Consider the following 113,875-nt stretch of genomic DNA (forward strand, 5'->3'; position numbering starts at 1 on the left):
GTCTGAATGTTAGCTAAAAACTGGCTATTTCAACGCTTTTTAAGCCACTGAACAATAAAATCGGCAACCTGCATTGGCTGATTAATATCCAATATGGGCAAATTCAGTTCCATATCCTCATCAGTAGCGACGGCAATCACATACTGATCCAGCAAATCCTTAATCTCACCTTTAACGCCACGCCGCCAAAGTGCAATTTTGGGGACCGGCTCATCTTTGAAGCCCTCGACCAGCACCAGATCCAACGTTGAGCTATCCATCTGTGATGCTAATTGCATTAGGCTTAAAGGCTTATTAGGTGATTCAACCATCAATGCCCAGCGCTGATTACTGGCGACGATCACCTGATCCGCCCCAGCTTTGCGCAGCAAATAACTGTCTTTCCCCGGCGTATCGATATCCATCTGATGATGTGTGTGCTTAATTAAGCCTGATCGAATCCCCTGAGTTTTGAGAAGTGGAATGACTTGCTCAAGCAAAGTGGTTTTTCCTGTCCCGCTCCATGCGGAAATCGCCAGTAAGCGCACACTCATAAATACTTTTCCTCATTCATGAGATCGTCTGGCGTATTGATATTGCGGAACGCAGATTCTGGGTCTGAAAACGCAATAGCATGCCCGCCATGCTCATGTAAGAACTGCATTAAACGTCGCTCGCCGCGCAGTAGCCAGGTTTCAAGATCGTCAGCCAATGCACAATTGACCAGCGCTAAAGCTGGATGATCACGCTGGGAGGATTTCACCCACACAGCGGGCGCATCATTACGCTGTTGCCACAGACGCGCGACAAAGTCATTGGGGATCCATGGCGTATCACAAGCGCAGAAAGCGACCCATTCGTTTTTACTGCTGCGTAAACCACTGAGCATGCCGGCCAGCGGTCCGGGATAATCGGGCAATGTATCGATAACCACCTGACAACCGCTTGCCTGATAGCGATCAATGTTACGGTTAGCGCTTATCAACACAATATTGACCTGCGGCCGGAATCGCCGCAAAACGTGCTGATAAAGGGGTTCACCCTGTAACATCAATAACCCCTTATCCTGGCCTCCCACCCGAGTGCCTTGGCCACCCGCGAGGATCACGCCGGTAAATGCTGTCATATTCGTCTCCTTGCTTCATTCTGGACGATACTTACTGAGCGGCAGCGTACCATCTGCATAAAGGAATCAATGATGAAATATCACCGACTCAATGAACTGCTCGAGCTTCTGCAACCCGCATGGCAGAAGGATGCCGATCTCAACTTGCTGGCATTTTTGCAAAAACTGGCGCAGGAATCTGGTTTCAGTGGCCCATTAAGTGAATTAACCGATGATGTATTGATTTACCATCTCAAAATGCGTGACACAGATAGCCAGAGTGCCATTCCCGGCCTGAAAAAGGATTATGAAGTGGACTTCAAGACCGCGCTATTACGTGCACGCGGTGTGATTAAGGATGATGAGTAATGTTATCCTTGCGCATTAATCGCAAAGGTAACACACAGGCAAAAAGATGAGCGAAGCCGCCTTTAATTTCCAGACGTTGAATCCCGATGTCATCCTTGATGCACTTTGGGATGCGGGTCTGCGTGTCGAATCAGGCTTAACCGCCCTCAATAGCTATGAAAACCGCGTCTATCAGTTCAGCGACGATGATAAACGCCGCTATGTGGCTAAGTTTTATCGTCCGCAGCGCTGGAGCGCACAACAGATCCTTGAAGAGCATCAGTTCACTCAGGATTTATTAGAGGATGAAGTGCCGGTTGCCGCGCCGCTCGTTCTGCAGGGCAGCACGTTGAATCATCATGCCGGCTTCATGTACGCGGTCTTCCCCAGTTTAGGCGGACGGCAGTATGAAACCGATAACGAGGATCAGATGGAATGGGTTGGCCGCTTTCTGGGGCGCATCCATCAAACCGCAAAGCAAAGCCTGTTTCAGCAGCGACCCACTTTCGGCCTTGAAGAGTATATTTTTCAACCGCGTCGGGAGCTGGAACAAAGCGCGTTAGTACCGGCTTCACTTAAAGACTTACTGCTTGCTGCCGTTGATAAGCTCAGCGCGACGCTGCAGCAGCGCTGGCATAGCCATTGGCAGCCGTTAAGGTTGCACGGCGATTGCCATCCCGGCAATATTCTGTGGCGTGAAGGCCCGATGTTTGTCGATCTTGATGATGCCCGTAACGGGCCAGCAGTGCAGGATTTATGGATGCTGGTTAATGGCGATCGACAGGAACAATTGATTCAATGGGACATTTTGCTGGAAGCCTATAATGAATTCGGTGATTTTGATTTACATGAATTGTCACTGATTGAACCTTTACGCGCTATGCGCATGGTTTATTATTTGGCCTGGGTAGTACGCCGCTGGCAGGATCCCGCTTTTCCGCGCGCCTTCCCCTGGATGACAGATGAGGATTTTTGGCGCCGGCAGATTGCATTATTTATCGAGCAGGAAAGGCTGTTACACGAACCGCCGTTGCAGCTTAGCCCGCAATATTAATGAAGTACTCAGGAGATTGTTTCACGATGAAAAAGATCATGTTTGCGCTGGTAGGTTTAATGCTGGCATTTGGCGCCTCGGCGGCACAGTTTAACGATGGTAAGCAGTTCGTTACGTTGCCAAAGCCAGTGGCGGGTGAGCCGCAGGTTCTGGAGTTCTTCTCCTTCTTCTGCCCACATTGCTACCAGTTCGAACGCGTTTATCACGTGAGCGAGGCAGTGAAAAAGAACCTGCCGGCGGACACGAAAGTGACCAAATACCACGTTGATTTCCTTGGTGGTCAATTCGGTCCGGTTGTCACTCAGGCATGGGCTGTTGCCATGGCGCTAGGCGTAGAAAGCAAAGTTACTGCACCGATTTTCGACGGTATTCAGAAAACCCAAACCGTTACCGATGCAGCAAGCCTGAAAGAGACTTTTATTAAAGCAGCGGGTATCTCTTCAGAAGATTACGATGCAGCGTGGAATAGCTTCGCAGTAAAAGCGCTGGTTGCGCAGCAGCAGAAAGCAGCAGCAGACGTCAATCTGCAAGGTGTGCCAGCGATCTTCGTTAACGGCAAATATATGGTTAACAACGGCGGCCTGGATACCAGCTCAATGGACAACTTCGTTGCTGATTACGCCAATGTAGTGAAGTTCCTGGTAGAAAAGAAGTAATTTAGTTTTTAGAACGCCGGTACTGCCGGCGTTTTTTATTGCCTTCATTCTCTTATTTGTGCGATGTATTTATTAACCCTTCGCTTAATATCCACATGGACGATCGTCTTTTCATTGGGGCGAGCAAGATCACAATAAGTATTTAACTTGCTGATATAAATGAATTTTTAATATTAAAGTAATTGCAATTAACGTAAATAACAATACGTTATGATTTTTACGCACAAACTTATCCACAGTTTGATCCTTGCGATCCGTGCCGCGTAACGACGAAAAAGATCCTGACTTCCCCGAGTGCATTCAACATTCTCCTCTGGTTGTGGCATCCTTATAGCCCTCATTATCGCAACGAAGAAAATACGAACCTATGGCGCAAATTGCAGAAAATCCCCTGATTCTGGTCGACGGCTCATCTTATCTGTACCGTGCATATCATGCCTTTCCGCCGCTAACGAACAGTGCAGGCGAGCCAACTGGCGCCATGTATGGTGTGCTCAACATGTTGAAAAGCCTGTTGATGCAGTATCAGCCAAGCCATGTGGCTGTGGTCTTCGATGCGAAAGGCAAAACCTTCCGCGATGAGCTTTTTGAACACTACAAATCGCACCGTCCGCCGATGCCAGACGATCTGCGTGCGCAGATTGAGCCGCTGCATGAAATGGTGAAGGCGATGGGCCTGCCGCTGTTGGCGGTATCTGGCGTTGAGGCGGATGACGTTATCGGTACGCTGGCGCTAGAGGCGGAAAAACTCGGCCGTCCGGTGTTGATCAGCACCGGCGATAAAGATATGGCGCAGTTAGTGACGCCTGCGATCACCTTGATCAACACCATGACGAATACCGTGCTCGGTCCGGAAGAGGTCGAGCAGAAATATGGCGTGCCGCCAGCACTGATTATCGATTTCCTCGCCATGATGGGCGACAGCTCCGATAACATTCCAGGCGTGCCGGGAGTCGGTGAGAAAACCGCGCAGGCGTTGCTGCAAGGCTTGGGCGGTATGCAGTCAATCTATGACAATCTCGATAAAGTGGCCGATCTCTCGTTCCGCGGTGCGAAAACCATGGCGGCGAAGCTGGAGCAAAATCGCGACGTCGCGTTCCTGTCTTATCAGCTGGCAACCATCAAAACCGACGTTGAGTTGGATCTGACCTGCGATGAGCTTGTCGTCAATGAACCTAATGTCGAAGCGCTGCAAACCTTGTTTAGCCGTTATGAATTTAAGCGCTGGATTACCGATTTGCAGGATGGTTCATGGCTGCAACAAGGTAAGAAGAGCAACGCGCAGGCTAAGAAACCGCAGCTCAGCGAACCTGCTGCGCCCGCTGCCGAAGCGACCAGCGTGCTCTCTGCGGATGGCTACGTCACTATCCTCGATGAAGCGACATTTGCCGCATGGCTCAAAAAGCTGAAAAGCGCCGAGCTCTTCGCTTTCGATCTTGAGACCGACTCGCTGGATACCTTAAGCGCCAATATTGTCGGCATTGGTTTTGCCGTCGCGCCGGGCGAAGCAGCTTATCTGCCGGTTGCCCATGATTATCTGGATGCGCCAGATCAGCTGGATCGCAGCGAAGTGCTGAAGCAGCTAAAACCGCTGCTGGAGGATGGTAACGCGGCGAAGGTTGGTCAGAATCTCAAATACGATCGCGGCGTGCTGAAGAATTACGACATTGAACTGAACGGCATCAAATTTGACACCATGCTGGAATCTTATTGCCTGAATAGCGTGGGCGGAAAACACGATATGGACAGTCTGGCCGCGCGCTGGCTAAACCATAAAACGGTGACTTTCGAAGAGATCGCGGGTAAAGGCAAAAATCAGCTCACATTTAATCAGATTGCTATCGAACAAGCGGGCCACTACGCGGCGGAAGATGCCGATGTCACGCTGCAATTGCATCTGAAAATGTGGGAGAAACTGGAGCCGGAAGCGGGGCCGAAACAGGTATTTGAAGAGATCGAAATGCCGTTGTTGAAGGTGATATCGCGGATTGAGCGCAACGGCGTGCTGATTGACCAGAATATCCTGGCGAAACACTCGCAGGAGCTGACCACGCGTGTGGCCGAGCTGGAGCTGAAGGCGCACGAGCTGGCAGGCGAACCGTTTAACCTTTCTTCACCTAAACAGCTGCAAACCATTTTGTTTGAAAAGCAGGGTATTAAACCGACCAAGAAAACGCCGGGCGGCGCGCCGTCGACCAGCGAAGAAGTGCTGGCTGAACTGGCTCTCGATTATCCACTGCCTAAAGTAATTCTGGAACATCGTGGTTTATCAAAGTTGAAATCGACTTACACCGATAAGCTGCCACTGATGATCAATCCGCTTACCGGCCGCGTACATACATCCTATCATCAGGCGGTAACGGCGACGGGACGACTCTCGTCTACCGATCCTAACCTGCAGAATATCCCGGTGCGCAACGAAGAAGGGCGCCGAATCCGCCAGGCGTTTGTCGCCGGATCGGGCAATCGTATTGTCGCCGCGGACTACTCACAGATTGAACTGCGTATCATGGCGCATCTGTCGCAAGACAAAGGCCTGCTGGATGCGTTTGCCCAGGGCGAAGATATCCACCGTGCCACCGCATCAGAAGTGTTTGGTGTGGCGTTAAGCAAAGTTTCAGGTGAGCAGCGTCGCAGTGCCAAGGCGATCAACTTTGGTCTGATCTACGGAATGAGCGCGTTTGGTCTTTCCCGCCAGCTCAATATCGGTGCGGGTGAGGCGAAGAAATACATGGATCTCTACTTTGAACGCTATCCGGGCGTGCTGCGTTATATGGAAGAGACGCGCGCGAAGGCAGCAGAGAAAGGCTATGTAGAAACGCTCGATGGTCGTCGTTTGTGGCTGCCTGATATCACCTCCAGCAATGCGATTCGTCGTAAAGCGGCGGAGCGAGCGGCGATTAATGCCCCAATGCAAGGCACGGCAGCAGACATCATCAAACGCGCGATGATTGCGGTGGATGGCTGGCTGTTGGAGCAAAAAGACGATGCCGTGCGCATGATTATGCAGGTACACGATGAACTGGTGTTTGAGATCCGCAGCGATGCAGTGGATAGCGCCATTAAGACCATCCGTGATCTGATGGAGAACAGCATGAAGCTGGATGTGCCGCTGCAGGTGGAAGTAGGCACCGGCGATAACTGGGATGAGGCACACTGATCACGCTGATTCAGCGGTATTTGCGTGCCGCTGGCATCATCATAAGAAAAAAGTTTACTTAATCGGTTCAGCAACCTCACAAAGCGGTCTATTAAATGCGCGTTTTGTAACTGCCTATCGTCTAAGCATTTTTTTAGTAATTAAACTACATCGAACGCGTGAAAGTGTGATGAGCTTAGTAAAAAAGATGTCGAATCCTGAAACTTAACAACAAAAAACCCTTTGTAGGGCGCTGAAAATCAGGTAGAGTTTGTCGCGTAGGGTACAGAGGTAAGATGTTCTATCTTTCAGACCTTTTACTTCACGTAATCGGATTTGGCTGAATATTTAGCCGCCCCAGTCATTTATGACTGGGGCGTTTTTTATTGGGCTTTTTCTCAGAAGCCGCAACAAAATCACTCTGCTGTTTCTTCGCCGTCGCCTTCTTGCGCTGGCTCTAGTTCGCTAAACCAGCTGTCCAGCTTCTTACGCACAATATCAACGCCCATCTTCTTCAGCGACGAGAACATTTCCACCTGCACATCACCGTTAAAGGCCAGCGACGCTTCGCGCACCATCGTCAGCTGTGCTTTACGTGCGCCGGATGCCAGTTTGTCGGCTTTGGTCAGTAAGACCAGCACGGGAATCTGGCTCTGCACGGCCCATTCAATCATGTTCTGATCGAGGTCTTTCAGCGGATGGCGAATATCCATCAATACCACCAGACCCTTCAGCGCCTGACGTTTTTGCAAATATTCCGCCAGCGAGCGCTGCCATTTGCGCTTCATCTCTTCCGGAACCTGGGCATAGCCATAACCGGGTAAATCGACCAGACATTTACCTTCAACCACTTCAAACAGGTTAATCAGCTGAGTACGACCTGGCGTTTTACTGGTACGGGCCAGACCTTTTTGGTTAGTGATGGTGTTAAGCGCGCTGGATTTACCTGCATTCGAGCGCCCGGCAAAAGCAACTTCAATACCCACATCCGCCGGTAAGTGGCGAATATCGGGGGCGCTGAGCATGAAATGGGTCATGTGATAGTTCAAAGCAGACAAAGTGAAACTCCAGCAAAATGAATCGGGCAATTGGGCTGATTATACCTGTAATGGCGCAAAAGTGCCCGATAGCGTCCAAATGCGCCATTTTGTAAGAGATCTATGATTTTTACTGCCAGCGATTACCGCTTCATTGAATATTAACAATCCATTTAGATGTTATATTTCAATGATTTGAAATGACCTCAGGAAATGCCACTCTAAAATAGAGACAAGTCTCACTTGTTCATTTTACCTATTAGTCTACATTTGTTGTCAGTGCACGGCAGCACCCATCAGGATGATGAGCTCAGGAGTGTCGGGGATGACCAAGAGCATGGCGGGAAGCGATTCAGGCAGGAATCGAACAAGGACAGGGATTAATCGCAGGAGCGATGTGGCGATGGAGCAACCGGGACGTTGTGAGCCGTAAAGGATTTATTCAGTGTTTCCTTCATATGAAGGTGCGATAAAAGGCGATAGCATAGGCTATCGCCTTTTTTCTTTGCTTACTTTCTGCTAGATTTCGCCGCAATTCTATACTGAACTCACAAAGCACCGCCGAGACCGGACACCATGAAGCAACCTGCATCAGCCCCGCGTGGCAAACCTGCTGCGAAAGCCAAACGCAAATCGCGTGAAGACCTTAATCAGGAAGCGCGCGATCGCAAACGCGATAAAAAACATAGCGGCCATAAATCTGGCAGCCGCGCCAATCCTGAAACGCAAGCCGCTGGCAAAGGTCAGGGTAAAAAAGCTCAGGATCCACGCCTGGGCAGCAAAAAGCCGATCGCATTAGTTGCTGATGGTAAAACCCAGCCGGCAAAAAAGCCTGAAGCGAAACCAAAGCCAAAAGCAGAAAAAGTTCGCCTGACGCCGCAAGAAGAGCTGGCGAAGCTGGAAAATGACGAACGTCTGGATACGCTGCTGGATCGCCTGGAAAACGGTGAAACCTTGAGTGGCGAAGATCAGGCCTGGCTGGATCAAACCTTAGACCGCATCGATGAGCTGATGGAAACGCTGGGCATCGCGCTGGATGACGAAGCGGAAGATGAGCAGGCTGAAGAAGATATGATGCGCCTGCTAAAAGGTAATTAAGGCAAATTTTGATCGGCATGCGTTTTCGCGCATGCCGCGCTAAACAGGTATTCACCTATGTTTTGGCCTGGATCAATTTTCGCGCTGCTGCTGACATGTTATCTGCTCTGGTTATTGTTTAAACTACGCCGCCTGTCGCGTCTTAAGTCGCGTTTACGTCGGCGTTCAGCCCATCGCTTCGTCCACTCTTCAGCTACGCGACCCTCTCTCAGACGACGTCACCGTAAGGAGTGAGCATGTCATCGCAGCAGATTGATTGGGATCAGCGCCTCATCGAAAAATACAACTACGCTGGCCCACGTTATACCTCTTATCCCACCGCGCTCGAATTCAGTGAGAAATTTGGTGAGGCAGATTTTCAGCAAGCCGTGCAACGCTATCCCGATCGTCCGTTATCGCTGTATGTGCACATCCCGTTTTGCCATCGGCTTTGTTATTTTTGTGGCTGCAATAAAATCGTGACGCGCCAGCTGCATAAAGCCGATCGCTACCTTGATGTGCTGGAGCAGGAAATTCGTCAGCGTGCGCCCTTATTTGCGGGCCGCTGCGTCACTCAATTGCACTGGGGTGGTGGCACGCCGACATTCCTCAACCAGCAGCAGGTGAGCCGGCTGGTGGCGCTGCTACGCGAGCATTTTACGATTGCCGATGACGTCGAAATGTCGATCGAGGTTGATCCACGTGAAATCGAACTGGAGATGATCGATCATCTGCGCGCGGAAGGTTTTAATCGCCTGAGCATGGGCGTGCAGGACTTTAATAAAGCGGTGCAGGAGCGCGTGAATCGCGTGCAGGATGAAGAAACCATCTTCGCTCTGGTGCAGCGTGCGCGTGAGCAAGGCTTCCGTTCGGTCAGCCTTGATCTGATTTATGGCTTACCGCTGCAAACGCCGGAAAGCTTCGCCTTTACTTTACAGCGCGTTATTGCACTCAATCCCGATCGCCTCAGCGTCTTCAATTATGCGCACATGCCTTCACTGTTCGCTGCGCAGCGTAAAATTAAAGATGAGGAGCTGCCAGGTGCAGCACAGAAACTGCAGATCCTGCAGGAAACCATCGCCACCTTAACCGGCGAAGGCTATCAGTTTATCGGTATGGATCACTTCGCGCGTCCGGATGATGAGCTGGCGGTGGCACAACGCGCTGGCGAACTGCATCGTAATTTTCAGGGTTACACCACACAGGGCGAAACCGATTTGCTCGGTTTGGGCGTGTCGGCCATCAGCATGCTGGGCGACAGCTATGCGCAAAATCACAAAGAGTTGAAAGCCTATTACGCAGATGTCGAGCAGCGCGGCAATGCGCTGTGGCGCGGGCTTACCTTGAGTAACGATGATTGTTTGCGCCGCGATGTGATTAAAGCCTTAATCTGTAATTTCGCACTGGATTTTGCCGCGGTCGAGGCGCAATACCCAGTTGAGTTTGAACACTATTTTGCCGAGGATTTAGCGCTGTTAGCGCCGCTGGTGGCGGATGGATTGGTGGAGCAGCACGGTCGCAGCCTGCACGCTACCGGCGTCGGTCGGTTGCTGATTCGTAACATCTGTATGTGCTTCGATGTGTATATGCGCCAAAAGGTGCGCATGCAGCAATTCTCGCGAGTGATATAAAAAAACGGGGAGCCCATTCGCTCCCCGGTTTCAAAACGCAAAACGTGCGCGTTATTCCATCCCCAGCTCTTTCAACTTACGCGTCAGGGTATTTCGTCCCCAGCCGAGCAAGCGTGCCGCTTCCTGTTTGTGCCCTTGTGTATGACGCAGCGCGGTGGTGAGCAGCGTGCGCTCCATCTCCGGCTGTGCTTCCGACAACAGGTTTTGATGACCGGAACGCAAGGCGCGATCTGCCCACTGCGCCAGCAGAGTAGCCCAGCTGTCCGGCAACGATTGCACCGGATTGTCTGGCGTGCTGGATTCAAACAGTTCAGGCGGCAGATCCTGAATCAACACTTCCTGGCCAGCTGCCATCACCGTCAACCAGCGACAGGTATTTTCCAGCTGGCGCACGTTACCGGACCAATGCAGACGCGTCAGCGCGGTTTCGGTTTCCGGATGCAGAATCTTCGCTTCCACCCCTAACTCACGTGCAGCAACCTGCAGGAAGTAACGCGCCAGGCGCGGAATATCTTCACGTCGTTCACGCAGCGGCGGCAGATGAACGCGGATCACGTTAAGACGATGGAACAAGTCTTCACGGAATTTGCCTTCCTGCACGCGCAGCTCAAGATTCTGGTGGGTTGCCGCGATGATACGCACATCCACTTTCACCGGCGCATAGCCGCCAACGCGATAAAACTGGCCATCGGCCAATACGCGCAATAAGCGGGTTTGCACATCAAGCGGCATATCACCAATTTCATCAAGGAACAGCGTGCCGCCATCGGCCTGCTCAAAACGTCCCTGACGAATCTGGTTGGCACCGGTGAACGCGCCTTTCTCGTGACCAAATAGCTCTGATTCAATCAAATCTTTGGGAATCGCCGCCATGTTGAGCGCGATAAAAGGAGATTTCGCGCGTGGACTGTGGCGATGCAGCGCATGTGCCACCAACTCTTTACCGGTACCGGATTCACCATTGATCAGCACGCTAATTGAGGAGCGTGAAAGACGACCAATGATGCGGAACACATCCTGCATTGCCGGCGCTTCGCCGATAATGTCGGTGGTTGGGCCGCTGACGGGCTGATTGCGCGGCTGCTGCTGCTCCTGATAATGGCTAATCGCACGTTCAACCAGTGCGACCGCTTCATCAATATCAAACGGCTTTGGCAGGTAATCAAACGCACCTTGCTGATAAGCGCTGACGGCCGCATCCAGATCGGAGTGCGCGGTCATAATGATCACCGGAAGCATCGGATGGCGCTGCTTAATCTGTTTCAGCAGCGCAAGTCCATCCATGCCAGGCATACGAATGTCTGACAATAATACGTCTGGGGTTTTGCTTGCGAGCGCGTCCAATACCTCGTTAGCGCTGTCAAAGGTTGCACAGCTCAAACCGGCTCCAGTGAGTGCCCTTTCAAGCACCCAGCGGATGGAGCTATCGTCATCGACGATCCAGACTATCCCTCGTTGCATAGAAACCTCACTGGCGAATAGGCAGGTAAACCGAGAATTCGGTGTGACCTGGCCAACTGTTAAATTCTATTTTTCCTGAATGCTGATCGATCAGGCTACGGGCGATGGACAGACCTAAACCGGTGCCGCCTTCGCGTCCGCTAACCATCGGATAGAACAGGGTATCTTGTAGCTGGGCCGGAATGCCTGGGCCGTCATCTTCAATATCAATACGCGCGACTAAGCGGTAACGCGTGCCGTGCAGCGTGAGCTGGAAGGCGGTACGCGTACGAATCACAATGGTGCCGCCTTCATCGCCCAATGCCTGCAGCGCGTTTCGCACCACATTCAACAGCACTTGTTCAATCTGGTCGGGATCGTGCGGCAGTTCCGGCAGGCTTGGGTCGTAATCACGCACCAGCGAGACGTTATCCGGCAGCTCCATTGATACCAGATTCACCACGCGCTCGGCGACCTGATGAATGCTTTGCGTTACGTGCAAGCCCGGCTGTTGCGGGCCAAGCAGACGATCAACCAGATTACGCAGGCGGTCGGCTTGCTCAATGATGATGCGCGTATATTCATGCAGGGAAGGATCGGGTAACGCGCGAGTCAGTAGCTGCGCGGCGCCACGTAATCCTCCCAGCGGGTTTTTAATCTCATGCGCCAGACCGCGCACCAAATCGCGGGCAGCGACCTGCTGAGCATGCTGAATTTGTTCCTGGCTAAGACGACGTTGATTATCCATCGGCGCCATTTCCAGCAGAATAAAGCCATCCGGTAAGCGCTGTGCCGTGAGCGACATAATGTGCGCACGGCCATCAACCACGAGAGTGACTTCGCTATCGGTAAAGCCCTGGCCAGCTCCGAGACTCTCGCTCATCACCTCAATATTCAGCGAAAAATAGCCGGTTAATTCCGGTAATGGCGTGCCGAACAATTTACGTGAGCTTTGCGCCAGTAATTGCTGAGCCGCCGGATTGGCGTAATGGATAACTAAATCGTTATCGACCAGCAAAATACTGTTGATCAGGGAGTTGAGAATCTGCCCCGCGTCGGGCAGCGTGCCAGTTGCCATACAGCGTTCCTCTGCACTAATTTAGTGCATTATAGCCTTTCAGGACGGAAATCTGTGCTTCGAACCATGAATGCGCGGAGAAAAAAGCCCATCCGGAGATGGGCTAAAGTTTCCACGGCAATTAAAAATCTTTCAGGCTGTTCACGCAGCAAAAAGAGTGCGTGAACAGGGAGCTGAAATTTTAAATTAAACGCTGTAGTACAGTTCGAACTCAACTGGGTGCGGAGTCATACGCACGCGGTCAACGTCTGACTTACGCAGTTCGATGTATGCATCGATAGCGTCATCAGTGAACACGCCGCCACGGGTCAGGAACTCGCGGTCTTCGTTCAGTGCATTCAGTGCTTCTTCCAGAGAACCTGCAACTTTTGGAATCTCAGCTTCTTCTTCCGGTGGCAGGTCATACAGGTTTTTGTCCATCGCATCGCCAGGGTGGATCTTGTTGATAACACCATCAAGACCGGCCATCAGCAGCGCGGTGAATGCCAGGTATGGGTTAGCCGCTGGATCCGGGAAGCGTGCTTCGATACGACGTGCTTTCGGGCTGGCAACCACTGGGATACGGATAGAAGCAGAACGGTTACGGGCAGAGTAAGCCAGCATAACTGGCGCTTCGTAGCCTGGGACCAGACGCTTGTAGGAGTTGGTGGTTGGGTTCGCCAGGGCGTTGATCGCTTTAGCGTGCTTGATGATACCGCCAATATAGAACAGAGCAGTTTCAGACAAGCCGCCGTACTTGTCGCCAGAGAACAGGTTCACGCCGCCTTTTGACAGAGACATGTGGCAGTGCATACCAGAACCGTTATCGCCGAACATTGGCTTAGGCATAAAGGTTGCCGTTTTGCCGTACGCGTGAGCAACGTTGTGCACCACGTATTTGTAGATCTGAATTTCGTCAGCTTTTTTGGTCATGGTGTTGAAGCGGGTTGCCACTTCGTTCTGACCAGCTGTGGCTACTTCGTGGTGATGTGCTTCAACCACCAGACCCATCTGCTCCATGGTCAGACACATGGCAGAACGGATGTCCTGTGCTGAGTCAACCGGTGGCACTGGGAAGTAACCGCCTTTCAGACCTGGACGGTGACCTTTGTTACCGCCTTCGTACTCTTTACCGGTGTTCCAGGCTGCTTCGATATCGTCGATAGCCACGTGTGAACCTGAAGTAGAAGAACCGAAACGGATGTCATCGAACAGGAAGAACTCTGGCTCTGGTCCAAACAGCACGGTATCCGCGATGCCTGAAGAACGCAGGAACTCTTCTGCACGCTTAGCAATGGAGCGTGGGTCACGGTCGTAGCCCTGCAGTGTGCCTGGCTCAAGGATGTCGCAACGGATGATCAGGGTCGAGTCTTCGAAGAACGGATCCATGACTGCAGTGGTTGCATCCGGCATCAGCACCATGTCTGATTCGTTAATGCCTTTCCAGCCACCGATGGAGGAGCCATCGAACATTTTGCCTTCTTCGAAGAAGTCAGCGTTAACCTGGTGAGCAGGGATAGTAACGTGCTGTTCTTTACCTTTGGTATCGGTAAAACGCAGGTCAACAAACTTAACTTCATGCTCGTTCATCATCGAGAGAACGTGTTCAGCGGACATACTCAACTCTCCTGGAAATGGTCATTATCGTCATGGTGAGAGAACTTCGTTGCCGGGAATGTGTCACGACTGCTGACCACTCCTAACCAAAGATCTCGGCAAGCTCTTTCAACCGTTTTATAACTGTCGTTTTCGCTTAAAATATATAAAGCGAATTCTGTGCCAACTTTATGACAATGGCGAAAATGGCGCTACAATGCGCCCTTTCGTGAGTCGAAGGCTGCACCAGGATGGATTGCATGCATCGTTATGGTGCGCCACAGGTGAAGTTAAGCACCAATTTGGTGCAAATTACTATCACAGTGCAGATTAATGCACCGTAAACGGTGCTAAAAACCAGCGCTATAAGAAACTTTCGGCGAAATCTGTGATCATGTTCAGTCTTCCGCTTAATCCGTGTACAATACCGCGTTATTTCTATAATGCCTGAGGCAAAGCTGTGATCGAAAATTTGCGTAACATCGCCATCATCGCGCACGTTGACCATGGTAAGACCACCCTGGTTGACAAGCTGCTCCAACAGTCCGGTACTTTTGATGCTCGTACCGAAGCGACTGAGCGCGTAATGGACTCCAACGATTTGGAGAAAGAGCGTGGGATTACCATCCTCGCAAAAAACACCGCCATCAAATGGAATGACTACCGTATCAACATCGTTGATACCCCAGGACACGCCGACTTCGGTGGTGAAGTGGAGCGCGTCATGTCCATGGTGGATTCGGTGCTGCTGGTTGTAGATGCGATGGATGGCCCTATGCCGCAAACCCGCTTCGTAACCAAGAAAGCATTTGCTCATGGTTTGAAGCCGATTGTGGTTATCAACAAAGTTGACCGTCCGGGCGCGCGTCCTGATTGGGTTGTTGATCAGGTATTTGACCTGTTCGTTAACCTGGATGCGACTGACGAGCAGCTGGACTTCCCGATTATCTTCGCTTCGGCGCTGAACGGTATCGCGGGTCTGGAACATACCGACATGGCTGACGACATGACCCCGCTGTATCAGGCGATCGTTGACCACGTTTCTCCACCTCAGGTTGAAGTTGAAGCGCCACTGCAGATGCAGATCTCGCAGCTGGACTACAACAACTATCTGGGCGTGATCGGCATCGGCCGCATCAAGCGCGGTACCGTGAAGCCGAACCAGCAGGTCACTATCATTGATAGCGAAGGCAAAACCCGTAACGGTAAAGTCGGTAAAGTGCTGGGCCACTTGGGTCTGGAACGTATCGAAAGTACCCTGGCAGAAGCGGGCGACATCATCGCCATCACCGGTCTGGGCGAGCTGAACATCTCTGACACCATCTGCGACACGCAGAATGTGGAAGCGCTGCCAGCCCTGAGCGTTGATGAGCCAACCGTTACCATGTTCTTCAACGTGAACACCTCACCGTTCTGCGGTAAAGAAGGTAAGTTCGTGACCTCGCGCCAGATTCTGGAGCGTTTGAACAAAGAGCTGGTACACAACGTGGCACTGCGCGTTGAAGAAACCGAAGATTCGGATGCGTTCCGCGTTTCCGGTCGTGGTGAGCTGCACTTGTCGGTTCTGATCGAAAACATGCGTCGTGAAGGTTTCGAGCTGGCGGTATCCCGTCCGAAAGTTATCTTCCGCGAGCACGAAGGCCGTAAGCAGGAGCCATTCGAAAACGTGACCCTCGACATCGAAGAAACCCATCAGGGTTCTGTGATGCAAGCGATGGGTGAGCGTAAAGGCGATCTGAAAAACATGGATCCAGATGGTAAAGGCCGTGTACGTCTCGACTACATGATCCCAAGCCGTGGTCTGATCGGCTTCCGTAACGAATTCATGACCATGACTTCAGGTACCGGTCTGCTGTACTCCACCTTCAGCCACTACGACGATGTTCGTCCGGGCGAAGTGGGCCAGCGTCAGAACGGCGTGTTGATCTCGAACGGTCAGGGTAAAGCGGTAGCGTTCGCCCTGTTCGGTCTGCAGGATCGCGGCAAGCTGTTCCTCGGTCACGGTGCGGAAGTGTATGAAGGCCAGATCATCGGTATTCACAGCCGTTCTAACGATCTGACAGTAAACTGTCTGACCGGTAAGAAACTGACCAACATGCGTGCGTCAGGTACTGACGAAGCCACCACTCTGGTTCCACCGCAGAAAATGACGCTGGAACAGGCTATCGAGTTCATCGATGATGACGAACTGGTAGAAGTGACTCCGCTGTCAGTCCGTATTCGTAAACGTCATCTGACCGAGAACGATCGTAAACGTTCTTCTCGCGGCAGCAAAGAGTAAGCGAAACAGTCTGATATTGAGCCCCGCACCTGCGGGGCTTTTTTATGTCTGCAACCCGCTGCAACGCTCGCTTAATGAAGTTTGCCTCCGCTTCCAGATTACTGATTTCCCGCCCCTCGTCCCTGTTCAGCTCCCACTTTTGCCGCTAAAGTGAATGATCCAGGGAACGAAAAGGAGAGGCGTCATGCTGTACATCTTTGATTTAGGCAATGTGATTGTTGATATCGATTTCAATCGTGTGCTCGGCGTCTGGAGCGACTTAGGGCGCGTGCCGTTATCCACGCTACAAAGTCGTTTCCGCATGGATGAGGCTTTTGAGAAACACGAACGTGGCGAAATCAGCGATCCAGAATTTGCTGCGCGCATTTGCGACCAGCTGGATATCGCGTTGAGCTATCCGCAATTCACCGCTGGCTGGCAGGCGGTCTTTGTCGGCGTGCGTCCGGAAACGCTGGCGATCATGAACAAGCTGCGTGCCAATGGCGAGCGCGTGGTGATCCTGTCCAATACCAATCAGCTGCACTTCGAGTTCTGGCCAACCCAATATCCCGATGTTCAACAGGCGGCCGATCATCTTTATATGTCGCAGGATATCGGCATGCGTAAGCCGGAAGCGCGCATCTACAACTATGTGCTGCAGCACGAAGGTTATCAGGCCGATCAGGCGGTATTTTTCGATGATAATCAGGCCAATATCGACGCTGCGCGCGCACTCGGCATTGAGAGCGTGCTGGTGGTTGATGAGAAAACTGTGCCGGACTGGTTTGCGGGTCGTCTCTGAGTGCTGAACCATCGACATCTGCGCCACTCGGCGCATGCCTTTTATTTGTGGGTAAAACTGCTGTGGCGACGCGTTGACGATGACAACATGACGACGCAGGCGGGTAATCTCGCCTACGTCTCATTGCTGGCATTGGTGCCGCTGATTGCCGTGGTGTTCGCTCTGTTTGCTGCTTTTCCGATGTTCTCGGACATCAGCGTGCAGTTGAAGAACTTCATCTTTACCAACTTCATTCCGGCAACGGGCGACGTGATTCAGCGTTATCTTGACCAGTTTGTCGCCAACGTCAATAAGATGACGGCGGTCGGCATTGTGGGGTTGATCGTCACCGCGCTGCTGCTGATGCATTCGGTGGACAGCGCGTTGAACGCCATCTGGCGCAGCGATAAACCGCGTCCAATGGTCTACTCCTTTGCTGTTTACTGGATGATCTTAACACTGGGCCCGCTGCTGGCCGGCGCAAGTTTAGCGCTCAGCTCCTATCTGCTGTCGCTGCGCTGGGTGAACGTCACGGGCGTCACCAGCTTGATCGATCATCTGCTGCGCATATTCCCGCTGTGCCTCTCGATCCTCGCTTTCTGGCTGCTGTATAGCATTGTGCCGACGCGGCGCGTGCCGACGCGTGATGCACTGATCGGCGCCATCGTTGCCGGGTTGCTGTTCGAGCTGGGTAAAAAAGGCTTTGCGCTCTATGTTACGATGTTCCCTTCGTATCAGTTAATTTACGGCGTTCTGGCGGTCATCCCCATTCTGTTCCTATGGGTCTATTGGTCGTGGTGTATTGTGTTGTTAGGCGCGGAAATCACCGTCACGCTGGATGACTATCGCCAGCTAAAACAGCAGGAACGCGAAAAAGAACGTGAGGAAACATGATTGCTTTGATTCAGCGCGTCAGCCGCGCCAGTGTCAGCGTTGACGACGCGACAGTGGGCGAAATTGGCGCCGGCTTGCTGGTGTTATTGGGTGTGGAAAAGGGCGATGACGAACAAAAAGCGCAGCGATTAACCGAGCGCGTGCTGGGCTACCGTATCTTTGCGGATGAGAATTACAAAATGAATCTTAATGTGCAGCAGGCAGGTGGCAGCGTGCTGGTGGTGTCGCAATTCACTCTCGCCGCAGATACCAATAAAGGTATGCGTCCCTCTTTTTCTGGCGGCGCAGAACCGGCGGAAGCCGAGCGCCTCTATGAATACTTTAGCGATTGCTGCCGTGCACAGGGTGTGGCCACCGCAAACGGGCGCTTCGCCGCCAATATGCAGGTTTCGTTGGTAAACGATGGTCCGGTGACCTTCTGGTTACAGGTGTGAGGGTTTCAGCCGAGCGGCAAGGATTTAGCCACGCAAGCTTCGAACGAGAGAATCACTTTATGTATCATCTTCGCGTACCGCAAACGGCGGAAGAGCTGGATATGTATTACCAGTTCCGCTGGGAAATGTTACGAAAGCCGCTGCGTCAGCCGCAGGGTTCTGAGCGTGATGCCTGGGATGCGCTGGCGCATCATCAAATGGTGGTGGATGAGCAAGGCAAACCGGTGGCAATCGGCCGTCTGTACATCAATGCCGAGAACGAAGCCGCGATTCGCTTCCTTGCCGTGCATCCTTCGGTGCAGGGCAAAGGTCTTGGCACGCTGGTGGCGATGACGCTGGAATCGGTCGCGCGTCAGGAAGGGGCAAAACGCGTCACTTGTAGCGCGCGTGAAGACGCCGTCGAATTTTTTGCCAAGCTCGGCTACGTCAACCAAGGCGAAATCACCGCGCCGCAAACTACGCCAGTGCGCCACTTCCTGATGATAAAACCGGTCGTGACGCTCGACGATATTCTGCATCGCGCCGACTGGTGCGGACAGCTGCAACAAGCCTGGTACGAGCACATTCCGCTGAGTGAAAAAATGGGCGTGCGCATTCTGCAATATACTGGGCAGAAATTCGTTACCACCATGCCCGAAGCGGGCAACCAGAATCCTCATCACACCCTATTTGCGGGCAGCTTGTTCTCGCTCGCCACGCTCACCGGTTGGGGTTTAATTTGGCTGCTGCTGCGCGAGCGCCATCTCGGTGGCACCATTATTCTGGCGGATGCGCATATTCGCTACAGCAAACCGATCAGCGGCCGTCCGGGCGCGATTGCCGATCTCGGCTCGCTCAGCGGCGATCTTGATCGTCTGGCGCGTGGCCGCAAAGCCCGCGTGCAGATGGAAGTGGAGCTGTTTGGGGATGATGAGCTGGGCGCGGTATTCGAAGGTGTGTATATCGTGCTGCCCGCCGATTCTGACGGAGCACTGGAAGAGGGCGGCTCCGGCGCCCGTATCGATTAGTCCTGCAATTTTTTTACATACTGTAGCGGCGCAATTTATTGCGCATCGCTTTTTAAAGTCAAAAGAGCGCAATGAATCGCGCCGCTACAGAATTATTGCACTTGCCCGCCCCGCATCGTTTGCTGTACAGCTTGGGCATCGGTGGTTACCGACAACGTGCCATCCACGCTGGGGCGCAGCGGCGCGCTGGCGTTCAGCGAACCTTTCAGCTGCAGCTGTAAATTACTGTTACCGCTCAACTGCAGCGTTGGCCAACCCCAATTGCCCAGCACGTTTGCCGGCACAGCCTGGCCTTTCAGATTCAGCGTCAACGGACGTTGCGCGTCCTGCCCAACCGTTGCTGATCCTTCCAGTAAACCGCTGCCGTTAAAGGCGCTCAATTCCGTTACCTGAATCTGTTGATCGTTGGCATTCAGCGCAATGGACGGATGACGCAGATCGGTACGATTGAAGGTGGCTTCGGCCGCGTTGAAGCTGGCTTTACCGGACCAGATTCCCCACTGATGTTGACGCGCCAGTAGCAGATTATTCGCGCTGCCATCCAGTGACGTCATCTGGAACGGGAACGCCGGATTGATATCAATAATCAGGTTACGGTTGGCGGTAGCGCGGGTTATTAGCACGCTATCCAGCCATTCCGGTAAGGTTTGCTGCCAGCGTTCACGCCAGTTTTGCGGCAAAGTATATTCCAGCCCGGCGATCGCCAGTTCATCCAGCATCAGACGTTTGTCGCTGCGCGTCCAGTTGCCGCTGGCGCGCACCACGCCATTCACCCAGCGCGAACTGAACTGCGTCAGCGCGATGCCCTGCGCCGAGAATTCGGCATTGACGATAGGATCGTTGAGCTCAAAGCCACCGTTAATAAAATTCCCGGCATTCATGGAGAGAGAACCGCCATCGCTTTCCCAATCATCGCCGCGCAGGGTGACATTTTTCAGGGTTAAATCGAGATCGGTCACCGCCCAGTCAGGTCCTTGCAGGCGTGCATCGGTCATATCCAGACGGTTGATGCTCACAGAAGGCACAGCGCGCAGCGGATTGAGGAAGTCGCTCAGGCTTTGATGGGTTTGCATGCGGATATCGTTGAGGCGCAGTTGGTCGATCTTCCAGTTACCCAGCGCATCGCGCTCGGCGTTGCCGGTCATCGAACCGCGCGCCAGATCGGCGCCGATATTGCTCAGCACCAGACGACGTTGCTTGATACTGCCCTGCAGCAGCACGTTGTTACCCGGTACGCCATCCAGCGTCAGGGTGCCAGCGCTAATCTGGAACTGCGCATCGCTGCCCAGCACGTCGTTAGGCAGCGGTTTCCACGGCAGAAGACCACCATTCACGCGCTGAGCGGTCATCGGCAATGTGCTGTGCGGATTCTCAATACGCACATTATTCAGCTGCAGGCGATTGGCCTGAATCGGCAGCGTGGTATCGGGCGCTTGATTGGCGAGATTGATTTCACTGTCGCGCACTTCGATGCTGTTGAAGTGCAGTGGATCGCTGAACTGAACCAGCGCAAGGCCAAGATCAACGCGTTTCGCCACCAACACGGCGGGCTGACCATCATGACCAAAGCTGAAGTCATCGAGAATGATATGCGAAGGGGAGGAGAAGTCGTGCTCAATCTTGCTGAGAGAGAGATGCCAGGCGGTTTTATCGCTTACCCAGCGGCTAAACCAACCTGCGCCCCATTGTGTTTGTAGCAACACATACAACACTACCAGCGCCAGCAGAATTAGCAGCAGTAAGGTAAGGAAAAACTTGCCTAAAAATTTCATCGCACTCATCCATCCCGATATTTATCCGGTGAGTGGTTGTTATGCCTGAATTACCGTTACAGCTCAACAGCCTGGATGTAAATGCGGATAAATATCAGGCAGGCCGAAGCCTGCCTGCAGGATTACTTTTCTTGCGGGAAGATCAGGTTCAGCACGATGGCGGTAATACCACCGGCCGCAATGCCAGATGAAAGCAGGGTTTTCAGCCAGTCCGGGGCAAATTGCAGAATCAGCGGCTGCTGAGAAACGCCCAAACCTACCGCCAGCGACAGCGCGATAATCATGATGGCACGACGATTCAGCGGTTCACGCGAAACGATGCGCACGCCAGATGCGGCGATGGTACCAAACATCACAATGGTGGCACCGCCCAGCACCGGTTCTGGAATATGCTGCACAAAACCACTCACGGCTGGGAACAGGCCAAGCACGATCAGCATCAGCGCCACGACAAAGCCTACATAGCGGCTGGCAACGCCGGTAAGCTGAATCACGCCGTTGTTCTGGCCAAAACAGGAATTCGGGAAGGTGTTGAACAGCGCTGAGACAAAGGAGTTAAGACCGTTGGCCAACACGCCGCCTTTCAGACGCTTCATATACAGCGGGCCACTTACCGGCTGCTCGCAAACATCAGAAGTCGCGGTGATGTCGCCGATGGTTTCCAGCGAGGTCACCATAAACACCAACATCAGCGGGATCAGCAGATTCCAGTCAAAGCCCAGGCCGTAGTAGAGCGGCGATGGCACGGCAATCAGCGGCTGATCGGCTGGTGTGCTGGTGGCGGGCAGCATATCCAGCGCCCAGGCCAGCGCATAACCTACCGCCATCGCGATCACCAACGAAGCCACGCGCAGATAAGCATTACGCTGACGATTAAGCAGGATAATCACCACCAATACCGAAGCCGCCAGCAACAAGTTTTTCGGAGCGCCAAACGTGTGATCGCTCATCGCCGCAAAGCCGCCGCCGATGGAGGTCAAACCGACCTGAATCAGCGACAGGCCAATAATCATCACCACAATGCCGGAAACCAGCGGCGTAATGATGCGGCGCGCCAGGTGCAACACGCGTGACAGCACCATTTCGGTACAAGACGCCACCATCAGCGTGCCAAACAGCGCCGCCATCATGGTCGGCACATCAACGCCACCATTTTTCAGCGCCATGCCGCCCATGATCAGCGGCGTCACGAAGTTAAAGCTGGTGCCCTGAATCGACAACAGGCCAGAGCCCACGGGTCCCCAGGTTTTGATTTGCAGAATGGATGCCACGCCCGAGGCAAACAGCGACATGCTGATGATGTGTTGCGTGTCCTGTGCCGGTAAACCCAGCGCCTGGCAAATCAGCAGCGCAGGCGTAATCACCGCGACAAACATCGCCAGCAAATGCTGACAGGCAGCAAACAAGGTTTGCGGTAACGGTGGACGGTCTTCGAGGCGGTAAATCAGTTCACTTTTCGGGCTTGCAGCGCTGGCAGGCTGGCGAGTTTCAGCGGTGTTGACGGACATGGTGGACGTTCTCAATTACAACAAAGGGGCGATTTTAAACGGTTGCGTTGTGAAAGCAATCGTTTGCAATGCCCCTTTTTACTTCCGTTGATCTAAAGCGTAAACACCGTACGGCAACGGCTGTCATCTTCCTGCCACGCCAGCGCGACGTCACTCAGCGAGCGCATCTGGAAGGCGATCGAAAAATCGCTCTCGGCGGCGGCCGTCAGCATTTCGCCGATGCAGGCGATCAACTCTTTATCCGACACGCTGCCGAGGCCGCTGCCCATTAATGTCAGCCCGGACGAGCGCAGCAGTTTACTGTGCAGGGTAATTTCCTGTCCGCTTAAGGAACCGATTTGCACAAAGCGTACCGTTTTCTCTCCGCCCGCTACGGCGGCGTGCATGATATCGAGTGCGCTCTGGCCCCACAGATAATCGAGTACCACATCAACACCTTCTTTCATCAACGCCGGTAACGCGTCCGGCAATTCATCCAGCGTGAAAGTGAGGTCGGCGCCCTGCGCGCGCAGTTGATCCAGCGCGGCGCGATTACGACCGGTGGCGATAATTTTGCCTGCACCCAGATGCTGTGCGATACGCACCGCTAAACCGCCCGACGTGCCGGTTGCGCCATTGATCAATACGGTTTCACCAGTGCGCAGCTGGGCGCGTCGGGTTAATGCCGCCCAGGATGACATGCCCGGATTCGCCAGCGCAGCGGCCAGCACCGGATCCAATTTCGGCGGCAACGAAACGATGCTGTCGGCGGGCACTAAGGTTCTCTCCGCCATGCTGCCCCAAGGTGCATTAAAGGCAAGGAAGTAAACCGGATCGCCATTACTCAGCGTGCCGGTACCATCAATGCCGGTAATAAAGGGATAGTGCGCGGCCGCGCTGTAATGCGTTCCGGCGGCGCGTGCTTTTGCCAGCTGGCTAACGGCGGCGGCTTTCACTGTTACCACCACATGGCTTTCATCAGCTTGCGGTTCAGGAAAATCACCGTAAACGGGCAGTTCACCTGCCGCGGAAACTATCGCTGCTTTCATGCTTTCACCTTCAGTTAAGTGGGAACTATGTGTAATATGCACACATTAGGCTTACCTCAGGATAACGTCAATGAAAAGTGTGCAAAATACACATAATGGTGCTGCATTTGATGATCTGCACAATGCGCTGCTGATGATTGTAGGAACTTTCAATCGTCCACAACGTGATGAATTATTGATAAAAGAGTCAAATATTCAGCTCGATCGTGCGCTGTTTCCGCTACTGATTCAAATCGGTCGCTTCGGGCCAATTGGCGTGGTGGAGCTGGCGGAGCGGGCCGGACGCGATTACACCACCGTCAGTCGTCAGGTGGCGAAGCTGGAGGAATTAGGGCTGGCGCAGCGCCAGAAAAATGCCAAAGACAAACGGGTGAATGAAGCGGTGATCACTGCGGCAGGTAAAGCGATGACTGACAAAATCGATGCGGCGCGCGCGCAAATTTATCAGAACCTGTTTGCCAGCTGGCCGGATGAAGAGCGCGCCGAGTTGGCGCGTCTGCTGCAGAAATTTGTCGGGGATTTTATTGCCATCGATAAAAGCAAGACGGCGGATTAAGCGTTACTGTAGCGCTCGGTTTCCGGCAGCCAGCGCTCAATCAGTGCCTGCGCCTGCTCTGGATAGTGCTGGTGGATATGACGCGCCACGCGCTGAACTTCGGGAATCATGCCCTGATCGCGCAGTAAATCCGCTACTTTAAACTCGGCGTTGCCGGTTTGACGTGTGCCGAGCATTTCACCCGGACCGCGAATCTCCAGATCGTGCTGGGCAATCACGAAGCCGTCGTTGCTATCGCGCAGCACCTGCAACCGCTTCTGCGCGGTTTTGCTGAGCGGCGCTTTGTATAACAACACGCAGTGTGAAGCGACAGCACCACGCCCAACGCGGCCGCGCAGCTGATGTAACTGAGCCAAACCGAGACGTTCCGGGTTTTCGATAATCATCAGGCTGGCGTTCGGCACATCCACGCCCACTTCGATTACTGTGGTGGCGATCAGCAGCTGGATTTCATTGGCCTTAAACGCCGCCATCACCGCCTGCTTTTCGGCAGGCTTCATGCGGCCGTGTACCAGGCCAACTTGCAAATCGGGCAGCGCCACTTTCAGCTCTTCCCAGGTTGCTTCTGCCGCCTGCGCTTCCAGCACTTCCGACTCTTCAATCAGCGTACACACCCAATAAGCCTGACGCCCTTCGTGACAGGCGCTTTGCACGCGCGTGATGATCTCACTGCGGCGGCTATCGGGAATCGCCACCGTGGTCACCGGCGTACGACCTGGCGGTAATTCGTCGATGGTGGAGGTATCGAGATCGGCGTAAGCCGTCATCGCCAGCGTGCGCGGAATCGGCGTAGCGGTCATGATCAGCTGATGCGGATGGAAACCTTGTTCCTCGCCTTTTTCCCACAGCGCTAAGCGCTGGTGCACGCCAAAGCGATGCTGCTCATCAATGATCACCAGCGCCATGCCGTTGAATTTCACCTGTTCCTGGAACAGCGCGTGGGTGCCGACCACCATCGCGACCTGACCGCTGGCAATGGCTTCCTGCTGCGCTTCGCGCGCTTTGCCTTTCTGCTTGCCCGCCAGCCAGCCCACTTCAATTCCCAGCGGTGCAAACCACTGGCGGAAGTTGTTGGCATGCTGCTCGGCCAGCAGCTCGGTCGGTGCCATCAGCGCTACCTGTTTGCCGTGTGCGATGACGTTTAGTGCCGCCAATGCGGCTACCAGCGTTTTACCGGAGCCGACATCGCCCTGCACCAAACGCATCATCGGAAAATCGTTGGCCAAATCCTTTTCAATTTCTGCCACCACACGCTGTTGCGCACCGGTTGGCGAGAAGGGCAGCGCCGCCAGCAGTTGATCAACCAGCTCGTGGCGCGCCATCATCGGCAATGCATGATGGCGCTGTGCACCGGCGCGCACTGCTAGCATGCTGAGGTTATGCGCCAGTAGCTCTTCCAGAATTAAGCGTTTCTGTGCCGGATGGCGGCCAGTCTCCAGCTCACTTAAACGTAGATCCGGCGGTGGACGATGCAGCGTGCGTAGTGCATCCGGCAGGCTAATCAGCCCGCCGCTCAGCTCGGATGGTAGCAGCTCGGCAATTGGGCAGCTCTCCAGCAACGTCAACGCCTGATCGGTGAGATTGCGCAGTGTCGCCTGGCGAATGCCTTCGGTAGTGGGATAAACCGGCGTCAGGGTTTCCTGCAGCTCAACGCCGCCTTGTTCGCCCTGCACGCGAAACTCGGGATGAATGATTTCAGCACCGCGCTGACCGCGCTTAATCTCGCCGTAGGCGGTAACGCGACGGCCCGACGCCAGGCTGTTTTTCATCCCGGCATTGAAATTGAAGAAACGCATGGTCAGCATGCCGCTGCCATCGCTGATCTGGCACACCAACATGCGGCGGCGACCGAAAGTGATTTCGCTGCTCAGCACTTCACCTTCCACCGTGGCATAAACGCCGGGCAGCAGGTCATTGATTTTATACAGTTGGGTGCGATCTTCGTAACGCAGTGGCAGATGCAGCAGTAGATCCTGAATGGTGAACAGGCTAAGTTTGGCCAGCTTGCCCGCCTGACTGGCGCCGACGCCGGTCAGGGTACTGAGCGGGATGGCATCCAGCAGACGGCCTTTCATTTTCTACCTGTAGATTGCATGGTGGCCCACCACTCGGCGTCGGCTTCTACTTCGCCCTGACCATTGATGTGCGGATACGGCAGGCCTTTCTGCTTAGCGACGCGTGCCAGCACCGGATAACCGCCTTCGAATAGCAAACGCTGCTGCTCATCTTCATCCAGCAGGCTGTAGGTGCGCTGATACATACCGGCATTCTGTCGCTGACGTTGCGCTTCATACAAAATCAGCGCGGAAGCCACCGAGACATTGAGCGACTGCACCATGCCCACCATCGGCACAACGATGTCCTGATCGGCCAGCGCCAGCGCTTCAGCGGTAATACCGGTTTTTTCCTGACCCATCAGAATGCAGGTCGGTTTGGTGTAATCGATGTCGCGAAAATCTACCGCTTTGGCGGACAGATTGGTCGCCAGCACCTGCATGCCTTCATCCTTCAGATGACGCACTGCATCTGCAATATGCTGATGCGTTTTAACCTTCACCCAACTGTTGCTGCCGGCCGAAGCGGAAACCATGGTGCGCATACGCACGCTTGGCCAGACGGCGTGCACTTCATGAATGCCCACCGCATCGGCGGTACGGATCACTGCCGAGACGTTATGCGGTTTATGCACCTGTTCCATGCAAACGGTAAGATCGTGCTGGCGCAGGGCCAGCATCTCCTGAATTCGGGCAAAACGTTGAGCGTTCATGGACTAATTACGGTTGCGGTGAACTTTGATCACGTCCGGCATTACGCGGATTTTGCGCATAATATTCGCCAGATGGACGCGATCGTTCGCGGTGAGGCGGATAAAGGCGCTATACACGCGACCATCACGCTCTTCGGTATTCAGGCTCTGAATATTGGAACTGGCAGTGTTGATTGCCGCGGTCAGATTCGCCAGTGCGCCCTGATGATTGAACATGTCGACTTTAATCTCTGCGACAAATTCCTGGTCGGTCACTTTATCCCACTCAACCGGCATGAACTTTTCAGGCTCTTTTTGGTAGCCACGGATGTTACGGCAGGATTCGTGATGCACCACCAAACCTTTGCCGGGACTAACGTGCGCCACAATCGGGTCACCAGGAATTGGACGGCAGCATTTGGCAAAGGTAATCAGCACGCCATCCGCGCCTTTGATCGGCAGCTTTTTGCGTTTGCTGTTGCTCTGCGGCTCTTCACTGCCTGACTGCAGCAAGTTCTTTGCCACCACCACGCTCATGGCGTTGCCCAGGCCGATTTCTGCCAGCAAATCATCGATGGCGGTCAGCTTCATGCGCTCAAGTTCGTGCTGAATGTTCTCAACCGGAATCTCTGCCAGCTTCTTGCTGCCGCCGAGCGCGTGGCTCAACAGGCGACGACCCAGGTTGACGGAGTCTTCACGCTTGAGGTTTTTCAGCAGCTGACGGATTTTGGCGCGCGCTTTCGAGCTGACGACAAAATTGAGCCAGGCAGCGTTCGGGCGAGCACCCGGCGCGGTGATGATTTCAATGGTTTGACCGCTGGTCAGCGATTGTGACAGCGGGTAAGGCTGGCGATCGACGCGAGCGCCGACGCAGGCATGACCGATATCGGTATGCACCGCATAGGCGAAATCGACCGGCGTGGCGCCAGCCGGCAATTCGACGATGCGGCCTTCCGGCGTGAACACGTAGATCTCATCCGGGAAGAGATCGGATTTCACGCTTTCGATAAATTCGAACGAGCTACCGGCGCTTTGCTGCAGCTCCAGCAGGCTTTGTAGCCAGCGTTGAGCACGAATCTGCGCGGTGGTGCCGCTGACTTCGCCGCTCTCTTTATACGCCCAGTGCGCTGCCACACCCATTTCTGCCATCTGATCCATATCTTCAGTACGGATCTGCACTTCAACCGGCACGCCGTGCGGGCCGATCATTGAAGTATGCAGCGATTGATAGCCGTTGGCCTTGGGAATGGCGATGTAATCTTTTACGCGTCCGGGACGCGGTTTGTACAAGCTATGCATCTGTCCGAGCACGCGATAACAGGTATCCAGATCTTTCACGATGACGCGGAAAGCGTAGATATCCATGATCGAGTGAAAACGCTGCTCTTTCAGGTGCATTTTGCGGTAGATCGAGTAGAGATGTTTTTCGCGTCCACTTACGCGGCAGGGAATACCTGCTTCCTGTAAGCGACCGTCGATTTCAGCAAGGATCTTCTGAATCATCTCTTTACGGTTACCGCGCGCCGCTTTCACCACCTCTTTAATCACGCGGAAACGGTTCGGGTAGAGCGCTTCAAAGCCGAGCTCTTCCAGTTCTGTTTTCAGGTGATGAATACCAAGGCGGTGCGCCAGAGGACTGTAAATCTCCAGCGTTTCCAGCGCGATACGGCGTTTTTTATCCGGACGTAACGCGCCGAGCGTGCGCATGTTGTGCGTGCGGTCAGCCAGTTTGATCAAGATGACGCGGATATCCTGCACCATCGCCATGATCATTTTGCGGAAGTTTTCAGCCTGCGCTTCTTTCTTGTCGCGGAACTTCAGCTTATCGAGCTTGGATACACCTTCCACCAGTTCGGCAACGCTTTTACCAAACAGCTGTTCCATATCCTGGTAAGTGGCGGGCGTATCTTCGATCACGTCATGCAGCAGCGCCGCCATTAGCGTTTCATGGTCGAGTTTCATCTCGGCCAGAATGCAGGCGACAGCAACAGGATGGGTGATGTAAGGCTCGCCGCTGGAGCGTGTTTGACCCTCGTGGGCATCACGCGCGACTAGATAAGCTTGCTTGAGGCGCTTAATTTGCTCCTCAGGCAAGTATTTTTCAATCAGTTGATTGAGGCTTTCAAACAGATACAAGGGCGACCTGCGAAGTGCTGTTAACGACGACCTTCAGCGATAGCGGTAACGGCTTGTAACTCAGCGGCTTCCTGCTCATGCTGTTCCTGACGATCACGGACATCCAGAATCTGGGTAGTGATCAAACCTTCTTCGATTTCGCGCAGGGCGATAACGGTTGGCTTATCGTTCTCTTCCGGAACCAGCGCATCTTTACCGCCTACCTGCATCTGACGTGCACGACGTGCAGCGACCAACACCAGGTCAAAACGGTTACCAACTTTCTCTACTGCGTCCTGAACGGTTACGCGTGCCATAGGTGTGCTACTCCACAGATGATGAAGAAATGACTGGGCATAATACTGAAAGTGAATTCAGACTGCCAATAGTTTGCTGATTAAAGCATCATGTCGCGATTTTTGGCGACCCATACGCAGACGTTCTGCGCGAATAATGGTTTTCAGATCTGACAGCGCCAGATCGAAATCATCATTAACAATTAAATAGTCATATTCGGCGTAGTGGCTCATTTCCGCCACGGCCTGTTGCATACGACGGGCAATCACCTCTTCGCTGTCCTGACCGCGGCCACGCAGGCGACGATCCAACTCTTCGGTAGAAGGCGGCAGCACAAAGATGCTGCGAGCGGCCGGCATTTTCTGGCGAATTTGCTGCGCACCTTGCCAGTCGATATCCAGGAAGACGTCCACGCCGGTCGCCAGCACCTGCTCAATCGCAGCGCGTGACGTACCGTAATAATTGCCAAACACTTCCGCATGTTCGAGGAAGTCGTCTGTTGCAATCATGGTCTCGAACTCGGACTTAGAGACGAAAAAGTAGTGCTCACCATGAGCTTCACCGGGACGCACGCCACGGGTGGTATGAGAAATAGACACCTGCGTATCGTACAGCGGTTGTGTCTTTAACAGCGCCTGAATCAGGCTGGATTTACCCGCGCCGCTGGGGGCGGAAACTATATAAAGCGTGCCTTGAGCCATGGTTATCTTGAATTGAGTAAAGAGCGGAGTCGATTTCCTGCACAGTATACACGGCTTGGGGTGGTCACGCAGCGTTTGCCGCTTGGCTGAGGCAATTCTTTTTTCTGTGAAGCCGCGCCAGAGGCTGATGTAGCAGACTGCAACAGCAATTTAATCTCTGGAATCTGCATCCAGCGCGCAATCTTCATGGCTGGTAAAGGCCTGCGCTGCGCGCTCCAATAGCGAAAAAGGAGAGCGAAGATGAAAGGATGCCTGAGTCTATTGTGTTGCTTATTCAGTATAGGTTGCTGGGCCGAAGCGCTCTGCCCGAATTGGTCTCCGGTGCGCGCGGGACAGGAAATCACACAGCTGCAAACCCAGCTACGACAGTGGGATGACGCGTATTACCGGCAGGGCACTAATCTGGTGACCGATGCCGATTACGACAGCCTGCAACAGCGATTACAGCATTGGCAGCGCTGTTTCACTCCGGCGCATGCCCCCTACGATGCACAACTCACCACCGATGGCAGTACGCATCATCCGGTGGCGCATACCGGCGTGCGCAAACTGCGCGATAAGCTGGCAGTGGCGTACTGGATGCAGGACAAATCTGCGCTATGGCTGCAGCCAAAAGTCGATGGCGTCGCCGTTACTTTGGTATATCGACAGGGTAAGTTGGCCTCATTGATCAGTCGCGGTGATGGTTTACGTGGCGAAGAGTGGCTGGCCAAATCCGCACATATTCCCTCCATCCCGCAGCGGCTGGATACCTTGCGTGAGGAAGTGGTGCTGCAAGGTGAGCTGTTTCTGCAAATGACCGATCATCAACAGGCGCGTGACGGCGGCAAGAACGCGCGCGCTCAGGTGGCGGGAGCGATGATGCGCCACGACACCAGCCCGCTGCTTGAGCGCCTTGGCGTATTTATCTGGGCGTGGCCGGATGGACCCAATTCGATGCCCGATCGTCTGGCGCAGCTCACACAATGGGGATTTGGGCTGGCGCAGAGCTGGAGCCGTCAGGTGAGTAATGAAGAAGAGGTCGCGTTATGGCGCGATCGCTGGTTCCGCGAATCGCTGCCGTTTGTCACCGATGGCGTGGTAATTCATCAATCACCCGTCAGCGCAGGGCGCGATTGGCAGCCCGGCCAGGGCAGTTGGTCAGCGGCATGGAAGTATCAACCAGCAGAAGTCAGCAGCGAAGTGCTGTCAGTGGATTTCAATGTGGGCCGCACGGGCAAGATCGCCGTGGTGCTAAATCTGATACCGGTGCAACTGGAGGACAAAACGGTACGCCGGGTAAACATTGGTTCCCTGCGACGCTGGCGGGAACTGGATGTGATCGCGGGTGATGAGGTGACGCTCACGCTGGCGGGATTAGGCATTCCGCGACTGGAGCGCGTGATTTGGCGTGTGGCGCAGCGCGATTATCCAGCGTCGCCACAGGAGGGCGAATTCCACGGCTTAACCTGTCTGCACTTTAGCGCCGACTGCCGGGCGCAGTTTTTATCTCGCCTTAGCTGGCTCAGCCAGAAGTCGGTACTCGATATTGCGGGTGTTCAGCGCAGCAGCTGGCAGCGCCTGCTGGATAGCGGCACTATCAGCCATCTCTTTTCCTGGCTGACCCTGACGCCGGATCAGATTGCGCAGGCTAATGGCATCACGCCGGCTCGCGCGCAACTTATCTGGCACCGCTTTAACCTGACGCGTGAGCAGCCGCTGCGACGCTGGGTGAGTGCGCTTGGCTTGCCGTTGCCGCGTGCAGCGTTACAGGCTTTACCGGATGCGCAGTGGTCGCAGTTGCTGGCGCGAACGGCGGAAAGCTGGCAGCAGCTGCCCGGTATCGGTAGCGTGTTAGCACAACGGATTGTGATGATGCTGCAGGATGCGCACCTGCAGCAGTTGATTCACTTTCTGCAGCAGCAGGAGATTCCTGCAACAGATTCAATGTTCAGGATGGGGATAGTTGAAGATCGGCAAACCGAGGCGGAAACGCAGCGCCAGCAAGCGGGCGAAGAAGCCGAACAGTAGCGTGATGATCACCACCGCTTCATGCGCCAGCGGCGTTTTCAGCAACAGGATATACATCCAGCCCGAGGCAAAAGCGATACCGGCATACAGCTCTTTCTGGAACACCAGCGGAATGCGGTTGCAGAACATATCGCGCAGCACTCCGCCAAACACGCCAGTGATCACGGCGGCGATGGCAGCAATGATGGAGGCGTGCCCGCTATCCAGTGCAACCTGGGCGCCAATAATCGAGAACACCACTAAACCCAGCGCATCCAGCACCAGAAAAACTTTGCGCAGGTGCGTCATTAGCGGTGCAACAAAAGTGGTCACAACCGCAGCCGCAGCCACGATCATGATGTACTCCGGGTTTTTAACCCAACTGAGCGGATAGTGGCCCAGTAGAATGTCACGCACCGAACCGCCGCCAATGGCGGTGACCGAGGCGATGATGATCACGCCAAACAGGTCCATTTTACGACGCCCTGCCGCCAGCGCGCCGGTCATGGCTTCGGCTGTAATTCCAATAATATAGAGAACGGTTAATAACATAGAGCACTCCAGTAAATTGGCGGCAAGGCTAAAGATTTCCCAGAGTGTAGACCACTGAGATTTTCTAAATAAAGCGTTATCGGATTAGGCTTTTTGATGGCGTGCATGCTAACAGGCTTAGCAGGCGGGATAAATCTGCAGTTATTGGCCTTTTCGCATAAGTATAAATGATGCGAAGAGGGGCAGATCTTCTCTTCTTAAGTTCTAGCCAGTTTGTGTCGTACGTGATTACTGGCAATTGAAGCAGGCTTTCCGCTCTCAGGCATCACGTGTAGCAACTATTGGACAGGCATGAAAACTCGTAACGAAGACATCCTCTTTTTCTCCTCTGACAAACTGGCGGCGCTGGGGCTTGAGAGTCTTTTGTCCTCGTTACCTGTTGCGTGTCAGCTGCATGAGCTATGGTCTCTCAGCACGGTCATGGCGAAGTGCGAAAAGATGAAACCGCGTTTGCTGGTGTGTATCTTTCATGAAAATATGCCGCTAACCGGCACCTTAAAAGTGCTTTACGCCTTACAGCAGCAGTTTCCCACGATGCAAATCGTGGTGCTGACGCGGCGTTTGTTACCGCTGATGCATGCGCTCAGTCGTTACCTGCCTTCGCTCACGGTGTTGGACTTAAAATCCTCTCGTCAGATGCTTTCCAGCCGTCTTCTCACCAGCATCAATGCCAATGCCCAGATTCAGTTAGTAGAAGGTGCGGATATTCTTTTGCCAGACAGGCAATTACGGGTGCTACTGATGATGGCGTGGGGTTACAGCATTGAGCACATCGGCATTCGCCTGGGCATCAGTCATAAAACAGTGAATGCACACAAACTCAATGCACTGGCGCGACTGCAGGTTAAAAGCAAGAATGATATGGCCGATCTCTATATGGTGATTGATGAGTTACGCATGATAGTGAGTTGGTTGCGCTTGCAGCGTAACGGCAAATTAAGCGAACTCAGTTTTCAGTCACTGGAAGAGTTACTGGAAGCCTAAAAAGAAAAAAGCGTGCTGGCGACCAGCACGCGAACGCATCTTTTCAGATGCCCAGAGCCCACCATACAGACTTGTTTTTATTATCCGTTTCTTGCTCGCACGTTAGCGAAACTTTTCAGGCTAAAGCGGTATTCTGGCTGGAACCAGGAGCGACCGTAGTAGCAGTAAATCAGCATTCTGATGGATACCATGGCGAGGTAGCCCCAGATGGCGCACAGCACTGAAGGTGTCAGCCACACGGTAAACAGTGTGACGCTTAATCCCACCAGCACAGAAGATGTTTCCGCGAAAGCGATGCGTGAAAATTGGTTTTCCCGCTGTAATATGGCGCGATAATGTTGTCCCTGCGGAATAATAATGAAGATGACCGAAATCATTTCCAGCATTATTGCCATTTCGGGTTGATTCATTATTCGGCTAGAAATATCGCTACCAATAAACAGCGCGGCAAAAATAGCGAGTCCGCTTAATACATTCCCCCAATATAATATTGAGAGATCGCTATTGTTCAGGTTTTTAGTTCTGATAATGGCATTGCCAAATCCGCGATCGGCCAGTGTGTCAATAATCAATAACATTACAATAGCAATGGCGAGTAAGTTTAACTCGTTTGCCTGGAGTATTTGTGCCAGAAGTGAAAGTTGTAAAACACCAATGCCGACGATTTTAATCGATGACAAAATTGACCATTTAGCGTTGGTCAGATTTTTTTCTCTTATCGCCATATTCTGCTCATTATGGTATATGTACCAGTGCAATTAAGGGGTTACTCTGGCCACAGGCCAAAGCACAGCTTACATCAATGCAGCGCATCCTGACGCAGCCCTGATATACCTTTCAGGTTTTGCCACGTAAAAATGCGTTCAATTAAATGATGTTCTGAATTTATTAAGATGACCCTGGCGCTTAATGATGTTGTTGTCTTAATGGTATCTCCTCCTGTGCGGAGGAAATCCGTAAGATCATTATAAAATCCCTTTGAGTTTATATATTCCCCGGCCAGCATCCGGCTGGCAATCTCAACAAATTCTTTTTCTGATAACAAAGGATAGGTTGAGCGATCCATGTTATTTCCCTGCTGTTGTTATTATGGTTACTGCTGTGTGTGAAATGAGTTATACCGTGTTTTAATTAATTTAACACCATCAGAAAACTCCTATAAATAGACCGCAGGAATAAATGGTTTCAGAATTTGCATCAGAATATATAAGGCGAGTGATTTACTATTTATTAGTGCTTTTCTTCATTCCATACGGTTGAATGAATCGGCGATAAAGAAATACAGAAAAAACTTTGATAAATCAGAGGCACTCAGCATTTTTCTGCACATCCTCACCAGGAATTTTCCTGTTGAGGATGCTTAAGCCAGACTGGTGATTAGCAGATAAATACGTGAAGGTTTGAGCAAAACAGTTAAACGCTACTGAGCAAAAAAGTAAGCGATTTTTATTGATTGATTCCAACATGCGTTAAAGAAGCGATCTCTGCATAATCCATTGATTCTAATGAGTTAACAGATGAAGAAGCTGTTCCAGGTCGCGTTTTACCCATGCAACATCCTCGGCAAACTTCTCGTCAGACATGAATGCTTGACGATAAACCACCATCACCACTTCCGCACCTTGCTCATTGGCAATCACCCGCATCGGCATATAAATCTCTTTACCCGTTCCGGTATCAATCCAGTGATCCATCACGCCAAAGGGATTGTGTGGGGTAAAGCGAATCTTTACCGTTCCCTCGGGACCTTTGGCTTTCCAGCTGTTCCCTTCCTGCGTCAGCGTACTGGCGCTGAGTCCGCTAGCCCATTTGGCAAAGCATTCCGGTTTCCAGATGGTTTCATACAAATCTAACCAGTTGCGTGGAACCGTTAGTGTGACGGTCTGAGATGGCAGCATGGGACCTCCTGATGTGATACAGCCATTAAAGCACGCTGATACCGGGCTGCAAACGGCCCGGTCATGGAAGTGTGGGTCAGCAGCGGTTTCCGTGAAAACGCTGTAATCAGATAAACTTGCCGCGTCCCTGAATAGCCTGCTCTTCACCCGTATCATCAGCATGGCGCAGCACGAAGCGATCGGACTGCGCAACCACCGCGCAGCTGTGGTTAGGGAAGATGCGTAGCAGCGCGCCAACGGCGGGTGCCTGTTCAGCATATTGCAGGAAACCATGCTCCTCCGACAGCTTCAACACTTCATAATGATTGCCTTGCTCATCGACGGCGATACCAAATCCGCTGGCATTGGTGCCGTGCGGCCCTTTGTCAGAGCTAAGCATTTTGGAACCGGCATCAATAATGGCGAAGTGCGGATTGACCGCTACCACGCGCGTTACCACGCTCAGCGCCAACGCCTCTGGCGTGCAAAGACCTAAACGCCATGCGGTGAGATCAAGCAGCGCATAATTGCCGGGGCGGATTTCATCGCTGCCCTGCGCGACGGGTGCCGCCAATGCCGTTGGCGTTGAACCGACTGAAATCGGGCAGTGCGCAAAACCAGCGGCAATCAGGCGCTGCTGCAGAGCACGCATCCATGTGATTTCCTGCAGGGCAACGTCGGCAATCGCTGCGGCGTTGCCTGCGCCATAAGCGTGACCGGCATGAGAAACCAGCCCGGCAAACGTGAGGCCCGCACCCTGTATCTGCTGCGCCAGCGTAACGGCGGCATCGCCGTGCGGATCAACACCGATGCGATGTAATCCCACATCCACTTTGATGGCTAACGCCAGCTGGCAATCGAGCTGGCGCTGATGTGCAGCCGCTATTGCCGCCACGCCATTCGTGCAATCCGCAATGCAGGTAATGCGCGCCTGATGTTGTGCGGCCACCGCCAAAAATTCTTTCAGCGTTTCGGCATGCACTACGGGGTAAGCCAGTAGCAGATCGCGTTCGCCACCGAGAATAAAAGCGATGCCTTCACTCGGTTTAGATACGGTAATGCCGCGCGCGCCGAGCATGCGCTGCTGCTCAGCAATCCAGACACTTTTATGGGTTTTGATATGAGGACGTAGCGTGACGCCAGCGGCATCGGCTTTTTGCTGCATCTGTTGCAGGTTGCGTTGCAGGCGCGCTGCATCAATTTCGAGGTAAGGTGTGAGTCGCTCGGCAATCAGAGGCCGCAACCAACCAGCCTCAATATTCTGTTCCATCATAATAGTCCGCAGGTGATTACACAGTGCGGACTATGATTCATCAATGCACGGTAGAATGCCAGCCGACAAAATCGGCACATTCCAGCTCAGGGCCGCCATTGATGGTGACTTTTTAAACTTTAAAGTTGGAGCTCTGGAATTCGCCGCCCAAATCTTCTATCAAAACCACTGCAAGGTTAATCTGCTGCGCCTTCAGCGCCACCAGTTTCTGGTCGGATTCGATCAGCTGATTTTGGATTGTCAGCACATCAAGATAAGGACGCAGGCCCGCTGCGTATTCACGATGCAAATCATCCCACGCGCTGTGAATCAGCTGGTTGGCGCTTTCCTGTTGCGCCAGCTGATCCTGAATCGACTGCAACTGAGTAATGGTGTCGCTGATATTGCCCAGTGAACTAATCAGCAATTTGTTGTACTGCGCTACCGCCAGATCGTAATCGGCGTCGCTCTCTGCTAAATCGGCGCGACGTTTGCCCGCGTCAAAGATCGGCAATGACAAACTCGGTCCCACATTAAAGAAGCGGCTTGGCGCACCAAAGAAGGCATCGCCGAGCAGTGATTTGGTGCCGGCTTCGGCCACCAAATTGATGTTGGGATAGAACTCGGTTTTGCTGGCGGCGATCTGTTTTGATGCCGCTTCAACGCGCCAGCGCGCGGCCACCACATCCGGACGACGACCCAGCAGTTCGGCCGGAATGGCGTTTGGCAGCATGGCGGCGACCGGCACATTCATTTGCGCCGGTTTTAGCTGGTGCCAGTAATCCGGGCCTTTACCTATCAGCGTCGAAAGCTGAATACCGGCATCGGTGACTTGCTGTTGAGCTTGCGTCAATTCGGCTTGCGCGGTTTTCTGCTGCGACAGCGCCTGCTTATATTGGTAATCGGAAGTGAGGCCAGCGCTGACATATTGCTGCTGAATTTTGGCGATACCCGCCGCACGCTCGGCATTCTGCTGCGCCAGTTCGGCATTATTCCAGGCGAGATTAAGTTTGTTCCACGCTCGCGTCACGTTCGCGGCCAGCGTTAACTGACTGGCCTGACGATCCAACTCGCTGGCACGTGCTTGCCCCAATGCGGCTTCAGCGGCATCTTTTTTGCCGCCCCATAAATCGAAGGTGTAGCTCAATCCAACGTTAGCGGTGCGCAGCGTGCTGTAGCTTTTCCCCTCCAGCAGCGGATCATCCACTTTTGCCACACGCGAGCGCGTAATGCCCGCGTTGAGATCGACATCCGGATAGCGTTCGGCATCGGCGGCAATCACTTGTGCATTGGCTTTATCCGCTTGCGCGTTGACTACCTGCAAATCCGGGTTGGATGCCATCGCATCATCAATCAGTCGATTGAGTTGAGCATCGTTAAAACCTTGCCACCATGCGCTTTTTGGCCAATTCGCGGCGCTGAAATGCGCGTTTTTCAGGGATTGACTGGCTTGCAGAGCGTTAGCATCAAGCAGCGTGTTTTTGGGGTTTAAGCCGTGTGGATTGGCACAACTGGCCAGCAGCGCAGTGGCAACGGCCAGCGCGAGAAATTTGCAGTGAAAGTGCTGTGTCATAGTTCTGGTCAAAGAGAGGTGAAGGCGACCATTACAAGAGGCGGGGCAGATTTTGACAAACCTGTTTTTCGTTAAGAATGGTTGTTAAATGTGAGCAGAGAAAATGAGCAGCAGGCGAAAACCTGCTGCATCAAGAGATTAGATATAGAGAGACGCTTCACCCGGCGGACGGGTTTTAAAGCGACGATGCAGCCACAGATATTGGTCGGGCGCACGCAGAATTTCATTCTCAATCACGCGATTCATGTAAGCAGCGGCAGCGGCTTCATCTTCATACGGATAATTTTCCAGTTCAGGCTGAATAATCAGCTGATAACCGCTCTTATCCTGGTTTCGAATCAATACGATGGTCAGCATCGCCGGTTTTGCCAGACGAGACAGAACATAGGTGCCGTTGGTGGTCGCCGCTTGTTTCACCGCAAACAGCGGAGCAAACACGCTGCCTTTTGGGCCGTAATCCTGATCCGGTGCGAACCAGACCGCTTCGCCTTTTTTTAGCGCCTGCACCATGCCGCGCAAATCGCGACGATCGATCATCGCTTTATTCGAACGCATGCGACCCTTGGTTTGTGCCCACTCCATCGCCTGATTATTGTGCGGACGATACATCGCCATCATTGGCTGGCATAAACCGGTAATGCGGCCGCCCAGCTCCAGCGACATAAAGTGCACACCGATGACCATCACACCACGCTGGTGGCTTTGTGCGTGCTGCAGGTTTTCCAGACCATGCACTTCGAAGTAACGACGCACGCGTGCGTCAGACCAGAACCAGGCAATGCCGGTTTCTGCCAGCGCCATTCCTAGCGATTCGAAGTTGCCGGCGATCATCGCCTCGATTTTCTCTTCCTTAATATTGGGGAAGCACAGCTCGATATTGCGACGGGTGATGCGTTCGCGGCGCTTCAGGAAGTGACGCGACAATTTGCCAGCGCCAGCACCAAGCCGGATCAGAATGGGGTAAGGAAGTTGCACCAGCAGCCACAGCACACCTAGCCCAAACCAGGTAAACCAATAACGGGGATGCAGAAGTTTGGAACGGAACTGCCTGGATTTCGTCATAACGCCTTCATGTCGGGGAAAAAATGTATCGCACGAAGAAAAAGGGTCCCTGAGTTCCTGGAGCGGTACAACTGTATTGATTACGACCAGCACTTTAGCAAAAAGTGCCGTCAATGTTACCCAATCTCTGCAATCCTCAGGATTGAGCACATTCATGGTTAGAACGGCCTCATTCTATCACCTTTTATTCATTCTCTTTAAAAACAGCAGGGTAAACTCATCTTGAAGAAGTCAAAATGCCCATCACGTAGTGGATTAAGAACTGTCTGTTAATAAGGACACACTAATCTTTACGCTTTATTTACTTTGCTCAGGAAGATTAAAGCGTTTGTCTTCAGGAAAAAGCTGATGACCGCGCTGATGCAGTCTCTGTTGCCATTTCGTGTCTCCCTGCAACATGGCAATTTTAAGCAGTGAGTAGGTTACGTTGGCATCATGGTGCTTTGTCAGGTATTCCCTGGCCCACACTTTGAATTGGATTAATTGCCCGACATCGTTTGTGCTGTTAAACGTAATTAGACGATGAAGGTTTGCATCAAACTGATAGCGCTCCCATTGGGCGTAAGGATTAATAAGTTGCTGAGCATGGGAAAAATCAGCAAACCTGTTGCGCTCAATTTGCGTCAGGATGGCATTGGTGTGCAAACCTGTTGCCGCAAAAACCATCAATGCGAGAGCAAAAAGGGTGACAAACCCAGCCGCAGCGTAATGCGCCAACGGGCGCAGAGTCAGGCTTTGCAGATCTGACTCAGATTGCATCAGACGGATCAGCAGTAGTAATACCAGACCATGCGGCGCGGACTGGTAGAGTGGATACTCAAAAAGCAGATGGGTCACGATAGGTAAGGTCATCGTCCAAAACGTAAAGGCGCGTCGCCTTGCATGAGGGCTGCCGGTTACGACGGGCTTGAACCATGCCCAAATTATTAGTGCCACTCCCGCCAGCGCAATAACGCCATTTTCCACCCACTGAAACAGGATTTCATTATGCGGGTGCGTTGGGGGACGAGAATTCAACGGATGCGCCGTTTCCTCACGTACGTGCAGCAGATAATCGTGCTCAAAATGACCGGCACCCCAACCACGTAAAGGACGTTCGGCGATCATATGCAGGCTGTGCGTGATCATCTGCACACGACCTGCCGTTGAATGGGTTTTATCCACTTTGTGTAATCCCGCCATGGGGGCATACGCGAGCAGGGTCTGGCAAGCTATCACAATTGCTAATGCAATCGGTAAGCCAATCAAGAGGTGTTGCCGCCAATGGCGATGCCGGCGGAATGTCCAGATAAGTAAAGCGCTACTGGCCGACGCACCAAGCCAGGCAACGCGAGACTGGATGATCATTAAAATCACCAGCAATACAGCCATGATCGCTGCCAATAGTAAACGAAGCCCGCCATGACGCACCTTAAAGCTAAAATACAGCACTAACGTCCAGCCAGTAGCCAGAAAACTACCCAGTAAATTTACCTGCTGGAAAATGCCATAGACGCGGGTGCCATTTGCCGGAAATTCCGTCCAGTTATTTGCCCCCGTCATGAAGAGTTGGCATAGCGCCAGCATCGCTTGCGCCACGGCCGCAGTAATGATGCATATCAGCCAGAGCCTTTTAACGTTTGGCGAAAGGGGGATTTGTAGCATGGCCAGGTAAAACAGCACTGCCAGAGCATAGGCAGTTAGCTGGAGGAGTAAGGTCACATCATGATTGCCGTAAAACGTATAGAGTATGGGCTGGCTAAGGAGCAGAAACGCTAGCAGCCATATCGGTGTCACCTTTGCCACTCGCACCCCGTCCGTCGAGGGGGGCGAAAAGAGGCATTTTATTGCCACAATAAAAATACAAATGCCCATAAAAATGAGCGTAATAAGATTTTGCGGCAGGCGAAAACCTGAACCGCCCATATTGGCAACGTAAACTTGCAGCATCAATAGTAAGTCGCTCGCCACGACCAATGACACAAGTAATGTAGTAAATGGGGGCTTGCGAAAATTAGGGATAAAAAACATGTTTTTCTTCAAATCAATAAGCGGAAATGATGAGCGTGCCGGCACCATTAAATGCGCCAGGTGCGACTGCTCCATGAGTACGCAGCGTTGAGCTAAGCGTAAATGTTGCCAGCGAGTCGGCTGAATTTACTTTAAGCTCAATGCCTTCAGAAGCATCTTGATCGTTGACTTTTAATTCAGTCTGCAAACTGTTATCCGAACGGAGTGAGACAATATTGGTGTTAAACCCTACCGCGTAAATTTGTGCCGTTGCCGCTGAGCTACAGGAGAGTGTTAACTGCGTTTGAGCAGTATTACCGTTTATGCTTTTATCAGAAACATAGCCGTGATAGAGATTAGTATCACCCAAAAGTGAACAGCTGACGGGATATTTATGATGCTTGATACAGATATTATCAGGCAGGAAGGTTGCATCACGCCAATCATTTTGAAATGCTGCCAATCGAAAACAATTGTATAGAGCTGACCTGCCGTCTATTTGGAAGGTATGTTCTGTCGATAAAGGGTATTTAGCTTTATACGCTTTTCCCAGTTCACCAATGGTTGCATAGTTTTCTGCAGATAAGACATTTGGCGCATGAATGTCAGCGGGAACCCCATTATTTTCCGGAAAAGATGCGATCTTACAGCCCGGCTGCTTATAACACGGATTTTTCAAAGGGCTATCTTCATCCCAGTGATAAACATACACACGAAAGGTAGTATATTGCCCAATCCAGGAAAGAAAAGTATTATGGCTGATGATTGTGGCTTGTGCTGATGCAGTTATAATTATGCAAATAAAATAAATGATGAGTTTAAAAATGCTCATTAGTGATACTCCAGTTCTATGGTTGCGCTGGCATTGATTGTCCCGGGATGTAATTCGTTATTTTTAATACTTTCACGATTAGCAGACAGGAATAAGTCAAAGACCATTTTGTTGTCACCAGAATGGAAAATCCTCTCGACGCTTTTGTTTATCGGAATAAAAATACCTTTTTCTTCAACGCCAATGGCGATGCCTTTTGCGGTACTGGATGGATCAAGTGCCATCATGCCCGCTTGCCGCGCATCTTCTGTTGCCTTAAAGGTGATTGAGAGTTTATCGGATGTTGAGGTATCGCAACCCTGTAAATTAAGCGTTATGGAAATACCTGCGGTACGTTGATAGCGATAAAGAAATTTATTAATGACGCTGCCAAAATCAATAACAATATCACTGCTGTTGGGGTCGAGAATGCAGGGTTCCTGCACTAATCCGCCTGTAAAAGAAAAGTCAGCAGCTGCAAAGGCGTTTATAGAACATGTTGATAGCAGAGTTATTAACATAATATGGAAGCGCATAATCATTACTCGTATTTAATAACAAGCGTTGCAAGCGCTTTAAAACGTCCGCTTTTCAAAGCGCTGCCAGCTCGCTTTATCGGAACGGCATAAAATATTGGCTGCGTAAGATCATCAAGCGTAAAGCGCTGATTGATTATAATGGGTTGATTATTTTGCATTATCCTGATACCTAAATCATCAATCCCTGTGAATAATGCGCTGGCATCAAAATTGCTGGTTATGCCCAAAAATGCCAGTTCCAGCTGTTTTCCCGGCGGGGTCCGACATACGATACCGATGGGAACACGCTGTTGATATCTCACACCATCAACATGATTTACTCCTACTGCATCACCAAAATCAACGTCTGCCGGTTTGTCATTGTTTATTACGCAATTAATACTGGTCAGTGTGGCTGAAAAATTTATTTTCACAGCGTGTGAATTACAACAATAAATAAAGAGTGACAGTATGAGCATTGCAGTTTTCATTCACTGAGGCTCGACAATCAGTTGAGCACTTATTGTTAACTTACCTGGCAAGGGTATTGAACCAGATTTTTTAACAGGAACCACCTTTAGAGAAAAATCACCTGTCTGCACGTAATTGTATTTTTTGTTTATTTCGAGTGGTGTGCCATCTTTACCATTGATGAATTTTATCCCAACGTTAGTGATGTTAGTGCGTATTGCTGCTTTATCAAATGTTGCTGCGCTACCCGATACACGGAAGTAAAGATTTTCGGAATAGTTTTCATCGCACTTAATCGACAGCGTCAGCAATTCAGTGTATTTCAGACCATCTATTTCATTAATATCCACACTGTCGCCAAAGTTGACATCGATATCTTTATTATTGTCAATTTTACACGGGACGTTAATCAGCTTTCCTGAAAAGTTGACGCCTGCATTGGCATTAGACAACGTGCTATGCAACGCAAATGCAATGATCAGTGGACAGAGCATTATTTTTATAATCTGCATTCCGTGTCTCCTCAACGAACATTCAATACCATGGTGGCGGTTGCAGTAAAATTACCCGCTGTGACTTTGGCCTTGTTTTTAACCGGCACGGCAATCAATGTGTTTGATATTCGCCAATCAATGTTGTGTGCTTTATTTATTTCGATGTCTTTACCGTTTAATATTAATTTGATGCCCACATTGCTGTTGGTGGTAGAAATGACATTTTTATCAAACACCGCCGCTGTAGCTGAGATAAAAACTTCCTGCTCCCCGTTGAAAGCTCCCGGACACGTGACCGTGAATGGCACCGATTTACTGAACCGGATACCATCAATTAGTTGAATGATGATATCGCCGAAGTTAACACGACTTTCTCGATCACCATTCAAAGTACATTGGGAGCTGACGATAATCCCCGACACATTAATTGGATATCTATTCGTGCCGGGGATAATTTCTTCATGCGGCGCGATCGGCGCTGAGAAGAGCATTTTGCAGTGCAGCAGTGCGAAGAAGATGACCAGCCACTTCATGCTGTTCATGCTTATTCGCGGCTATCGGTGACACGGCACACATTGGCTTTGCAACTGAATGTCAATTTTGGCCGACCGCCGAAATCGTCGATATAGCTTAATACCGGATGCGAACCTAACTTACTGGCTTTTACGTTAATAGCGGCACTGCCTTGTGGCGGAATCATGATCGGTTTAAAATCACTTTCTTCTTTACCATCAACATGACTGGCTGCAGTAATCAGCGTGACATAATATCCGGTAGGATTTATCACCGTGTATTGATCACCGTTTTTTTTCAACGTGAGTTGATTTTGTACGGGTTTGATTGAAGCTCGTGGATCGATCATTAATTTTTCTGGACGATAAAATAGTTTGATGCGGGTCTGTAACGCAATTTGTAATACGTTTTGTTTTTCACTGCGTGGCGGAATCTCGCGCAAATTAAAGTAAAACAAAGATTCACGATCCTGAGGCAATGATTTTGCGGCAGGTAAAGATTGGATTTTAATCGCGCTTTTATGACCCGGCTCAATACGCTGAACTGGAGGGAGCGCCATAAGCGGCGACTTTATTTTTTTTCCTTGCTCATCTTCCAGCCAGCTTTGCGCCAGATACGGACGCGCTTTATTTTCATTGCTGATATTCAAACTGATTGAGCGTTCAGCGCCGTCATAAATGACGCGGGTGCGATCCAATGCAACAGCAGCCAGCGTGCTTTGCGAAAAAATCATAGCGCCAAACAGCATCGCCACGGTAGCGAGAGAAGCCTTCAGGTTCATAAAATTAATACTCACTCTATATGTCTGGGGTAATAGAGCGACAGATACTCAACAAACTTTAATGCGCAAAAATTATTCTTTTTCTGTACACGGAAGCAGCAGGTTTGTTTCTCCACTCTCATCAATGGGTAATACTTTTGGGAAGGTAATTTGGCATTGAATATTGCCGTTCCAGCGAACATCCATCAGCATTTCAGGGTTTACACCACTAAGCCAGACGCTGCCCATCTCATCAACAATGCCGGTCTCACGCCCTTTACTTAATACGCTCGCGCCAAACGGCGGATAACTGCCATCACTTAGGCGAATAACCGCCATTAGCTTTTGACCTTTAATTAATCGAAAGCGACGATAGCCAATGGCGCCTTCGGTTAAGGTTAATTGCAAAACGGGCGACTCCGCTTCAATGTCATCGTTGAGTTGGTTGATATCCAGATGTGCCTGATTACGTATATAGCTACTGACATCCGCCAGTACCGCTTTTCCGAATTTGTTGCTATGAGTGGCCGCACCGGAAGACTTAATGGGCACATCGCTAATACCTTCAGTATCCAGCATCAGACGCGTGCCTCCAGGTATTATGGTGCGATGTAATGCTGCTCCATGTGCTGTGGCCGTTAATCCTCCCTGCATGGACAGGGCTGCGGAGCGATACTGACCGGGTTTATAACTGGCACTATAGTTCGTTAGCGTGTTATCGCCGGTATGGGTGTAGTAGCCACTGTAAGCGCTTCGTTGTTGGCGATCGACATTGGCGCCTAAGCGATAACTGTTGCGTTCATCCATGCGGTTATACCAACTCAGGCTATTGATTTGGCCGGCATCTGAATTTTGTGCATTGATATTCAAGCCCGATGAGGTCCCGAAAGGCACGTTCAGGCTTAAAAACACTCCATCATCTTGTATACCTGAATTTTGTGCGCGATAGGCGGAGAGATTGAAACTGACGTTTTTAAAATTTCCCACATCGAAATAACGCGCAAACGACATATTCCAGCGGCTGGTCGCCTGACGATTCCAGTAAGTCTGATAGTTATAATTTAAAAATGCGCTGACGCCGAGTGTACGGAATTGTTTATTAAGTGAAACGGTATAGGTCTGCTTATTCGCTGCATTATTACGAATAACCAAATGCTTACGGCTCGCCTCAAGATATTGATTTAGACTAAGATAGCTCTTCTCCGTAAAGCGATAACCTGCGAAGGTAACCTGCGTGTCATAGTTTTCGAAGCGTTTAGAATAACTCAGGCTATAGGAGCCGCCAGAGCGCGTTTGGTTATTAGGCAGCTTTGCATAAGATTGGGTTGCGGTGAGTGCCAGGGCCCCAAACGATAAGAGGTCACGCCCTGCACCCAACGACGCGGCATGATATTTTCCAGAGGATAATCCACCCCCGAGCAGCGACCAACCGTTACTAATACCCCATGAGAATTCCCCGGCCATTAACCTTTCATTCTGCAGATGAAATCTATCGTCTGTCGTTTGCCCTACCGCCGCCTTAAAGCGAACCTGTCCAGGGCGACTAAGATAGGGAACAGATGCGGTTTCGACCTGAAAGGTCTGAATGCTGCCATCTTGCTCTTCAACTTTGACATCCAGCGTGCCAGTAATAGAGTCGCTCAAGTCCTGAATAATAAAAGGACCGGGAGCCACCTGGCTTTCATATAACACACGTCCGGCGTGACTAATGGTGACTTTTGCATTGGTCTTCGCCACGCCACGGACCTCCGGTGCGTATCCACGCAAATTGGGGGGTAACTGGCTATCATCACTAATAAGGCTGGCGCCAACATAGCGTGCATTTTCAAACACATCACTGGCGAGGTCATTTTGACCAATAATTAATTTTGCGCCCCAAGGTTTGATTGCCCTTAATGCCTGATATTGATTCCAGTTAAAAGTAGAGGTTTTAGTGTTATTGGCAGTGTAATGAGTACCATTCCAGAACGCACGCATACGCCAGGGACCGGCGTTGACACCTACCACGCCATTACCGCTTAATTCGCGTGATTCACTGCCTTGTGCCGGGGAGGAGTAATTAAAATTGGTGTTATAATCCGCAATAAATCCAGCAATCCCTTCGTCCCAGCGTGAAGGGGGATCCCAGTTAGCCGTTTGATATTCAATATATGCCTGAGGAACACTCATGTAGAGCGTTGATGACGCGAGATCAGGACGCAAAATGATACCCGGCATGATATCAAGCCGGGCACATTTTTCATTATTCCAGTAGGTAACTTTATCTAACCATGACTTCTTTAAACCGAAGCCTGCCATCATTTTTGGTGTTAAGCAGGCGACAGTTTCGTTTTCATCATGTTCAGACGGTAAAAAAGTAACCTCCTCTGTGGGTGATTCATTGTCATTAATTTTGATTGCCATGTCATATTGACCAGGCATCATATAACCTGCCCGGGAAAATTGACTCATATCAATGTTTTCCCGGTCGGAAATATCCATGTTGTCCAGATTAAACTCAACTTCCTCTGCTAATGCACTGCTAATAGCACTGCTAAAAAAAGCCAATAATAAAGCAGTTACTAACGGGCGTAAGCGCCAGTTATTTTGAAAAGGAAATGAGTTCCTGGTATGGACTGACATACTACTAACACCCTGGTCAAATAAAAAAGAGATGCGCAGATTACGCATGTCTCTAATTAGCGTGGAAAATGATTACTGATAATCCAGGCTAAAATCGACGGTGCTTTGAAATACCCCCGGTGTTATGGTTGCAGAGGCACCATCACCCTGCAGATATGCAGAGAACGACAAAGTGTTGCTACCATTCTGCAGAGTCATAGTTGATGGCTGGCCCAATTTAATTAGCTGGCCTGAGCCATCTGTCAGGCCAATGCTGGCACCGCTAGCGGTACCGGTCATGCCAATTAGAGTCGGTACGGCAGCAGAGGCCTGGCCGGTAAAGGTCACACTCACATCTTTACCTGCGGTGAAATCGCAATTCTCCAGTTTGATGTTGAAGGGTACCGGTGTTGATTTACCACCCGCTGCCAACTGCTTTTTCGATACCTGACCCAGATCAATGGTTTGATCCTGCGAGCCTGGGTTGATTGAACAAGGTGCATCAATAATTGAGCCCTTAATGGTGACAGTACCTGCACCCTGGCTATTTACAGCGTTAGCCAGGCTGGCGGTCATCATCAATCCCAAGCCGAGTGCGACTGACATCTTGTTAAATCTCATAATATTTACCTGTTCCTATATGGGTGTTTGAAGGCGCAAAGGAAAAGAACCGCGATAGTGATGAGCATAAAATTCGCTTTCCTTAAACGATCCATTGCATGTGCACGAATTGAAGGGCGACAGGTTTCTCGAAAAAATTAATAGGAAAAGTAAAATATTACGATCACGAGTAATATTCAGAAAAACAGGGTCTTTTTCTTTTCATCCTCAGGGCATTAATAAGTTTTGTGCTAGAGATATTAAGGAGGAAATTTCAAAATTAGAGACATTTCTTATACACGGAAATGAAAATGTCTTATTTAAAATGAAATAAGGCGTTGCCTGATGATGAACATTTTTTTCATGTATAGCTTTCGCTACCTGGTACAGGGGATATTTACAAAGAGTTGATCAGGGCGGATATATTTTGGATCCCTAACTGTTATTTTATGCATAATTTCCCGATCTTAACCTGATGCTTACCAAAGAGAATAAATTCTATGACACATAAACGTTTGCTGGATTGCTCAGCTTCCGAGCTGCTGCCGATGGATAAAGATGCGTTGATATATGCTGTGCGTGCCAGCGAAGGACGGGTGGTAGTCAGCGAAACTATCGGCATGACTTCACCTTTGCTGCATAATATTACTAACGCCGAATTGGCGGCCTCTCAGGGTGCTGATATTGTATTGATCAACATGTTCGACAGTGAAAACCCTATTATTCATGGCATGCCCGCAAACATTGCGCCGGAACTAATATTACATGAATTATGCCGGCTGACCGGGCGTATTATTGGGGTCAATCTTGAAGCGGTAGATCCTGATTTTGATGCCACGCATCTTGATGGATTACAAATGGTGCCAGGGCGCGCGGCAACAGCGGAGAACGCCTGCCGTTTGGTGCAAATGGGAGCCAAAATTTTGGTTCTCACGGGCAATCCTAATAACGGTGTGAGCAATCGTGCGCTGGCTAAAGCGGCGAAAATGATCCGCGAGGCGGTTGGTAACAGCGCACTCATTATCACCGGTAAGATGCATGGTGCTGGCATTGTTCAGGAGAGTGGCAGCGACATCCTCACCGAGCAAGATATTGCTGAGTTCGTGCATCAAGGGGTTGATGTGGTGTTAGTGCCTGCACCCGGCACACTACCGGGTATGAGTCAGCAGAAAGTTGCCTCACTCATTGAATGTATTCATTCGCATGGCGCTTTGGCGATGACCGCGATCGGGACATCGCAAGAGGGGGCAGATGTGAATACCATTCGTCAAATCGCGTTAATGAGTAAGATGGCGGGCGCAGATCTTCATCATATTGGTGACACCGGTTACATCGGGATGGCATTGCCTGAAAATATCATGGCTTACAGCATTGCCATTCGCGGTATCCGACATACTTACACGCGCATGGCACGCTCAATAAATCGTTAACCCACATTAACCGTCAAGCCCGTAGGATGACGGACTTGACGTTATTAATGGAGGGCGTGATCACTCAATATTCTGAATCTGCTCACGCATCTGTTCAATCAACACTTTCAGCTCAATCGCTGATGTCGTGATCTCGGCATTAATTGATTTTGAAGCCAGCGTGTTCGACTCGCGGTTGAACTCCTGCATCATAAAGTCGAGGCGGCGGCCAACGGCTTCTTTCTTTTTCAGGATGTTGTAGGTTTCTTTAACGTGAGCATCCAGGCGATCCAGCTCTTCCGACACATCGGTGCGCTGCGCCATCATCACCAGCTCTTGCTCCAGGCGATTATTTTCCAGCTGCACTTCGGCTTCTTCCAGCTTGGTGACCAGACGTTCGCGCTGCCATTTAATTACTTCTGGCATCTGCGCGCGCACTTTGCTGACTTCGTGCGATACGCCTTCCAGACGCTGTTCAATCATCGCTTTCAGCGCGGTGCCTTCGCTTTCACGCGCTTCGATAAAGTCATCTAACGCGCCATCCAGCGCCACCAGCAGTTCGGCGTTGATGGCATCGAGATCCTGCTCTTGCGCAGACATCACGCCCGGCCAGCGCAGAATATCCAGCGGATTAATCGCGCCTTCATCACTCTGCATCTTCACCCAGTTGGCGGCCTGCACCAGCTGTTTGGCCAGTGATTCATTCAGCTGCAGTTCGCCTTGCGCGCTGGCATCGGCATCATAACGCAGATTGCATTCGATTTTACCGCGCGTCAGGCGATTACGGATGCGCTCGCGGATGACCGGCTCCAGGCCACGAAATTGCTCTGGCAGACGGATATAGGTTTCCAGATAGCGCTGGTTAACCGAACGGATTTCCCAGGCGGCGCTGCCCCAGTGGCCTTTGGCTTCGCGGCGGGCGTAAGCGGTCATACTGCGGATCATAATCGTCTTCTCTTTTTCAGAAATGTTGGGTGAAGTATAGCGAGGCAGCCTCGACGCTAACAGGCATAAGCGCACTTAAGCGTGAATAACAAAAAATTACCTCTTTTACCGACAGACACTTATGCTTAGCGCTGGTTCGCTTAAAAGGATGAAGTGATGTTCCGCTCTCTGGCTCTTCCGGCTCTATTAACCTTACTGCTCGCTGGCTGTCAGGCTCCGTCGACGAAAATGCATCAGATCCCGCCCAACACCGCGCCGGTTGCGGTATGCGGTTCTGGTGACGTGATGATGCAAACTACGTTGTGGTTTGGCATGAACAAACCGAAAGGTGGCATCGTCAGCAGCAGCGAATGGCAGCAGTTTGTCGATAACGATGTGACGCCGCGTTTCAAAGACGGTTTATCGGTATATGACGCCAAAGGTCAGTGGCTGGGCGATAACGGTAAGCTGGCGCGGGAAAACAGCAAAGCGTTGATGCTGATTCACACTCCGGATGTGGCGAGTTCTGACAGCATTAATAAGCTTCGTGATGTTTATAAACAGCGTTTCGAGCAGGAATCGGTGATGCGGGTTGATTCACTGGTGTGCGTGGCGTTTTAAAAAATGGCGGCCATGCAGCCGCCATGCGTTATCAGATAAACAGCCCGGCGAATGCGGCCGACAGCAAGCTCACCAGCGTGGAGCCATACACCAGCTTCCAGCCAAAACGGGAAACCACATTGCCCTGTTTCTCGTTCAGGCCTTTAATCGCACCGGCAACGATGCCGATTGAGGCGAAGTTAGCGAACGAAACCAGGAACACTGACAGAATCCCCAGTCCGCGTGGCGTCATTTCAGCCGCCACTTTCTTCAGCTCGATCATCGCGACAAATTCATTCGCTACCAGTTTGGTGGCCATAATACTCGCCGCCTGCAAAGCATCGGCGGAGGGAATGCCAACCAGCCACGCAAACGGATAGAAAACGTAGCCAAGCAGCTGCTGGAAGCTGTAGCCAAATACCGCAGAAAACAGCGCATTGATTGCTGCAATCAGCGCGATAAAGCCAATCAGCATCGCCATGATGATCATCGCCACTTTAAAGCCGGCGAGAATGTATTCGCCCAGCATCTCAAAGAAGCTCTGATCTTCATGCAGCTTATCCAGCGCAATCTGCTCTTCGTTTTCCGGGTGGGTTGGATTGATGATCGACAGGATAATAAAGGTGCTGAACATATTAAGCAGCAGCGCCGCAACCACATATTTGGCATCAATCATCGACATATACGCGCCAACAATCGACAGCGAAACCGTCGACATCGCCGTCGCCGCCATGGTGTACATGCGTGGCGCGGAAATATCGGCGAGAATGCCTTTATAGGCGATGAAGTTTTCCGACTGGCCGAGAATCAAGGTGCTGACGGCGTTAAACGACTCCAGCTTGCCCATGCCATTCACTTTTGACAACAGAGTGCCTACGGCGCGAATCAGCAGCGGCAGAATGCGCCAGTGCTGCAAAATGCCGATCAGTGCGGAAATAAACACAATCGGGCAGAGCACGCCGAGGAAAATAAAGGCTAATCCCTGATCTGCCATATTGCCGAAGACAAAGTTGGTTCCTTGCGCGGCGTAGGTTAATAAGGTTTCAAAGAAGCCGCCCACCGCAGTGACCACCGATTGTCCGCCCGCCGAGTGCAGGAAGAACCAGCCCAGCGCGGCTTCGACAACCAGCAGCTGAATAATAAAGCGGGGACGAATGCGTTTGCGGTCGTGGCTGACCAACAGCGCAAGGGCAAATATCACCACCAGCGCCAGCAGGAAATGGAGTATCGCGATCATCATTTATCTTTTTAAGGGAGGAAACGCGCATTTAGCCACAGCCACCACAGAATTTCATCCAGGATTGTGGCGATCGCGGGCGGGACAGCCGCAGCTGAAGTCCGTATAATGCGCAGCCAAACCTAAGCAAGCCGGAGAGAAACCATGCGTCCAGCAGGCCGTAGTGCATCTGAAACACGTCCCGTCACACTCACTCGTCACTACACCAAACATGCAGAAGGCTCTGTGCTCGTTGAATTCGGCGAAACCAAAGTGCTGTGCACCGCAACCGTCGAAGAGAGCGTGCCGCGTTTCCTCAAAGGCAAAGGTCAAGGCTGGATCACCGCGGAATACGGCATGCTGCCGCGTTCGACCCACAGCCGCATGGCGCGTGAAGCCGCCAAAGGCAAACAGGGCGGACGTACGCTGGAGATTCAACGTCTGATCGCCCGTTCACTGCGTGCAGCAGTGGATTTGCAAGCGCTAGGTGAATTCACCATCACGCTGGATTGCGACGTGATTCAGGCCGATGGCGGTACGCGTACTGCATCTATTACCGGCGCCTGCGTGGCGCTGGCCGATGCACTGAATGCGCTGGTTGCGGCTGGCAAGCTGAAAGCCAGCCCGCTGAAAGGCATGGTGGCGGCGATTTCTGTGGGCATCGTCGGCGGTGAAGCGCTGTGCGATCTGGAGTATGTGGAAGATTCCGCCGCAGAAACTGACATGAACGTGGTGATGACCGAAGACGGCCGCATGATTGAAGTGCAGGGCACCGCAGAAGGTGAGCCCTTCAGCCACGACGAGTTACTGCAGCTGCTGGCGCTGGCGCGAGGCGGCATTGAGCAGTTGATTCAGGCGCAGAAAGCGGCGCTAACTAATTGATGTAACAGGCGACCATAGAGTCGCCTTTTCTTTATTTGAGGAGTGAGAAATGAAAGCCTGGCAGCGTCAGTTTATTGAATTCGCCCTGAACAAAGGGGTGCTGAAGTTTGGTGAGTTCACCCTGAAATCGGGACGTAAAAGCCCCTATTTCTTCAATGCCGGTCTGTTTAATACCGGTCGCGATTTGGCGCTGTTAGGCCGTTTCTACGCGCAGGCGCTCGTTGATGGCGGCGTTGATTTCGATCTGCTGTTTGGCCCGGCGTACAAAGGCATCCCAATTGCCACCACTACCGCGGTGGCGCTGGCCGATCATCATGAACGTGACGTGCCTTACTGCTTCAACCGCAAAGAAGCCAAAGATCACGGCGAAGGCGGTTCACTGGTGGGCAGCCCGCTGCAAGGCAAAGTGATGCTGGTGGATGATGTGATCACCGCCGGTACCGCGATTCGTGAATCAATGGATATCATCAGTGCGCATAACGCGACATTGGCGGGCGTGTTGATTTCGCTGGATCGTCAGGAACGCGGTCGCAGCGATATTTCGGCGATTCAGGAAGTGGAACGTGACTATAAGTGCAAAGTCACGGCGATTATTACCCTGGCTGAGCTGATTGATTACCTGGAAGAGAAGCCGGAGATGGCTGACCATCTGGCGAAAGTGCGCGCGTATCGTAAAGAGTACGGGATTTAATTATTCGGTAATGAGGTCGGCATTTATGCCGACCTGGTCTTTTAAACCAACTGTGCAGCCATCAGCGGCCAGCGGCTATCGAAATCCACGGTCGGACGAAACCGAAACTCCGAGCGCACATAGCGCGACAACAGCCCTTCACAAAACGCCAGTAACTGGCTCGCCAGCAGCGTTTCGTCGTTCTGGAAACCTTCACCATCACGCATTTTCTTCTCGCGCATCACCTGACGCAGCTGCACTTCAATACGCTCAAACAGCTGATTAATACGCCCTTGCAGGCGATCCTGTTCAAACATCAGCGCGTGGCCGGTCAAAATACGCGTCAGCCCCGGATTACGCTCACCAAATCCCAGAATCAGCTGCACGATTAAACGCAGGCGCGTCAGCGTCTCTTTTTCATCTTTCAGGATCAGATTGATGCGGGTAATCAGACTGTCTTCAATAAACTCGATCAGGCTGTCAAACATGCGCGTTTTGCTGGGAAAGTGGCGATAAAGCGCCGCTTCCGACACGCCGACATTAGCGGCCAGCTTCGCGGTGGTGATGCGCTGACTGCCATCGCCCGACTCCAGCATTTGCGCCAGCGCCTGCAAAATCTCTTCGCGACGATTCCGTTTCGCGACTTTTTTTTCTGCCATGACCTTCAACACCCCTGAAATTCACCAAAAACAGGCAATACTGCCTCATCTGCCACAGACATAGCGGCCTGTGGCGACAAGAAATAAAAAGATGGCTAAGCGAAAAGTGTCGCGTATTACTGGCGGCCTGAGTGACCGAAGCCGCCTGCGCCGCGGTCGCTGGTGTCAAAATCTTCCACCAGGTTAAATTCGGCCTGCACGACCGGCACGAAGACCAGCTGTGCTAAACGGTCGCCTGGCTGCAGCGTGAAGCTGTCCTGGCCGCGGTTCCACACGGAAACCATCAGTTGGCCCTGATAATCGGAGTCGATTAAACCGACCAGATTACCCAGCACGATGCCATGTTTATGGCCAAGACCGGAGCGCGGCAGAATCACGGCGGCAAGAGCAGGATCGGCAATGTGAATCGCCAAACCGGTGGGAACCAGCGTGGTCATGCCTGGTGTGATTTCCAGCGCATCATCCAGGCAGGCACGTAAATCGAGGCCTGCGGAACCAGAGGTTGCATAAGTCGGCAGCGGGAATTCATTGCCCACGCGTGCATCAAGAATTTTAACGTCGATTTTTTTCATCATAACGGCTGACAATCTCGTCTAGTAATTGTTGGCCAAGGAGCGTCTTATCACTGAGCGGTAAGACTTTTTCTCCTTCCTGCCAAAAAAGGTGAAGAGCATTGGTGTCGCTATTGAAGCCCTGACCCGCCTGCGCCACATCGTTGGCACAAATCAGATCCAGGTTTTTTCGCACCCGTTTTTGCCGCGCGTATTCTTCCACATTCTGGGTTTCGGCAGCAAATCCCACAACATAAGGGCGATTTTCCTGCAGCGCCGCGACGCCTGCGACAATATCGGGGTTCTTCACCAACTGCAGCGTGACGCTATCGTCGCCACCCTGTTTTTTGATTTTCTCTGCGGCAATGTTAGCCGCCCGGTAGTCTGCCACGGCTGCGCTGGCAATGAAAATATGTTGTTGCTGGATTTGCGCCATCACCGCCGCTTCCATCTCCAGCGCGCTGTCGACGTCCACGCGTTGCACGCCAGCTGGCGTTGGCAGCGCCACCGGGCCGGTAACCAATGTCACCTTCGCACCGCGTTTGGCCGCAGCCGCAGCAATCGCAAAGCCCATCTTGCCCGAGCTGTGATTGCTGATATACCGCACCGGGTCCAGCGCTTCGCGGGTTGGACCGGCGGTGATCATAATGCTGAGATGTTGCAGATCGTTGACGGGCGCAGCCCATTCCAGCGCGTGCGCCACAATCGCCAGCGGATCGAGCATGCGGCCGGGACCCACATCGCCGCACGCCTGGCTGCCGCTGTCGGGGCCCCAGATCAGCATGCCGCGCTGCTGCAGACGCTGTAGGTTCTCTTGCGTGATCGCGGCGCGGTACATCTGTTGATTCATGGCCGGGACGATGGCAACCGGCGCTGCGCTTGCCAGGCACGCGGTAGTGACCAAATCATTCGCCATGCCGGCAGTGACGCGGGCAATCAGATCGGCGGTAGCCGGCGCCAGCACAATTAAATCGGCCCATTTCGCCAGTTCAATATGGCCCATCGCCGCTTCGGCTGCCGGGTCGAGCAAATCATCAAATACCGGATAACCGGAAACCGCCTGCAGGCTCAGCGGAGTAATAAAGGCTTTGGCCGCTTCGGTCATCATTACGCGCACATCAACACCGCGATCGCGCAGCCGACGCACCAGCTCCGGCGCTTTGTATGCAGCAATGCCGCCGCTCACGCCCAGCAGAATTTTCTTTCCAGCTAATCCCGTCATGTTGTTCGCCTCAAAGCAAATTGCCGCGTCAGGGGCGGCAGATGCAGGCAACTTTATCACAAAATCCACAGTGCGCCTTTTCACTGCCTGCGGCCTTTGCGAGCTGGCTCTGAAATCGTTCAGCGCGTGCTGGCGCTGACGGTGGCTGACGCGCAGAATCGCCGCATTGCAGGGAGGAGATGGTCATGACGGAACTGGCACCACGGGAAAAACTGATGTTAATGGGCGCTGAAGTGTTGAGTGATGCTGAGCTGCTAGCGATTTTTTTGCGTACCGGTATCAGCGGCACCAGCGTGCTGCTGTTGGCGCATCAGATGTTGAACGAGTTTGGTTCGCTCTATCGCATTATGACGGCCAGCAAAGAGGAACTCGGGCAGATTAAAGGCGTGGGCAGCGCCAAAATGACGCAGCTGTATGCCATCGCCGAGCTGGGAAGGCGATTTTTTGCCAGCCAGCTGGCGCGGGAAAACGTGATGGAGAATCCGCAGGTGACGCGCCATTACCTGCAAAGCGTGCTGGCGCATCAGGAGCGCGAAGTGTTTATGGCGCTGTTCCTCGATAATCAGCACCGCGTGTTGCAGGCGCAGAAGATGTTTTCCGGCTCGATTGCCAGCGTGGAAGTTCACCCGCGCGAAATCGTGCGCGAAGCGCTGAAACTTAACGCGGCGGCGGTGATTCTGGCGCACAATCATCCGTCGGGAATCGCTGAACCCAGTCGCGCCGACCGCGATATTACCGGAAAAGTCGGGCAAGCGTGCGCGCTGCTCAATATCCGTTTACTTGATCATTTGGTGATCGGTCACGGCGAGTTTACCTCTTTCGCCGAGCGCGGTTGGTTGTAATTCATCGATTCAACTGAACAGAAATAGGGCATTTTTGCGCGATCCAGAGGGATCTTTATCTGTTCGGGACTTGAGCACTCGGGCTGAGCGGCGTATACTACGCCACCTTTGAGAATCTCGGGTTTGGCGTTTGGGCCAGCTTAGCGGGTTCACATGGAACTCGCCTGGGCGGGCTAAGGCCTGACGAGGCGGCCAAAACCTAGTTTTTAAAGCTCGAGCTGATTTGATTTTTGGAGAATAGAAATGTCACGAGTCTGCCAGGTAACTGGAAAGCGTCCGGTAACGGGTAACAACCGTTCCCACGCAATGAACGCGACGAAACGCCGTTTCCTGCCGAACCTGCACTCTCACCGTTTCTGGGTTGAGAGCGAAAAGCGCTTCGTTACTCTGCGTGTATCTGCTAAAGGTATGCGTGTTATTGATAAAAAGGGCATCGATACGGTTCTGACCGAAATCCGCGCCCGTGGTGAGAAGTACTAAGGAACTGAATCATGGCTAAAGGTATTCGTGAGAAGATCAAGCTGGTTTCCTCTGCTGGTACAGGTCACTTCTATACCACCACGAAGAACAAACGTACTAAACCAGAGAAATTAGAACTGAAAAAGTTCGATCCGGTTGTACGTCAGCACGTGATCTACAAAGAAGCTAAAATTAAGTAATTTTAGTGTTCTGTGAAAAACCCGGCTTCGGCCGGGTTTTTTGTTTCTGCGATTCGTTGAGGAGATGAGATGCCTGAATTACCTGAGGTAGAAACCAGTCGTCGCGGTATCGAACCCCACATGGTGGGTGCCACGATTCTGCATGCGGTGGTGCGCAATTCACGTTTGCGCTGGCCGGTCTCGCATGAAATCCACGCGCTGAGCGACCAACCCGTATTGAGCGTGCAGCGTCGCGCTAAATATCTGCTGCTCGAACTACCGCATGGCTGGATCATCATTCACCTCGGCATGTCCGGCAGTCTGCGCGTGCTACCCGGCGAACAACCGGCCGCCAAACATGACCATGTCGATTTAGTGATGAGCAACGGCAAAGTATTGCGCTACACCGATCCACGTCGCTTTGGCGCCTGGCTGTGGAGCAATGACCTCGCAGGCAGCAGCGTGCTGGCCCATCTCGGTCCGGAACCGCTCAGCAACGAATTTGATGGTGCCTATCTGTTTGAAAAGTCACGCGGCAAACGCACCGTGATTAAACAGTGGCTGATGGATAACAAAGTGGTGGTAGGCGTCGGAAACATCTACGCCAGCGAATCGCTGTTTACTGCCGGGATCTTGCCCGATCGTTCGGCAATGAGTTTGAGTCAGGAAGAGGCCGAGCTGCTGGTTAACACCATCAAAGCGGTGTTGTTACGCTCGATTGAGCAGGGCGGCACCACGCTGCGTGATTTCCTGCAAACGGACGGTAAACCCGGCTACTTCGCGCAGCAGTTGCAGGTTTATGGCCGCGCCGGCGAACCTTGCCGTGCGTGCGGTACGCCGATTGTCAGCGGCAAACATGGTCAGCGCAGCACCTTCTGGTGTCCACGCTGCCAGCACTGAGTTAAGGCTGTGCCAGTCGCGCCAGTAACGCCTTATGCACAACGGCAGGCAGAAATGCCTGCACGTCACCGGCATGGCGCGCGACTTCTTTGACCAGCGAAGAAGAGACGAACGAGAAACCCTCTGACGGCATCAGAAACACGCTCTCCAGCGTGGGCAACAGATGACGATTCATCTGCGCCAGCTGCAGCTCATATTCGAAATCCGAAACCGCACGCAATCCACGCACCAGCACATTGGCATTCTGCGCCTGAGCAAAGTTCGCCATCAGGTCGCTAAACCCGATTACTTCGACATTCGGCAGATGTGCCGTCACCTGACGCGCCATATCCACGCGCTCATCGAGACTAAACAGCGGCTTTTTACTCGGGCTGGCGGCAATCGCCACGACGATGCGGTCAAACATCTTCGCTGCACGCGTCACAATATCCAGATGACCCAACGTGAAGGGATCAAAGGTGCCGGGATAAATCGCTTTCGTACTCATACGCGACCTTGTGTTGAGGTGTGATGCAGCGCCCAGAGCGCCGAGTATTTGTTGAAAGTGTACTGCGCATTAACCACCGCCAGAATCCAGCCCTGCTTGCCATCGAGAAAACCGGCGCGCAGCAGCAGCGTTTTAACAAATGCGCCGAGCGTGTGGCTAAAGATCGAGAACAAGCCGCAGCGTTTGCCGCGCTGGAAACGCTCATTTGCCCAGGCTTCGGCATAGTTCATCTGCTTACGCTGAAACGCCATCAGGTCACGACAGGTGAGATGTTGCAGATCGCCCGCCAGCTTCACCACCGGCGCACCCTGCGTCTCCAGTGATTCATGCACCAGATTGTCGTTGTAATTGAACTTGCGCGGATAGAGGCGCATAACGCGATCGGGATACCAGCCGCTGTGGCGCATAAAGCGGCCGAGAAACAGGTTGCTGCGACCGAGGCTGTAAACGTTGTCCGAGGCGGGCTGTGCGAGAACCTGCTCGATAGCGCGACGCAATTCGGGTGTAACGCGCTCGTCGGCATCGATCATCAAAATCATCTCGCCTTGCGCATGGGCCTGCGCGCGCTGGCGCTGCTTGCCAAATCCCTGCCAGCCTTCAGCCTGGAAAACCTGCGCGCCCTGTTCGCGAGCGACCTGCATCGTGTTGTCGCTGCTGCCGGAATCGAGCACCACAATCTCATCTGCCCAACTGACAGAAGCCAGCGCCTCCGGCAGCAGTTCAGCTTCGTTTTTGGCGATCATCACCACGGAGAGACGTTGGCGTTGCGACATGAATTAGTGAGCTCGCGGCGGTAAATGAGGTTCGAGTAACTGTAGCAGACGCTGTAATGCGCCCTGATTTTGATGCAGCACTTCCACAGCATGACGGCCGTAATAGCGGCGATAATCGTCATCCTGCAGCAGGTTAGCGACTTCTTTCTGCAGCGATACCACGTCAGTAACGGTAATCAGCCCTTCGGCCTGTTGCAGCTTGGCGCAGATATCTTTGAAGTTCCAGATGTGCGGGCCCATCAGCACCGGAATGGCATGCGCTGCCGGCTCCAGTGGATTGTGGCCGCCGCGCTCAACCAGGCTGCCGCCAACAAAGGCGAGGTCGGCGATGCCGTACAGCATCATCAGCTCGCCCATGGTGTCGCCAATGACCACCTGCGTGGAGCTTGATGGAATTTCGCCGCTGCTACGCAGGATAAAGCTGAAGCCGCGTTTTTGCGTCAGGTCGCAGGCATCTTTGAAACGTTCCGGATGGCGCGGCACCAAAATCAGCAGCAGATCGGGGAACTGCTGCAGTAGACGTCGATGCGCATCGAGCACAATTGCCTCTTCGCCTTCGTGAGTGCTGGTGGCGATCCACACCGGACGACGCGACGCCCACTGACGACGCAGCGTGACCGCTTTTGCCGCCAGCTCTGGCGTTACGGAGATATCAAACTTGAGGCTGCCGGTAACGGTGAGATGCGAACGTTTCAGGCCAAGGCTGAGGAAACGGTCGCCATCTTCGGCGTTTTGCGCGGCAATCAGCGTGATGCGCTGCAGCAGGTCGCGCATAAAGCCGCCGAGCTTCTTGTAGCCTTTGGCCGAGCGCTCAGACAGGCGCGCGTTGGCAATCACCAGCGGAATCTTGCGCTGATGCAGAATACGGATAATGTTTGGCCACAGCTCGGTTTCCATGATGATCACCAGTCGCGGATCGACGGTATCGAGGAAACGGTTAATCGAACCAGGCAGATCGTAGGGCAGGTAAACGTGGTGCACATCCTTGCCAAACGCGGACTGCGCACGCTCGGAGCCGGTTGGCGTCATGGTGGTGACGGTAATCGGCAGCGTTGGATAGCGGTGGCGCAGCGCGCGCACCAGCGGCACTGCCGCCAGCGTTTCGCCGACGGAAACCGAGTGCAGCACAATGCCATGTGGCAGCACTTTTCCGCTGCAATAGCCGTAGCGTTCTGCCCAGCGTTTACGATAGGCCGGTGCTTTTCGACCGCGCAGCCACAGGCGCAACCAGATTAGTGGCTGAATCAGGTAGAGCAAGGCTGTGTATAGAGTCGTCATAGTTACCGTTACGACAGAATCGCGTCAAAAAACAGATGAAAGGCGGCATGTTATCAGAAATTAACCGCCTGCTCATACCACTTCGTCAGCTGGTCTGCAGCACTTGCTGATACAGCGAGGTCAGCGCTTGCGCCAGCCGCTGCGGACCATAAGGTTCAATTCTGCGACGTGCGGCTTCGCCCATGGCAGAATTGTGTGAAAGCGCCGGTGTTGCCAGCACGGCTTCGTTTAACGCGTTGATATCTAATGCATCGCAGACAAAACCTTCCTGACCCGCAGTGATAAACTCTGCGCCGCCGCAGCCGGTGCTGGTGATCACCGCCAGGCCGCAAGCCATCGCTTCCAGCACTACATTTGGGAAGGGATCATAAAGCGTAGGCAGCAGCAGCGCATCGGCTGCATGGTAGAACGGTTGCACGTCCTGCTGCACGCCGACGAAGCGTAAGCGATCGAGGCAATTGAGCTGGTTTGCCAGCTGCTGATAGCGCGACAGCTGCTTATCCTGGCCGACCACCACCAGATAGCGATCGCTTTTCGCCACCGCTTCAATCGCCGCTTTTAAGCCTTTACGCTCAAAACCCGAACCCACGTAAATCATCACCGTGGCATCCTGCGGCAGTTTGAGCTGCTGACGTGCTGCATGACGCAGCGCTTCGCTGGCTGGCTGGAAGCGTTGGCTATCAATGGCGTTGTGAATCACATGGATCTTGCTGGCATCGAGCCTGAAATGACGCAAAATATCCTGTTTCACCATCTCTGAGTTACAGATCACCGCTTTCAACGACGGCGCGTTGAACATATCGGCTTCCGCCTGTAACACATAACGATGATAACGACTAAGGCGGGCGCTTAAGCGCTGCCACGGCGTCACAATGCGCGCGCGCTGCTCCAGCCAGACGCGATGCACGCCATCACCGGCACGAAAGATATCGCAACCGGCGATGCGTTCGTGGCTTTGCACAATATCGAACTTTTCGCGTTCCCAGCATGCACGCGCGGCACACGCAAAACCGCGCTCGCGCGAGATGCGACCGAATTTCGCTGGATTGCAGATGTGCAGATGCCAGGCCGGATTCGGCGTGCCCTGCCAGCTGCGAGTGATGATATTGAGATCGAGCTGCTCGCTATCCAGCGCTTCCAGCGCACGCGAAATAAAACGTTCAGCGCCGCCGTCTGGGCGGTATTTCTGCCGGACAATCGCCAGGCGTAACTTACTCATGCAAAAAACTCCGGGCGGCAGCCACCACATCCTCAACGGGAATGGCAGAAAGATAGCGCTGTTGCGTGTTGGTATCGATGTCGTCTGGCGAGGGGAGCGGGCCATAATCACCGGCCCAAATCACGCGATTGTGATCGCCCCACGGACGCCAGTGTTGCAGCTTGGTAGGTCCAAACAGCGCAAGACACGGCGTTTCCAGCGCGGCGGCCATGTGCATCGGCGCAGAATCTACGCCGATAAACAGCTGTGCCGCATCAATCAGCGCCGCCAGCTGCGGCAAGGATAATTCTCCCGCCAGCGACACCACATTGTGGCTGCGACACAGCGACTGAATATTGGCGATCATTGCCATTTCTTTCTGGTCCGGCGCCGCCGTGAGTACCACGGTGCGGCCTTCGGCAGCGAGCGCATCAATTAGCTGTGCGACTTTTTCATCTTCCCAGCATTTGAACAGCCAGCGAGAAGTGGGTTGCAGCACAACAAACGGCATTTTCACCGCATGATGAGCCAGTACATCCTGCACTATTTGTTGATCGGCTGTGCTGAAATGCATCGAGGCTTTTGCGCCGGCGCCGCCGATGCCCAGCGGCTTGAGCGCGGCCATATTCTGTTCAACCGTATGCAGCTGATGATGATCTTCCGTGCTGACCAGATGGTTGTGCATCCAGCGCCATAAGGCGTTATCACGTTTGCGGAAGGCAAAACCGATACGCACCGGCGCGCCAGAGAATCCGGTAATGATGGCGCTGCGCCACTGATCGGCGAGGTTAATCACCAGGTCATAATGGCACGCGCGCACCGCGGAAAGCAGGGCCATTTCATGCCGGAATTTCTGCCAGCCGCCTTCCTTCTTCCAGTTGCGATCAATGATGTGCAACTGGCGAATGGCCGGGTGCGCCTCCAGCATTGGACGGGTTTCTTTGTAGAGCAGAACGTCGATGTTCGCCTGAGGATAGCGTTGGCGCAGCGCGTTTATCGCGGGCGTGGTCAGCAGCATGTCGCCGTGATGACGCAGCTTGATCAGCAGAATATTTTTCGGTGCAAATTGGTCTGGAATCGGGCTTGCCATACTCAAATGATCTCAGAATTCAGTCAGCTGATTGTAAGGCAAACCCCAAAGGCGTGAAAGCCGGACGCGGCGCTTATTTCTTGCGCCAGCGGTAAATCCGGCTTAGCCATAGCAGCAGTTGATACCATTGCTTTATACCGCGCGCGTTACGCAGCATGCGCCGGTGAGTTTGCGTAGCGAACAAATCGGCAATCATCGCCTGACGTGCGCTCTCTTCGGGTTCGCGTCGGATACAGTGGCAGACGCTGAGCGCCTCATGCGTAATCTGGTAGTGAAATGCCGGGTAGATTTTTACCTTATGACGGTAGCGTGTATTGAGCTCTTCCAGCAACTGCGCGATTCTCAGGTAGTGACGCTGATATTCCACATTACGCTGGCCGGTGCGCTTACGGTTGCTGATGGAAGCATCATGCATGTAGTAGCAGTACAACACTTTATCGGTGTAACGCACACGTTGCGCGTTGAGCATGAACTCGGTGGTCCATGGAATGTCCTGATGATGCAGGCCGGGTTCAAAGTAGAGTTTAAGCTGTTCGATCAACTCTCGGCGGTAAATGCCCAGCCAAACCACATGCATGTAGCGATGCGTTTGCAGCGCCTTATTAAGCCACTCAGGGCCGCTCAGTACCTCGGTGCTGGTGAGGCGATCGAGCGGAATCAGCGGTTTTACTTGCTGGCTGGCTTTGAAAAACCATTCCGCGTTGCACTGTGCGGCATCCAGATTGTCGCGCTCCGCCATCTCAACCAGCGTTTGATACATCGCGGCATCCATGGTGTCGTCAGCATCCGGAAACGAAACGTACTTACCGCGCGCCACCGCTAAGCCCGCATTGCGCGCGCGCGATACGCCGCCATTGGTCTGATGGATAACGCGAACATGGGGATGCTGCTGCGCATAAGCATCAGCACGCTCCCCCGAACCGTCAGTGGAACCATCATCGACAATGATAATTTCCAGTGAGGTGAGAGTTTGAGCCAGCAGCGCTTGCACACAGGCAGCAAAATCGCTGCCTGCGTTAAACATAGGAATAATGAGACTGAGTAACGGGGCTGAGCTTTCGGGCTGCGTTGTCATGCTGTTTTCATGTTCTTCCGTCGCGCCAGGCGTTGTTGCTGCCGCGTGCTAATAAAATCGTGAATATCGTCAAGCTTCCGCTGATCCAGTTCAAACAGCTGTTCAGTAGGATGCATAAATTTGTACTGCGCGGCGAAAACAAAGGATGAGGGCGCAATATGATTTGGGCCAATCAACAACACATCACCCAGCGGCCGCTGCTCTTCGACGCAACATGGGCCGTAAATCAAAATGATCGGCACTTGTTGCGCATCGGCAATATAGACATTGCCGGAATCTGACGCGATATAGAAATCCATCTCGCTAATGACCGCAGGGACGTCCTCCAACGGCACTTTGCCGACAAGGCTTGTCAGGTTCGCGCGCGCGCCGACAACTTTATACAGCTCCTGCAAGCGTGATTGTTCATTCGGTGCGCCAAAGGCATAAAACTGGCAGGGTAAATCGCTTAAGTGGTCAAAAAGTCGCTGCCAGATTTTCGGTGGAATGGTTTTTGCCTGATTGCCTGCGGTGATACTGATGCCAATGCGAATGCCATCATGCTGGAATATTTCATCCGGCAGCGAGTTGGGGTGCCAAAGTGGTTGTGTCGCATGCTTCGGATAACTCTCTTTAGTGAACGAGCGATCGGCGAGTTTTAGGTAATTTTCCAGCGTCAGAGTATTTCTCTCATGCTCCACCACACCGCTTGCGGTGAGATAAAACAATCCCTGATAACCTTTGCGGCGGTAGCTGGAAAGAAACTGTTTGTTGCTGGCATTACAGCAAGCGGCAATGAACAGGTTGAGGTTGGTGGGATGTAACAGATAGATGTTGTCGTAACGGTTGAGCAGTTGCCAGACCAGTTTAATTTTCTTAATGAGGCCGGAGCGATGCTCTTCGATATACCAAATATTTTCCAGCGTGTTATCGCGCGAAGCGAGCGCGGCAACGCTATTGCTTAACAGTGCGTCGCTTTTCCCCAAATGAGTTAACAGCGGAGTGATATTGATGAAATCACCGATTTTGGCTGTTTGAATCACCAGATTTTTACCGGTTCGGCCATGGAAGATTTTCATCACCCATTTGACCGGCAAAAAGAGTAAAAAGAGAATCACATACGTCAACGTTTTTATCCCCATGATACGGCCACACCGACATGGGGACCTGTTAACCTGAAACGTGCTCAGTGCCTGAAAATAGTGGTTCTTCCACTTCTGCCAGTTGCAAATACTGCTGACAAATAACCTTGAGACTATAAATGCTTAAGTCCAGATGTTGCAAATCAGGCGGAGCGGCATAAACCTCGTGCATTTTCTGCGCCAGTGAATCCGCATTCAAATCCGCTAGCCCGCGTGCAAGATCTCCGCTCATGATAGTTGATGGTGCGCCAGGGCAGCGAGTGCTGACTATCGGCGTGCCGCAGCTTAAAGCTTCGACCAGTACATTGCCAAAACCTTCGCTGTCTGAACTCACCACTAATAAGCGAGCGTGGCGAATCCATGGGTAAGGATTTTTATGGAAACCTTCAAAGCGTACGCGCTCCGCGATGCCTAAATCGATGGCTTGCTGGCGTAATCTTTCCGTGATTTTTTCGCTTCCCTGACCTAATAGCACCAGCGGAGCCGTGATGCCACTTTGAGCATAGGCGGCCAGCAAGCGATCGTGGCGCTTGGTTTCATGAAAACGCCCCACATGCAGCACAAAATTGCTTCCGGCAAGTGGACACGGTTCTGCGGCCAGGCGGGAAATAAGTTCGAAATCAAACGGGTTAAAGATGACCTGTGCTTTGCTTGGCTTCACCCCGATGTTTTGAATCACATCATCAATGACATATTGCGAGACACCGATAAGCTGCTTGCCGCGATAAGTATCGCGAATTTTCAGCCGCTTAAGCCACAAAGAGAAACCTGATTTGCGCGCAAGATAGGAGGCTGAAAAAACGCCGTGCAGGCAATACCAGGTTTTACTGGCATCCAGCGCACGCGCATAGCGGACAATCCGATCGGTTTTATGCAGATTAGACAAGACCAAATCAAATTTTCCGTGCAGCGCTTCGCTTTGGCGCACGGATTCATCAAGCAAATGTGCACGACGATGGGTTTCAGTCAGTTTGCGCCACGGCCGTGAGCTTTTATCAATCACGGTCTGATAATCAACGCCTGCAGGAATGGGATATTCACAGACTTTGCGTAAGGAGAAGAGCGACACCCGATGCCCCTGGCTGATAAAACCTTCAGCCAGCGTCAGAACAACTTTTTCGGCGCCACCGCCCGGCAGGCCATCAATTACCATCAGAATGCGCTTCGACAAATTCTTTTGCTCCTAATCGCCAGCCTGTTTTGTATGACAAAATATCTATCATCCCCTGATAAAACAGGACTGAATATAAGATAAATCAATTTATTAGGTATGTTTGGCTTCAGACATTACGCATTGCTCTTAAGATGAGTATTCTGCGTATTAGGGCCGATGTGCATTCTAATTTACTCTAGTTTAACCGCTATTATACTGCTACCAACATCTGCTCACTGCAGCAAATGAAAAGTTTGCCCTCATTCATGGGCTTGCGTACCATAGCGATGAGAAAGTGCTCATTTTATCGGATAAGTTATGGATAAGCCTGCGTTTTTAATCACTCTCGATACTGAAGGCGATAATCTTTGGCGCAATCGCAGCGGCAAGGTTACCACGCGAAATGTTCAGTTTCTGCCGCGCTTTCAAGCCTTATGTGAGAAATACGGTTTTAAACCCACCTGGCTAACGAATTACGAAATGGCGAGCGATGCGGCGTATGTTGAATTTGGTCGCGATCTGCTGGCGCGTGGGCAAGGTGAAATCGGCATGCATCTTCATGCATGGTATAGCCCGCCGGAATACGCGTTGACCGATGATGACTGGCGCTATCAGCCTTATTTGATTGAATTTCCAGAAAATATCCTGCGCGACAAGGTCGCTTACATGACCGATTTGCTGGAAAGCGCTTTTCGGCAGAAGATGACCAGTCATCGTGCCGGACGCTGGGCTTTTAATGAAGTTTACGCTCGAGCATTGATCGACAACGGTTATTTAGTTGATTGCTCCGTCACACCTCGCGTGGATTGGCGCAATTCATCCGGCGCGCCGCAAGGCAAAGGCGGCACCGATTACAGCCGTTTCCCGGATCATGCCTATTACCTTGATGTTAGTGATATTTCCCGCGCGGGTGACAGCCCGTTGCTGGAGTTGCCGATGAGCATTCAGTACCGCTATGGCGCTTTCACTAATCAGCTAAAAAAAGCGTGGAATGACATGCGCGGCAAGAAGCGCGGTCCATCTGTTAATTGGCTACGTCCGGTGGGGGGCAATGTGCAGCAGATGAAACAGGTGGTTGAGCAAACACTTAGCCAGGGAAATGATTACGTTGAGTTCATGCTGCATTCATCAGAATTTATGCCCGATGGCAGCCCCACGTTTAAAAATGAGGCTGATATTGAGCACCTTTACGATGATTTAGAGCAGCTATTTAGCTGGTTACAACCACGTACTCAGGGCATGACGCTAACAGAATACGCGCTTTTAAAGAAAAGTGACCAGTCACGCTAAATTACGGTACGTTATAAAACTATACCGTGATTTCTTTAATCATTGTTGCGACATCTATGGCTTGAATATCCGCCATGCTGTGGCCTTCTGCAGGGCGCAGCACGTACTGATTCTCGCCATAGCCACCAATTAGACCGGGATCGGTTGGGCCGTACAGCGTGATATTCGGACGATCCAGCGCTGCCGTCAGATGACTTAAACCGGTATCTACCGACACCACCGCTCGCGCGCCAGCTAATTCTTGCGCTACCTGCTCCAGCGTTAACTTAGGCAATACCTCAACATGGTCGAAGCCTTCGGCCAGACGCTGTGCGCGTTGATGTTCATGCTCTGCGCCCCACGGCAATTTCACGCGCAATCCTGTTGGCTGAACTAACTCAATCAGCGCACGCCAGTGTGACTCCGGCCAGTGTTTGTTATCACGCGTGGTAGCATGCAGAAACACCAGATAAGGCTGCGTGTCATTGGGCAGCGTAGACCGGAAATGGCCGGCAATCGCGTAGTCGCCCTGCGTTGCAGGCTTTTCATAGCCGAGGCTTTTGGCAAACAGCTCGCGCGTACGTTCGACGGCATGCTGTTGCTTGTTGATTTCATGGCGTTTGTCATACCACCAGCTGGCGAAAGGTTCGCGTGCGCTGCGGCTGTCCTGCCCGTGCTTCTCGCCTTTTGCCAGGCGCGTTACCAGCGCGGCGCTTTTGATCAAACCTTGTGCATCCAGCACCACATCATACTGACGCGATTGCAGCTCACGCTTAAATTGCACACGCTCTTCACGCTGCTGGCTACCGAACCAGTGCTTGCGCCAGCGGCGAATCGCCACTGGCAGCACTCTATCCACCGCCGGATGCCAGGCGGGGATTTGAGCGAAGTTTTCTTCCACCACCCAATCAAACTTGATGCCTGGAATCGCCTGCATCGCATCCGTGAGCGCTGGCAAGGTATGCAGCACGTCTCCCATCGAGGAGGTTTTAACAATCAAAACGTGCATCTTTACTCCTGCACCGGATGCAACAGCGCGCTCAGTTCCTGATGGACGCGCGCTGGCTGAATATCAATCAGGCTCTGGTGATAACCTTGCTCGGCATCACCTTTGCGGACTTTGTGATAGCCGGTGATCAAACGAATAATGCGCGCGTGCTGAGATAACGGCGGAGTGAAGTCCGGGCTGCTTGGGCCATACAGCGCCACCAGCGGACGATTAAGCGCCGCAGCGATATGCATCAGGCCGGAATCGTTACTGACCACCGCCACACAGTTCGCCAGCAGAATCACGGCTTGCTCGAGTTGCGTCTCACCCGCCAGATTTTTGCAGTGCGCACGCGCCGCTTCTGATAGCGTCTGCACAATGGTGTCGCCGGTTTCACGATCTTTCGCCGAACCGAACAGCACCACCTGATAACCTTCGCCAATCAGCTGCTCTGCCAGCGCGGCATAATGATAATGCGGCCAGCGCTTCGCCGGGCCAAACTCTGCGCCCGGACAAAACCCAATCACCGGACGTTCGGCGGACAGCGCAAACTGCGCCGCCGTCATCCGCTTTTCATCATCATCGACACGTAATTGCGGCCACAGCAACGGCTGCGGCAGCTGCTGCGCGGAAGCAACCGGTTTGTCATAGCCGAGCGCCACATAGCGCTCAACCATCAACGGAAAGGCCGCTTTGTCCAGCACGCGGACATCATTTAACACGCCATAGCGCATCTCGCCGCGCCAGCCGGTGCGACGTTTGATCCCGGCGAAAAACGGCACCAGCGCAGATTTAAAGGAGTTCGGCAGCACATAGGCGCGGTCATAGCCACTGGCCTGCAGGGTTTTCCCCAAACGACGACGCTCGCCCAGCGCCAATGCGCCGTGGCCGAGCGGCATCGCCAGCGCCTGATTCACTTCCGGCATACGCGACAACAATGGGCGGCACCAGGCCGGCGCCATCACGTCGATCACCGCATCAGGATGCTCAGCCTTGAGCGTGCGATAGAGACTTTGCGACATCATCATATCGCCGACCCATGATGGGCCAATAACCAGAATTTTCATCGCTGCTGCCGGTTTCCTTATACGTTACGGTTCAGCCAGGCCATGTATTCGCCCACGCCTTGCGCAACGGTTTTGAACGGCTTGTCGTAACCGGCTGCACGCAGATTGGTGAGATCGGCTTGGGTAAACGCCTGATAACGGCCTTTCAGCTTGTCCGGGAACGGAATGTATTCAATCTGGCCTTTCTGATGGAAGTTCAGCACCGCATCCGCCACTTCCTGGAAAGATTCAGCACGGCCTGTTCCGCAGTTGTAGATACCGGAAACGCCGTTTTCCCAGCACCACAGATTTACCGCAACCACGTCATCAACATGGATGAAGTCGCGGCGGAAATCGTCGCTGCCTTCGAACAGTTTTGGATTTTCACCGTTGCTAATTTGCGTATTGAGGTGGAACGCGACGCTCGCCATGCCGCCTTTGTGGCCTTCACGCGGACCGTACACGTTGAAGTAACGGAAGCCGCACACCGGTGAGTCTGCTTCAGGCAGAATCTGGCGCACGTAGTGATCGAACAGCATTTTTGAGTAGCCGTACACATTCAGCGGCTGCTCGTACTGGCGCTCTTCGATGAAGTTCTCATTGCGGCCGCCGTAAGTGGCAGCAGATGAGGCGTAGAGGAACGGGATTTCGCGCTCGAGGCAGAAGTGCAGCAGATCTTTCGAGTACTGATAGTTGTTATCCATCATGTACTTGCCATCCCACTCGGTGGTTGCGGAACACGCACCTTCATGGAACACGGCTTCGATGGGGCCGAGATCTTCGCCAGACATGATGTAGCTGAGGAATTCCTCTTTATCCATGTAATCGGCGATGTCGAGATCCGCCAGATTCACGAACTTGGTGCCATCCTTCAGATTATCCACCACCAAAATGTCGGTCAGACCGCGGTCGTTCAGCGCTTTAACAATGTTGCTGCCAATCATGCCAGCGCCACCGGTTACGATAATCATATGCTTTGCCTTTAAAGAGTTGGGGGGAAACAGGAGGTTTCACCCACGAATGCCTATCATCATAACATTTCAGCCAGACGCAGGCAGCCAGATGACGCCGTATACGCTGCACAAATCCTGTTCGCAGCGTGAACTATGCTGCAAAACCGAGATATTGATGGCTGAAATGTCGTTGATTCGCTTTTCGATCAGTAATATGTGCCAAATATTTGCTATCTGAGGAGCATAATCATGTCCAGTCAGTTTTATTCGCAAATTCGTCAACAACTTGAGACAACACGTCAGGACGGATTGTTCAAACAAGAACGCACCATCACGTCGGCGCAGCAGGCAGAAATCAACGTTGCTAACAGCCCGCCCGTCATCAACTTCTGCGCCAATAACTATTTGGGTTTAGCTAATCATCCGGCATTGATCCAGGCGGCGAAAGACGGCATGGATACGCACGGTTTTGGCATGGCCTCGGTGCGCTTTATCTGCGGCACGCAGGACATCCACCAGCAGCTGGAACACAAGCTGGCCGCGTTCCTCGGCATGGAAGACGCGATTCTGTTCTCGTCCTGCTTTGATGCCAACGGCGGCCTGTTTGAAACGCTGCTCAGCGCCGAAGACGCGATTATTTCAGATGCCCTTAATCACGCATCGATCATTGATGGCGTGCGTTTGTGTAAAGCGCAGCGCTATCGTTACGCCAATAATGACATGAGTGAGCTGCGTGCGCGTTTACAGGAAGCACGCGACAAAGGCGCGCGCCACATCCTGATTGCCACCGATGGCGTGTTCTCGATGGATGGCGTGATTGCCAATCTGCAGGGTATTTGCGATCTGGCCGATGAGTTCGATGCGCTGGTGATGGTCGATGATTCCCATGCGGTGGGCTTTGTGGGTTCTGCCGGACGCGGCACGCACGAATATTGCGGCGTGATGGATCGCGTCGACATTCTGACCGGCACGCTGGGTAAAGCGCTGGGTGGCGCATCGGGCGGCTACGTGGCGGCGAAAAGAGAAGTGGTTGAGTGGCTGCGTCAGCGCTCGCGTCCGTATCTGTTCTCCAACTCGCTGGCGCCTGCGATTGTGGCTGCCTCGCTGCGCGTGCTGGAGCTGCTGAGTGAAGGTGACGGTTTGCGCCAGCGTCTGTGGGAAAATGCCCGCTTCTTCCGCGAGAAGATGACTGCCGCAGGCTTCACGCTGGCCGGCGCCGATCACGCCATCATCCCCGTAATGCTGGGCGATGCCAAAGTGGCGCAGCAATTTGCCAGCCTGTTGCAGCAGGAAGGAATCTACGTCACAGGCTTCTTCTATCCGGTGGTACCGCAAGGTCAGGCACGTATCCGCACGCAGATCTCTGCCGGACATACGCAGGCGCAGCTGGAACACGCCGTGGCGGCCTTCACCCGTATTGGTCAACAGCTGGGCGTTATTTCAGGAGCAGGGAAATGAAAGCACTCGCCAAATTAAAAGCCGAAGAAGGCATTTGGATGGTCAAGGACGCGCCAATACCTGAACCCGGCCATAACGACCTACTGATTAAGATTCGTAAAACCGCTATCTGCGGTACCGACGTGCACATCTACAACTGGGATGACTGGTCGCGCAAAACCATTCCGGTGCCGATGATCACCGGCCACGAATATGTGGGTGAAGTGGTGGGAATGGGCCAGGAAGTTAAGGGCTTTGCCGTTGGCGATCGTGTTTCCGGTGAAGGCCACATCACCTGCGGCCATTGCCGCAACTGCCGCGCTGGACGCACGCATCTGTGCCGCAACACGGTAGGCGTTGGCGTTAATCGTCAGGGCTGCTTTGCCGAATATCTGGTGATTCCGGCGTTTAATGCCTTCAAAATTCCCGACAACATTTCTGACGAACTGGCGGCGATTTTCGATCCCTTTGGCAATGCGGTGCACACTGCGCTTTCGTTCGATCTGGTGGGCGAAGATGTGCTGATCTCCGGTGCCGGGCCGATTGGCATCATGGCGGCGGCGGTGTGCAAGCACGTCGGCGCGCGTCATGTGGTGATCACCGACATCAACGACTATCGCCTCGATCTGGCACGCAAAATGGGCGTAACGCGCGCCGTCAACGTGGCGCAGGAAAATCTGCGTGATGTGATGGCCGAACTCGGCATGACCGAAGGTTTTGATGTCGGTCTGGAGATGTCTGGTGCGCCACCGGCGTTCCGCACCTTACTGGAGGTAATGAACCACGGCGGCCGCATCGCGCTGCTGGGCATTCCGCCGGGCGAGATGTCCATCGACTGGAATCAGGTGATCTTTAAAGGCTTGTTCATCAAAGGCATCTACGGCCGCGAGATGTTCGAAACCTGGTACAAGATGGCGGCGCTGATTCAGTCCGGCCTCGATCTGACGCCCATCATCACTCATCGCTATCACATTGATGAGTTCCAGCAGGGCTTTGATGAGATGCGCTCGGGAAGATCGGGCAAAGTGGTGTTGAGCTGGGATTAATTCATTCTCCGGCCTGGTGGCCGGAGAGTTTCAGGATTGTTTCTTTTCATCGTCCGTCAGGTAGCGCACTTTGCGGGTGTAGTCCTGGCCTTTAAAGGTGAGTGGCTGGGTGGGATCCAGTAAATACTTTTGCCATTCACTCAATGGAAATCCACCGTGCGCGCCAATGACGTCTGCCGGAATGGTTGCTGAGCTACCGCCAATCTTTTTGGAAACCGGCCAGTTTGCCCATTCTCCTAAATTGACCGTGCGAAGATCCAACATATCCAACAAAGCGGCGAGGGGAAGCTGATCCGTCGGCGGTTGGCTGTCATTCATTAATTCCCAGGTATCCTGAAAGAGCGTTAACCAGAGTGGACAAATGCGTTTCCAGGTTTGTCGGGTTGCCGCCAGGTACGCACCATTAACGTGATCTTCAAAATAAGGTCTTATCGATGGCCGGTAATAGGCGGGAATGGCCTGTGCTTCCGCGCCCTCTAGCTTGGCGATCATTTTCCCGTTACGGAAACTGGAGTAAAGGTGGCCTGGATGCATACGAATATCAGGCGATTTAAGCAAATTCAGATCCGAATCAATCATTAAAATACCGTCGCCTTTGGCTTGTAAAGGCGCCTGAATTTTAATTAGGCGACTGCGATAGATTTGCTTATAACGATAACTTTCCTCGCGATGCGGAACATTGAGCGTTACCACGCGGCAATTATGTGGAAGTTTGCCAAAAGCCTGCTCAGATTGGTCGCTCACGATAACAATCTCTTCCATTTCCGGCGCAAACCGACGAGCAAACTCAGCGCTTAATAACGCTTCTTCAACATAATCCGCGCCAGTGCACGGAATAACAACCGAGGTAACCGTAACGTCGCCTTGCGTATTGCTTTGCGCATAAGGAATATTATGACGTGCACGAATATGCCGACGATTTTTGTTCAAAAAATCAAACATGAGTTTTCCTTTCAATACTGTTATCCAATATCGTCTCTACCCCGGCCACATAGTTTTCAATGGCGTAGCATTCGCGTACACGTTCTTCGGCGGTGTTAATGAGACGCTGGCGTAAACTTGCGTCTTGCCATAATACGGCAAGATGCGCACTTAATTGTTTAATATCGCCGTATTCGAATAATAATCCGGTTTCGTTGTGGCTAATTAGTTCTGCCGTTCCAACTACGTTCGAACCAATCACGGCCGTTTTCACCAGCATGGCTTCCAACACGACGCGCGGTAGGCCTTCACTACTTGAAGCGAGAATAAAAGTGTCAAACGCCGCGAGGTAATCCAGAGGGTTATTTTGAAAGCCAGTAAACACAATATTCGACGCAATGTTCTCTTTGCGCGCCAGCAAAACCAAATTCTCCTGTTCCGGCCCGGCACCCACCACCACCATTTTCCAATTGGCTTCGGGATGTATGCGTTTGAATTGGCCCAGCGCCTGGAAGATATGATGGTTCGCTTTACGCGTAATAAGAGAGCCGATGGATCCAAAAATAAAGGTATCAGGGGAATAAGCCAGGCGGGCGCGAACGGCTTTGCGATCCGGTAAGGCCTGATGAATATCGATAGCATTTGAAACGGTGAAGCAACGCTGCGCATCAATGCCGCTTTGGCGCAAAGTCTGATTTACGCCATGCGAAACCGCAATAACGGCATCAACGCGTTTATTAACCATGTCCACTAACACTGAATTTAACTGTGGCTCAATGCGGCAATGTTGAATCAGTGCAACCTGCAAATCCTCAACCGCGCGATAGCCTTCAACATTGGTGCTCGGTTGATTATTCATATACAGCGCGTCATATTGCCCAGCTTGCATAAGAGATGAAATCTGTTGGGCGTTTGGCAATACACGCCATTTTTCGTCAACCCGACCGATCATCTGCTTCTTTAAAGAGCGGTTAAAAATGAATAGCGTGCGTAACAGCTCTTTGGCGATTTTCGCCCATTTCGGCTGACGACGCTGGGCGATAAAAACCACCGGAATGCCAATCGAATTGAGAATTGACTCAATGGTTTCACTGTTGCCGCGAGAATAGTTGTTGTAGAAACAGCAGGTAATATCGAACCTCTGCCGATCAATGCGCTTGAGCAATTCGAGCATACTGTTGGTACCGCCGCCCCATTCGCGGCCGGTATCCAACAGCAGAATTTTTCTTCTCATTGAATTTCTTTTCCCGAGCTCAGAAGAGCTGCCTTATTGTCTGAACCAATAGACTTTGCGCAATGCTTTCACTGATCAACTCAACGGCATAGTGCTGCGGCACGGGCGGCAACGGTTTGCCCGGCTTACACACGCCTGGCGCACGGAAGCGTGGCGGCTGCGTTTTGGATGGCGGCGAAGCCGCACCCTGATGCAGCGGCTCATTCAGCAACTGGCTTGGCCGCACTAGCGTGATATCGGCTGGCAATGTCGGCAGCATCTGCTGCAGTACGCGCACCGTCGTCGGATGCGGATGACCAATCGCAATGGCATAACCATCGCGCTGCGCAAGTTTCACCGCGCGGGTAAACTGCGCGCGGATTGAAGCCTCATCCTGACTATCATCAAGGAACACGCGGCGTTTCAGGACGTTAACGTTGGTACCTTGCGCGGCTGGGATCGACTGACTATTGCCAATCGTCATGCTATCGAGAAAGTAATAGTTGTAGTGATTAAGCACCTGCATCACTTTCTGCATGCCGGGCAGGCTGGAGGTCATTTTGCTGCCCATATGGTTATTCAGGCCAACCGCAAAAGGCACTTTGCCGCTGGCTTCTCGAATAATCCGCTCGATTTCCGTGCTGCTCATCTCGGGCGTCAGCGTGTCTTTCTCCAGTGGCTGTTTGCTAAGCGGTGCCATCGGCAGGTGGATCAGCACTTCGCGACCACCCTGATGCGCTTTGGTGGCCATCTCACGCGCATGGGGCGCATTCGGCAGGACCGCAACGGAAATCGCGGTGGGCATCTGCAGCACTTTATTCTCTTCTTTTGGCCGATAACCAAAGTCATCGATCACGATGGAGAGTTTTCCCGCATGGGCGGAAAGTGACAGAAACAGGCCGCACAGGGCGGCCGAGAGCTTAGAGGGTTGAAACAAAACTTATCTTCCTAACCACGGTAGTGGATTGACGGCCTGTCCCTGGCGTCGGATTTCAAAGTAGAGCGAAGGCGTGCCGCGGCCGCCGCTGGTGCCCACAAGGGCGATAGGCTGTCCTGCCTTCACCTGAGCACCCACGCTCACCAGTGCGCTTTGGTTGTAGCCATAAAGGCTCATATCACCTTTACCGTGTTCCAGAACGACAACCAGACCATAGCCTTGCAGCCAGTCGGCCATCAATACGCGTCCATCAGCGATGGCTTTCACTTCGGTACCTTCTGGCGCATCGACCACCAGGCCTTTCCAGCGTAATTCGCCCTGCATCGATTCACCGAAGCGATGTTCAATACGTCCCCGTACCGGCCAAACCGCTTGCCCGCCGGGCTTGCCTAATCCGCCGGTACGCGCCATCAGCTCGCGCTCACTCTGCGTTGGCTGATAATTTGATCCTTTGGCTTTCGCCTGCGCCTGACGCTGACGCACTTTTTCCGCCTCGCGCGCTTCGCGTTCCGCACGTTCGCGTGCTTCACGCTCTGCCTTAGCGATTTTGCTTTGCAGGCGGCTTTCATTCTCACGCATTTCAACCAGGTCCGCCTGATCTTTCTCCAGCGAGCTTTCCAGTATGGTGAGCGTTTTCTTACGCGCCGCGCTGGCGACTTCCAGCTTGCTTTGCTGCGTCTGCTGCTGGGCCAACAACGATTTTTGCTGCTCCTGTTTGCCCTGCAATGATTGACGCTGTTCCTCTAATTGCTGCTGGGTTTGTTTGAGATCGTCGATGTTTTTCTGGCGTGCGGCGTTGAGATAGCCGAAATAGGCAAGAATGCGCTCGCTGCGCTGGGCTTCTTCGCCTCCGAGCAGCAACTGCAGACCATTATGTTGTCCCTGACGGAAGGCGGCATCAAGCTGTTGTGCCAGCAGTTTTTCCTGCTGTGCTTGCTGCTTTTCCAGCCGCGAGATAGAAGAGGTGACCTGCGCGATTTCACCCTCAAGCGTACTGAGGCTGTTACGCGTTTCGCGCAGCTGACGGCTGGCCTGCGCAATCACTTTTTCCTGGCTTTGCAGCTGATCCAACAACTTACTGCGCTGCACTTTCTGCGCTGTAACGCTCTTTTCTTTCTCGGCAATGTCCTGCTGAATGGACTTCAACTGCGTTTTACTGTCATCCGCACTGCGTGCAGCGGCAGGAAGTAATAATGTGCCCGCCAGAAGCAGACTCAGGGAGATTTCGGACCAGCGAAATGACAACGGAAGCGCAGTGCCGTTGTAACGGGTCCTTGTGTGTGTAACGGTCGCTTTTCCCTTCATAGTCGATAATTATTCCACGATGAACAGCCGCTTACCAGTTAGCCCGGCCGGGTTTTACTTTACTAAAAATGTCTGTACCGAGCTTACCGGCATAAACTTTGTCTTAATTTTGGGATTAGAACACTTTTTTTGGAAAATGACGCACAAATCGTAACTCTGTCCCCTTAGCGACTGTACATGCGAAGTGGCGCAGGTATACTCAGAACCCTTGTTTTAGCTTATCAGCCCGGTTTGGAGTCGTTACCCCTCATGCAAGAAATTATGCAGTTTGCAAGCAATCACCCCATCCTCAGTCTGGCATGGGTCGCTTTACTCGTTCTCGTGATTGTGACCACCGTTAAAGGTATGTTCTCTAAAGTAAAAACTATCAGCCGTGGTGAAGCTACCCACCTGATAAACAAAGAGGACGCGGTGGTGGTAGACGTGCGTTCACGTGACGATTACCGCAAAGGACACATTTCTGGGGCTATCAACGTAGCGGCAGCAGACATCAAAAAAGAGAGCTTTGGCGAGCTGGAAAAGCACAAGTCACAGCACATAATTGTAGTTTGCGCGACCGGTCAAAGTGCGGGTGAATCTGCAGCGAAATTGAGCGCAGCGGGTTTTGAAAAAGTCTCCGTACTGAAAGATGGCGTGAGCGGCTGGAGTGGTGAAAATCTGCCACTGGTGCGCGGTAAATAACTTCTCAGAGGTAACCGTATGGCGAATGTAGAGATCTACACCAAAGTCACTTGTCCTTATTGCCACCGTGCAAAGGCGTTGTTGGATCAGAAAGGCGTGTCGTTCCAGGAGATTCCCATTGACGGGAACGCGGCGAAACGTGAAGAGATGATTCAACGCAGCGGCCGCACTACGGTGCCACAGATTTTTATTGATGCGCAGCACATTGGCGGCTGTGACGATCTTTACGCGCTGGATGGGCGTCAGGGACTTGATCCTTTACTCCAGGCATAACTTTTCGGTCAGACAATTTTAACTCACAGGATTTAGTCACATGTCAGAGCAAAGCAGCAGCGAAATGCAGTTCCAGATTCAACGTGTTTACACCAAAGATGTTTCTTACGAAGCGCCAAACGCACCGCAGGTTTTCCAGAAAGAGTGGGAACCGGAAGTGAAGCTGGATCTGGACACCGCCTCTTCTCAGTTAGCTGATGGCGTTTTTGAAGTCGTTCTGCGCGTTACCGTAACGGCAACCGTTGGCGAAGAAACCGCATTCCTGTGTGAAGTACAGCAAGCGGGCATTTTCACCATTAGCGGTATCGAAGGCACGCAGATGGCGCATTGCCTCGGCGCGTACTGCCCGAACATTCTGTTCCCGTATGCACGCGAATGCGTAACCAGCCTTGTGTCTCGTGGTACTTTCCCGCAGCTCAACCTGGCGCCAGTGAACTTTGATGCGCTGTTCATGAACTATCTGCAGCAGCAAGGTGAAGGCGAAGCGCCACATCAGGATGCCTGATGACTACACTCAACGCTTCAATTAGCGTCATCGGTGCCGGCTCGTACGGCACCGCATTGGCCATCACGCTGGCCCGCAACGGCCATCCGGTTCTGCTCTGGGGCCACAATCCTCAAAGCGTGGCGCAGCTGCAAGCTGACCGCTGCAATGCTGCTTTCCTGCCCGATGTCCCTTTCCCTGATAATCTCGTTCCTGAAGCCGATCTGGCAACCGTGGTTAACGCCAGTCGCGATCTGCTGGTCGTCGTGCCGAGCCATGTATTTGGCGACGTGCTGACGCAGCTTAAGCCGCATTTGCGTGCCGATTCGCGGATTGTCTGGGCGACTAAGGGGCTGGAAAAAGAGACCGGCCGGTTGCTGCAGGATGTGGCGCGTGAAATCCTCGGCGATGCGATTCCACTCGCGGTGATTTCCGGACCCACCTTTGCAAAAGAGCTGGCAGCCGGCATGCCAACGGCCATCGCACTGGCATCCACCGATGCTGAGTTCGCTGAAGACCTGCAGCAGAAGCTGCACTGCGGCAAAAGTTTCCGCGTCTACAACAATCAGGATTTCATCGGCGTGCAGTTAGGCGGCGCGGTGAAGAACGTGATTGCGATTGGTGCGGGGATTTCTGACGGCATTGGCTTTGGTGCCAACGCGCGTACCGCCTTGATCACTCGCGGCCTGACGGAAATGAGCCGTCTTGGCGCAGCGCTGGGCGCCGATGCCACCACCTTTATGGGCATGGCCGGTTTAGGCGATCTGGTGCTGACCTGTACCGATAATCAGTCGCGCAACCGTCGTTTCGGCATGATGCTGGGGCAAGGCGAGAGCGTAGACGAGGCGCAACGCATTATCGGACAAGTTGTAGAAGGCTACAGAAACACCAAAGAAGTCAAAGCATTGGCCGCGCGCGTCGGCGTAGAAATGCCGATTACCGAGCAGATTTATCAGGTGCTCTATTGCGGAAAATCAGCGCGAGAGGCAGCATTGACCTTACTTGGCCGTGCAAGGAAGGACGAAAACAGCCAAAGCTAAAGCAGGATGCGCCAGCGTCACCACCTGTAGCGCCCCATCAGGCGCTTTTTTTATCGGGAGCAAACAGCAATGTCGTCTGAAGAGTTAGAACTGGTCTGGAACCATATCAAAGCCGAAGCCAGAGCCCTGGCCGACTGTGAACCGATGCTGGCCAGCTTTTACCATGCGACACTGCTCAAACACGAAAACCTCGGCAGCGCGCTCAGCTACATGCTCGCTAACAAGCTGGCGAACCCGATCATGCCCGCTATCGCTATTCGCGAAATCGTGGAAGAAGCCTATCGTGAAGACCCAGAGATGATTGTCTCTGCGGCCTACGATATTCAGGCTGTACGCCAGCGCGATCCCGCCGTTGATAAATACTCTACGCCGCTGCTTTACCTCAAAGGTTTCCACGCCTTGCAGGCTTATCGCATCGGCCATTGGCTGTGGAAAGAGGGCCGCCGCGCGCTGGCTGTCTATCTGCAGAACGAAATCTCCGTCTCATTTGCCGTGGATATTCACCCGGCGGCGCGCATTGGTCGCGGCATCATGCTTGACCATGCCACCGGCATTGTCATCGGCGAAACGGCAATCATTGAAAATGATGTTTCTATTCTGCAATCGGTGACGCTCGGCGGTACCGGTAAAACCAGCGGCGATCGCCATCCGAAGATCCGTGAAGGTGTGATGATTGGCGCCGGCGCCAAGATTCTGGGCAACATTGAAGTGGGGCGCGGCGCAAAAATCGGAGCCGGTTCGGTTGTCCTGCAGCCTGTACCGCCGCATACCACGGCGGCCGGCGTACCAGCGCGCATTGTCGGTAAACCGACCAGCGATAAACCCTCGATGGATATGGATCAGCACTTCAACGGCGCAGGCTTTGAGTACGGCGACGGCATCTAACCTTTGATCAGTGCGCCAGCATAATCGAGTTGGCGCCACGCTTCATACACCACCACTGATACTGCATTAGACAGGTTCATGCTGCGGCTCTCCGCCATCATCGGAATGCGGATTTTCTGCTCAGCGGGTAGCGCGTTGAGAATTTCTGCGGGTAAACCGCGACTCTCCGGACCAAACACCAAATAATCACCCTTCTGATATCTCACCGCGCTGTGCGCCGGCGTTCCTTTGGTGGTGAGGGCGAACATGCGCTGTGGCGTTTCTGTTGCCAGAAATTCTGCGTAATTGGCGTGTTTTTTCAAGGCGGTATATTCGTGGTAATCCAGCCCGGCGCGGCGCAGGCGCTTGTCATCCCAGGCAAAGCCCAGCGGTTCAATCAGGTGTAACTGGAAACCGGTATTTGCGCACAAGCGAATGATGTTGCCGGTATTTGGCGGAATTTCAGGTTCGAATAAGACAATGTTTAGCATAAGGCCCCCAGAAACGAGGGCCGAAGCATAACAAATTATTGACGGGCGGAGTACAGCGGCAGCCACAGCGTGAGGCGTAAACCGCCGAGCGGGCTGTCATCCGCTTTAACCCAGCCGCGATGCTGCTGGATGGCGGTTTCGACAATCGCCAGGCCTAATCCGGTGCCGCCTGACTCACGATCGCGCGCCTCATCGGTGCGGTAGAACGGACGGAAAATCTGCTCGCGATCTTCTGGGCTGACTCCTGGACCATCATCATCGACATGAATGGTGATGCCCGCAATATCTACCGAGAAGCTGACGCTGATGTGCGAATTCGAATAGCGCAGCGCATTACGCACGATATTTTCCAGCGCACTCTCCAACGCATGGGGATTACCGTACAGCGGCCACGGGCCAGGCGGATAGGGCACTTCCATCAGTTTGCCCATCTGCTCGGCTTCAAATTTGGCATCTTCCAGCACGCCATTCCAAAGCTGATTGGCCTTCATCGCTTCGCTAACCAGCGCGTTATTGTGCTGCGTTCGCGACAGCACCAGCAGATCGTTAATCATGCCATCCAGACGCTGCGCTTCCGTTTCAATGCGCTGCAGCTCTTTGCCTTCACCGTTACGGCGACGCAGGAGCGCGGTTGCCAGCTGCAAGCGAGTTAACGGCGTACGCAATTCATGGCTGATATCGGATAGCAGACGCTGTTGCGCCGTCATCATGCGTTCGAGCGCGCTCACCATTTGGTTGAAACTGGAACCCGCAGCCAGAAACTCTTGCGGCCCCGATTCCAGTTCCGGATGCTGGCGCAAATTGCCGCTTGCCACTTCATCCGCCGCATATTTAAGTTTGCGCGCGGGGCGCGCCAGGCTCCACGCCAGCCACAGCAGCAGCGGCGAGCTGATCAGCATCGTGACAATCAGCAGCAGTAGCGGGCGGTCAAACAGCAGATTAACGAAATCGAGCTGCGAGCTGGTGGCAGGACGAATCAGGTAGAGCTGATAGTTGTCTTCGCCATCGCGGACCGCGAAAGGTCCAACCATCTCCACGCGACCATACTTTTTCTTTTGTGGGTGGTCGGCGTTATCCGACTGCCCAATAAAGTTGCGGATGATCTGCATTTCATTGTGCTGCGCGCCAATCACCCGGCCTTCGCTGGTCACTAATAATAAACGCTGGCCGGGCGGCGCCCATTTGTCGATGGAGCGGAACAGGCGACGCCACCACATTAAGTCGTTCGGCGGATCTTGAGACAGCTCCGCTTCAACGTGCTGTTCAATCATGGTGCCCTGACGCTGCTCGCTTTCCAGTAACGCGGTCATCTGGCGCGAATCGAGTTTAGGCACCATGAGAACCAGCATCAACACCAACGCTAGCGTGAGCCAGAAGATGGCGAAGATGCGGGTGGTTAAACTTCCAATCATGATGCCGAAACCATCAGATAGCCGCGTCCGCGTAGGGTTTTAAACCACGGATGACCATCACGACGTTCCGGCAATTTACGACGCAGGTTAGAAATGTGCATATCGATAGCGCGGTCAAACGGTGTCAGACGTTTGCCCAACACTTCCTGACTAAGGTGCTCACGCGATACCACCTGACCCAGATGCTGTGCCAGCAAATAGAGCAGGGTGAACTCGGTGCCGGTGAGGTCCAAAGTTTCGCTGTCGAAGCTGGCTTCCTGACGACCCGGATTCAGGCGCAGGCAGTCGACTTCCAGCGTTGGTGAGCTGTTATCGTGCTGCTGTTGCTGCTCGCTCCAGTTTGAACGACGCAGGATGGCACGAATACGCGCTACCAGTTCACGGTCGTTAAACGGTTTAGGCAGATAGTCATCTGCGCCCAGTTCAAGGCCCAGAACGCGGTCCAGTTCGCTGCCACGTGCAGTCAGCATAATGACCGGAGTTTGGTGCTGTTGGCGTAGTTCTTTCAAAGTGTCGATACCGTTCTTCTTCGGCATCATCACATCAAGCAATAGCAAGTCCACGGTGTTGTCTAGCAGGTTAAGCGCCTGCTCACCATCGCTTGCCACAATGACTTCAAAACCTTCCATCTCAAGCAGTTCTTTAAGCAGCGAAGTTAATTCGCGGTCGTCATCAACCAACAGGATTTTATTCATTTTTATTGCCCTCCGCAGGCAAAATACCGTGTTCCTTGACTTGCAATCCAACGCTTTACGTACTTTTACACCCCCTGACGGATGTTTGCAGCCACCGCCGTACACTGGCTCTCGTTGAATCGCAAAACGGAACGAACTGGGAGTTAACGATGCGCTACTTAACCGCCGTCGTCATTGCCTCAGCGATGGTTCTCAGTCACGCCAGCGCCGAAGCAGCAGACACGACGACGATTGACGAGATGCATCCGAACAGCGGATTGACGACAGGCAGTATGACGCAAAATCCGCAAAGCTACATGTTCGATGGCATTGAGCTGACTGAACAACAGCGGCAACAGATGCGAGACCTGATGCAGCAAGCGCGACACGAACGCCCAACCATCAGCGTTCAAGATATAGAAACTATGCATGACCTTGTCATTGCAGACAAATTTAACGAATCGGCTATCCGACAGCAGGCAGAGAAACAAGCCCGCGCAGCGGTAGAACAGCAAGTCGAGATGGCTCGGGTTCGTAATCAGATGTACCACCTGCTAACGCCTGCACAGCAAGCGACATTGCAGAAAAATTATGAGCGACGATTAGCTGAAGTTCGTCGGCTCTCAGGATTGCAGCCATCATCACCGCTGCAAGCAGTGAGTAGTACCAGCAGTAACCAGTAACATAGTATCCCTGTTTTCCTTGCCATAGACACCATCCCTGTCTTCCCCCGCATGATGCGGGGGTTTTTTTTGCCTGTCATTTCTCTCTAACATCATTGCCTTAAAATTCAATCACGCAGCACACTTATGCCGATGATAAACTTTAGCCATCTTGAGACCTAAAGGCCGCACCTATGAAGCGTGCGATCCGACGAGGCATAGCATGGATTCTTCCTATGCAAAGTTAGTTAATCGGGCGGCGCTGGCGGCAACTACGCTGGCGACATTGCTGTTAATCGTAAAAATTTTCGCATGGTGGCATACCGGTTCAGTCAGTATGTTGGCGGCGTTAGTGGATTCGTTGGTGGATATCGCCGCTTCACTCACCAATTTGCTGGTGGTGCGCTATTCACTGCAGCCGGCCGATGACGATCACACCTTCGGCCACGGTAAAGCCGAATCTCTGGCCGCGCTGGCGCAAAGCATGTTTATCTCCGGCTCGGCGCTGTTTCTGTTTCTCACCGGCATTCAGCATCTGGCCTCGCCCGAAACCTTACATGCGCCGCTGGTGGGCATTGTGGTGACGGTAATTGCGCTGTTTTCAACCCTGACGTTGGTTGCCTTCCAGCGCTGGGTGGTGCGACGCACGCGCAGCCAGGCGATTCGCGCAGACATGCTGCACTATCAATCTGACGTGGTGATGAACGGCGCAATATTGGTCGCCCTCGGTTTGAGCAGCTATGGTTTTGTACGGGCGGATGCTTTGTTCGCGCTCGGCATCGGCGTTTACATTCTCTATAACGCGTTGCGGATGGGTTATGACGCGGTACAGGCGCTGTTGGATCGCGTTTTGCCCGAGCATGAAACGCAGGAGATTATCAACGTGGTGACCAACTGGCCGGGCGTACGCGGCGCGCATGCATTACGCACGCGACAATCGGGCCCCACGCGTTTTATCCAGCTGCATCTGGAGATGGAAGATCAGCTGCCGCTGGTGCAGGCCCATCAGGTGGCCGATCAAATTGAGCAGGCGTTACTCAAGAGGTTTCCCGGCTCAGACGTCATCATCCATCAAGATCCCTGTTCTGTTGTGCCGAGCAATCAACATGGATTTTTTCAAGGTTAGCGATTTAAAATCATGCAATTACACAAAAAAAGTGACGTAACGCTAACAACTCTGTAAAAAATTAGCGAAAACTTGTCTGACCTGAATCAATTCAGCATCAAGCGTTTGATATACTATTTTGCAACTATTAAGCCATGCGATCGCGAGCTGGTCCACGCCGGACACATGGCAGGAATAATCCTTAGTTTTTGAACAATCCAGAGGTTGTCATGATCAAAAAAATCGGAGTACTGACCAGCGGCGGCGACGCCCCAGGCATGAACGCAGCCATTCGCGGAGTTGTACGTTCCGCGCTGAGTGAAGGACTGGAAGTTTTTGGTATTTACGACGGCTATCTGGGATTGTACGAAGACCGCATGATCAACCTTGACCGCTACAGCGTGTCAGACATGATCAACCGCGGCGGCACCTTCCTCGGTTCTGCACGCTTCCCAGAGTTCCGCAACGATGAAGTGCGCCAGACCGCGATTGATAACATGAAAAAGCGTGGTATTGATGCGCTGGTGGTTATCGGCGGTGATGGTTCCTACATGGGTGCCAAGCGCCTGACTGAAATGGGCTTCCCGTGCATTGGCCTGCCTGGCACCATTGATAACGACGTAGCAGGTACTGATTACACCATCGGTTACTTCACTGCGCTGGAAACCGTGGTTGAAGCGATTGACCGCCTGCGTGACACCTCATCTTCCCACCAGCGTATCTCCATCGTGGAAGTGATGGGCCGTTACTGTGGCGATTTAACCCTGGCGGCAGCGATTGCCGGTGGTTGCGAGTTCATCGTGCTACCTGAAATCCCGTATACCCGCGAAGAGCTGGTTGCTGAAATCAAAGCCGGCATTGCCAAAGGTAAAAAGCACGCCATCGTGGCGATCACCGAGCACATCTGCGATATCGACGATCTGGCGCACTTCATCGAAGCTGAAACTAAACGCGAAACCCGCGCTACCGTTCTCGGTCACATTCAGCGTGGCGGCGCACCTTGTGCCTATGACCGCATTCTGGCCTCGCGCATGGGTTCCTACTCCATCGAGCTGCTGCTACAAGGCTACGGCGGACGCTGCGTCGGTATTCAGAACGAAAAGATGGTGCATCACGACATCATCGATGCGATTGAAAATATGAAGCGTCCATTCAAACGCGACTGGCTGGATACCGCGAAAAAACTCTACTGATTATTCAGCATCAAGGCGCGACGCGATTCGCGCCTTTTTTATGCCTACTCATATTCCGTGCGGTTATAACAGCTTATTTTTAATTCTTTAATCCGTGGATAAGTTTGTGTCAGTCTTGTTCTATAACGACCTCGGGAGAGCAAGCAATGAATAAGTGGAGTATTGGTGTCACCCTGTTACTGGCTTCAACCAGTGTTCTGGCAAAGGATATTCAGTTGTTAAACGTCTCTTACGATCCAACCCGTGAGCTGTACGAGCAGTATAACAAAGCGTTTAGCGCGCATTACAAGCAGGAAACCGGCGACAATGTGGTGATTCGCCAGTCGCACGGCGGTTCAGGTAAACAAGCAACCTCAGTGATCAATGGCATCCGTGCTGATGTGGTTACGCTGGCGCTGCAATCTGATGTCGATGCTATTGCTGACCGTGGTCGTATCAATAAAGACTGGATTAAACGCCTACCGGACAACTCCGCACCCTACACCTCAACCATCGTGTTCCTGGTGCGCAAAGGCAACCCGAAAGGCATTCATGATTGGCCAGATCTGATCAAACCGGGCGTTTCCGTCATCACGCCAAACCCGAAAACGTCAGGCGGCGCACGCTGGAATTATCTGGCTGCATGGGGCTGGGCGCTGGATCAGAACAACGGCGATCAAGCCAAAGCGCTGGCTTACGTGAAATCGCTGTTTAAGAACGTAGAAGTGCAGGATTCCGGCGCACGTGGTGCCACTAACACCTTCGTGGAACGCGGCATTGGCGATGTGCTGATAGCGTGGGAAAACGAAGCCTATCTGGCGGTAAATAAGCTGGGTAAAGACAAGTTTGAGATCGTCACCCCAAGCGAATCGATTCTGGCGGAGCCAACGGTTTCGGTAGTGGATAAAGTGGTCGACGAGCAGGGCACCCGCAAAGTAGCCGAAGATTACCTCAAGTATCTCTACTCGCCGGAAGGTCAGACTATCGCGGCGGAAAATTTCTATCGTCCACGTGATAAAGCCGTTGCGGAGAAATTTGCCAATAAATTCGCCCCGGTAAAACTGTTCACTATCGACAACAAGTTTGGTGGCTGGACGCAAGCCCAGAAAACCCACTTCGCCGATGGCGGCAGCTACGACCAGGTGATGAAGCCATAACGTACATCGTCAGGTCGCCATTTATGGCGACCTTTTTACATACGATTACGCCTCTTGCGTCGCCAACCGCCGACCGGCACGCTGGGCCACCAGCGGCAACAATGCCTGACGTACCAGATAGCCATCTGGATCCAGCCCCCAACCTAACGCAGCAGCGGCATCGACAATCGCTTTATCCCATTCCAGTTTTTTCCGTCCGTCACCCGCAGTGGTAATCACCACTTCACACGCATGATCGGATGCCTGATAGCGACGCCAGCTGCCTGCCGGCACGGAAATCACCGAACGCTCCGGCGCGGTCATCGTCACTTCTTCACCATCACGATTGAAGGTCACAGTAAGCGTGCCCTTAAACACCATGAGTACTTGCACCTGTGCGCAGCGGTGCGTACCCATCTCGCCCGCTTTTGGCAAAGCCAGCCACTCTACTGAGAAGCCGTGTGGTGTGTTGATGGGCGGAGCGACCTGACGATCCTGATTGATGCCATAGCCGATAACGGGTGCCATACGCGCACCGTGACCTGGCAACATGGCATCCAGTAGCGCGTGATCGCTCCAGGCGCGCTGCTCACCGGTGACGGCAAACTGCGCCATCTGCGCGGGCGTAAAATGCTGTAACTGCGCCATCTCCGCCTCGGGCAGCGGCGGCATACGCTCTGCAACCGGCGGGATCGCCGCGCCGGTTGAGGTATCGATCAGCATGTTATTGGGGCTGAGATAGAGTCCATATTCCGCCGCCGCCGACATCACATCGGGATGCCAGATAATGCCGCCGGTGTTATCGCCGCCCAGCACGGTAAATACCCAGCCATCGGTATCGGTAGCCGACACATTGGTGAAGCCACGGAAAATCCAGGTGGGCAGGCTGACAATCGCCGGAGCGTCGAGCTCCAGCGACTCTTCGCCTTTATTCCCCCAGCGGAAACGCCAGCGGCCTTCATGGATCAGGAAGACTTCGGCAGTGAAATGCAGATGCAGATTATTGGTCACGCCTTTTGGCATCGCCGCCGCGCCAATATTAAAACCGTGCGCTTCAGGAATATTGATCACCTGCTCAGACGACTGCGTCACGCCCGGCCCGATAAACGAGTAATTCTGCTTGAGATGCGAACCCGGCAGTTTGCAGTCGATAAACGCCAGATTGCACGACACCATATCTTGCGGCGCGATCAGGCGCGCACGTGCTGCTGTAGCGGACAATGTTTGCTGTTTCATCTTCTTCTCCTCAATAACCCGAACCAGAACGAACAGGCAACGCCTCACCGCGCGCGGTGGCGACAGCGTGGCGTGCGGCATGCGTTAGCTGCATCACATCATTGGCGGGGGTCACCAACTGAAAGCCCTGTGCGATGCGCTGTGCGGCGGCTTCTCCGCTGGTACAAAAAATACCGGCCAGTTTGTGGCCGGCGCGGGTGCGGCTCAGCACCCGTTCAATGGCATTTAACATCTCAGGATGCTGCGATTCGGCGCTGGCCTGGCCGGTGAGCGTAAGAGACAGATCGTTGGGGCCGATAAACACGCCGTCCAATCCCTCGACGTCGAGAATGGCATCAAGATTGGCCAACCCCGCGCGTGTTTCAATCATCGCCAGCGTCAGAATTTGCTGGTTAGCATGCTGCGGATAATCTTTGCCGCCATACAGCAGCGCACGCGCTGGACCAAACGAGCGCGAACCTTGCGGCGCATAGCGGCAGGCATCGACAAACTGCTGCGCTTCGGCGGCATCGTTGATCATCGGGCAGATAATGCCGTAGGCGCCGGCATCCAGCATGCGCATAATCTGCGCCGGCTCGTTGTGCGAGACGCGCACCAGCGGCGTCGCGGGTGTGGAGGATAGCGCCTGCAACATGCTGAGTGCGGCGGCGAAATCGATCAGGCCATGTTGCAGGTCAACGGTGACGGCATCAAAGCCCTGATGTCCGGCAATCTCGGCGCTGTAGCTGCTGGGGATCGCCAGCCAGCCGTTAATAATCGGTTCACGGCGTTGTTTTAAAGGGTTGATACGCATAATTCACTCCTCTTAATCCAGGTTTGCAGCGCGCGGGCACAGGCTTGCGGCTGCTCCAGCAGCAGAAAGTGTCCGCACTGCTCAAGCGTGATGTGGCGTGCGGCGGGAGCCGCTTTGACAAGCAGGTGATGGTGTTCGGGGGTGCAGATGGCGTCGCTGTCGCCGTTGAGGATCAACAGCGGTGCCTGCAGCGCCGGTAAGGTATGCCGTAAATCGCGACGTTGTAGGGCGATGGCGGTTTGTTGACGAAAGCGCTCAACGCTGCTGCGTTCTGCCATCGTCACCAGCGCGCCAAGCAGCTCGCGATCCGCCAGCCGCGATGCATGCACATAGCGCGGCCAGAGTTGCTCAATCACCGATCGCATACCGTTTTTCGCAGCTCGATCAAGCAAGGCAATACGTCCCGCAGCGTTGACCGGCGCATCCGCCAACGGATTCACCGCCAGCAGCGCGAGGCCCGCGATACGTTGCGCGGCTTGCGCCTGCATCTCCAGCGCCACCAGCGCACCCAGCGAGAATCCCACCAGTAAAAAGCGAGCAGGCAAGTCAGTCAGCAGCTGCGCCGCGAGCTGTTCGGCGCTGTCAGCACCGCTCATCTCGGGAATGATCATCGGCTGCTGCGGTAGATGGCGGCAAAGCGGTTGCCATAACGCGCCGTCGCACAAGGTACCGCCCAGTAACACCAAAGGCAGTTGCATGGTTAGCCCTCCGCCACAGGACGGGCATTCACCATCCGCATCACATGGCGCACCAGCAGCAGCGACAGCAATGAAATAATGCCAATAACCATAAAGCCCTGCTGCATCGCGAAGTAATATTTGATGTAGCCGACCAGCACCGGGCCAAAGAAAATCCCAGCGGAGTAGATGCTTTGATATAGCCCAACGCGAGTGGATTGCTGCCAGGCGGGCGTGCGGGTGACGATCAGCGAATTCAGCACGGTGGAGATCATGCCGAAGGCACAGCCCGCCAGCGCCTGCAAGCCATACAGCAGCCAGATATTGGGCGCGTAAGGCATGGCTATCGCTACGGCCCCTTGCAGCACGCCGCCGATAATCGCGGTGTTGCGTAAGCCCAGCAGGCGATAGAAGAAGGGCGCGCACAGCGCGGTGGCCAGCGCATAGAAGAACAGATGGATGCCGCTTAGCGTCGCCAGCGAAGCGGCCGCCATGCCAAAGCCTTCTGCCAGTAGCGGCGTCAGCGTGTCGCGCGTGGCAAATGGCACCATCATCACCAGTGCACAGAGTCCGCCGAGATACCACACCGAAGGATCACGCAGCTGAGTGCGAACCGCAGAGAGACGTTGCGCCGTGGGCATCGCTTCCGGGCGTTTTTCACGGATAAAGAACGTCAGCAAAAAAGCCAGCAGCGCGGCAGCGGACGCCACCAAAAAGCTCGATTCGGCACCGAAATGACGGGCAATAAATCCTGCCACCGAAATCCCGATAAAAGTGCCTACCGGCGAGGTGACGCTCAGCATGGCGATCGCGGCGGCGGCTTCCAGCGGCGGGAAGTAAGCCACGAACATCACGTTATACACCACCCACGTCGCGCTGGTGACGCCATCGGCGAGCTTGGCGATAAACAGTGTTTCCGGTGTCGGCCAAAGGTAAACCACCGGCCAGGCGATAAGCGTAAACAACAAGCCAATCTGGATAATGCGTTTGCGGCGGCGAAAGCGGTCCGACAGAATGCCGGTCGGAAAACGCAGCAGCATCGAGGCCAATCCGGTCGCACCGATGATGATTCCCATCACGCGCGCCTCGACATTCAGCGACATGATGTAGGGGGCGAGAAACGGATCAAAGGCGTGAATGCTGATAAAAAACAGCAAGCTAATAATGAAAAATAGCAGCACATCACGACGCAATAACGCTTTCATAATGAGTTCCTCAATAAGCCGTCCAGCCGCCATCCACCTTCAGCGCGCTGCCGGTGATCAACGCTGCGGCCGGTGATGCCAGAAACACCACCGGCCCCATCACATCTTCCAGCGTGCCAAGACGACCAATCTGAATGCGGCGCAGCGTCTGCTGGCGAAACGCTTCATCTGCCAGCGAGGCCTGCGACAGTTCGGTTTCGATAAAGGTGGGGCACAAGGTGTTGATGCGAATGCCGTCGCGTCCCAGCTCCAGCGCCATGGCACGCGTCAGCCCTTCCAGCGCCGCTTTTGATGCGCAGTAGACGCTGCGCTGCGGGCCGCCGACGTGCGCCATCTGCGAAGAGAGATGGATAATGCTGCCGCCGTGTCTGGCGGCCTGCATACCGGCTGCGACCTGCTGCGACAGGAAAAACGTGGCGCGCAGGTTGACGTCCATCACCGCATCAAAGTTGGCTTCGCTGACCTCGCTAAACGGCTGATGGCGCGCCAACCCGGCGCTGTTGACCAGCACATGAAAGCTCGGCAAATCGTGCAGTGTCTGGCGCACCGCGCGCGTGTTGCAGACGTCGAGCGGCAGCGGATGCAATGTCAGGCCGGCGCTCGCCGCCTGCTGCACGGCGTGCGCCAGGCGATCGGCGTCGCGCGCGGCAATCCACACTTGCGCTCCGGCGTCGGCCAGCGCGATAGCGGCGGCAAAACCGATACCGCGCGAGCCGCCGGTCACCAGCGCGCGCTGTCCATCCAGGCGAAATAAAGGGGTAGTCGGAACCATGCGCGCCTCCTTATTTCACCGTAACCGGCGCGGGTGCGGCGTAGGCCACTTCCTGCTGGCCGTAGCGGCGCACGCGAATGTTGGCCTGTTCGGCATGACCGGCAAAGCCCTCCAGCAGCGCCAGGCGCGAGCAGTAAGCGCCGATTTCTGCCGAAGCCGCATCGCTGGTGACGCGCTGCCAGGTGCAGGTTTTCATAAATTTGCCCACCCACAAGCCGCCGGTATAACGCGATGCACCCAGCGTGGGCAGCGTATGGTTGGTGCCGATCACCTTGTCGCCATAAGCCACATTGGTACGCGGCCCGAGAAACAGCGCGCCGTAATTGCGCATGTTCTGGTGATACCAGTCATCGCGATCGGTCATCACCTGCACGTGTTCAGAAGCGATGCGGTTGGCTTCTGCCAGCATCTCATCGTGATCGGCACAGAGAATGATTTCGCCATAATCGTGCCAGGCTTGTTGCGCCACATCGGCGGTAGGCAGTTGCAGCAACAGCTGGTGGATATAGCGCTCGGTCTCCTGTGCCAGCTGGCGCGAGCAGGTCAGCAGAATCGCGGGTGAGGTGGGGCCATGTTCCGCCTGGCCGAGCAGATCGGTTGCGCAGAGTTCACCGTCAACGCTGTCATCGGCGATCACCAGCGTTTCGGTCGGGCCAGCGAACAGGTCGATGCCAACGCGGCCAAATAGCTGGCGTTTGGCTTCGGCCACCCACGAGTTGCCCGGCCCGACTAACATATCGACCGGCGCAATCCGCTCAGTACCAATCGCCATGGCGCCCACCGCCTGAATGCCGCCGAGCGCATAGATCTCGTCGGCGCCGGCCATCGACTGCGCCGCAACAATGGCTGCAGCCGGTTTACCGTGAAACGGCGGGGCGCAGCTCACGATGCGATCGCAGCCTGCGACTTTGGCGGTAATGATCGACATATGCGCCGAAGCCAGCAGCGGGTATTTGCCGCCCGGCACGTAACAGCCGACATTGCTGATGGGAATGTTGCGATGGCCAAGTATCACGCCCGGACGCGTTTCAATCGCCAAATCGGTCAGGCAATTTTTTTGCGCCTGAGAGAAGTTATGCACCTGCTCCTGAGCGAATTCGATGTCGCGAATATCTTGTTTGGTCAGCTGTTGCAGGCAGGCATTGATCTCCTGCGGCGTTAAGCGGAAATCATCGCGGGCAAAGCCATCGAACTTAATCGAGAGTTCGCGCACCGCGTCATCGCCGCGCGCTTCAATTTGCGCCAGCACTGCTTCCACATCGCTGCGAACGCGCTGTTGCTGCTGTTGGCGTTCTGCTTTCGCTGCCGCCTGTTTTAACCAGATTGCCATGCTCTTTTCCTCATCATTGATTGCTGTTAATCAGGTTTGCATACGTATGCAAAGAGCGTAAAGAGGCTGAAAGGGGAAAAAATGAAAAGTGAGAATGTGCGCAGTTTTTTCAAATTGCAGGCAGCAGAAAGCCCCGCAGAACGGGGGTTAACATGATGAATTTTCTGGTTTTACAGTCGCTCTATCGCCAAAGCGAGCGCCAGCAATGCTTCTTCATCAGGCGCTGGATAGAGCAGTTCCAGCCCCAGCGGCAAACCGTTAGTCAATTGACCAAACGGCAACGTTACGGCGGGTAAGCCGCTGATGGCCGCCAGCTCCGGCGCCCAGCCCGGCGGCATCTTCTCCAGTGAAATCGGAGTGCGCTGGCTGGTGGGATAAATCAGCGCATCCAGCCGCTGATCCTGCATCTGCTGTTGCAGTTGCTGACGCAAATGGCGTTGAAAACGGCGTTGCTCGCGCCATGCGGCACACACCAGCGCGCTGCGCGTGAGGTGTAATTGCAGCAGTTCATCGAACTCGGCGAGATGTTCGCCTCGTGCCAGCAGATCCGAAAGCGAAGCAGGCGCATGGTCCATTTTGCTTAGCCAGCGGGACATCGCCGGATGGAATTCGCGTAGGCTGAGACAAGGTTCCTGCGCCACGCGCGATGATAGCGGTAACCGCAGCGGAATCAGTGTGGCGCCTGCCCGCCGCAGACGAGAGAAAGCCAGTGCTAATGCCTGACGTTGCGCGTCATCATCGCCTGACAGATCGTTAATCATACCCAGCCGCACACCCCGCAAGGTTCGCTGCGCTAGCGGGCGCACCGGCAGCCCATGCGTTACCTGATGCAGCAGCGCCGCATCATCCACGCACCATGTCATCGGCCCAACGGTGTCTTTGCTGAGCGAAAGCGGTGCGACGCCGCGCAGCTGGCGGCGGCGAAATGCCGGACGCAGTCCCACCAGACCGGTCCATGCCGCGGGAATGCGAATCGATCCGCCAGTATCACTGCCGAGTGCCGCATCCGCCATACCGGCCACCACCGCCGCTGCGCTGCCGCCGCTTGAGCCACCGGCGGTCAGCTGTGGATTCAGGGGATTGCGCACATCGCCGCCGAGCGAACTGCGCGAACGTACGTCAAAGGCGAACTCAGACAGATTCGCTTTGGCGAGAATCAGCGCACCCGCAGTTCTCAGGCGTGCAATTACGCGCGCATCTTCACGTGGCTGTGCTTCGGCCAGCGCCCGGCAGCCGAGCGTGGTAGCCATGCCGACGCAATCAATATTATCTTTTATCACCAGCGGAATGCCGTGCAGCACGCCAACCGGCGCGCCGCTACGCCATAAGCGATCGCAGCGCTGTGCCTCTTTCATCACCTGGGGATTAATACTGATAATCGCGTTGAGCGCGCGGCCTGCGTTGATAGCGGCTAAGCGGCGTTCAACCTCTTCCGCACTGTTGCGCTGCGGTTGCAGGCGCGCGGCACTCATTTCACCGCATCCTGCGACAGCATGCCGCTCGCTTTACGTGCCGCTGGCGGTAACTGACGCTGCTGCACCCGTTTTGCCGCTAGCGGCGTTAACACGCCAGCGATCAGACACAAGCCACCAATCACCCAATAACCCGCGTAGACATTGACGTGTTGCAACAACACGCCCATCAGCACCGGGCCGAAAAACATGCCGCACGAATAGATGGTTTGAAACAGCCCCATCCGGGTGGTTTGTTCATGTTCCGAAGTGTTAACCACGCTTAAGGACATAAACACGGCAAACGCCATGCCAAAGGAAAAACCGGCCAGAGCTTGCCACAGGTAAATCAGCCACATGTTGCTGGTCAAGGGGACGAAAATTGACGAGATGATTTGTAATCCGATGCCCACCAGCGCGGTGTTAACCAAGCCCAGCCGCTGATAAAACACGGAACTGCACAATGCCACGGCCACACCATAAAACAACAAGTGGATATTACTCAGCACTGCCAGCGTGCCCGCCTTGGCACCTAACTGCTGAGCGTATATGGGCGTGAGCGTGTCGCGAGTGGCAAACGGGACCAAAATCACCACCGTCGCCAGCAGCCCAATAAACCAAATTGAGCGGTCCGCTAGCTGGCGTTTAGCGCTGTCGATACAGGCTTTGAGGTGCGGCGCTTTGTGGCTATCTTCCTCTTCACGAACGCGCAGGCTGAGAAGCAGCGCCAGGCAACCGGCAATCGCTGGCACAAAAAACGCCTGCGTACTGCCCAGCCATAGGGCAACGGCACCGCAAATGGCATTGCTAATAAATACGCCAATCGGCCCGGCCAATGCCAACAGCGCCACTGCAGCCGGCGCGTCATCACGAGGAAAATAGCGGATGAAAATGATGTTGTAGAGCACCCAACTCGCGGCAGCGATGCCGCAGGCCAGCTTGGCCAGCCAGAATGTCAGCGCAGCGGGGAACATCCATGCCAGCGGCCAGGCAATCACCGGCAGCAGCAGGGCGAACTGCATAAACACTTTGCGATTTTTCATCACGTCAGAGATGACGCTGAGCGGAAAACGGATACACAGCGACGCCAAACCAGAGGCGCCCATGATCATGCCGATGGTTTGCGGTTCAATGCCTAATCTCACCATGTAAGGCGCCATGAAGGCATCGAAGCCGTGAATGCAGATAAAAAACAGCACGCTCATGGTGAAAAACGTCAACAGCTCGGGACGGCTAAACAGTGCTCGAAACATGTTAAACCTCTTATCAACGCAGATAAGTGACTAAAAACGCGGGTTTCATCCTGAGTCCGGGTCGGTTATGTTGCATGCATTGAATACGTATTCAACGGCCGAAGTTACGAAATGATTTTATGTTTGTAAAGTGCGTGCTTGGCAATGTGAAAAAAAAGTTATTGAGTGTTGCATACGCATGCAAAAAAGGTGTAAGAGTAAAAAACACACACCGAAGCAGGTGAGTCCGGTTGATGAAATTGGCTACAATGCCCGGCAGTCACCCGTGCATCAGTGTGCTAAACAGGAAGATAACACCATGAAACGTAAGACCTTCGGTCCAGTCACCTCACAACAAGTTGCGCAGCACGCCGGCGTTTCACAGTCTGCGGTATCGCGTACCTTCACGCCGGGCGCCAGTATTTCACCGGCCACGCGTGAAAAGGTGTTGCAGTCTGCCCGTGAGTTGGGTTATCGACCCAACGCGTTGGCGCGATCGCTGAACACCGCACGTTCGCGCATCGTTGGTGTGGTGATCTCCTGTTTCGATAATCCGTTTTATCCCCATGTGCTGGAAGCGTTGGGGCGTGAACTGGATGCGCTTAACTACCATCTGCTGCTGTTCGTCAGCGATCGGGATAGCAATGTTGACCGCATTTTCGATCAGATCATGCAGTACCGCGTAGATGGCATTGTGCTGGCATCCGGCGCGTTATCCGATGCGTTATCCGAAGAGTGCCACGGCGCGGGCATTCCGGTGGTGCTGTTCAACCGCACCGCCGAAAGCGAAATGGCGTCAAGCGTGAATACCGATAACCGTGCCGCCGCACGTCAGATCGCCGAATTTCTGTTGGCAGGCGAACATCAACGCTTTGCCTGCATTACCGGCGCGGACAACGCTTCGGTAAATCAGCTACGGCTGGACGGTTTTCGCGAGGCATTGCGCGCGCGCAACATCGACGTCACGGTGTTAGCGGGTCAAAACGACAGCGAGCAAACCGCACAGGCGGCGCGTCAATTGTTCAGCAGCGGCACGCCGCCCGATGCGGTGTTTGCCGTCAACGATCATATGGCGCTGACGGTTATGGATGTGGCGCGTTACGAGTTTGGTCTGCGCATTCCGCAGGATGTGTCGGTGGTGGGTTATGACGATGTTGGTCCAGCGGGCTGGCCTTCGTATGCGCTGACGTCTATCTGTCAGCCGGTTGAAGTGATGGTGCAACGCACCATTGGCCTGCTAATGCAGCAAATCGACAGCGCGGTGATGGCACCCGAGCAAATTGTTATTCCCGGCACGTTGGTAGTACGCCACTCCGCGCGGCGTCCGCGTCACGGCGTGGTAGAAGAGAACGGCCAGCTGCTATTTCGTTCAGAGGAGGTTGAGTAATGCGATTGCCGGGTTTCAGTCCCCAGTTTGATTCTATTCAGCAGTTTATTCTGACGTTAACCCACGTGGTATGGGAGCAGAAGGATATCGGGCAGCTGGCTGATTTCTACGCCACGCCGGTGGTATTTCACACGCCGGAAAAGCGCCTGACCGAACTCAGCGATTTCATGCGTTTGACGCTGGAAGCGTTACATTGCTTCCCGCAGCGTCAGGTGCTGACCGAAGATATTCTCACCGCGCGTGAAGGCGATACCTGTTGGTACGCCTCGCAGCGCACGCAGGCACGTATTCAGCATCTGGGCGAAGGCTTCTTTGGCGCGCCGAGTGGCAAAACGGTTTGGGTACGTACTTTCGCCGATCGTATTTGTCGTGATGGGCTGGTGGAGCAAGAGTGGCTGCTGCAGGATCGCGCGGGCATTCTTGCGCAGATTGGTACCAACGTGGCGGAGTTTGCCCAGCATCTAACGCAGATGCGCCAGCAGCAAGGGCTGGAGATGCCCGCGCCCGAAGAGCTGGAAGCGCGTTGGGCTGGCGGCCCGGATGGCGATGATGCCGAAGGAACCATCGCGGGTTTGATTGAGCGCTATCTCAGCATGTGGGCCGGCGGCAACAGCGGCGTGGTGCCAGGTGTTTATCATCCTGCCGCCACCTTGCACGGACCGGGCCACAGCAGCTTTACCGGCGAGCAGGAGATTGGCAGCTTCCTTTCCGGCTATCGCGCCTCATTCGCTGACAGCGAAACGCAGCTGCATCATTTGGTGGTGCGCCGCGATGCCAACGAACCGGTGCGCATCAGCCTGCGCTGGTCACTGTTGAGCTGGCATGACGGCTACGGAAAGTTTGGTCCGCCGTCGCGCAAGCCAGTGTGTATTTCCGGTATTTCTCATTTGGAATTACGTGATGGCGTCATCATGCGGGAATATTTAGGTATCGATGAACTCTCAATCTGGTTACAGCTACTCAGCTGATTAATCAGCACTTTTAAATAACGCATCACGTCACGGTAATTAATCCCTTAATTACCGACGGCGTTCTGCACCCTGAATTCAGCCGGGTGAATCGGCAGCGCTTGATTGCGAGGACCGCGCTCACCCTTAATTCGTCAAAAGCAGGAGTGTTTATGTCTACAACGGATACGGCTAATAAAGCCACCGCCAGTGAAAAGAGCGCAGAAAAAACCTCAGCACGCACCCAGGCCGAACCGGTTTTGCAGGTTGAGCGACGGGATTTTGTCGATCTGGTTCCAGAAAACCGTGCGCGGGTGCAGCCAATGCGCGGTTTCGATCCCTGCTATACCGATATCGTTGATTACATTGTGCGTTGTACCCACAAGATCTGGGATGAGCGCGATGTCGGGCTGATCTACAGCCATTACACCCATAACTGCGTGTTATATAACGCATTGGGCACCATTTATACCCGTGAACAAGTGGTGCTCGATACCTTGCAACGTTTGGTCGCCTTCCCGGAACGTCGCGGCATGGCAACGCAGGTGATCTGGAACGGCAACGACGTTGACGGTTTTTACACCTCGCATCTGGTTACCGGTAGCGGCCGCCACACGCAGCCAAGCCAGTACGGTAAACCCACTAATCGCACCTTTACCACGCGTACCGTGGCGGATTGCATGATTCTGGAAAACAAGATTTACCGCGAATGGGTGGTGAGCGACAACATGTCGCTGATGCGTCAATTGGGGCTGGATACCGACCAGATCGCCTACAACATGGCGAAAGAGCAGTTTGATAAGGGTTTCCGACTGACGGAGATTGGCGAAAACCGTCGTCTGCTCGGCCAGTATCCGCCGGAAAGCGATCCAGATTACACGCTGGCGCACAGTGATACCGAAGCACAGGTGCTGGGCTGGCTGCACGAGATTTACAACAAACGCATGCTGGGCAAAGTGAAAGAGGTTTACGCCAGCAATGTGCAGTGGCACGGCCCACTGATGAAAGAGCTGTATGGTCAGGCATCGGTGATCCATCAGACGCTGGCGCTGATCGGCATGATCCCGGACGGTGCATGGATGCCGCAGCATATCTGCTCCAATCCATGTGAAGAGGGCGGCACCAAAGTGGCGGTGCGCTGGGTAATGGAAGGGCATCATCTTGGCTACGGCGAGTTGGGTAAACCGACGGGACAGCGTCTGCTGGTGATGGGTATGAGCCACTATCACGTGGTGAACGGCAAAATTGTTGATGAATGGGTGGTTTACGATCACTTGGCGATGCTGGCGCAGATCAAATTGGGACAACTGGCGGAGACGGAAGCATGAGCAAACAACGCGTGCAGTTTATCAAGCAAGCCGCTGGCGAAGATGCGCAGGCGGATGCCAGCCTGATCGCCACCGTGAGCGACATTATTAGCAACGTGCGTCAGCGCGGAGACGCGGCACTGCGTGATTATTCGCAGAAATTTGATGGTGTCGCGCCGGAGCAGCTGGAAGTTTCGGCAGCAGAGATCGAGCAGGCGCTGGCGCAACTCGCCGATCAAACCCGCCAGGACAGTGAGTTTGCTATTGCCCAGGTGCGCCGCTTCGCCGAAGCGCAGCGCGCCACCTTGCAGCCGCTGGAGATTGAGACGTTGCCGGGCGTTCATCTGGGGCATCGCATCATCCCGATTGAAACCGTGGGCTGCTATGTGCCGGGCGGACGCTATCCGATCCTCTCCGCGCCGGTGATGTCTATCGTGCCAGCGGTGGTGGCGGGCTGCGATAACATCATCGCCTGTCTGCCGCCGGGCGCTCATCCGGCAATGATTGCAATTTGCCACTTGGCCGGAGCGCACCGCATTTTCAAAGTTGGTGGTGCGCAGGCCATTGCCGCGATGGCATACGGCACCGCATCGCTGCCGGCGGTGGACAAGATCGTCGGGCCGGGCAACGCTTTCGTCAATGAGGCGAAGCGTCAGGTATTTGGCAAAGTGGGTATTGATGCGTTGGCGGGGCCGAGCGAAATCTTTATCGTCGCCGATGACAGTGCTGATCCGCGCGTGCTGGCAGCGGATCTGCTGGCGCAGGCGGAGCATGACGTGCGCACGCGTGTTGGGCTGGCCACCACCAGCGAGCGCGTGGCGCATGCAACATTGCGGGAAATTGAGGCGCAGCTGGCATCCTTGCCGACGGCGAAAACGGCTGGTGAGGCGTGGCAGCGTCAGGGCGAAATTGTTCTCTGTGCCGACGAGGATGCGATGGTGGCGTACACCGATGAGATCGCCACTGAGCATCTGCAAATCCATGCGCGCGATCCCCATGCGCTGGCGGCGCGCATCCGCAATTACGGATCGCTGTTTATCGGGCAAAACGCCAGCGTGGTGTTTTCTGATAAATGCTGCGGCACCAACCACACGCTGCCCACCATGGCGGCGGCACGTTACACCGGCGGATTGTGGGTCGGTGCGTATCTGAAAACCTGCACGCATCAATGGATTGACGATCAGGGCATCGCCGCCATCGCTGCTCCTGCGGTGCGCCAGAGCCGTACCGAAGGGATGCAGGCGCATCGTCGTGCAGCGCAGATTCGTTTGCAGCCAGAAAAACTTGACGCCATCCTGCGTGGCGCGGAGGATTAGTCCGTGACTTTCATCACCTGCCAGGCGAGGATGCTGGCAGGTGATGAACAGAGGAATCGGGCTATGCAGGGCAGTCGTCGTACCCTGAAGTTACTTACCGCTTTATTGGTGCTGTTGATTGTCGGACTGATCGCCGGCGCCATCCATTTCCATAAAAACGCCAACGCCTTATGGCAGATCATCAGCGAAAAGTGCGTGCCGAATATGGCGGCGACGGGCAACCCAGCGCCGTGCCAGCAGGTGAATAGCGCGCAGGGTTACGTCACGCTGAAAGATCTCAACGGGCCGTTGCAGTATCTGCTGATGCCGATCGAAAAAATCACCGGCATGGAAAGTCCCATCATTCTTGAACCTGCTACACCAAATCTGTTTGCCGAAGCCTGGCAACAGCGCGGATTACTGGCGCAAAGGCACGGCGCGCCGATTCCCGATAGCGCGCTGTCGCTGGCCATCAATGCGCAATACGGGCGTACGCAGAATCAGCTGCATATTCATATTTCCTGTCTGCGTCCGGATGTGCGCCAGCAGCTGGATGCGCTGGCACCGAGACTGAATGCGCAGTGGCAGAGTGAAACGCTGCGCAAGCATGGTTATCTGGTGCGAGCGCTTTCTAAGCAAGAGCTGGCGCAGCAGAGTGCGTTTATCCGTCTGGCGGATGAAGTGCCGCATGCGCGCAGCGAGATGGGGAAATATGGCCTGGCGCTGGCACAGCTGCCGGATGGCCGTTTAGCGCTGCTGGCGCTGGAACGTAACTGGCTGAAACTGAACAGCGGTTCGGCGGAAGAGCTGCAGGATCATAACTGCAGCATATTGCCGCAATAACCCTTTTTCGTAGGGACGCAATTAATAGCGGCCAATAAAAAAGGCGGCTAATCAGCCGCCTTAATCTGCATCTAAACGCTAAGTTACGCGTTTTTCGCTGCTGCTGCCGCTTTCACGATTACCGCAAAAGCATCCGCTTTCAGTGAAGCACCGCCAACCAGCGCGCCATCGATATCTGGCTGGGTGAACAGCTCAGCGGCGTTTTTGTCGTTGACCGAACCGCCGTACTGAATGATCACTTGCTGAGCGATAGCCGCATCTTTCTTCGCGATGTGGTCACGAATGAATTTATGCACCGCCTGAGCCTGCGCTGGCGTAGCTGATTTTCCGGTACCGATAGCCCAAACCGGCTCATAAGCGATGACTGCGCCTTCGAACGCCGCGGCGCCCTGCGTTTCCAGCACAGCGTCGATCTGACGTGCGCACACTTCTTCCGTTTTGCCCGCTTCGTTTTCTGCGTCAGTTTCACCGATGCACAGAACCGGCACCAGACCCGCTTCTTTCACTACGGCAAATTTCTTCGCGATGAACTCGTCGCTCTCTTTGTGGTAGGTGCGGCGCTCAGAGTGGCCGATGATGATGTATTTCGCGCCAACGTCTTTCAACATGTCTGCGGAAGTTTCGCCAGTGAATGCGCCAGACAGATTAACGTCAACGTTCTGAGCACCCAGAGCAATGTGGCTACCGGAAATGGCGTGTTTCGCCAGGTCCAGATAGATGGCTGGCGGTGCAATCGCGACGCCACAACCATCAACACCAGACAACTCTTTGCGCAGGCCTTCAATCAGCTCTTTGGTGATCTGCTTGCTACCGTTCAGTTTCCAGTTACCCATAACCAGTGGATGTCGCATTCTTTCCTCCGCATAACGCGATTCATGAAATAGCGCTGCCATCGGGCAGCGATGTCTGCGAGACAGTATAGAGATCAAATGTGTTGCTGGCTTTGCTTTTCGTCATTTTTGCCGGTGCGATCAGGGCGTCGCGAGCGCCAGTTTTATCGGCTCAACGGCGAAGGTCAAACCCTTGTCGCCGTTGTCAGCCACCACGAAACGCAATGCACCTTCGGTGCGGGCAAAATAGCGCGCACCTTTACCGGCGCTCAGCAGGGAATCGAGTTTTTTACGCCCCTCTTCGGGCGACAAGCCGGGAATGAAGAAGCGCAGCAGGGCGGTCATGTAATCCATGGCGCGAGCCTGCGCGGCTTTCATATCGGGACCGGGAACCGGCAGCCAGGTGATTTGCAGGGTTTTGATTTTGCCGGTGCCTTGCTCCAGCGCGGTTGAGGCATACAGCGTTTCGCTGATTTTGCTGGCGGCACGCGTCAGATTGCTTTTATCGCCGCGACTATCAATCGCGCGATACTCCTGCAGCAATGCATTGGGATTAGCAGCGTTGTACTTCTCACGGAACTGAGCAACGGTCATATCGAACGTCGGCGCACCCGCGAGCAGATAGGGCGCTGCAGGCAGATGATCGCTACGATCCAACGCGGGTGCATCGTCCGCCCAGGCGGGAAATGTCAGTGCGAGGCCAAGCAGCAGCGCGACTGGCAGGTTGTTCATTGCTTCGGCCCTAAATCATTCACTTAGCCCACGATTAGAACGGTTTTTACCGGGCAAAGTCAAAACCCACACTGGGAAAAATCTCAGATTATTCGCTCCGCGCCAATTACCAGTAATGCTCGCTGGTCATGTGGCCGGGTTTGCGTTTGAAATGTTTGCGCATCTCACGCGTATCTTTCAGCAACTGCTGGGTATCGCGCACCATCTGTGGATTGCCGCACAGCATCACATGGCTGGTTTCTGCCGTCAGCGGCAAGCCAACCGCACGCTCCAGTTCTCCGCTTTCAATCAACTGCGGTACGCGGCCGTGCAGCGAACCGGCGATCTCTTCGCGGCTCACCACCGTTTGGATGTGTAACTTGCCCTGATAGCGCTGCTGCAACGCCTGCATCAAGGGCAGGAAGCTCAGATCATTGGCGAAGCGCGCGGCGTGTACCAGCACAATATTGTCGAAACGATCCAGATCTTCGCCCTGTTGCAGGATCGATAAATAGGGGCCGATCGCCGTACCGGTCGCCAGCATCCACAGCGTTTGGCAATCTGGAATTTCGTCGAGCACAAAGAAACCCGCCGCCTCTTTAGTGATCATCACCTGCTCGCCGGGCTGCAGCGCCTGCAAACGCGGGCTCAGTTTGCCTTCCGGTACCGTGACCAGATAAAACTCCAGCAGCGGATCCTGCGGCGCGTTGACGTACGAATAGGCGCGCTGCACGCGCTCACCGTCAATCTCCAGAGCCAGCTTGGCAAACTGACCCGCGGTAAAGGTATCAATCGGCGCTGCAACGCGCAGGCTGAACAGTGCGTCGGTCCAGTTTTTTACCTCTTTCACTTCAGCATTGATCCACTCAGCCATGCTCACTCCTTAGGGTTGAATATTCAGGCACATGATTATCATCGTTATCCATCCGATAAATTTCCAGCCCTGCATCCAGTAAAGGGCTCTCAGCGACAAACGCAGCGCACAGATCAGCAACTGTAGCGGGCGGTTTACAATCTGGACAAACAGCTTGACGGCTTGAGACATACAGCTTTGCCCGCGCCTCTCGATTTGTCACTGAATCCTGATATTTTTGCCGCCATAAATCCGAGGCGGCCTTTTTTGTGCTGCTTATTCTTTGTTTCTCAGGCAGACATTTTGTTCCATGTTGATAAGTAAAACGCAAAATCGCTTTCTGTTATTCATGCTGATCGTGCTGGTGGCGGTTGGGCAGATGGCGCAAACCATCTATGTGCCAGCCATGGCCCACATCGCCGAAACGCTTAATGTGCGCAGCGGGGCGATCCAGCAGGTGATGGCCGCCTACCTGATGACCTACGGCGGATCGCAGTTGATCTACGGCCCGCTGTCGGACAGTTTTGGCCGCCGTCCGGTGATCCTGATTGGCATGACGATCTTTGCCGTCGGCGCGTTGATCGCCATGTTCGCGCCCTCGTTGGATATTTTGGTGCTGGGCAGCGCGGTGCAAGGTTTAGGTACCGGCGTGGCGGGCGTGATGGCGCGCACCATGCCGCGCGATCTCTACGCCGGCATCGCACTGCGTCAGGCGAACAGCTTGCTTAATATGGGCATTCTGGTCAGCCCGCTGCTGGCGCCGGTGATTGGCGCGCTGCTGACGCATCTGTTTGGCTGGCACGCCTGTTTTGCCTTCCTGCTGCTGCTGTGCGTCGGCGTCACCGCGTCGATGGCGCGCTGGCTGCCGGAAACGCGTCCAGCGGATACGCCCGCCACGCCGTTCCTGCGCCGTTATGCCACTTTGCTGAGCGACGGCAACTTTGTGCGTTATCTGCTGCTACTGATTGGCGCGCTGGCGGGCATCGCGGTGTTTGAAGCCAGCTGTGGCGTGCTGATGGGCGGCGTGTTGGGGCTGGATGGATTGACCGTCAGCATCCTGTTTATCCTGCCGATTCCGGCGGCGTTCTTTGGTGCCTGGTTTGCAGGACGTGAGCAGAAATCCTGGCACACGCTGATGTGGTACGGCGTGAACAGCTGCCTGTTAGCGGGCTTGCTGATGTGGGTTCCGGCCTGGTTTGGCGTGATGAACATCTGGACGTTGCTGGTGCCGGCTGCGCTGTTCTTCTTTGGCGCGGGCATGCTGTTTCCGCTGGCAACTTCGGGCGCGATGGAGCCGTATGCGTGGCTGGCGGGCAGCGCGGGTGCGTTAATCGGAGGCTTGCAGAACCTCGGTTCCGGCGTGGTGGCGTGGCTTTCTGCGCTGTTACCGCAGCACGATCAATCCAGCCTTGGCATGCTGATGTTTGTGACGTCGCTGGTGATGCTGCTGTGCTGGTGGCCGCTCTCACGTCATCCGGAGAGCGGTAAGCAGGCGATTACAGGATAAATTGATGCAGCGCCGCGTCTTTGCGATCCAGATAGTGGATTGACTGGATGCGGCGAATGGTGCGCGATTTACCGCGCACCAGCAGGGTTTCGCTGGTGGCGATGTTGCCGTTACGCGTGATGCCTTTTAGCAAATCGCCGGTGGTGATGCCGGTGGCCGCGAAGATAACGTTATCGTTGCGCGCCATCTGATCCAGTTTCAGTACCTGACCCGCTTCAATGCCCATCTCGGCGCAGCGTTGCAGTTCATTCTCGCCCAGACGACGATTCTCTTCGCTATCCCCTTTCACCTGGTGACGCGCCAGCAGGCGTGCCTGCATGTCGCCGTCCATCGCACGGATCACGGCCGCCGACACCACACCTTCCGGCGCGCCGCCGATGCCGTACATCACATCCACTTCGCTATCCGGCATACAGGTAAGAATCGAGGCCGCAACATCGCCATCCGGGAAGGTGAACACGCGCACGCCGAGCTGTTGCAGCTGGGCAATCACCGCATCGTGGCGGGGCTTGGCCAGAATCGATACCGTTAACTGGCTGAGCGGTTTGCCCAATGCCAGCGCGATGTTTTTCAGGTTGATATCAAGCGGCAGATTGAGGTCGATGGCGCCACGTGCGCCCGGTCCAACAATCAGCTTTTCCATGTACATATCAGGTGCGTGCAGGAAGCTGCCCTTATCACCAACCGCCAGCACCGCCAGCGCATTGGCCTGGCCCATCGCCGTCATGCGTGTGCCTTCAATCGGATCGACCGCGATATCCACCGCGTCGCCACGGCCGGTACCGACTTTCTCACCGATATACAGCATCGGCGCTTCGTCGATTTCGCCTTCGCCAATCACAATCTGGCCATCGATATCAATAGTGTTGAGCATAATCCGCATGGCGTGAACGGCTGCGCCGTCGGCCGCATTTTTATCGCCGCGTCCTAACCAGTGATAGCCCGCCAGAGCGGCGGCTTCAGTCACGCGGGAAAATTCAATCGCGAGTTCTCGTTTCATGGTGGCACCTGACAAAAAACAGGCAGGCAGTTTAACACAGCGGAGAAGCGTGGCAGGGGAAAAACCCGCGGCAGGGCGCCGCGGGTTAGCAGGATGTTACTCTTCGTCTTCCCACGCTTTAGCGCGAGCGACGGCTTTCTTCCAGCCCGCATAACGGACGTTACGTTCGGTGGTTTCGATGCTTGGGCGGAACTCACGCTCAATCACCGCTTTAGCGCGAACTTCTTCCAGGTCGCCCCAGAAGCCAACGGCCAGGCCAGCCAGATACGCCGCACCCAGCGCCGTGACTTCACGCACTTCCGGACGCTCAACGCGCGTGCCGAGAATGTCAGACTGGAACTGCATCAGGAAGTTGTTGGCGACCGCACCACCATCCACGCGCAGTGACTGCAGGCGGGTGCCAGCATCGTTCTGCATCGCTTCCAGTACATCGCGCGTCTGGTACGCAATCGACTCCAGCGTGGCACGGATGATGTGGTTAGCGTTCGCACCGCGCGTCAGACCGAAAATCGCGCCGCGTGCATACGGGTCCCAATAAGGCGCGCCCAAACCGGTGAAGGCCGGCACCATATATACGCCGTTAGTGTCTTTCACTTTCAACGCGAAGTATTCAGAGTCGGTTGAATCACTGATCAGCTTCATCTCATCGCGCAGCCACTGAATCGACGCACCACCGATAAACACCGCACCTTCCAGCGCATAGTTCACTTCGCCGCGTGGGCCGCAAGCGATGGTGGTCAGCAGGCCGTGCGTAGACGTCACGGCTTCGGTGCCGGTGTTCATCAACATAAAGCAGCCGGTGCCGTAAGTGTTTTTCGCCATACCTGGTTGTACGCACAGCTGGCCATACAGCGCCGCTTGCTGGTCACCGGCGATTCCGGCGATAGGAATACGCGTACCGCCTTTACCACCAATGTTGGTCTGGCCGTACACTTCGGAAGATCCTTTCACTTCTGGCAGCATTTCACGCGGGATATCGAGGATCTCCAGCATGCGCTCATCCCACTCCAGCTTGTGGATGTTGTACATCATGGTACGTGAGGCGTTGGTGTGATCGGTGACGTGCACACGTCCCTGCGTCATTTTCCAAATCAGCCAGGTATCAACGGTACCGAACAGCAGTTCGCCGCGTTTTGCACGCTCACGTGCGCCTTCAACGTGGTCAAGAATCCACTTCACTTTGGTGCCGGAGAAGTACGGGTTAATCACCAAACCGGTGGTGTGCTGGATGTACTCTTCCAGACCCTCTTTCTTCAGTTTGTTACAGTAATCTGCGGTGCGCGGATCCTGCCAGACGATAGCGTTGTAAACCGGTTTGCCGGTCTCTTTATCCCACACGATGGCGGTTTCACGCTGGTTGGTGATACCAATCGCCGCGATTTGATCGGAGTTAATATCGGCGTGCGCCAGCACTTCCACCAGCGTCGAGCTTTGTGACGCCCAGATATCCATTGGGTCATGTTCAACCCAACCCGCTTTCGGGTAGATCTGGGTAAATTCGCGCTGAGAAACCGCAACGATGTTGGCATCATGATCAAGCACCACGGCGCGTGAGCTGGTTGTGCCCTGATCGAGTGCAACTATATATTTTTTATCAGTAGTCATTGTGCTGTCCTGATGTGGTATCGATGAAACTTACGCTTTACGCTGCTGAGCGCGCGCAACCGGTTTTTCTGCTGTGCTGGCTTCCGCGACGTTAACTGGCAGATGGCGGCCAATCAGCGAACGGTAACCAAAGGCTCCGAGGCAAGCACCGACCAGCGGGCCAAAAATCGGAACCAGGAAGTAAGGAATATCTTTACCACCGGTGAAGGCGACGTTGCCCCAACCAGCGAAGAAGGCGAACAGTTTTGGACCAAAGTCACGCGCCGGGTTGAGTGCGAAGCCGGTCAGTGGACCCATTGAGCCACCGATGACCGCCACCAGCAGACCAATCAACAGCGGAGCCAGCGGACCACGCGGCACACCGTTGCCGTCATCGGTCAACGCCATAATCACTGCCATCAACACCGCTGTAATCACCATCTCAACCAGGAAAGCCTGAGCTACGCTGATGTGCGGGTTCGGGTAAGTCGAGAAGATACCGGCCAGATCGAGGCTTTCAACACTGCCGCGCACCATTTGATGGCCCGCTTCGTAATCAAAGAACAGATTGTAGTAGAGACCGTAAACCAACGCGGCAGCGCAGAACGCGCCGGCAACCTGCGCCAGAATATAGGGAACAACTTTGCGACCTTCAAAATTAGCAAACAGGCACAGCGCGACGGTAACGGCTGGGTTAAGATGCGCGCCGGAAACGCCTGCGCTCAGATAGACTGCCATGGAGACGGCTAAACCCCAGATAATACAAATTTCCCACTGACCGAATGACGCACCGGCCAGTTTCAGTGCAGCAACGCAGCCTGCACCAAAGAAGATAATCAAACCTGTACCGAGAAATTCAGCGATGCACTGACCTTTTAGTGTGTTAGTTGTCTGACTCATAATGGCATTCCTGAAGCGAGGTTAAATTTTATCAGTTTTTGTTCTCATCCATGAGTCGCCCAGCTATCAATGTAGGGTTGATGTGAATTTATCGTTAACGAGCATAAACGAGAAATAGCGAAATTGAAAACTGTGTACTGCGTCATAAAAATGCGCGTTTTCGCGTCTTTTGCGTTTCTTTAAGGCCCATTCACCGCGCTTTACTGGTCGATGCTGACGTGATCGCGCACACAGATGCGCGAAGATGCGCATTTTTTTAGGCATAGACTGAAAAGTGTTACAGACTGCCCTCGCAGGCCTTGTGCCGCTGGACTTGCTGGGTTTGGCTACATACAATCGAGTCATCGTGGCTGAGCGCACTGTAATAAGGCATGCACTAGCCCCATCAACGCCTTGCAAGATTTAGGAGAGGTCAGAAAGATGTCATTTGAAGTGTTCGAGAAACTGGAAGCGAAAGTACAGCAGGCGATTGATACCATCACTCTGCTGCAGATGGAAATTGAAGAGCTGAAAGAGCAAAACAACACGCTGAAAAACGAAGTCAGCCAGGCTTCAGGCAACCAGGATGCACTGGTGCGTGAAAATCAGCATCTGAAAGAAGAGCAGCATGTCTGGCAGGATCGTCTGCGGGCACTGCTGGGAAAAATGGAAGAAGTTTAAGCGTCAATGCTTAAACCAACGGGTGCCGCGGCACCCGTTTTTGTTGCGGCTTACTCGATGTCGAGCGCGTCTTCAGACAGGATGATGCCGGTATTGTCGGCATACAGATGGTCGCCAGAGAAGAAAGTCACGCCGCCGAAGTTAACGCGCACGTCACTTTCGCCAATGCCTTCACCCGCTGCTCCCACCGGAATCGCCGCAATCGCCTGAATGCCGATTTCCAGCTCTTCGAGATCGTCAACCTGACGCACCGAGCCGTAAACCACAATGCCTTCCCACTCATTTTGCGCCGCCAGACTCGCCAGCTGAGCATCGACCAATGCGCGACGGACCGAACCGCCGCCATCCACCAGCAATACGCGACCCCGACCGTTCTCTTCCAGCAAATCGTAGAGTAAGCCGTTATCTTCGAAACATTTCACTGTGGTGATTTGACCACCGAATGAGCTGCGCCCACCAAAGTTCGAAAAAAGCGGTTCAACAACATTCACAGCTTCGTGGTAGATGTCACAGAGTTCAGATGTATCGTATTTCATGAGGGTTTTCGTCTGTTTGCCACAGGAGCGCTAAGTATATCGCTATCTGGCGATTGTTGGCAAAATCATCAACCGCCAAAAAAAGCGTTGCATCAATATCCTGCGTAAAAAAAGCCCGGCACAGTGGCCGGGCAGAGATTTCGCGGGTGAAGCTTACAGAATGAAGCGGCTGAGATCTTCGTCGGCCACCAGCTCATCCAGATGCTTACCAACGTACTCGGCATCGATAGTGATCGACTCACCGTTACGATCGCTGGCGTCATAGGAGATATCTTCCATCAGACGCTCCAGCACGGTATGCAGACGACGCGCACCGATGTTCTCGGTGGTCTCGTTCACCTGCCATGCGGCTTCGGCGATACGCCGCACTGCGTCATCGGTGAAGTCGATGTTGACCCCTTCGGTGCCCATCAGCGCTTTGTACTGCACGGTAACCGAGGCGTTTGGCTCGGTCAGAATGCGCTCGAAGTCATTGACGGTCAGCGCCTGCAGTTCAACGCGAATCGGCAGACGGCCTTGCAGTTCTGGGATCAGATCTGACGGGCTGGCGACCTGGAACGCGCCGGAAGCGATAAACAGAATGTGGTCGGTTTTCACCATGCCGTGCTTGGTGGAAACGGTGCAACCTTCAACCAGCGGCAGCAGGTCGCGCTGTACGCCTTCGCGTGACACGTCTGGACCGCCCGCATTCTGGCCGCCGCGCTTACAGATTTTGTCGATTTCGTCGATGAACACGATACCGTGCTGCTCAACCGCATCGATGGCATCCTGCTTCAGCTCTTCCGGGTTCACCAGCTTGGCCGCTTCTTCTTCAATCAGCAGCTTCATGGCTTCTTTGATTTTCAGCTTACGCGGTTTCTGCTTCTGCCCACCGAGGTTCTGGAACATCGATTGCAGCTGGCTGGTCATCTCTTCCATGCCGGGAGGCGCCATGATCTCAACGCCAGCCGATGAAGCGGCCAGATCGATCTCAATCTCTTTGTCATCCAGCTGGCCTTCGCGCAGTTTCTTGCGGAAGGATTGACGCGCTGCCGATGGCTCAGCCGCTTGTTCAGCCTGGCCCCAGTTATTTTTCGCGGGTGGGATCAGCACATCCAGGATGCGCTCTTCCGCCATCTCTTCCGCGCGGTACTTGTTCTTCTCGATTGCCTGGCTGCGCACCATCTTGATGGCAGAATCGGTCAGATCGCGAATGATGGAATCAACCTCTTTACCGACGTAACCGACTTCGGTGAATTTGGTGGCTTCCACTTTGATGAACGGTGCGTTAGCCAGTTTGGCTAAGCGACGGGCGATTTCGGTTTTACCGACACCGGTTGGACCAATCATCAGAATGTTTTTTGGCGTCACTTCATGGCGCAGCTCTTCGTCGAGCTGCATGCGGCGCCAGCGATTACGCAGGGCGATCGCGACCGCCTTCTTTGCGCCGTCCTGGCCGATGATAAAGCGATTAAGCTCGCTGACAATCTCGCGTGGAGTCATCTCAGACATGATGTTTAGTCCTTAGCCTTAGACGGTAATGCTTCGAAGTTAATATTGTGGTTGGTGTAGATACAGATATCGCCAGCGATGTTCAGCGCTTTCTCCACGATATCGTGTGCACCAATGTCGGTGTTTTCCAGCAGCGCGCGTGCCGCTGCCTGGGCGTAAGGCCCACCAGAACCAATTGCGATCAGGTCATTTTCCGGCTGGATAACGTCGCCGTTGCCGCTGATGATTAATGAGGCGTTTTCGTCGGCCACCGCCAGCAGCGCTTCAAGGCGGCGCAGCATGCGATCGGTACGCCAATCTTTAGCCAGTTCGACCGCCGCTTTCACCAGATGGCCCTGGTGCATTTCCAGCTTGCGCTCAAACAGTTCAAACAGGGTGAAGGCATCTGCGGTACCGCCAGCAAAGCCGGCGATCACTTTATCGTTGTAAAGACGACGGACTTTTTTAACGTTGCCTTTCATTACGGTATTGCCGAGCGTAGCCTGGCCATCACCGCCAATCACTACCTGGCCGTTGCGTCGTACACTTACTATTGTTGTCACGGGCAGACCCCTTGTTGCAGTAGAAAAGGAACTCCGCGCACTCGGCGCGGAGTATCATGCAACCAGATATGGGGTAGGAAAAAGGGGTTTCAACCCCCGAGAGCGAGGGGAATACAACTTCCGTGGCCGGAACTGTGTAAGCGTTTGACTGTGCTGTCGGCGCTGCTGCGATCTTTGAACGGCCCGATCACCACGCGGTTCCAGCCACCGCCGGTGGTAATGCGGCTCTCAAATCCTTCAAATGCCAGACCGGCGCGCACGGATTCCGCCTGATCGGTACCTTTGAATGAACCACACTGCACCATCCAGCGTTGTGAAGCGGCTTTCTCTTCCGCTTTCGCCTTGGCCGTTTCCTGCGGCTTGGTTTGCTGCGTTGGCTCACGCGTGATCGGCGCAGCTTGCTGTTGCTGTTGCTGACGCGCGGCCTGTTGTTGCTGCAACTGTTGCTGGCGCTGCTGCTGCTGTAACTGTTGCTGCTGACGTTGCAACTGCTGCTGTTGTTGCTGAACCTGCTGTTGCTGTTGCTGCACCTGCTGACGCTGCAGCGTTTGCTGGCGCTGCGCCGGGGTTTGTTCGTTCCACGGCACTTCGTTCAACTGCGTCGGCTGCTGGCGCATATCGGCCTGCATCTGCTCCAGCAGCTGGCGCTGTTCATCGGTCAGCTGAGTTTGTGATTGCACGCCACCAGCCGAAGGCTCAGTCGGCGACGGAACGGTAATTTGGCG

At 53.7% G+C, this 113,875-nt stretch carries 113 protein-coding genes (1 of these 113 cut by a window edge); 42 read left to right on the top strand and 71 right to left on the bottom strand.

Annotated elements, in window-relative coordinates:
• Nucleotides 1–29 precede the first annotated feature (29 nt).
• Together mobB and mobA are read right to left on the bottom strand one after the other, a co-directional pair.
• Nucleotides 30–533: a molybdopterin-guanine dinucleotide biosynthesis protein MobB gene (mobB, locus tag MWH02_RS21900; RefSeq protein WP_110868414.1), complete on the bottom strand. Its 504-nt coding sequence runs from the start codon at nt 531–533 to the stop codon at nt 30–32.
• Nucleotides 530–1,105 carry a molybdenum cofactor guanylyltransferase MobA gene (mobA, locus tag MWH02_RS21905; RefSeq protein WP_271461461.1) on the bottom strand — a complete coding sequence of 192 codons (576 nt, stop codon included), beginning with the start codon at nt 1,103–1,105 and terminating at the stop codon, nt 530–532. Before mobA ends, mobB begins: the two co-directional genes overlap by 4 nt.
• 72 nt (nt 1,106–1,177) lie before the next feature.
• Here mobA and MWH02_RS21910 point away from each other — a divergent pair, with 72 nt between their 5' ends.
• The 5 genes from MWH02_RS21910 (at nt 1,178) to spfP (ending at nt 6,625) form a co-directional block, all read left to right on the top strand.
• The gene (locus MWH02_RS21910) at nt 1,178–1,453 is read left to right on the top strand and encodes a YihD family protein (RefSeq protein ID WP_101760725.1); all 276 of its coding nucleotides are present in this window, start codon (nt 1,178–1,180) and stop codon (nt 1,451–1,453) included.
• A 46-nt stretch (nt 1,454–1,499) separates the two neighbouring features.
• Complete coding sequence (locus MWH02_RS21915; protein ID WP_101760724.1) at nt 1,500–2,486, top strand: serine/threonine protein kinase; 987 nt, start codon at nt 1,500–1,502, stop codon at nt 2,484–2,486.
• 26 nt (nt 2,487–2,512) lie between these two features.
• Entirely contained in the window at nt 2,513–3,142 is a 630-nt protein-coding gene (gene dsbA / locus MWH02_RS21920; RefSeq protein ID WP_101760723.1) for a thiol:disulfide interchange protein DsbA, read from the top strand.
• Between the two features lie 367 nt (nt 3,143–3,509).
• On the top strand, nt 3,510–6,302 hold the full coding sequence (gene polA, locus MWH02_RS21925) for a DNA polymerase I (protein ID WP_271461462.1): 2,793 nt from the start codon (nt 3,510–3,512) through the stop codon (nt 6,300–6,302).
• Between the two features lie 275 nt (nt 6,303–6,577).
• Entirely contained in the window at nt 6,578–6,625 is a 48-nt protein-coding gene (gene spfP, locus MWH02_RS23125; protein ID WP_071892919.1) for a small protein SpfP, read from the top strand.
• A gap of 72 nt (nt 6,626–6,697) precedes the next feature.
• Here the strand turns inward: spfP and yihA are convergent, their stop codons facing one another.
• Nucleotides 6,698–7,339: a ribosome biogenesis GTP-binding protein YihA/YsxC gene (yihA, locus tag MWH02_RS21930; protein ID WP_101760721.1), complete on the bottom strand. Its 642-nt coding sequence runs from the start codon at nt 7,337–7,339 to the stop codon at nt 6,698–6,700.
• Nucleotides 7,340–7,894: 555 nt separating this feature from the next.
• Between yihA and yihI the strand changes: the two genes are divergently transcribed.
• Both yihI and hemN read left to right on the top strand, forming a co-directional pair.
• Nucleotides 7,895–8,416: a Der GTPase-activating protein YihI gene (yihI, locus tag MWH02_RS21935; RefSeq protein ID WP_101760720.1), complete on the top strand. Its 522-nt coding sequence runs from the start codon at nt 7,895–7,897 to the stop codon at nt 8,414–8,416.
• 236 nt (nt 8,417–8,652) lie between these two features.
• A complete protein-coding gene (gene hemN, locus MWH02_RS21940; RefSeq protein ID WP_271461463.1) occupies nt 8,653–10,026 on the top strand; it encodes an oxygen-independent coproporphyrinogen III oxidase in 1,374 nt (457 codons plus the stop codon).
• Between the two features lie 51 nt (nt 10,027–10,077).
• Here the strand turns inward: hemN and glnG are convergent, their stop codons facing one another.
• From glnG to glnA, 3 genes are all read right to left on the bottom strand, one after another.
• Nucleotides 10,078–11,487 carry a nitrogen regulation protein NR(I) gene (gene glnG / locus MWH02_RS21945; protein WP_008109800.1) on the bottom strand — a complete coding sequence of 470 codons (1,410 nt, stop codon included), beginning with the start codon at nt 11,485–11,487 and terminating at the stop codon, nt 10,078–10,080.
• Nucleotides 11,488–11,494: 7 nt separating this feature from the next.
• Nucleotides 11,495–12,544, bottom strand: coding sequence for a nitrogen regulation protein NR(II) (glnL, locus tag MWH02_RS21950; protein ID WP_008109798.1), 1,050 nt, complete (start codon nt 12,542–12,544; stop codon nt 11,495–11,497).
• Between the two features lie 186 nt (nt 12,545–12,730).
• Nucleotides 12,731–14,140 (bottom strand): glutamate--ammonia ligase, encoded by a 1,410-nt coding sequence (glnA, locus tag MWH02_RS21955; RefSeq protein WP_256697869.1) that lies wholly within the window; start codon nt 14,138–14,140, stop codon nt 12,731–12,733.
• 439 nt (nt 14,141–14,579) lie between these two features.
• Here glnA and typA point away from each other — a divergent pair, with 439 nt between their 5' ends.
• The 5 genes from typA (at nt 14,580) to fabY (ending at nt 19,495) form a co-directional block, all read left to right on the top strand.
• On the top strand, nt 14,580–16,400 hold the full coding sequence (typA, locus tag MWH02_RS21960; protein ID WP_008109794.1) for a ribosome-dependent GTPase TypA: 1,821 nt from the start codon (nt 14,580–14,582) through the stop codon (nt 16,398–16,400).
• A gap of 184 nt (nt 16,401–16,584) precedes the next feature.
• Nucleotides 16,585–17,181: a glucose-1-phosphatase gene (yihX, locus tag MWH02_RS21965; RefSeq protein WP_101760718.1), complete on the top strand. Its 597-nt coding sequence runs from the start codon at nt 16,585–16,587 to the stop codon at nt 17,179–17,181.
• Nucleotides 17,182–18,054 carry a virulence factor BrkB family protein gene (locus tag MWH02_RS21970; RefSeq protein WP_101760717.1) on the top strand — a complete coding sequence of 291 codons (873 nt, stop codon included), beginning with the start codon at nt 17,182–17,184 and terminating at the stop codon, nt 18,052–18,054.
• Entirely contained in the window at nt 18,051–18,488 is a 438-nt protein-coding gene (dtd, locus tag MWH02_RS21975) for a D-aminoacyl-tRNA deacylase (protein ID WP_271461464.1), read from the top strand. The genes MWH02_RS21970 and dtd overlap by 4 nt, the downstream gene beginning before the upstream one ends.
• 59 nt (nt 18,489–18,547) lie before the next feature.
• Nucleotides 18,548–19,495 (top strand): fatty acid biosynthesis protein FabY, encoded by a 948-nt coding sequence (gene fabY, locus MWH02_RS21980; protein WP_101760715.1) that lies wholly within the window; start codon nt 18,548–18,550, stop codon nt 19,493–19,495.
• 92 nt (nt 19,496–19,587) lie between these two features.
• Here the strand turns inward: fabY and MWH02_RS21985 are convergent, their stop codons facing one another.
• From MWH02_RS21985 to MWH02_RS21995, 3 genes are all read right to left on the bottom strand, one after another.
• Entirely contained in the window at nt 19,588–21,267 is a 1,680-nt protein-coding gene (locus MWH02_RS21985) for an AsmA family protein (protein WP_271461465.1), read from the bottom strand.
• Between the two features lie 122 nt (nt 21,268–21,389).
• Nucleotides 21,390–22,775, bottom strand: coding sequence for a nucleobase:cation symporter-2 family protein (locus MWH02_RS21990; RefSeq protein ID WP_271461466.1), 1,386 nt, complete (start codon nt 22,773–22,775; stop codon nt 21,390–21,392).
• Between the two features lie 92 nt (nt 22,776–22,867).
• Complete coding sequence (locus tag MWH02_RS21995; protein WP_192415281.1) at nt 22,868–23,803, bottom strand: quinone oxidoreductase family protein; 936 nt, start codon at nt 23,801–23,803, stop codon at nt 22,868–22,870.
• Nucleotides 23,804–23,873: 70 nt separating this feature from the next.
• Between MWH02_RS21995 and MWH02_RS22000 the strand changes: the two genes are divergently transcribed.
• Nucleotides 23,874–24,359 (top strand): MarR family winged helix-turn-helix transcriptional regulator, encoded by a 486-nt coding sequence (locus MWH02_RS22000; protein ID WP_192415283.1) that lies wholly within the window; start codon nt 23,874–23,876, stop codon nt 24,357–24,359.
• Here the strand turns inward: MWH02_RS22000 and recG are convergent.
• From recG to gmk, 5 genes are read right to left on the bottom strand one after another with little or no spacing between them, the layout of a single operon-like run.
• Nucleotides 24,356–26,434, bottom strand: a complete 2,079-nt coding sequence (recG, locus tag MWH02_RS22005) for an ATP-dependent DNA helicase RecG (RefSeq protein WP_271461467.1) — start codon at nt 26,432–26,434, stop codon at nt 24,356–24,358. The genes MWH02_RS22000 and recG overlap by 4 nt on opposite strands.
• Nucleotides 26,431–27,126, bottom strand: coding sequence for a tRNA (guanosine(18)-2'-O)-methyltransferase TrmH (gene trmH / locus MWH02_RS22010; protein ID WP_101760710.1), 696 nt, complete (start codon nt 27,124–27,126; stop codon nt 26,431–26,433). Before trmH ends, recG begins: the two co-directional genes overlap by 4 nt.
• A gap of 3 nt (nt 27,127–27,129) precedes the next feature.
• Nucleotides 27,130–29,241, bottom strand: coding sequence for a bifunctional GTP diphosphokinase/guanosine-3',5'-bis pyrophosphate 3'-pyrophosphohydrolase (spoT, locus tag MWH02_RS22015; protein ID WP_101760709.1), 2,112 nt, complete (start codon nt 29,239–29,241; stop codon nt 27,130–27,132).
• 20 nt (nt 29,242–29,261) lie between these two features.
• A complete protein-coding gene (gene rpoZ, locus MWH02_RS22020; protein ID WP_007885265.1) occupies nt 29,262–29,537 on the bottom strand; it encodes a DNA-directed RNA polymerase subunit omega in 276 nt (91 codons plus the stop codon).
• 57 nt (nt 29,538–29,594) lie between these two features.
• On the bottom strand, nt 29,595–30,218 hold the full coding sequence (gene gmk / locus MWH02_RS22025; protein WP_008109768.1) for a guanylate kinase: 624 nt from the start codon (nt 30,216–30,218) through the stop codon (nt 29,595–29,597).
• Nucleotides 30,219–30,458: 240 nt separating this feature from the next.
• On the opposite strand from gmk, the gene ligB reads away from it, so the two are divergent.
• The gene (gene ligB / locus MWH02_RS22030) at nt 30,459–32,228 is read left to right on the top strand and encodes an NAD-dependent DNA ligase LigB (protein ID WP_271461468.1); all 1,770 of its coding nucleotides are present in this window, start codon (nt 30,459–30,461) and stop codon (nt 32,226–32,228) included.
• On the opposite strand, the gene MWH02_RS22035 is transcribed toward ligB, so the two are convergent.
• Nucleotides 32,142–32,759, bottom strand: a complete 618-nt coding sequence (locus MWH02_RS22035) for a trimeric intracellular cation channel family protein (RefSeq protein ID WP_008109765.1) — start codon at nt 32,757–32,759, stop codon at nt 32,142–32,144. The genes ligB and MWH02_RS22035 overlap by 87 nt on opposite strands.
• Before the next feature lie 291 nt (nt 32,760–33,050).
• On the opposite strand from MWH02_RS22035, the gene MWH02_RS22040 reads away from it, so the two are divergent.
• Nucleotides 33,051–33,743 carry a response regulator transcription factor gene (locus MWH02_RS22040; protein WP_271461469.1) on the top strand — a complete coding sequence of 231 codons (693 nt, stop codon included), beginning with the start codon at nt 33,051–33,053 and terminating at the stop codon, nt 33,741–33,743.
• 80 nt (nt 33,744–33,823) lie between these two features.
• Here the strand turns inward: MWH02_RS22040 and MWH02_RS22045 are convergent, their stop codons facing one another.
• The 15 genes from MWH02_RS22045 to MWH02_RS22115 form a co-directional block, all read right to left on the bottom strand.
• Entirely contained in the window at nt 33,824–34,468 is a 645-nt protein-coding gene (locus MWH02_RS22045) for an oligosaccharide flippase family protein (protein WP_110868430.1), read from the bottom strand.
• Nucleotides 34,469–34,542: 74 nt separating this feature from the next.
• On the bottom strand, nt 34,543–34,809 hold the full coding sequence (locus MWH02_RS22050) for a hypothetical protein (protein WP_137386792.1): 267 nt from the start codon (nt 34,807–34,809) through the stop codon (nt 34,543–34,545).
• Between the two features lie 436 nt (nt 34,810–35,245).
• Entirely contained in the window at nt 35,246–35,641 is a 396-nt protein-coding gene (locus MWH02_RS22055; protein ID WP_101760704.1) for a polyketide cyclase, read from the bottom strand.
• A gap of 106 nt (nt 35,642–35,747) precedes the next feature.
• Nucleotides 35,748–36,893 (bottom strand): alanine racemase, encoded by a 1,146-nt coding sequence (locus MWH02_RS22060; RefSeq protein WP_439652377.1) that lies wholly within the window; start codon nt 36,891–36,893, stop codon nt 35,748–35,750.
• A gap of 112 nt (nt 36,894–37,005) precedes the next feature.
• Entirely contained in the window at nt 37,006–38,445 is a 1,440-nt protein-coding gene (locus MWH02_RS22065; protein ID WP_271461470.1) for an efflux transporter outer membrane subunit, read from the bottom strand.
• 138 nt (nt 38,446–38,583) lie between these two features.
• Nucleotides 38,584–39,507: a kdo(2)-lipid IV(A) palmitoleoyltransferase gene (gene lpxP / locus MWH02_RS22070; protein WP_101760701.1), complete on the bottom strand. Its 924-nt coding sequence runs from the start codon at nt 39,505–39,507 to the stop codon at nt 38,584–38,586.
• A 297-nt stretch (nt 39,508–39,804) separates the two neighbouring features.
• Complete coding sequence (locus MWH02_RS22075; protein ID WP_271461471.1) at nt 39,805–41,592, bottom strand: PglL family O-oligosaccharyltransferase; 1,788 nt, start codon at nt 41,590–41,592, stop codon at nt 39,805–39,807.
• Nucleotides 41,531–42,328, bottom strand: coding sequence for an MrpH family fimbial adhesin (locus MWH02_RS22080; protein WP_271461472.1), 798 nt, complete (start codon nt 42,326–42,328; stop codon nt 41,531–41,533). Before MWH02_RS22080 ends, MWH02_RS22075 begins: the two co-directional genes overlap by 62 nt.
• On the bottom strand, nt 42,328–42,843 hold the full coding sequence (locus MWH02_RS22085; protein WP_271461473.1) for a fimbrial protein: 516 nt from the start codon (nt 42,841–42,843) through the stop codon (nt 42,328–42,330). Before MWH02_RS22085 ends, MWH02_RS22080 begins: the two co-directional genes overlap by 1 nt.
• 5 nt (nt 42,844–42,848) lie before the next feature.
• Entirely contained in the window at nt 42,849–43,316 is a 468-nt protein-coding gene (locus MWH02_RS22090; RefSeq protein WP_271461474.1) for a fimbrial protein, read from the bottom strand.
• On the bottom strand, nt 43,317–43,808 hold the full coding sequence (locus MWH02_RS22095) for a fimbrial protein (RefSeq protein WP_110868222.1): 492 nt from the start codon (nt 43,806–43,808) through the stop codon (nt 43,317–43,319).
• Between the two features lie 11 nt (nt 43,809–43,819).
• Nucleotides 43,820–44,323, bottom strand: coding sequence for a fimbrial protein (locus MWH02_RS22100; RefSeq protein ID WP_158238592.1), 504 nt, complete (start codon nt 44,321–44,323; stop codon nt 43,820–43,822).
• Between the two features lie 11 nt (nt 44,324–44,334).
• Complete coding sequence (locus tag MWH02_RS22105) at nt 44,335–45,084, bottom strand: fimbria/pilus periplasmic chaperone (RefSeq protein ID WP_271461475.1); 750 nt, start codon at nt 45,082–45,084, stop codon at nt 44,335–44,337.
• A gap of 72 nt (nt 45,085–45,156) precedes the next feature.
• Nucleotides 45,157–47,685 carry a fimbria/pilus outer membrane usher protein gene (locus MWH02_RS22110; RefSeq protein WP_271461476.1) on the bottom strand — a complete coding sequence of 843 codons (2,529 nt, stop codon included), beginning with the start codon at nt 47,683–47,685 and terminating at the stop codon, nt 45,157–45,159.
• A 72-nt stretch (nt 47,686–47,757) separates the two neighbouring features.
• Nucleotides 47,758–48,285 carry a fimbrial protein gene (locus tag MWH02_RS22115; RefSeq protein ID WP_101760694.1) on the bottom strand — a complete coding sequence of 176 codons (528 nt, stop codon included), beginning with the start codon at nt 48,283–48,285 and terminating at the stop codon, nt 47,758–47,760.
• A gap of 479 nt (nt 48,286–48,764) precedes the next feature.
• Between MWH02_RS22115 and MWH02_RS22120 the strand changes: the two genes are divergently transcribed.
• Complete coding sequence (locus MWH02_RS22120; RefSeq protein ID WP_271461477.1) at nt 48,765–49,694, top strand: DUF7916 family protein; 930 nt, start codon at nt 48,765–48,767, stop codon at nt 49,692–49,694.
• A 60-nt stretch (nt 49,695–49,754) separates the two neighbouring features.
• On the opposite strand, the gene MWH02_RS22125 is transcribed toward MWH02_RS22120, so the two are convergent.
• Nucleotides 49,755–50,618 (bottom strand): YicC/YloC family endoribonuclease, encoded by an 864-nt coding sequence (locus tag MWH02_RS22125; protein ID WP_061720336.1) that lies wholly within the window; start codon nt 50,616–50,618, stop codon nt 49,755–49,757.
• A gap of 156 nt (nt 50,619–50,774) precedes the next feature.
• Between MWH02_RS22125 and MWH02_RS22130 the strand changes: the two genes are divergently transcribed.
• Nucleotides 50,775–51,218, top strand: a complete 444-nt coding sequence (locus MWH02_RS22130) for a DUF3574 domain-containing protein (protein ID WP_271461478.1) — start codon at nt 50,775–50,777, stop codon at nt 51,216–51,218.
• Between the two features lie 31 nt (nt 51,219–51,249).
• On the opposite strand, the gene MWH02_RS22135 is transcribed toward MWH02_RS22130, so the two are convergent.
• A complete protein-coding gene (locus tag MWH02_RS22135; RefSeq protein WP_271461479.1) occupies nt 51,250–52,434 on the bottom strand; it encodes a NupC/NupG family nucleoside CNT transporter in 1,185 nt (394 codons plus the stop codon).
• Between the two features lie 144 nt (nt 52,435–52,578).
• Here MWH02_RS22135 and rph point away from each other — a divergent pair, with 144 nt between their 5' ends.
• A complete protein-coding gene (rph, locus tag MWH02_RS22140) occupies nt 52,579–53,295 on the top strand; it encodes a ribonuclease PH (RefSeq protein WP_101760691.1) in 717 nt (238 codons plus the stop codon).
• A 49-nt stretch (nt 53,296–53,344) separates the two neighbouring features.
• Complete coding sequence (gene pyrE, locus MWH02_RS22145) at nt 53,345–53,986, top strand: orotate phosphoribosyltransferase (RefSeq protein ID WP_271461480.1); 642 nt, start codon at nt 53,345–53,347, stop codon at nt 53,984–53,986.
• A 41-nt stretch (nt 53,987–54,027) separates the two neighbouring features.
• Here pyrE and slmA read toward each other — a convergent pair whose 3' ends face one another.
• The 3 genes from slmA to coaBC all read right to left on the bottom strand — a co-directional run bounded on the left by slmA (nt 54,028) and on the right by coaBC (nt 56,397).
• On the bottom strand, nt 54,028–54,624 hold the full coding sequence (gene slmA / locus MWH02_RS22150; protein WP_110868216.1) for a nucleoid occlusion factor SlmA: 597 nt from the start codon (nt 54,622–54,624) through the stop codon (nt 54,028–54,030).
• 116 nt (nt 54,625–54,740) lie between these two features.
• Nucleotides 54,741–55,199 (bottom strand): dUTP diphosphatase, encoded by a 459-nt coding sequence (gene dut / locus MWH02_RS22155; protein ID WP_167391166.1) that lies wholly within the window; start codon nt 55,197–55,199, stop codon nt 54,741–54,743.
• Nucleotides 55,177–56,397 (bottom strand): bifunctional phosphopantothenoylcysteine decarboxylase/phosphopantothenate--cysteine ligase CoaBC, encoded by a 1,221-nt coding sequence (gene coaBC / locus MWH02_RS22160; RefSeq protein ID WP_271461481.1) that lies wholly within the window; start codon nt 56,395–56,397, stop codon nt 55,177–55,179. The genes dut and coaBC overlap by 23 nt, the downstream gene beginning before the upstream one ends.
• A gap of 185 nt (nt 56,398–56,582) precedes the next feature.
• Here coaBC and radC point away from each other — a divergent pair, with 185 nt between their 5' ends.
• The 4 genes from radC to mutM all read left to right on the top strand — a co-directional run bounded on the left by radC (nt 56,583) and on the right by mutM (nt 58,777).
• Nucleotides 56,583–57,239, top strand: coding sequence for a RadC family protein (gene radC / locus MWH02_RS22165; protein ID WP_101760688.1), 657 nt, complete (start codon nt 56,583–56,585; stop codon nt 57,237–57,239).
• Nucleotides 57,240–57,482: 243 nt separating this feature from the next.
• Nucleotides 57,483–57,719 carry a 50S ribosomal protein L28 gene (gene rpmB / locus MWH02_RS22170; RefSeq protein ID WP_007885297.1) on the top strand — a complete coding sequence of 79 codons (237 nt, stop codon included), beginning with the start codon at nt 57,483–57,485 and terminating at the stop codon, nt 57,717–57,719.
• 11 nt (nt 57,720–57,730) lie between these two features.
• A complete protein-coding gene (gene rpmG / locus MWH02_RS22175; protein ID WP_001051798.1) occupies nt 57,731–57,898 on the top strand; it encodes a 50S ribosomal protein L33 in 168 nt (55 codons plus the stop codon).
• Nucleotides 57,899–57,967: 69 nt separating this feature from the next.
• On the top strand, nt 57,968–58,777 hold the full coding sequence (gene mutM / locus MWH02_RS22180; protein WP_271461482.1) for a bifunctional DNA-formamidopyrimidine glycosylase/DNA-(apurinic or apyrimidinic site) lyase: 810 nt from the start codon (nt 57,968–57,970) through the stop codon (nt 58,775–58,777).
• A 1-nt stretch (nt 58,778) separates the two neighbouring features.
• Here the strand turns inward: mutM and coaD are convergent, their stop codons facing one another.
• The 8 genes from coaD to MWH02_RS22220 all read right to left on the bottom strand — a co-directional run bounded on the left by coaD (nt 58,779) and on the right by MWH02_RS22220 (nt 66,952).
• Nucleotides 58,779–59,264 (bottom strand): pantetheine-phosphate adenylyltransferase, encoded by a 486-nt coding sequence (coaD, locus tag MWH02_RS22185; protein WP_110868213.1) that lies wholly within the window; start codon nt 59,262–59,264, stop codon nt 58,779–58,781.
• Nucleotides 59,261–60,037 carry a glycosyltransferase family 2 protein gene (locus MWH02_RS22190; RefSeq protein ID WP_101760685.1) on the bottom strand — a complete coding sequence of 259 codons (777 nt, stop codon included), beginning with the start codon at nt 60,035–60,037 and terminating at the stop codon, nt 59,261–59,263. Before MWH02_RS22190 ends, coaD begins: the two co-directional genes overlap by 4 nt.
• Before the next feature lie 3 nt (nt 60,038–60,040).
• Nucleotides 60,041–61,315, bottom strand: coding sequence for a lipid IV(A) 3-deoxy-D-manno-octulosonic acid transferase (gene waaA, locus MWH02_RS22195; RefSeq protein WP_101760684.1), 1,275 nt, complete (start codon nt 61,313–61,315; stop codon nt 60,041–60,043).
• 85 nt (nt 61,316–61,400) lie between these two features.
• A complete protein-coding gene (locus MWH02_RS22200; RefSeq protein WP_271461483.1) occupies nt 61,401–62,534 on the bottom strand; it encodes a glycosyltransferase family 4 protein in 1,134 nt (377 codons plus the stop codon).
• Nucleotides 62,527–63,603, bottom strand: coding sequence for a putative lipopolysaccharide heptosyltransferase III (gene rfaQ / locus MWH02_RS22205; RefSeq protein WP_101760682.1), 1,077 nt, complete (start codon nt 63,601–63,603; stop codon nt 62,527–62,529). The genes MWH02_RS22200 and rfaQ overlap by 8 nt, the downstream gene beginning before the upstream one ends.
• 73 nt (nt 63,604–63,676) lie before the next feature.
• Nucleotides 63,677–64,678 (bottom strand): glycosyltransferase, encoded by a 1,002-nt coding sequence (locus MWH02_RS22210; protein WP_271461484.1) that lies wholly within the window; start codon nt 64,676–64,678, stop codon nt 63,677–63,679.
• Nucleotides 64,675–65,784 (bottom strand): glycosyltransferase family 9 protein, encoded by a 1,110-nt coding sequence (locus MWH02_RS22215; RefSeq protein ID WP_271461498.1) that lies wholly within the window; start codon nt 65,782–65,784, stop codon nt 64,675–64,677. The genes MWH02_RS22210 and MWH02_RS22215 overlap by 4 nt, the downstream gene beginning before the upstream one ends.
• A gap of 43 nt (nt 65,785–65,827) precedes the next feature.
• Nucleotides 65,828–66,952, bottom strand: coding sequence for a glycosyltransferase (locus tag MWH02_RS22220; protein ID WP_101760730.1), 1,125 nt, complete (start codon nt 66,950–66,952; stop codon nt 65,828–65,830).
• Between the two features lie 318 nt (nt 66,953–67,270).
• Here MWH02_RS22220 and MWH02_RS22225 point away from each other — a divergent pair, with 318 nt between their 5' ends.
• Nucleotides 67,271–68,242, top strand: coding sequence for a polysaccharide deacetylase family protein (locus MWH02_RS22225; RefSeq protein ID WP_217550417.1), 972 nt, complete (start codon nt 67,271–67,273; stop codon nt 68,240–68,242).
• A gap of 19 nt (nt 68,243–68,261) precedes the next feature.
• Here the strand turns inward: MWH02_RS22225 and rfaC are convergent, their stop codons facing one another.
• From rfaC to rfaD, 3 genes are read right to left on the bottom strand one after another with little or no spacing between them, the layout of a single operon-like run.
• A complete protein-coding gene (gene rfaC, locus MWH02_RS22230) occupies nt 68,262–69,230 on the bottom strand; it encodes a lipopolysaccharide heptosyltransferase RfaC (protein ID WP_101760678.1) in 969 nt (322 codons plus the stop codon).
• A 2-nt stretch (nt 69,231–69,232) separates the two neighbouring features.
• On the bottom strand, nt 69,233–70,276 hold the full coding sequence (gene rfaF / locus MWH02_RS22235) for an ADP-heptose--LPS heptosyltransferase RfaF (protein WP_271461485.1): 1,044 nt from the start codon (nt 70,274–70,276) through the stop codon (nt 69,233–69,235).
• 17 nt (nt 70,277–70,293) lie between these two features.
• A complete protein-coding gene (rfaD, locus tag MWH02_RS22240; RefSeq protein ID WP_101760676.1) occupies nt 70,294–71,226 on the bottom strand; it encodes an ADP-glyceromanno-heptose 6-epimerase in 933 nt (310 codons plus the stop codon).
• 231 nt (nt 71,227–71,457) lie between these two features.
• Between rfaD and MWH02_RS22245 the strand changes: the two genes are divergently transcribed.
• Both MWH02_RS22245 and tdh read left to right on the top strand, forming a co-directional pair.
• The gene (locus MWH02_RS22245; protein WP_110868205.1) at nt 71,458–72,666 is read left to right on the top strand and encodes a glycine C-acetyltransferase; all 1,209 of its coding nucleotides are present in this window, start codon (nt 71,458–71,460) and stop codon (nt 72,664–72,666) included.
• Nucleotides 72,663–73,691: an L-threonine 3-dehydrogenase gene (tdh, locus tag MWH02_RS22250; RefSeq protein ID WP_101760674.1), complete on the top strand. Its 1,029-nt coding sequence runs from the start codon at nt 72,663–72,665 to the stop codon at nt 73,689–73,691. The genes MWH02_RS22245 and tdh overlap by 4 nt, the downstream gene beginning before the upstream one ends.
• 30 nt (nt 73,692–73,721) lie before the next feature.
• Here the strand turns inward: tdh and MWH02_RS22255 are convergent, their stop codons facing one another.
• From MWH02_RS22255 to envC, 4 genes are read right to left on the bottom strand one after another with little or no spacing between them, the layout of a single operon-like run.
• A complete protein-coding gene (locus tag MWH02_RS22255) occupies nt 73,722–74,633 on the bottom strand; it encodes a hypothetical protein (protein ID WP_101760673.1) in 912 nt (303 codons plus the stop codon).
• Nucleotides 74,626–75,846 carry a glycosyltransferase gene (locus MWH02_RS22260; protein ID WP_101760672.1) on the bottom strand — a complete coding sequence of 407 codons (1,221 nt, stop codon included), beginning with the start codon at nt 75,844–75,846 and terminating at the stop codon, nt 74,626–74,628. Before MWH02_RS22260 ends, MWH02_RS22255 begins: the two co-directional genes overlap by 8 nt.
• 19 nt (nt 75,847–75,865) lie before the next feature.
• Nucleotides 75,866–76,762, bottom strand: a complete 897-nt coding sequence (locus MWH02_RS22265) for a divergent polysaccharide deacetylase family protein (protein WP_101760671.1) — start codon at nt 76,760–76,762, stop codon at nt 75,866–75,868.
• A gap of 3 nt (nt 76,763–76,765) precedes the next feature.
• The gene (gene envC / locus MWH02_RS22270; RefSeq protein ID WP_271461486.1) at nt 76,766–78,067 is read right to left on the bottom strand and encodes a murein hydrolase activator EnvC; all 1,302 of its coding nucleotides are present in this window, start codon (nt 78,065–78,067) and stop codon (nt 76,766–76,768) included.
• Nucleotides 78,068–78,316: 249 nt separating this feature from the next.
• Between envC and MWH02_RS22275 the strand changes: the two genes are divergently transcribed.
• From MWH02_RS22275 to cysE, 5 genes are all read left to right on the top strand, one after another.
• Nucleotides 78,317–78,748: a rhodanese-like domain-containing protein gene (locus MWH02_RS22275; RefSeq protein WP_008109709.1), complete on the top strand. Its 432-nt coding sequence runs from the start codon at nt 78,317–78,319 to the stop codon at nt 78,746–78,748.
• 18 nt (nt 78,749–78,766) lie between these two features.
• Entirely contained in the window at nt 78,767–79,021 is a 255-nt protein-coding gene (gene grxC, locus MWH02_RS22280) for a glutaredoxin 3 (RefSeq protein ID WP_007885328.1), read from the top strand.
• Nucleotides 79,022–79,061: 40 nt separating this feature from the next.
• Nucleotides 79,062–79,526, top strand: coding sequence for a protein-export chaperone SecB (gene secB / locus MWH02_RS22285; RefSeq protein ID WP_101760668.1), 465 nt, complete (start codon nt 79,062–79,064; stop codon nt 79,524–79,526).
• The gene (gpsA, locus tag MWH02_RS22290) at nt 79,526–80,545 is read left to right on the top strand and encodes an NAD(P)H-dependent glycerol-3-phosphate dehydrogenase (protein WP_101760667.1); all 1,020 of its coding nucleotides are present in this window, start codon (nt 79,526–79,528) and stop codon (nt 80,543–80,545) included. The genes secB and gpsA overlap by 1 nt, the downstream gene beginning before the upstream one ends.
• 69 nt (nt 80,546–80,614) lie before the next feature.
• The gene (gene cysE, locus MWH02_RS22295; RefSeq protein ID WP_007885334.1) at nt 80,615–81,430 is read left to right on the top strand and encodes a serine O-acetyltransferase; all 816 of its coding nucleotides are present in this window, start codon (nt 80,615–80,617) and stop codon (nt 81,428–81,430) included.
• Here cysE and trmL read toward each other — a convergent pair.
• Genes trmL through cpxR form a run of 3 tightly spaced genes read right to left on the bottom strand, consistent with a single transcriptional unit; the run spans nt 81,427 to nt 84,007 of the window.
• On the bottom strand, nt 81,427–81,900 hold the full coding sequence (gene trmL, locus MWH02_RS22300; protein ID WP_192237030.1) for a tRNA (uridine(34)/cytosine(34)/5-carboxymethylaminomethyluridine(34)-2'-O)-methyltransferase TrmL: 474 nt from the start codon (nt 81,898–81,900) through the stop codon (nt 81,427–81,429). The two genes, cysE and trmL, sit on opposite strands and share 4 nt — an antisense overlap.
• Before the next feature lie 35 nt (nt 81,901–81,935).
• On the bottom strand, nt 81,936–83,312 hold the full coding sequence (gene cpxA, locus MWH02_RS22305) for an envelope stress sensor histidine kinase CpxA (RefSeq protein WP_101760665.1): 1,377 nt from the start codon (nt 83,310–83,312) through the stop codon (nt 81,936–81,938).
• Entirely contained in the window at nt 83,309–84,007 is a 699-nt protein-coding gene (gene cpxR, locus MWH02_RS22310; protein WP_007885339.1) for an envelope stress response regulator transcription factor CpxR, read from the bottom strand. The genes cpxA and cpxR overlap by 4 nt, the downstream gene beginning before the upstream one ends.
• A gap of 149 nt (nt 84,008–84,156) precedes the next feature.
• Between cpxR and cpxP the strand changes: the two genes are divergently transcribed.
• The 4 genes from cpxP to MWH02_RS22330 all read left to right on the top strand — a co-directional run bounded on the left by cpxP (nt 84,157) and on the right by MWH02_RS22330 (nt 88,082).
• Nucleotides 84,157–84,669 (top strand): cell-envelope stress modulator CpxP, encoded by a 513-nt coding sequence (gene cpxP / locus MWH02_RS22315; protein ID WP_101760664.1) that lies wholly within the window; start codon nt 84,157–84,159, stop codon nt 84,667–84,669.
• Nucleotides 84,670–84,871: 202 nt separating this feature from the next.
• Nucleotides 84,872–85,774: a CDF family cation-efflux transporter FieF gene (gene fieF, locus MWH02_RS22320; RefSeq protein WP_110868197.1), complete on the top strand. Its 903-nt coding sequence runs from the start codon at nt 84,872–84,874 to the stop codon at nt 85,772–85,774.
• Nucleotides 85,775–85,983: 209 nt separating this feature from the next.
• Nucleotides 85,984–86,946 (top strand): 6-phosphofructokinase, encoded by a 963-nt coding sequence (gene pfkA / locus MWH02_RS22325; RefSeq protein ID WP_101760662.1) that lies wholly within the window; start codon nt 85,984–85,986, stop codon nt 86,944–86,946.
• A 146-nt stretch (nt 86,947–87,092) separates the two neighbouring features.
• Nucleotides 87,093–88,082, top strand: a complete 990-nt coding sequence (locus tag MWH02_RS22330; RefSeq protein WP_101760661.1) for a sulfate ABC transporter substrate-binding protein — start codon at nt 87,093–87,095, stop codon at nt 88,080–88,082.
• A 45-nt stretch (nt 88,083–88,127) separates the two neighbouring features.
• Here the strand turns inward: MWH02_RS22330 and MWH02_RS22335 are convergent, their stop codons facing one another.
• The 8 genes from MWH02_RS22335 to MWH02_RS22370 form a co-directional block, all read right to left on the bottom strand.
• The gene (locus MWH02_RS22335) at nt 88,128–89,297 is read right to left on the bottom strand and encodes a cupin domain-containing protein (protein WP_271461487.1); all 1,170 of its coding nucleotides are present in this window, start codon (nt 89,295–89,297) and stop codon (nt 88,128–88,130) included.
• A 10-nt stretch (nt 89,298–89,307) separates the two neighbouring features.
• Nucleotides 89,308–90,090 carry an HpcH/HpaI aldolase family protein gene (locus tag MWH02_RS22340; RefSeq protein ID WP_101760659.1) on the bottom strand — a complete coding sequence of 261 codons (783 nt, stop codon included), beginning with the start codon at nt 90,088–90,090 and terminating at the stop codon, nt 89,308–89,310.
• Nucleotides 90,072–90,788 (bottom strand): alpha/beta fold hydrolase, encoded by a 717-nt coding sequence (locus MWH02_RS22345; RefSeq protein ID WP_192237032.1) that lies wholly within the window; start codon nt 90,786–90,788, stop codon nt 90,072–90,074. Before MWH02_RS22345 ends, MWH02_RS22340 begins: the two co-directional genes overlap by 19 nt.
• Before the next feature lie 2 nt (nt 90,789–90,790).
• On the bottom strand, nt 90,791–91,972 hold the full coding sequence (locus tag MWH02_RS22350; protein WP_158238591.1) for an MFS transporter: 1,182 nt from the start codon (nt 91,970–91,972) through the stop codon (nt 90,791–90,793).
• Nucleotides 91,973–91,982: 10 nt separating this feature from the next.
• Nucleotides 91,983–92,744: an SDR family NAD(P)-dependent oxidoreductase gene (locus tag MWH02_RS22355; protein WP_137386760.1), complete on the bottom strand. Its 762-nt coding sequence runs from the start codon at nt 92,742–92,744 to the stop codon at nt 91,983–91,985.
• A gap of 10 nt (nt 92,745–92,754) precedes the next feature.
• Complete coding sequence (hisD, locus tag MWH02_RS22360; protein WP_271461488.1) at nt 92,755–94,074, bottom strand: histidinol dehydrogenase; 1,320 nt, start codon at nt 94,072–94,074, stop codon at nt 92,755–92,757.
• A 170-nt stretch (nt 94,075–94,244) separates the two neighbouring features.
• Complete coding sequence (locus MWH02_RS22365; protein WP_217550435.1) at nt 94,245–95,546, bottom strand: amidase; 1,302 nt, start codon at nt 95,544–95,546, stop codon at nt 94,245–94,247.
• Nucleotides 95,543–96,778, bottom strand: coding sequence for an MFS transporter (locus MWH02_RS22370; protein WP_271461489.1), 1,236 nt, complete (start codon nt 96,776–96,778; stop codon nt 95,543–95,545). Before MWH02_RS22370 ends, MWH02_RS22365 begins: the two co-directional genes overlap by 4 nt.
• A gap of 298 nt (nt 96,779–97,076) precedes the next feature.
• On the opposite strand from MWH02_RS22370, the gene MWH02_RS22375 reads away from it, so the two are divergent.
• The 5 genes from MWH02_RS22375 (at nt 97,077) to MWH02_RS22395 (ending at nt 102,536) form a co-directional block, all read left to right on the top strand.
• Entirely contained in the window at nt 97,077–98,144 is a 1,068-nt protein-coding gene (locus tag MWH02_RS22375) for a LacI family DNA-binding transcriptional regulator (RefSeq protein ID WP_101760652.1), read from the top strand.
• Nucleotides 98,144–99,112: a nuclear transport factor 2 family protein gene (locus MWH02_RS22380; protein ID WP_110868187.1), complete on the top strand. Its 969-nt coding sequence runs from the start codon at nt 98,144–98,146 to the stop codon at nt 99,110–99,112. The genes MWH02_RS22375 and MWH02_RS22380 overlap by 1 nt, the downstream gene beginning before the upstream one ends.
• 152 nt (nt 99,113–99,264) lie before the next feature.
• Complete coding sequence (locus MWH02_RS22385; protein WP_061720303.1) at nt 99,265–100,419, top strand: nuclear transport factor 2 family protein; 1,155 nt, start codon at nt 99,265–99,267, stop codon at nt 100,417–100,419.
• Nucleotides 100,416–101,714, top strand: coding sequence for a histidinol dehydrogenase (hisD, locus tag MWH02_RS22390; RefSeq protein WP_101760649.1), 1,299 nt, complete (start codon nt 100,416–100,418; stop codon nt 101,712–101,714). Before MWH02_RS22385 ends, hisD (MWH02_RS22390) begins: the two co-directional genes overlap by 4 nt.
• Nucleotides 101,715–101,777: 63 nt before the next feature.
• Nucleotides 101,778–102,536: a CDP-diacylglycerol diphosphatase gene (locus MWH02_RS22395; RefSeq protein WP_271461490.1), complete on the top strand. Its 759-nt coding sequence runs from the start codon at nt 101,778–101,780 to the stop codon at nt 102,534–102,536.
• An 83-nt stretch (nt 102,537–102,619) separates the two neighbouring features.
• On the opposite strand, the gene tpiA is transcribed toward MWH02_RS22395, so the two are convergent.
• From tpiA to fpr, 3 genes are all read right to left on the bottom strand, one after another.
• Complete coding sequence (gene tpiA, locus MWH02_RS22400) at nt 102,620–103,387, bottom strand: triose-phosphate isomerase (protein ID WP_008109693.1); 768 nt, start codon at nt 103,385–103,387, stop codon at nt 102,620–102,622.
• A 120-nt stretch (nt 103,388–103,507) separates the two neighbouring features.
• Nucleotides 103,508–104,098, bottom strand: coding sequence for a YiiQ family protein (locus MWH02_RS22405; RefSeq protein ID WP_101760647.1), 591 nt, complete (start codon nt 104,096–104,098; stop codon nt 103,508–103,510).
• Nucleotides 104,099–104,204: 106 nt separating this feature from the next.
• Complete coding sequence (gene fpr / locus MWH02_RS22410) at nt 104,205–104,951, bottom strand: ferredoxin--NADP(+) reductase (RefSeq protein ID WP_101760646.1); 747 nt, start codon at nt 104,949–104,951, stop codon at nt 104,205–104,207.
• 289 nt (nt 104,952–105,240) lie between these two features.
• On the opposite strand from fpr, the gene emrD reads away from it, so the two are divergent.
• Nucleotides 105,241–106,437, top strand: a complete 1,197-nt coding sequence (gene emrD, locus MWH02_RS22415; protein ID WP_271461491.1) for a multidrug efflux MFS transporter EmrD — start codon at nt 105,241–105,243, stop codon at nt 106,435–106,437.
• Here the strand turns inward: emrD and glpX are convergent.
• From glpX to MWH02_RS22430, 3 genes are all read right to left on the bottom strand, one after another.
• Complete coding sequence (gene glpX, locus MWH02_RS22420) at nt 106,427–107,437, bottom strand: class II fructose-bisphosphatase (protein ID WP_101760644.1); 1,011 nt, start codon at nt 107,435–107,437, stop codon at nt 106,427–106,429. The two genes, emrD and glpX, sit on opposite strands and share 11 nt — an antisense overlap.
• 96 nt (nt 107,438–107,533) lie before the next feature.
• Nucleotides 107,534–109,042, bottom strand: a complete 1,509-nt coding sequence (gene glpK, locus MWH02_RS22425; RefSeq protein ID WP_110868179.1) for a glycerol kinase GlpK — start codon at nt 109,040–109,042, stop codon at nt 107,534–107,536.
• A 30-nt stretch (nt 109,043–109,072) separates the two neighbouring features.
• On the bottom strand, nt 109,073–109,921 hold the full coding sequence (locus MWH02_RS22430; RefSeq protein WP_061720295.1) for an MIP/aquaporin family protein: 849 nt from the start codon (nt 109,919–109,921) through the stop codon (nt 109,073–109,075).
• A gap of 420 nt (nt 109,922–110,341) precedes the next feature.
• On the opposite strand from MWH02_RS22430, the gene zapB reads away from it, so the two are divergent.
• Nucleotides 110,342–110,581 carry a cell division protein ZapB gene (gene zapB, locus MWH02_RS22435; RefSeq protein WP_007885384.1) on the top strand — a complete coding sequence of 80 codons (240 nt, stop codon included), beginning with the start codon at nt 110,342–110,344 and terminating at the stop codon, nt 110,579–110,581.
• Between the two features lie 50 nt (nt 110,582–110,631).
• On the opposite strand, the gene rraA is transcribed toward zapB, so the two are convergent.
• The 4 genes from rraA to ftsN all read right to left on the bottom strand — a co-directional run.
• Entirely contained in the window at nt 110,632–111,117 is a 486-nt protein-coding gene (gene rraA, locus MWH02_RS22440; protein ID WP_061720294.1) for a ribonuclease E activity regulator RraA, read from the bottom strand.
• A gap of 153 nt (nt 111,118–111,270) precedes the next feature.
• Nucleotides 111,271–112,608 (bottom strand): ATP-dependent protease ATPase subunit HslU, encoded by a 1,338-nt coding sequence (gene hslU / locus MWH02_RS22445; protein ID WP_007885388.1) that lies wholly within the window; start codon nt 112,606–112,608, stop codon nt 111,271–111,273.
• 5 nt (nt 112,609–112,613) lie between these two features.
• Nucleotides 112,614–113,150: an ATP-dependent protease subunit HslV gene (hslV, locus tag MWH02_RS22450; protein WP_101760642.1), complete on the bottom strand. Its 537-nt coding sequence runs from the start codon at nt 113,148–113,150 to the stop codon at nt 112,614–112,616.
• An 89-nt stretch (nt 113,151–113,239) separates the two neighbouring features.
• Nucleotides 113,240–113,875, bottom strand: the 3' portion of a protein-coding gene (gene ftsN, locus MWH02_RS22455) for a cell division protein FtsN (protein ID WP_271461492.1). The gene runs 276 nt beyond the window's last position; only the last 636 of its 912 coding nucleotides appear in the window; its start codon lies beyond the right edge, outside the window — the gene reads right to left on this strand; its stop codon occupies nt 113,240–113,242.

Source organism: Pantoea leporis (assembly GCF_028048155.1).
Classification (GTDB): Bacteria; Pseudomonadota; Gammaproteobacteria; order Enterobacterales; family Enterobacteriaceae; genus Pantoea; species Pantoea leporis.

What these genes read in the sequence shown, in the direction of transcription:
- MWH02_RS22375 (WP_101760652.1), top strand. Translation starts at nt 97,077, where the DNA reads ATGAAACGTAAGACCTTCGGTCCAGTCACCTCACAACAAGTTGCGCAG.
- pfkA (WP_101760662.1), top strand. Translation starts at nt 85,984, where the DNA reads ATGATCAAAAAAATCGGAGTACTGACCAGCGGCGGCGACGCCCCAGGC.
- MWH02_RS22075 (WP_271461471.1), bottom strand. Translation starts at nt 41,592, where the DNA reads ATGGAGCAGTCGCACCTGGCGCATTTAATGGTGCCGGCACGCTCATCA.
- cysE (WP_007885334.1), top strand. Translation starts at nt 80,615, where the DNA reads ATGTCGTCTGAAGAGTTAGAACTGGTCTGGAACCATATCAAAGCCGAA.
- lpxP (WP_101760701.1), bottom strand. Translation starts at nt 39,507, where the DNA reads ATGACGAAATCCAGGCAGTTCCGTTCCAAACTTCTGCATCCCCGTTAT.
- MWH02_RS22340 (WP_101760659.1), bottom strand. Translation starts at nt 90,090, where the DNA reads ATGCGTATCAACCCTTTAAAACAACGCCGTGAACCGATTATTAACGGC.
- pyrE (WP_271461480.1), top strand. Translation starts at nt 53,345, where the DNA reads ATGAAAGCCTGGCAGCGTCAGTTTATTGAATTCGCCCTGAACAAAGGG.
- MWH02_RS22260 (WP_101760672.1), bottom strand. Translation starts at nt 75,846, where the DNA reads ATGAGAAGAAAAATTCTGCTGTTGGATACCGGCCGCGAATGGGGCGGC.
- mobA (WP_271461461.1), bottom strand. Translation starts at nt 1,105, where the DNA reads ATGACAGCATTTACCGGCGTGATCCTCGCGGGTGGCCAAGGCACTCGG.
- MWH02_RS22190 (WP_101760685.1), bottom strand. Translation starts at nt 60,037, where the DNA reads ATGTCGCAACGCCAACGTCTCTCCGTGGTGATGATCGCCAAAAACGAA.
- recG (WP_271461467.1), bottom strand. Translation starts at nt 26,434, where the DNA reads ATGAAAGGCCGTCTGCTGGATGCCATCCCGCTCAGTACCCTGACCGGC.
- MWH02_RS22090 (WP_271461474.1), bottom strand. Translation starts at nt 43,316, where the DNA reads ATGAAAACTGCAATGCTCATACTGTCACTCTTTATTTATTGTTGTAAT.
- secB (WP_101760668.1), top strand. Translation starts at nt 79,062, where the DNA reads ATGTCAGAGCAAAGCAGCAGCGAAATGCAGTTCCAGATTCAACGTGTT.
- cpxP (WP_101760664.1), top strand. Translation starts at nt 84,157, where the DNA reads ATGCGCTACTTAACCGCCGTCGTCATTGCCTCAGCGATGGTTCTCAGT.
- MWH02_RS22125 (WP_061720336.1), bottom strand. Translation starts at nt 50,618, where the DNA reads ATGATCCGCAGTATGACCGCTTACGCCCGCCGCGAAGCCAAAGGCCAC.
- hisD (WP_101760649.1), top strand. Translation starts at nt 100,416, where the DNA reads ATGAGCAAACAACGCGTGCAGTTTATCAAGCAAGCCGCTGGCGAAGAT.
- MWH02_RS22275 (WP_008109709.1), top strand. Translation starts at nt 78,317, where the DNA reads ATGCAAGAAATTATGCAGTTTGCAAGCAATCACCCCATCCTCAGTCTG.
- yihI (WP_101760720.1), top strand. Translation starts at nt 7,895, where the DNA reads ATGAAGCAACCTGCATCAGCCCCGCGTGGCAAACCTGCTGCGAAAGCC.
- MWH02_RS22135 (WP_271461479.1), bottom strand. Translation starts at nt 52,434, where the DNA reads ATGATCGCGATACTCCATTTCCTGCTGGCGCTGGTGGTGATATTTGCC.
- slmA (WP_110868216.1), bottom strand. Translation starts at nt 54,624, where the DNA reads ATGGCAGAAAAAAAAGTCGCGAAACGGAATCGTCGCGAAGAGATTTTG.
- gmk (WP_008109768.1), bottom strand. Translation starts at nt 30,218, where the DNA reads ATGGCTCAAGGCACGCTTTATATAGTTTCCGCCCCCAGCGGCGCGGGT.
- MWH02_RS22035 (WP_008109765.1), bottom strand. Translation starts at nt 32,759, where the DNA reads ATGTTATTAACCGTTCTCTATATTATTGGAATTACAGCCGAAGCCATG.
- dsbA (WP_101760723.1), top strand. Translation starts at nt 2,513, where the DNA reads ATGAAAAAGATCATGTTTGCGCTGGTAGGTTTAATGCTGGCATTTGGC.
- MWH02_RS21910 (WP_101760725.1), top strand. Translation starts at nt 1,178, where the DNA reads ATGAAATATCACCGACTCAATGAACTGCTCGAGCTTCTGCAACCCGCA.
- polA (WP_271461462.1), top strand. Translation starts at nt 3,510, where the DNA reads ATGGCGCAAATTGCAGAAAATCCCCTGATTCTGGTCGACGGCTCATCT.
- MWH02_RS22345 (WP_192237032.1), bottom strand. Translation starts at nt 90,788, where the DNA reads ATGCAACTGCCTTTGGTGTTACTGGGCGGTACCTTGTGCGACGGCGCG.
- MWH02_RS22200 (WP_271461483.1), bottom strand. Translation starts at nt 62,534, where the DNA reads ATGAGTAAGTTACGCCTGGCGATTGTCCGGCAGAAATACCGCCCAGAC.
- gpsA (WP_101760667.1), top strand. Translation starts at nt 79,526, where the DNA reads ATGACTACACTCAACGCTTCAATTAGCGTCATCGGTGCCGGCTCGTAC.
- MWH02_RS21990 (WP_271461466.1), bottom strand. Translation starts at nt 22,775, where the DNA reads ATGTCCGTCAACACCGCTGAAACTCGCCAGCCTGCCAGCGCTGCAAGC.
- trmH (WP_101760710.1), bottom strand. Translation starts at nt 27,126, where the DNA reads ATGAACGCTCAACGTTTTGCCCGAATTCAGGAGATGCTGGCCCTGCGC.
- ligB (WP_271461468.1), top strand. Translation starts at nt 30,459, where the DNA reads ATGAAAGGATGCCTGAGTCTATTGTGTTGCTTATTCAGTATAGGTTGC.
- grxC (WP_007885328.1), top strand. Translation starts at nt 78,767, where the DNA reads ATGGCGAATGTAGAGATCTACACCAAAGTCACTTGTCCTTATTGCCAC.
- MWH02_RS22060 (WP_439652377.1), bottom strand. Translation starts at nt 36,893, where the DNA reads ATGATGGAACAGAATATTGAGGCTGGTTGGTTGCGGCCTCTGATTGCC.
- MWH02_RS22080 (WP_271461472.1), bottom strand. Translation starts at nt 42,328, where the DNA reads ATGAGCATTTTTAAACTCATCATTTATTTTATTTGCATAATTATAACT.
- trmL (WP_192237030.1), bottom strand. Translation starts at nt 81,900, where the DNA reads ATGCTAAACATTGTCTTATTCGAACCTGAAATTCCGCCAAATACCGGC.
- MWH02_RS22115 (WP_101760694.1), bottom strand. Translation starts at nt 48,285, where the DNA reads ATGAGATTTAACAAGATGTCAGTCGCACTCGGCTTGGGATTGATGATG.
- MWH02_RS22110 (WP_271461476.1), bottom strand. Translation starts at nt 47,685, where the DNA reads ATGTCAGTCCATACCAGGAACTCATTTCCTTTTCAAAATAACTGGCGC.
- MWH02_RS22055 (WP_101760704.1), bottom strand. Translation starts at nt 35,641, where the DNA reads ATGCTGCCATCTCAGACCGTCACACTAACGGTTCCACGCAACTGGTTA.
- mobB (WP_110868414.1), bottom strand. Translation starts at nt 533, where the DNA reads ATGAGTGTGCGCTTACTGGCGATTTCCGCATGGAGCGGGACAGGAAAA.
- MWH02_RS21995 (WP_192415281.1), bottom strand. Translation starts at nt 23,803, where the DNA reads ATGAAAGCAGCGATAGTTTCCGCGGCAGGTGAACTGCCCGTTTACGGT.
- rpmG (WP_001051798.1), top strand. Translation starts at nt 57,731, where the DNA reads ATGGCTAAAGGTATTCGTGAGAAGATCAAGCTGGTTTCCTCTGCTGGT.
- glnA (WP_256697869.1), bottom strand. Translation starts at nt 14,140, where the DNA reads ATGTCCGCTGAACACGTTCTCTCGATGATGAACGAGCATGAAGTTAAG.
- glnL (WP_008109798.1), bottom strand. Translation starts at nt 12,544, where the DNA reads ATGGCAACTGGCACGCTGCCCGACGCGGGGCAGATTCTCAACTCCCTG.
- MWH02_RS22405 (WP_101760647.1), bottom strand. Translation starts at nt 104,098, where the DNA reads ATGAACAACCTGCCAGTCGCGCTGCTGCTTGGCCTCGCACTGACATTT.
- MWH02_RS22120 (WP_271461477.1), top strand. Translation starts at nt 48,765, where the DNA reads ATGACACATAAACGTTTGCTGGATTGCTCAGCTTCCGAGCTGCTGCCG.
- MWH02_RS22225 (WP_217550417.1), top strand. Translation starts at nt 67,271, where the DNA reads ATGGATAAGCCTGCGTTTTTAATCACTCTCGATACTGAAGGCGATAAT.
- tpiA (WP_008109693.1), bottom strand. Translation starts at nt 103,387, where the DNA reads ATGCGACATCCACTGGTTATGGGTAACTGGAAACTGAACGGTAGCAAG.
- hemN (WP_271461463.1), top strand. Translation starts at nt 8,653, where the DNA reads ATGTCATCGCAGCAGATTGATTGGGATCAGCGCCTCATCGAAAAATAC.
- radC (WP_101760688.1), top strand. Translation starts at nt 56,583, where the DNA reads ATGACGGAACTGGCACCACGGGAAAAACTGATGTTAATGGGCGCTGAA.
- hisD (WP_271461488.1), bottom strand. Translation starts at nt 94,074, where the DNA reads ATGGCAATCTGGTTAAAACAGGCGGCAGCGAAAGCAGAACGCCAACAG.
- MWH02_RS22045 (WP_110868430.1), bottom strand. Translation starts at nt 34,468, where the DNA reads ATGGCGATAAGAGAAAAAAATCTGACCAACGCTAAATGGTCAATTTTG.
- yihX (WP_101760718.1), top strand. Translation starts at nt 16,585, where the DNA reads ATGCTGTACATCTTTGATTTAGGCAATGTGATTGTTGATATCGATTTC.
- MWH02_RS22000 (WP_192415283.1), top strand. Translation starts at nt 23,874, where the DNA reads ATGAAAAGTGTGCAAAATACACATAATGGTGCTGCATTTGATGATCTG.
- MWH02_RS22085 (WP_271461473.1), bottom strand. Translation starts at nt 42,843, where the DNA reads ATGCGCTTCCATATTATGTTAATAACTCTGCTATCAACATGTTCTATA.
- MWH02_RS22430 (WP_061720295.1), bottom strand. Translation starts at nt 109,921, where the DNA reads ATGAGTCAGACAACTAACACACTAAAAGGTCAGTGCATCGCTGAATTT.
- coaBC (WP_271461481.1), bottom strand. Translation starts at nt 56,397, where the DNA reads ATGACGGGATTAGCTGGAAAGAAAATTCTGCTGGGCGTGAGCGGCGGC.
- rfaF (WP_271461485.1), bottom strand. Translation starts at nt 70,276, where the DNA reads ATGAAAATTCTGGTTATTGGCCCATCATGGGTCGGCGATATGATGATG.
- rph (WP_101760691.1), top strand. Translation starts at nt 52,579, where the DNA reads ATGCGTCCAGCAGGCCGTAGTGCATCTGAAACACGTCCCGTCACACTC.
- glpK (WP_110868179.1), bottom strand. Translation starts at nt 109,042, where the DNA reads ATGACTACTGATAAAAAATATATAGTTGCACTCGATCAGGGCACAACC.
- MWH02_RS22065 (WP_271461470.1), bottom strand. Translation starts at nt 38,445, where the DNA reads ATGACACAGCACTTTCACTGCAAATTTCTCGCGCTGGCCGTTGCCACT.
- MWH02_RS22040 (WP_271461469.1), top strand. Translation starts at nt 33,051, where the DNA reads ATGAAAACTCGTAACGAAGACATCCTCTTTTTCTCCTCTGACAAACTG.
- MWH02_RS22380 (WP_110868187.1), top strand. Translation starts at nt 98,144, where the DNA reads ATGCGATTGCCGGGTTTCAGTCCCCAGTTTGATTCTATTCAGCAGTTT.
- emrD (WP_271461491.1), top strand. Translation starts at nt 105,241, where the DNA reads ATGTTGATAAGTAAAACGCAAAATCGCTTTCTGTTATTCATGCTGATC.
- MWH02_RS22105 (WP_271461475.1), bottom strand. Translation starts at nt 45,084, where the DNA reads ATGAACCTGAAGGCTTCTCTCGCTACCGTGGCGATGCTGTTTGGCGCT.
- rfaQ (WP_101760682.1), bottom strand. Translation starts at nt 63,603, where the DNA reads ATGGCAAGCCCGATTCCAGACCAATTTGCACCGAAAAATATTCTGCTG.
- fabY (WP_101760715.1), top strand. Translation starts at nt 18,548, where the DNA reads ATGTATCATCTTCGCGTACCGCAAACGGCGGAAGAGCTGGATATGTAT.
- MWH02_RS21985 (WP_271461465.1), bottom strand. Translation starts at nt 21,267, where the DNA reads ATGAAATTTTTAGGCAAGTTTTTCCTTACCTTACTGCTGCTAATTCTG.
- MWH02_RS22095 (WP_110868222.1), bottom strand. Translation starts at nt 43,808, where the DNA reads ATGCAGATTATAAAAATAATGCTCTGTCCACTGATCATTGCATTTGCG.
- MWH02_RS22355 (WP_137386760.1), bottom strand. Translation starts at nt 92,744, where the DNA reads ATGGTTCCGACTACCCCTTTATTTCGCCTGGATGGACAGCGCGCGCTG.
- MWH02_RS22335 (WP_271461487.1), bottom strand. Translation starts at nt 89,297, where the DNA reads ATGAAACAGCAAACATTGTCCGCTACAGCAGCACGTGCGCGCCTGATC.
- rpoZ (WP_007885265.1), bottom strand. Translation starts at nt 29,537, where the DNA reads ATGGCACGCGTAACCGTTCAGGACGCAGTAGAGAAAGTTGGTAACCGT.
- rfaD (WP_101760676.1), bottom strand. Translation starts at nt 71,226, where the DNA reads ATGATTATCGTAACCGGTGGCGCTGGCATGATTGGCAGCAACATTGTT.
- hslU (WP_007885388.1), bottom strand. Translation starts at nt 112,608, where the DNA reads ATGTCTGAGATGACTCCACGCGAGATTGTCAGCGAGCTTAATCGCTTT.
- MWH02_RS22330 (WP_101760661.1), top strand. Translation starts at nt 87,093, where the DNA reads ATGAATAAGTGGAGTATTGGTGTCACCCTGTTACTGGCTTCAACCAGT.
- MWH02_RS22100 (WP_158238592.1), bottom strand. Translation starts at nt 44,323, where the DNA reads ATGAAGTGGCTGGTCATCTTCTTCGCACTGCTGCACTGCAAAATGCTC.
- MWH02_RS22370 (WP_271461489.1), bottom strand. Translation starts at nt 96,778, where the DNA reads ATGTTTCGAGCACTGTTTAGCCGTCCCGAGCTGTTGACGTTTTTCACC.
- MWH02_RS22130 (WP_271461478.1), top strand. Translation starts at nt 50,775, where the DNA reads ATGTTCCGCTCTCTGGCTCTTCCGGCTCTATTAACCTTACTGCTCGCT.
- tdh (WP_101760674.1), top strand. Translation starts at nt 72,663, where the DNA reads ATGAAAGCACTCGCCAAATTAAAAGCCGAAGAAGGCATTTGGATGGTC.
- MWH02_RS22365 (WP_217550435.1), bottom strand. Translation starts at nt 95,546, where the DNA reads ATGAGTGCCGCGCGCCTGCAACCGCAGCGCAACAGTGCGGAAGAGGTT.
- rfaC (WP_101760678.1), bottom strand. Translation starts at nt 69,230, where the DNA reads ATGCACGTTTTGATTGTTAAAACCTCCTCGATGGGAGACGTGCTGCAT.
- rpmB (WP_007885297.1), top strand. Translation starts at nt 57,483, where the DNA reads ATGTCACGAGTCTGCCAGGTAACTGGAAAGCGTCCGGTAACGGGTAAC.
- fpr (WP_101760646.1), bottom strand. Translation starts at nt 104,951, where the DNA reads ATGGCTGAGTGGATCAATGCTGAAGTGAAAGAGGTAAAAAACTGGACC.
- MWH02_RS22245 (WP_110868205.1), top strand. Translation starts at nt 71,458, where the DNA reads ATGTCCAGTCAGTTTTATTCGCAAATTCGTCAACAACTTGAGACAACA.
- rraA (WP_061720294.1), bottom strand. Translation starts at nt 111,117, where the DNA reads ATGAAATACGATACATCTGAACTCTGTGACATCTACCACGAAGCTGTG.
- zapB (WP_007885384.1), top strand. Translation starts at nt 110,342, where the DNA reads ATGTCATTTGAAGTGTTCGAGAAACTGGAAGCGAAAGTACAGCAGGCG.
- dut (WP_167391166.1), bottom strand. Translation starts at nt 55,199, where the DNA reads ATGATGAAAAAAATCGACGTTAAAATTCTTGATGCACGCGTGGGCAAT.
- glpX (WP_101760644.1), bottom strand. Translation starts at nt 107,437, where the DNA reads ATGAAACGAGAACTCGCGATTGAATTTTCCCGCGTGACTGAAGCCGCC.
- MWH02_RS21915 (WP_101760724.1), top strand. Translation starts at nt 1,500, where the DNA reads ATGAGCGAAGCCGCCTTTAATTTCCAGACGTTGAATCCCGATGTCATC.
- dtd (WP_271461464.1), top strand. Translation starts at nt 18,051, where the DNA reads ATGATTGCTTTGATTCAGCGCGTCAGCCGCGCCAGTGTCAGCGTTGAC.
- coaD (WP_110868213.1), bottom strand. Translation starts at nt 59,264, where the DNA reads ATGAGTACGAAAGCGATTTATCCCGGCACCTTTGATCCCTTCACGTTG.
- waaA (WP_101760684.1), bottom strand. Translation starts at nt 61,315, where the DNA reads ATGACGACTCTATACACAGCCTTGCTCTACCTGATTCAGCCACTAATC.
- MWH02_RS22220 (WP_101760730.1), bottom strand. Translation starts at nt 66,952, where the DNA reads ATGGTAATTGATGGCCTGCCGGGCGGTGGCGCCGAAAAAGTTGTTCTG.
- MWH02_RS22210 (WP_271461484.1), bottom strand. Translation starts at nt 64,678, where the DNA reads ATGACAACGCAGCCCGAAAGCTCAGCCCCGTTACTCAGTCTCATTATT.
- MWH02_RS22385 (WP_061720303.1), top strand. Translation starts at nt 99,265, where the DNA reads ATGTCTACAACGGATACGGCTAATAAAGCCACCGCCAGTGAAAAGAGC.
- MWH02_RS22255 (WP_101760673.1), bottom strand. Translation starts at nt 74,633, where the DNA reads ATGTTTGATTTTTTGAACAAAAATCGTCGGCATATTCGTGCACGTCAT.
- mutM (WP_271461482.1), top strand. Translation starts at nt 57,968, where the DNA reads ATGCCTGAATTACCTGAGGTAGAAACCAGTCGTCGCGGTATCGAACCC.
- glnG (WP_008109800.1), bottom strand. Translation starts at nt 11,487, where the DNA reads ATGCAACGAGGGATAGTCTGGATCGTCGATGACGATAGCTCCATCCGC.
- MWH02_RS22350 (WP_158238591.1), bottom strand. Translation starts at nt 91,972, where the DNA reads ATGAAAGCGTTATTGCGTCGTGATGTGCTGCTATTTTTCATTATTAGC.
- envC (WP_271461486.1), bottom strand. Translation starts at nt 78,067, where the DNA reads ATGAAGGGAAAAGCGACCGTTACACACACAAGGACCCGTTACAACGGC.
- fieF (WP_110868197.1), top strand. Translation starts at nt 84,872, where the DNA reads ATGGATTCTTCCTATGCAAAGTTAGTTAATCGGGCGGCGCTGGCGGCA.
- MWH02_RS22395 (WP_271461490.1), top strand. Translation starts at nt 101,778, where the DNA reads ATGCAGGGCAGTCGTCGTACCCTGAAGTTACTTACCGCTTTATTGGTG.
- cpxR (WP_007885339.1), bottom strand. Translation starts at nt 84,007, where the DNA reads ATGAATAAAATCCTGTTGGTTGATGACGACCGCGAATTAACTTCGCTG.
- cpxA (WP_101760665.1), bottom strand. Translation starts at nt 83,312, where the DNA reads ATGATTGGAAGTTTAACCACCCGCATCTTCGCCATCTTCTGGCTCACG.
- MWH02_RS22050 (WP_137386792.1), bottom strand. Translation starts at nt 34,809, where the DNA reads ATGGATCGCTCAACCTATCCTTTGTTATCAGAAAAAGAATTTGTTGAG.